Origin of the sequence: Vibrio pelagius (assembly GCF_024347575.1) — a bacterium.
Lineage (GTDB): Bacteria > Pseudomonadota > Gammaproteobacteria > Enterobacterales > Vibrionaceae > Vibrio > Vibrio pelagius.
The window spans coordinates 230,687-346,029 of record NZ_AP025504.1; the positions used below are offsets into that span (position 1 = coordinate 230,687).

At 44.3% G+C, this 115,343-nt stretch carries 98 protein-coding genes (2 of these 98 running past the window's edge); 30 read left to right on the forward strand and 68 right to left on the reverse strand.

All coding sequences use genetic code 11. The features are described from left to right. On the reverse strand, nt 1-768 hold the 5' portion of the coding sequence (locus vsple_RS15265; RefSeq protein ID WP_261883724.1) for a cobyric acid synthase. The gene continues 708 nt to the left of window position 1, outside the view; the window shows 768 of its 1,476 coding nt (coding positions 1-768); the start codon lies at nt 766-768; the stop codon falls past the left edge of the window. 195 nt (nt 769-963) lie between these two features. On the opposite strand from vsple_RS15265, the gene vsple_RS15270 reads away from it, so the two are divergent. Both vsple_RS15270 and vsple_RS15275 read left to right on the forward strand, forming a co-directional pair. Continuing rightward, a complete protein-coding gene (locus tag vsple_RS15270) occupies nt 964-1,335 on the forward strand; it encodes a YgiW/YdeI family stress tolerance OB fold protein (RefSeq protein WP_261883725.1) in 372 nt (123 codons plus the stop codon). Nucleotides 1,336-1,419: 84 nt separating this feature from the next. Beyond that, nucleotides 1,420-1,944 carry a hypothetical protein gene (locus vsple_RS15275; RefSeq protein ID WP_261883726.1) on the forward strand — a complete coding sequence of 175 codons (525 nt, stop codon included), beginning with the start codon at nt 1,420-1,422 and terminating at the stop codon, nt 1,942-1,944. A 119-nt stretch (nt 1,945-2,063) separates the two neighbouring features. On the opposite strand, the gene vsple_RS15280 is transcribed toward vsple_RS15275, so the two are convergent. The 4 genes from vsple_RS15280 to nrdD form a co-directional block, all read right to left on the reverse strand. Continuing rightward, the gene (locus vsple_RS15280) at nt 2,064-2,762 is read right to left on the reverse strand and encodes an ATP-dependent zinc protease family protein (RefSeq protein WP_261883727.1); all 699 of its coding nucleotides are present in this window, start codon (nt 2,760-2,762) and stop codon (nt 2,064-2,066) included. Between the two features lie 11 nt (nt 2,763-2,773). Further along, nucleotides 2,774-3,958 (reverse strand): amino acid aminotransferase, encoded by a 1,185-nt coding sequence (locus vsple_RS15285; RefSeq protein ID WP_261883728.1) that lies wholly within the window; start codon nt 3,956-3,958, stop codon nt 2,774-2,776. A 237-nt stretch (nt 3,959-4,195) separates the two neighbouring features. Further along, nucleotides 4,196-4,666: an anaerobic ribonucleoside-triphosphate reductase-activating protein gene (gene nrdG / locus vsple_RS15290; RefSeq protein ID WP_261883729.1), complete on the reverse strand. Its 471-nt coding sequence runs from the start codon at nt 4,664-4,666 to the stop codon at nt 4,196-4,198. Nucleotides 4,667-4,767: 101 nt separating this feature from the next. Then, a complete protein-coding gene (gene nrdD / locus vsple_RS15295) occupies nt 4,768-6,888 on the reverse strand; it encodes an anaerobic ribonucleoside-triphosphate reductase (RefSeq protein ID WP_261883730.1) in 2,121 nt (706 codons plus the stop codon). A gap of 303 nt (nt 6,889-7,191) precedes the next feature. On the opposite strand from nrdD, the gene vsple_RS15300 reads away from it, so the two are divergent. Continuing rightward, nucleotides 7,192-8,070, forward strand: coding sequence for an endonuclease/exonuclease/phosphatase family protein (locus vsple_RS15300; protein WP_261883731.1), 879 nt, complete (start codon nt 7,192-7,194; stop codon nt 8,068-8,070). 399 nt (nt 8,071-8,469) lie between these two features. Here the strand turns inward: vsple_RS15300 and vsple_RS15305 are convergent, their stop codons facing one another. Next, nucleotides 8,470-8,934: a GNAT family N-acetyltransferase gene (locus vsple_RS15305; RefSeq protein ID WP_261884038.1), complete on the reverse strand. Its 465-nt coding sequence runs from the start codon at nt 8,932-8,934 to the stop codon at nt 8,470-8,472. A gap of 19 nt (nt 8,935-8,953) precedes the next feature. After that, complete coding sequence (locus tag vsple_RS15310; protein ID WP_255232787.1) at nt 8,954-10,048, reverse strand: ketoacyl-ACP synthase III; 1,095 nt, start codon at nt 10,046-10,048, stop codon at nt 8,954-8,956. Between the two features lie 122 nt (nt 10,049-10,170). Here vsple_RS15310 and trxC point away from each other — a divergent pair, with 122 nt between their 5' ends. After that, nucleotides 10,171-10,605 (forward strand): thioredoxin TrxC, encoded by a 435-nt coding sequence (trxC, locus tag vsple_RS15315; protein ID WP_150869549.1) that lies wholly within the window; start codon nt 10,171-10,173, stop codon nt 10,603-10,605. 102 nt (nt 10,606-10,707) lie between these two features. Here the strand turns inward: trxC and vsple_RS15320 are convergent, their stop codons facing one another. Next, nucleotides 10,708-12,366 carry a GMC family oxidoreductase gene (locus vsple_RS15320; protein WP_420833812.1) on the reverse strand — a complete coding sequence of 553 codons (1,659 nt, stop codon included), beginning with the start codon at nt 12,364-12,366 and terminating at the stop codon, nt 10,708-10,710. A gap of 273 nt (nt 12,367-12,639) precedes the next feature. Between vsple_RS15320 and vsple_RS15325 the strand changes: the two genes are divergently transcribed. Further along, nucleotides 12,640-13,791: an MFS transporter gene (locus vsple_RS15325; RefSeq protein WP_261883733.1), complete on the forward strand. Its 1,152-nt coding sequence runs from the start codon at nt 12,640-12,642 to the stop codon at nt 13,789-13,791. Nucleotides 13,792-13,991: 200 nt separating this feature from the next. Here vsple_RS15325 and vsple_RS15330 read toward each other — a convergent pair whose 3' ends face one another. Further along, the gene (locus vsple_RS15330; RefSeq protein WP_261883734.1) at nt 13,992-14,888 is read right to left on the reverse strand and encodes a helix-turn-helix transcriptional regulator; all 897 of its coding nucleotides are present in this window, start codon (nt 14,886-14,888) and stop codon (nt 13,992-13,994) included. Nucleotides 14,889-14,938: 50 nt separating this feature from the next. Between vsple_RS15330 and vsple_RS15335 the strand changes: the two genes are divergently transcribed. Continuing rightward, nucleotides 14,939-16,336 carry an MATE family efflux transporter gene (locus vsple_RS15335; RefSeq protein WP_255232738.1) on the forward strand — a complete coding sequence of 466 codons (1,398 nt, stop codon included), beginning with the start codon at nt 14,939-14,941 and terminating at the stop codon, nt 16,334-16,336. 71 nt (nt 16,337-16,407) lie between these two features. On the opposite strand, the gene vsple_RS15340 is transcribed toward vsple_RS15335, so the two are convergent. After that, entirely contained in the window at nt 16,408-16,794 is a 387-nt protein-coding gene (locus vsple_RS15340) for a nitrous oxide-stimulated promoter family protein (RefSeq protein ID WP_261883735.1), read from the reverse strand. A 180-nt stretch (nt 16,795-16,974) separates the two neighbouring features. On the opposite strand from vsple_RS15340, the gene vsple_RS15345 reads away from it, so the two are divergent. Next, nucleotides 16,975-17,172 carry a DUF2986 domain-containing protein gene (locus vsple_RS15345; RefSeq protein WP_255232736.1) on the forward strand — a complete coding sequence of 66 codons (198 nt, stop codon included), beginning with the start codon at nt 16,975-16,977 and terminating at the stop codon, nt 17,170-17,172. Nucleotides 17,173-17,250: 78 nt separating this feature from the next. On the opposite strand, the gene vsple_RS15350 is transcribed toward vsple_RS15345, so the two are convergent. The 16 genes from vsple_RS15350 to vsple_RS15425 form a co-directional block, all read right to left on the reverse strand. Then, nucleotides 17,251-18,144: a metal ABC transporter substrate-binding protein gene (locus vsple_RS15350; protein WP_261883736.1), complete on the reverse strand. Its 894-nt coding sequence runs from the start codon at nt 18,142-18,144 to the stop codon at nt 17,251-17,253. Next, a complete protein-coding gene (locus vsple_RS15355; protein ID WP_261883737.1) occupies nt 18,144-19,019 on the reverse strand; it encodes a metal ABC transporter permease in 876 nt (291 codons plus the stop codon). Before vsple_RS15355 ends, vsple_RS15350 begins: the two co-directional genes overlap by 1 nt. Next, nucleotides 19,019-19,753: a metal ABC transporter ATP-binding protein gene (locus vsple_RS15360; RefSeq protein WP_255232733.1), complete on the reverse strand. Its 735-nt coding sequence runs from the start codon at nt 19,751-19,753 to the stop codon at nt 19,019-19,021. The genes vsple_RS15355 and vsple_RS15360 overlap by 1 nt, the downstream gene beginning before the upstream one ends. Next, nucleotides 19,753-20,688 (reverse strand): metal ABC transporter solute-binding protein, Zn/Mn family, encoded by a 936-nt coding sequence (locus vsple_RS15365; protein ID WP_261883738.1) that lies wholly within the window; start codon nt 20,686-20,688, stop codon nt 19,753-19,755. Before vsple_RS15365 ends, vsple_RS15360 begins: the two co-directional genes overlap by 1 nt. A gap of 16 nt (nt 20,689-20,704) precedes the next feature. Next, nucleotides 20,705-21,271, reverse strand: a complete 567-nt coding sequence (locus vsple_RS15370) for a DUF6162 family protein (RefSeq protein ID WP_261883739.1) — start codon at nt 21,269-21,271, stop codon at nt 20,705-20,707. Beyond that, nucleotides 21,268-21,603: a hypothetical protein gene (locus tag vsple_RS15375; protein ID WP_261883740.1), complete on the reverse strand. Its 336-nt coding sequence runs from the start codon at nt 21,601-21,603 to the stop codon at nt 21,268-21,270. The genes vsple_RS15370 and vsple_RS15375 overlap by 4 nt, the downstream gene beginning before the upstream one ends. Before the next feature lie 95 nt (nt 21,604-21,698). Then, nucleotides 21,699-22,535: a DUF4198 domain-containing protein gene (locus tag vsple_RS15380; RefSeq protein WP_255232729.1), complete on the reverse strand. Its 837-nt coding sequence runs from the start codon at nt 22,533-22,535 to the stop codon at nt 21,699-21,701. Between the two features lie 78 nt (nt 22,536-22,613). Further along, nucleotides 22,614-23,132 carry a DUF2271 domain-containing protein gene (locus vsple_RS15385; RefSeq protein WP_261883741.1) on the reverse strand — a complete coding sequence of 173 codons (519 nt, stop codon included), beginning with the start codon at nt 23,130-23,132 and terminating at the stop codon, nt 22,614-22,616. Nucleotides 23,133-23,184: 52 nt separating this feature from the next. Further along, entirely contained in the window at nt 23,185-23,814 is a 630-nt protein-coding gene (locus tag vsple_RS15390) for a PepSY-associated TM helix domain-containing protein (protein WP_261883742.1), read from the reverse strand. A 264-nt stretch (nt 23,815-24,078) separates the two neighbouring features. Then, the gene (locus vsple_RS15395) at nt 24,079-25,257 is read right to left on the reverse strand and encodes a tetratricopeptide repeat protein (RefSeq protein ID WP_261883743.1); all 1,179 of its coding nucleotides are present in this window, start codon (nt 25,255-25,257) and stop codon (nt 24,079-24,081) included. Beyond that, nucleotides 25,254-25,874 carry an energy transducer TonB gene (locus vsple_RS15400; protein WP_255232725.1) on the reverse strand — a complete coding sequence of 207 codons (621 nt, stop codon included), beginning with the start codon at nt 25,872-25,874 and terminating at the stop codon, nt 25,254-25,256. Before vsple_RS15400 ends, vsple_RS15395 begins: the two co-directional genes overlap by 4 nt. A 17-nt stretch (nt 25,875-25,891) precedes the next feature. Beyond that, entirely contained in the window at nt 25,892-26,296 is a 405-nt protein-coding gene (locus tag vsple_RS15405; RefSeq protein ID WP_032552484.1) for an ExbD/TolR family protein, read from the reverse strand. Next, a complete protein-coding gene (locus tag vsple_RS15410; protein WP_255232724.1) occupies nt 26,293-26,841 on the reverse strand; it encodes a MotA/TolQ/ExbB proton channel family protein in 549 nt (182 codons plus the stop codon). Before vsple_RS15410 ends, vsple_RS15405 begins: the two co-directional genes overlap by 4 nt. After that, on the reverse strand, nt 26,841-28,214 hold the full coding sequence (locus vsple_RS15415) for a MotA/TolQ/ExbB proton channel family protein (protein WP_261883744.1): 1,374 nt from the start codon (nt 28,212-28,214) through the stop codon (nt 26,841-26,843). The genes vsple_RS15410 and vsple_RS15415 overlap by 1 nt, the downstream gene beginning before the upstream one ends. Continuing rightward, the gene (locus tag vsple_RS15420; RefSeq protein WP_261883745.1) at nt 28,214-28,981 is read right to left on the reverse strand and encodes a DUF3450 domain-containing protein; all 768 of its coding nucleotides are present in this window, start codon (nt 28,979-28,981) and stop codon (nt 28,214-28,216) included. Before vsple_RS15420 ends, vsple_RS15415 begins: the two co-directional genes overlap by 1 nt. Before the next feature lie 173 nt (nt 28,982-29,154). Beyond that, complete coding sequence (locus tag vsple_RS15425; protein ID WP_261883746.1) at nt 29,155-31,242, reverse strand: TonB-dependent siderophore receptor; 2,088 nt, start codon at nt 31,240-31,242, stop codon at nt 29,155-29,157. Between the two features lie 548 nt (nt 31,243-31,790). Between vsple_RS15425 and vsple_RS15430 the strand changes: the two genes are divergently transcribed. Then, nucleotides 31,791-33,092: a dicarboxylate/amino acid:cation symporter gene (locus vsple_RS15430; RefSeq protein ID WP_261883747.1), complete on the forward strand. Its 1,302-nt coding sequence runs from the start codon at nt 31,791-31,793 to the stop codon at nt 33,090-33,092. Between the two features lie 54 nt (nt 33,093-33,146). Here vsple_RS15430 and vsple_RS15435 read toward each other — a convergent pair whose 3' ends face one another. The 3 genes from vsple_RS15435 to vsple_RS15445 form a co-directional block, all read right to left on the reverse strand. Next, nucleotides 33,147-34,550: a histidine kinase sensor domain-containing protein gene (locus vsple_RS15435; RefSeq protein WP_261883748.1), complete on the reverse strand. Its 1,404-nt coding sequence runs from the start codon at nt 34,548-34,550 to the stop codon at nt 33,147-33,149. Further along, nucleotides 34,547-35,212 (reverse strand): response regulator transcription factor, encoded by a 666-nt coding sequence (locus vsple_RS15440; protein WP_255232718.1) that lies wholly within the window; start codon nt 35,210-35,212, stop codon nt 34,547-34,549. Before vsple_RS15440 ends, vsple_RS15435 begins: the two co-directional genes overlap by 4 nt. A gap of 80 nt (nt 35,213-35,292) precedes the next feature. After that, nucleotides 35,293-35,766 (reverse strand): LabA-like NYN domain-containing protein, encoded by a 474-nt coding sequence (locus vsple_RS15445; RefSeq protein ID WP_255232717.1) that lies wholly within the window; start codon nt 35,764-35,766, stop codon nt 35,293-35,295. A 240-nt stretch (nt 35,767-36,006) separates the two neighbouring features. On the opposite strand from vsple_RS15445, the gene vsple_RS15450 reads away from it, so the two are divergent. Further along, entirely contained in the window at nt 36,007-36,453 is a 447-nt protein-coding gene (locus vsple_RS15450; RefSeq protein ID WP_261883749.1) for a DUF4174 domain-containing protein, read from the forward strand. Nucleotides 36,454-36,474: 21 nt separating this feature from the next. Here vsple_RS15450 and cobA read toward each other — a convergent pair whose 3' ends face one another. The 8 genes from cobA to yfcC form a co-directional block, all read right to left on the reverse strand. After that, complete coding sequence (cobA, locus tag vsple_RS15455; protein WP_261883750.1) at nt 36,475-37,230, reverse strand: uroporphyrinogen-III C-methyltransferase; 756 nt, start codon at nt 37,228-37,230, stop codon at nt 36,475-36,477. A gap of 259 nt (nt 37,231-37,489) precedes the next feature. Continuing rightward, entirely contained in the window at nt 37,490-38,299 is an 810-nt protein-coding gene (locus vsple_RS15460) for a formate/nitrite transporter family protein (RefSeq protein ID WP_261883751.1), read from the reverse strand. Between the two features lie 114 nt (nt 38,300-38,413). Beyond that, nucleotides 38,414-38,737: a nitrite reductase small subunit NirD gene (gene nirD / locus vsple_RS15465; protein WP_255232713.1), complete on the reverse strand. Its 324-nt coding sequence runs from the start codon at nt 38,735-38,737 to the stop codon at nt 38,414-38,416. A 15-nt stretch (nt 38,738-38,752) separates the two neighbouring features. Beyond that, on the reverse strand, nt 38,753-41,311 hold the full coding sequence (gene nirB / locus vsple_RS15470) for a nitrite reductase large subunit NirB (protein ID WP_261883752.1): 2,559 nt from the start codon (nt 41,309-41,311) through the stop codon (nt 38,753-38,755). 363 nt (nt 41,312-41,674) lie between these two features. Continuing rightward, entirely contained in the window at nt 41,675-42,505 is an 831-nt protein-coding gene (locus vsple_RS15475) for an NAD-dependent epimerase/dehydratase family protein (RefSeq protein ID WP_261883753.1), read from the reverse strand. A 100-nt stretch (nt 42,506-42,605) separates the two neighbouring features. Continuing rightward, nucleotides 42,606-43,232 (reverse strand): LysE family translocator, encoded by a 627-nt coding sequence (locus vsple_RS15480; RefSeq protein ID WP_150869521.1) that lies wholly within the window; start codon nt 43,230-43,232, stop codon nt 42,606-42,608. A gap of 369 nt (nt 43,233-43,601) precedes the next feature. Beyond that, nucleotides 43,602-44,588 (reverse strand): succinylglutamate desuccinylase/aspartoacylase family protein, encoded by a 987-nt coding sequence (locus vsple_RS15485; protein WP_261884039.1) that lies wholly within the window; start codon nt 44,586-44,588, stop codon nt 43,602-43,604. A gap of 121 nt (nt 44,589-44,709) precedes the next feature. Continuing rightward, nucleotides 44,710-46,239 carry a putative basic amino acid antiporter YfcC gene (gene yfcC / locus vsple_RS15490; protein WP_261883754.1) on the reverse strand — a complete coding sequence of 510 codons (1,530 nt, stop codon included), beginning with the start codon at nt 46,237-46,239 and terminating at the stop codon, nt 44,710-44,712. Nucleotides 46,240-46,512: 273 nt separating this feature from the next. On the opposite strand from yfcC, the gene vsple_RS15495 reads away from it, so the two are divergent. Next, complete coding sequence (locus tag vsple_RS15495; RefSeq protein ID WP_261883755.1) at nt 46,513-47,085, forward strand: YceI family protein; 573 nt, start codon at nt 46,513-46,515, stop codon at nt 47,083-47,085. A gap of 159 nt (nt 47,086-47,244) precedes the next feature. On the opposite strand, the gene vsple_RS15500 is transcribed toward vsple_RS15495, so the two are convergent. From vsple_RS15500 to vsple_RS15510, 3 genes are all read right to left on the reverse strand, one after another. After that, nucleotides 47,245-47,976 carry an SDR family oxidoreductase gene (locus vsple_RS15500; RefSeq protein ID WP_261883756.1) on the reverse strand — a complete coding sequence of 244 codons (732 nt, stop codon included), beginning with the start codon at nt 47,974-47,976 and terminating at the stop codon, nt 47,245-47,247. A 330-nt stretch (nt 47,977-48,306) separates the two neighbouring features. Next, the gene (locus vsple_RS15505; protein WP_476723331.1) at nt 48,307-49,773 is read right to left on the reverse strand and encodes a lytic polysaccharide monooxygenase; all 1,467 of its coding nucleotides are present in this window, start codon (nt 49,771-49,773) and stop codon (nt 48,307-48,309) included. 477 nt (nt 49,774-50,250) lie between these two features. Next, entirely contained in the window at nt 50,251-51,159 is a 909-nt protein-coding gene (locus tag vsple_RS15510) for a LysR family transcriptional regulator (protein WP_261883757.1), read from the reverse strand. A 122-nt stretch (nt 51,160-51,281) separates the two neighbouring features. Here vsple_RS15510 and vsple_RS15515 point away from each other — a divergent pair, with 122 nt between their 5' ends. The 4 genes from vsple_RS15515 (at nt 51,282) to vsple_RS15530 (ending at nt 55,992) form a co-directional block, all read left to right on the forward strand. Further along, complete coding sequence (locus tag vsple_RS15515; RefSeq protein ID WP_255232705.1) at nt 51,282-52,343, forward strand: HlyD family secretion protein; 1,062 nt, start codon at nt 51,282-51,284, stop codon at nt 52,341-52,343. Between the two features lie 4 nt (nt 52,344-52,347). Then, nucleotides 52,348-53,904 carry a DHA2 family efflux MFS transporter permease subunit gene (locus tag vsple_RS15520; protein ID WP_420833813.1) on the forward strand — a complete coding sequence of 519 codons (1,557 nt, stop codon included), beginning with the start codon at nt 52,348-52,350 and terminating at the stop codon, nt 53,902-53,904. 172 nt (nt 53,905-54,076) lie between these two features. Beyond that, a complete protein-coding gene (locus vsple_RS15525) occupies nt 54,077-55,648 on the forward strand; it encodes a response regulator (RefSeq protein WP_261883758.1) in 1,572 nt (523 codons plus the stop codon). A gap of 11 nt (nt 55,649-55,659) precedes the next feature. Continuing rightward, a complete protein-coding gene (locus tag vsple_RS15530) occupies nt 55,660-55,992 on the forward strand; it encodes an Hpt domain-containing protein (RefSeq protein ID WP_255232703.1) in 333 nt (110 codons plus the stop codon). Between the two features lie 1,115 nt (nt 55,993-57,107). Here the strand turns inward: vsple_RS15530 and vsple_RS15535 are convergent. The 14 genes from vsple_RS15535 to vsple_RS15600 all read right to left on the reverse strand — a co-directional run bounded on the left by vsple_RS15535 (nt 57,108) and on the right by vsple_RS15600 (nt 71,427). Beyond that, the gene (locus vsple_RS15535) at nt 57,108-57,482 is read right to left on the reverse strand and encodes a hypothetical protein (protein WP_261883759.1); all 375 of its coding nucleotides are present in this window, start codon (nt 57,480-57,482) and stop codon (nt 57,108-57,110) included. 38 nt (nt 57,483-57,520) lie between these two features. Next, complete coding sequence (locus tag vsple_RS15540; RefSeq protein ID WP_261883760.1) at nt 57,521-57,760, reverse strand: hypothetical protein; 240 nt, start codon at nt 57,758-57,760, stop codon at nt 57,521-57,523. 172 nt (nt 57,761-57,932) lie between these two features. Next, nucleotides 57,933-58,436, reverse strand: coding sequence for a hypothetical protein (locus vsple_RS15545; protein ID WP_261883761.1), 504 nt, complete (start codon nt 58,434-58,436; stop codon nt 57,933-57,935). 360 nt (nt 58,437-58,796) lie between these two features. Further along, nucleotides 58,797-60,086, reverse strand: coding sequence for a glycosyltransferase family protein (locus vsple_RS15550; RefSeq protein WP_261883762.1), 1,290 nt, complete (start codon nt 60,084-60,086; stop codon nt 58,797-58,799). 79 nt (nt 60,087-60,165) lie between these two features. After that, entirely contained in the window at nt 60,166-60,957 is a 792-nt protein-coding gene (locus tag vsple_RS15555; protein WP_255232699.1) for a family 16 glycosylhydrolase, read from the reverse strand. Between the two features lie 69 nt (nt 60,958-61,026). Beyond that, complete coding sequence (locus vsple_RS15560) at nt 61,027-62,214, reverse strand: hypothetical protein (protein ID WP_261883763.1); 1,188 nt, start codon at nt 62,212-62,214, stop codon at nt 61,027-61,029. Then, nucleotides 62,211-63,593: a DUF3131 domain-containing protein gene (locus vsple_RS15565; protein WP_255232697.1), complete on the reverse strand. Its 1,383-nt coding sequence runs from the start codon at nt 63,591-63,593 to the stop codon at nt 62,211-62,213. Before vsple_RS15565 ends, vsple_RS15560 begins: the two co-directional genes overlap by 4 nt. Nucleotides 63,594-63,602: 9 nt before the next feature. Next, on the reverse strand, nt 63,603-65,003 hold the full coding sequence (locus tag vsple_RS15570; RefSeq protein ID WP_261883764.1) for a DUF3131 domain-containing protein: 1,401 nt from the start codon (nt 65,001-65,003) through the stop codon (nt 63,603-63,605). A 33-nt stretch (nt 65,004-65,036) separates the two neighbouring features. Continuing rightward, a complete protein-coding gene (locus vsple_RS15575; protein ID WP_255232695.1) occupies nt 65,037-66,359 on the reverse strand; it encodes a DUF3131 domain-containing protein in 1,323 nt (440 codons plus the stop codon). Beyond that, on the reverse strand, nt 66,349-68,205 hold the full coding sequence (locus vsple_RS15580; RefSeq protein WP_261883765.1) for a glycosyltransferase family 2 protein: 1,857 nt from the start codon (nt 68,203-68,205) through the stop codon (nt 66,349-66,351). The genes vsple_RS15575 and vsple_RS15580 overlap by 11 nt, the downstream gene beginning before the upstream one ends. 50 nt (nt 68,206-68,255) lie before the next feature. Then, nucleotides 68,256-68,738 (reverse strand): ATP-binding protein, encoded by a 483-nt coding sequence (locus tag vsple_RS15585; RefSeq protein ID WP_255232693.1) that lies wholly within the window; start codon nt 68,736-68,738, stop codon nt 68,256-68,258. A 15-nt stretch (nt 68,739-68,753) separates the two neighbouring features. Then, nucleotides 68,754-69,878: a nucleotidyltransferase family protein gene (locus vsple_RS15590; protein WP_255232692.1), complete on the reverse strand. Its 1,125-nt coding sequence runs from the start codon at nt 69,876-69,878 to the stop codon at nt 68,754-68,756. An 11-nt stretch (nt 69,879-69,889) separates the two neighbouring features. Continuing rightward, a complete protein-coding gene (locus tag vsple_RS15595) occupies nt 69,890-70,222 on the reverse strand; it encodes an STAS domain-containing protein (protein ID WP_032552446.1) in 333 nt (110 codons plus the stop codon). Next, the gene (locus vsple_RS15600; RefSeq protein ID WP_261883766.1) at nt 70,174-71,427 is read right to left on the reverse strand and encodes a PP2C family protein-serine/threonine phosphatase; all 1,254 of its coding nucleotides are present in this window, start codon (nt 71,425-71,427) and stop codon (nt 70,174-70,176) included. Before vsple_RS15600 ends, vsple_RS15595 begins: the two co-directional genes overlap by 49 nt. 190 nt (nt 71,428-71,617) lie before the next feature. Here vsple_RS15600 and vsple_RS15605 point away from each other — a divergent pair, with 190 nt between their 5' ends. Together vsple_RS15605 and vsple_RS15610 are read left to right on the forward strand one after the other, a co-directional pair. Next, entirely contained in the window at nt 71,618-72,616 is a 999-nt protein-coding gene (locus vsple_RS15605; protein WP_261883767.1) for a hypothetical protein, read from the forward strand. A gap of 217 nt (nt 72,617-72,833) precedes the next feature. Next, nucleotides 72,834-77,696, forward strand: a complete 4,863-nt coding sequence (locus tag vsple_RS15610; protein ID WP_261883768.1) for a beta strand repeat-containing protein — start codon at nt 72,834-72,836, stop codon at nt 77,694-77,696. 319 nt (nt 77,697-78,015) lie between these two features. Here the strand turns inward: vsple_RS15610 and vsple_RS15615 are convergent, their stop codons facing one another. The 4 genes from vsple_RS15615 to vsple_RS15630 form a co-directional block, all read right to left on the reverse strand. Next, complete coding sequence (locus vsple_RS15615) at nt 78,016-78,777, reverse strand: hypothetical protein (protein WP_261883769.1); 762 nt, start codon at nt 78,775-78,777, stop codon at nt 78,016-78,018. Nucleotides 78,778-79,041: 264 nt separating this feature from the next. Further along, nucleotides 79,042-80,355 carry an HlyD family type I secretion periplasmic adaptor subunit gene (locus vsple_RS15620; protein ID WP_261883770.1) on the reverse strand — a complete coding sequence of 438 codons (1,314 nt, stop codon included), beginning with the start codon at nt 80,353-80,355 and terminating at the stop codon, nt 79,042-79,044. Nucleotides 80,356-80,363: 8 nt separating this feature from the next. Further along, nucleotides 80,364-82,070 carry a type I secretion system permease/ATPase gene (locus vsple_RS15625; RefSeq protein ID WP_255232686.1) on the reverse strand — a complete coding sequence of 569 codons (1,707 nt, stop codon included), beginning with the start codon at nt 82,068-82,070 and terminating at the stop codon, nt 80,364-80,366. A 190-nt stretch (nt 82,071-82,260) separates the two neighbouring features. Further along, entirely contained in the window at nt 82,261-82,896 is a 636-nt protein-coding gene (locus tag vsple_RS15630) for a hypothetical protein (RefSeq protein WP_255232685.1), read from the reverse strand. A 328-nt stretch (nt 82,897-83,224) separates the two neighbouring features. Here vsple_RS15630 and vsple_RS15635 point away from each other — a divergent pair, with 328 nt between their 5' ends. The 5 genes from vsple_RS15635 to vsple_RS15655 all read left to right on the forward strand — a co-directional run bounded on the left by vsple_RS15635 (nt 83,225) and on the right by vsple_RS15655 (nt 91,318). Next, entirely contained in the window at nt 83,225-84,523 is a 1,299-nt protein-coding gene (locus tag vsple_RS15635) for a DUF3131 domain-containing protein (protein ID WP_261883771.1), read from the forward strand. A gap of 116 nt (nt 84,524-84,639) precedes the next feature. After that, entirely contained in the window at nt 84,640-87,987 is a 3,348-nt protein-coding gene (locus tag vsple_RS15640) for a response regulator (protein ID WP_261883772.1), read from the forward strand. A 9-nt stretch (nt 87,988-87,996) separates the two neighbouring features. Beyond that, nucleotides 87,997-88,473, forward strand: a complete 477-nt coding sequence (locus vsple_RS15645; protein WP_261883773.1) for a hypothetical protein — start codon at nt 87,997-87,999, stop codon at nt 88,471-88,473. 2 nt (nt 88,474-88,475) lie between these two features. Then, nucleotides 88,476-89,525 (forward strand): porin, encoded by a 1,050-nt coding sequence (locus vsple_RS15650; protein ID WP_261883774.1) that lies wholly within the window; start codon nt 88,476-88,478, stop codon nt 89,523-89,525. Nucleotides 89,526-89,632: 107 nt separating this feature from the next. After that, nucleotides 89,633-91,318 (forward strand): alkaline phosphatase family protein, encoded by a 1,686-nt coding sequence (locus vsple_RS15655; protein ID WP_261883775.1) that lies wholly within the window; start codon nt 89,633-89,635, stop codon nt 91,316-91,318. A 43-nt stretch (nt 91,319-91,361) separates the two neighbouring features. Here the strand turns inward: vsple_RS15655 and vsple_RS15660 are convergent, their stop codons facing one another. The 8 genes from vsple_RS15660 to vsple_RS15695 all read right to left on the reverse strand — a co-directional run bounded on the left by vsple_RS15660 (nt 91,362) and on the right by vsple_RS15695 (nt 102,222). Then, nucleotides 91,362-92,612, reverse strand: coding sequence for a BatD family protein (locus vsple_RS15660; RefSeq protein ID WP_261884042.1), 1,251 nt, complete (start codon nt 92,610-92,612; stop codon nt 91,362-91,364). 97 nt (nt 92,613-92,709) lie between these two features. Further along, complete coding sequence (locus tag vsple_RS15665; RefSeq protein WP_261883776.1) at nt 92,710-94,407, reverse strand: vWA domain-containing protein; 1,698 nt, start codon at nt 94,405-94,407, stop codon at nt 92,710-92,712. Next, nucleotides 94,400-95,491: a vWA domain-containing protein gene (locus vsple_RS15670; protein WP_261883777.1), complete on the reverse strand. Its 1,092-nt coding sequence runs from the start codon at nt 95,489-95,491 to the stop codon at nt 94,400-94,402. Before vsple_RS15670 ends, vsple_RS15665 begins: the two co-directional genes overlap by 8 nt. Beyond that, a complete protein-coding gene (locus vsple_RS15675; RefSeq protein WP_261883778.1) occupies nt 95,484-96,008 on the reverse strand; it encodes a DUF4381 domain-containing protein in 525 nt (174 codons plus the stop codon). The genes vsple_RS15670 and vsple_RS15675 overlap by 8 nt, the downstream gene beginning before the upstream one ends. Beyond that, the gene (locus vsple_RS15680) at nt 96,008-96,970 is read right to left on the reverse strand and encodes a DUF58 domain-containing protein (RefSeq protein ID WP_261883779.1); all 963 of its coding nucleotides are present in this window, start codon (nt 96,968-96,970) and stop codon (nt 96,008-96,010) included. The genes vsple_RS15675 and vsple_RS15680 overlap by 1 nt, the downstream gene beginning before the upstream one ends. 12 nt (nt 96,971-96,982) lie before the next feature. After that, entirely contained in the window at nt 96,983-97,966 is a 984-nt protein-coding gene (locus tag vsple_RS15685; protein ID WP_261883780.1) for an AAA family ATPase, read from the reverse strand. A 141-nt stretch (nt 97,967-98,107) separates the two neighbouring features. After that, nucleotides 98,108-100,495, reverse strand: a complete 2,388-nt coding sequence (locus tag vsple_RS15690) for a multiheme c-type cytochrome (protein ID WP_261883781.1) — start codon at nt 100,493-100,495, stop codon at nt 98,108-98,110. A 182-nt stretch (nt 100,496-100,677) separates the two neighbouring features. Further along, on the reverse strand, nt 100,678-102,222 hold the full coding sequence (locus vsple_RS15695) for an arylsulfatase (RefSeq protein ID WP_261883782.1): 1,545 nt from the start codon (nt 102,220-102,222) through the stop codon (nt 100,678-100,680). A gap of 440 nt (nt 102,223-102,662) precedes the next feature. On the opposite strand from vsple_RS15695, the gene vsple_RS15700 reads away from it, so the two are divergent. The 4 genes from vsple_RS15700 (at nt 102,663) to vsple_RS15715 (ending at nt 108,868) form a co-directional block, all read left to right on the forward strand. Beyond that, nucleotides 102,663-103,742, forward strand: coding sequence for a cytochrome-c peroxidase (locus tag vsple_RS15700; protein ID WP_261883783.1), 1,080 nt, complete (start codon nt 102,663-102,665; stop codon nt 103,740-103,742). Then, nucleotides 103,735-106,146 (forward strand): hybrid sensor histidine kinase/response regulator, encoded by a 2,412-nt coding sequence (locus tag vsple_RS15705; RefSeq protein WP_261883784.1) that lies wholly within the window; start codon nt 103,735-103,737, stop codon nt 106,144-106,146. Before vsple_RS15700 ends, vsple_RS15705 begins: the two co-directional genes overlap by 8 nt. A 10-nt stretch (nt 106,147-106,156) precedes the next feature. Beyond that, nucleotides 106,157-108,052 carry a response regulator gene (locus vsple_RS15710; protein WP_261883785.1) on the forward strand — a complete coding sequence of 632 codons (1,896 nt, stop codon included), beginning with the start codon at nt 106,157-106,159 and terminating at the stop codon, nt 108,050-108,052. A gap of 147 nt (nt 108,053-108,199) precedes the next feature. Next, entirely contained in the window at nt 108,200-108,868 is a 669-nt protein-coding gene (locus vsple_RS15715) for a DUF2057 family protein (RefSeq protein WP_255232669.1), read from the forward strand. A 208-nt stretch (nt 108,869-109,076) separates the two neighbouring features. Here vsple_RS15715 and vsple_RS15720 read toward each other — a convergent pair whose 3' ends face one another. After that, nucleotides 109,077-109,541 carry a GNAT family N-acetyltransferase gene (locus tag vsple_RS15720; RefSeq protein WP_420833814.1) on the reverse strand — a complete coding sequence of 155 codons (465 nt, stop codon included), beginning with the start codon at nt 109,539-109,541 and terminating at the stop codon, nt 109,077-109,079. A 436-nt stretch (nt 109,542-109,977) separates the two neighbouring features. Between vsple_RS15720 and vsple_RS15725 the strand changes: the two genes are divergently transcribed. The 5 genes from vsple_RS15725 (at nt 109,978) to vsple_RS15745 (ending at nt 114,953) form a co-directional block, all read left to right on the forward strand. Continuing rightward, entirely contained in the window at nt 109,978-110,334 is a 357-nt protein-coding gene (locus vsple_RS15725; RefSeq protein WP_261883787.1) for a c-type cytochrome, read from the forward strand. An 18-nt stretch (nt 110,335-110,352) separates the two neighbouring features. Next, complete coding sequence (gene ccoN / locus vsple_RS15730) at nt 110,353-111,762, forward strand: cytochrome-c oxidase, cbb3-type subunit I (protein WP_261883788.1); 1,410 nt, start codon at nt 110,353-110,355, stop codon at nt 111,760-111,762. A 3-nt stretch (nt 111,763-111,765) separates the two neighbouring features. Beyond that, entirely contained in the window at nt 111,766-112,377 is a 612-nt protein-coding gene (locus vsple_RS15735; protein WP_261883789.1) for a cbb3-type cytochrome c oxidase subunit II, read from the forward strand. After that, the gene (locus tag vsple_RS15740) at nt 112,374-114,530 is read left to right on the forward strand and encodes a c-type cytochrome (protein WP_261883790.1); all 2,157 of its coding nucleotides are present in this window, start codon (nt 112,374-112,376) and stop codon (nt 114,528-114,530) included. The genes vsple_RS15735 and vsple_RS15740 overlap by 4 nt, the downstream gene beginning before the upstream one ends. A gap of 204 nt (nt 114,531-114,734) precedes the next feature. Beyond that, nucleotides 114,735-114,953, forward strand: a complete 219-nt coding sequence (locus tag vsple_RS15745) for a PAS factor family protein (RefSeq protein ID WP_032552405.1) — start codon at nt 114,735-114,737, stop codon at nt 114,951-114,953. Between the two features lie 151 nt (nt 114,954-115,104). Here the strand turns inward: vsple_RS15745 and vsple_RS15750 are convergent, their stop codons facing one another. After that, nucleotides 115,105-115,343: the final stretch of an alpha/beta hydrolase gene (locus vsple_RS15750; protein ID WP_261883791.1), read on the reverse strand. Its footprint extends 1,054 nt past the window's final position; only the last 239 of its 1,293 coding nucleotides appear in the window; its start codon lies beyond the right edge, outside the window; the stop codon is at nt 115,105-115,107.

Genomic DNA, 115,343 nt, shown 5'->3' on the forward strand with positions numbered 1-115,343 from the left:
TACAACCTTTAGTTTAGCGTTGCCGTTGGACTCTTGCGCTGTAGTGATCGCATCTTCTGCTTCTAGATTGAATCCATGCAAATAGGGTAAAACACCAAGCACAGGCTTGCCCGTTTTCTCTTCTAACCAATCTAAGCCTGACTCAAGCAACTTAATGTCACCACGGAAGCGGTTGATCACAAAGCCAACAACCCGCGCCTGTTCTGATTCTGACAACAATGCCAAAGTACCGTATAAATGGGCAAAAACCCCACCCCTATCGATGTCTGCAATAATGATAACCGGCACGTCTGCTTCTTCGGCAAACCCCATATTGGCGATATCATTTTCACGAAGGTTGATCTCAGCTGGGCTGCCCGCCCCCTCAATCATCACGCTCTCATAGTCAGACTGAAGACGATCGAATGAGTCTATCACGGTATTCATAGCGACTTTCTTGTAGTCATGATAGCCAGTAGCTTCCATGTTGGTTAGCGCACGTCCTTGTAGAATAACTTGTGCACCTGTATCTGAATTAGGTTTGAGGAGTACTGGATTCATGTGAACTGTCGGCTTAATATTACAAGCTTGAGCCTGAACAGCTTGCGCTCTGCCAATTTCACCACCGTCTTCAGTCACAGCACTATTCAGTGCCATATTTTGTGGTTTGAAGGGGGCGACCTTAACGCCACGTCGAGCCAATACGCGGCATAAACCTGCCACCAATACACTTTTCCCGGCATCCGATGTCGTGCCCTGAACCATAAGAGCTTTAAGTGGTGTTAACATGAAAACTGATTTCCTTCATTTTTAGACGCATACAAGCGCGCTTTTGTCTCTATAGTAGCGCTATTGATAATAAGATGCTCAAGAAAATGAATGGAAAATGAATACCTTACTCACGCTGAATTCAAACCTTGTGTTGTTTAATAGCCTCATCGAAACAAAGCGTTTCAACTAAACATAACCAATGAGGTCGTTATTATGAAAAAAGCAATCCTGGCAATCGCAGCATCCGTTATCCTAACTCCAGCTATCGCGCTAGCCGGTGGTCATCAAAACAACAACAGCGGTATCTCTTACACAGGCCCTGTAGAATCAACAACGATTGCGACACTGTTTGAAAACACAAGTATGTTTTCTGAACAAGAAGCAATAGTAGACGGTAAAATTGTGCGACAAGTACGTCATGACAAGTTCATCTTCTCTGATGGTCAAAGCGAAATCCAAATCGAGTTAGACGATGATATCAAGCTAAGTCAGCCACTGACGGCGGAAACACAAGTACGTATTTTTGGCGAGTATGAAGGTGGTAAAACCCCAGAGATCGAAGTTGACCATATCCAAATTCTATAATCTCGATTGACTCTAATTAAAATGGCCTGCATATTGCAGGCTTTTTTGTATATACTGCCCTAAATACAAAAAATTGGAGTCACCATGCAGGGTTACGCAAAAAAAACGCTACTGATCGGATTAAGCACGCTGTGTTCATTTGCCGCGTCGGCGAACAATTTCAACTACAACACTTTTGAAATCCGAATGGGTGCTAGCCCAAGTACATTTGGTGGTGAGTTCACGACACTATTTACCCAAAACGCACACTTTATTGGCCGTATAGATTCTGGTTTTGAACAAGACTGGGATGCGGCAGCGGGCATTGGATTCAACGGCCCAATTGGTCAATTTGCTGATATCTATGGTCAAATGTTGTTACACAATATTGAACGCAATGACGACAACAACTTTAAAACTGAAGTCAACGTCGGTGTCAAAGCATGGTTGATGGCCAACATCGAAGTTAATGCACGCTTGGGTCAGCTTATTGATAATGATGGTACTAACTCTATCGTTGGCTTCGGTGCCCGTTTCCATTCAACAGAACAACTGTCTGTCGGTGTTGATATGCGTAACAACGGTACTTATGGTCACCAAGTACTGATGTCAGCGCGTTTTGGCTTCTAAACCCTCTTTTGTCGCCATATCATCGTTCATTAATTTATTTAAAAATTTTTAGAATTAAAAAATCCCCATAGGTTTGCGCCTGTCGGGATTTTTGTCTGTATCAGTATTAATACTACTGATTATTTTTTGATTTTGTCTTGAACGTATTTCTTACTCACGTCTACGACTGCTACGTCTCTAAAGAAGCTACGACCCAAGAGCAGTGGATATTTCAAGTGAGTACGATCAGCCAATGTAAATTCAGTTTTGTCTTTAAGATCACCGATCTGGATACTAGCAACGATCACGGCTCGGCGCTGTGTACCTTCGGCACTAGATTGCTTGATCTTAACCCAACGCTCAACCGGTAAACTCACTTCCTGGCTCTTAATGCCATCGTGTTCAATTTTGAACTTAACCCAATCTTTGCCATCTCTCTCGAACGGAACGACATCAATGGCGCTGATTGAAGATGTCGTTGCACCTGTATCAACGCGTGCTTTAAACGACTCCTCTAGACCGGGAACATAAACCCACTCTTCTTCACCAAGAATTAACTTACCATCAGGAGTTTTTGTTACTTTCTCTGGCTTTTTAGGTGGCTCGGGTTTCTTTTCTGGGTCAGCGGGTTTCTCAACTTTTTCTGGCTCTTTTTCAGTTTCAGTTACGGGCTCTTTAGAAGACTCCCCGTCTTTTTGTTCCGCTTGACTTGAATCGTCAACAACAGGTTGTTCGATTTGTGGTTTCTGTTCGGGTTCGACAGGAACTTGACTCGTCGTAGAACAAGCAACAAGACCACCACTCAACATCAGGGTTATAATTGCTTTCCAATTGTACATTCAGTCACCATTTATTTTGATACATTAGCGATTGCGTTGGCTACGTAAGGAATATGAGATTCTGAGAGACCTGCGATATTGATGCGACCATCACCAACACCGTAAATACCATACTCTTCACGTAATTGATTCATTTGAGCTTCTTTAAAGCCTAGTACAGTAAACATACCTTTATGGCTCTCAATGAAGTCAAAGTGTGACGTGTTATGGGTATTTCGCAATTCATTACATAATGTTTGGCGAAGATTTAACAAACGCCCCTGCATCTCACTCAATTCTTGCTTCCAAATTCGCGTTAGCTCTTGATTTTGAAGAATTGTTTTCACTAGCGCCGCACCGTGATCTGGCGGCATAGTGTAAGTAGAACGAGCAAGGGTAAGAAGCTTACCTTTCGCATTACCCACTTCTTGGCTATTTTTACCAACCACAATTGCCGCGCCTGTTCTCTCACGGTACAAACCGAAGTTTTTCGAGCAAGAAGTTGTAATTAGCATCTCTTCGACATTATCAGCCATGAACTGAAGACCTTTCGCATCTTCTTCAAGACCATCACCAAAACCTTGGTAAGCAATATCAACAAACGGAAGGAAGCCATTCTTCTGTGAGAGCGCAGTGATTTCCTGCCATGCAGCAAAGTCGATGTCCGCACCCGTTGGGTTATGACAACATCCATGCAGAAGAACAACATCATTAGGACCTGCTTGTGATAGCTCTTCAAGCATTCTTGCTGTATCAACCTGTTTTGTTTCAGGGCTAAAGTAAGAGTAGTGCTTAACTTTTAGTCCTGCCGCTTCCATCACTGGTCGGTGATTGACGTAGCTCGGATTAGAGATCCAAACCGTTGTATCTGGCTGTGCCACTTTCATCAGGTCGCCCAGCATACGCAGAGCACCACTCGCCCCTGGCGTTTGAATAGCGGCAACACGATCCATTGCAGAAGTTCCTTTCAACAACAGGTCGATCATACTTTGGTTAAACTCTTCGCAACCCGCTAGGCCAACGTAAGCTTTGGTTTTCTGGTTTTCAACGACAATATCTTGTGCCATTGAAACGGCCTTCATGATTGGCGTTTCACCTTGGTTGTTGCGGTAAACCCCAATGCCTAGGTCGACTTTGTTTGGACGTTCATCGCCACGGTAAGCCACAGACAGAGAGAGAATTGGATCTAAAGTTGGTTTTGGTAGATGTGAAAACATGAAAGTCACAACCCTTTGAAATTCAAGTAATGAGTTTTACGTTAACATTATCATAGTCAAATCAGAAACATTTTTTATTAGAAGCGCTTAGTAAGCATGAGTAATCTGATAACCGTCGATTTATTGAGCAAAGCACAACCACATTGTTGGGAATAACTAAAGAACTCACACCTAAGGGCTTCATTTGCAGTTTAAGCTGCGGATAAGCCCTTATTTCTTCGATTAAGCCAGAAAAGATTAAATGTCAGTGAAACGATGAATGATTTGGTTAGAACTACCACGCCAATCCAACATCGGATCGGCTTTATCTTGCTCAAAACGGCCATCAATCAAGGTATCAATATAACTCAATACCTCTTTCTGCTTGTCGTCGAGTTCATCTAACTCATACCCTGTCCACATCCATATATCTTTATTTTGGCATTCACTCTTAACGCGTTTAACCAGTTTCAAGACATCAGCCACGTTCGCTGGATGCAAGGGATCCCCTCCAGACAAAGAAAGCCCACGACGTTTGATTCGGTCATCATTAAGATCGGCAATAATGTGATCCTCAAGCTCCTGAGTGAACAGATGCCCAGAGTCTAAGCGTTGTGTCGATTGATTGTAACAGCCGCGACACTGATGAACGCAACCAGATACAAACAGTGTACAGCGTGTACCGGGACCATTTACGACGTCGATTGGATGATATTGATGATAATTCATAGAGTTGCCGATATTTAGGATTAGAGCGCTTGATTCAAACGACCAAACTCCCTCTAACATCAGAGGGAGTCTTCGCTTAACAGGTGAGAAGTTCTAGTGAGTTACAGGTGCTTAACGCGACGCTTAACTTCTTCCTGCTTACCAAAGTTGAATGGTCGAGCATCTGGACTGCCTAGGTAACCACAAACACGGCGTGTTACTGACACTTTGGTTGAGTCATGGTTACCACATTTAGGACAGGTAAAACCTTTACTCGTACAGTCGAACTCACCGTTATAACCACACTCGTAACACTCATCAATCGGTGTATTTGTACCGTAGTAAGGCACACGCGTGTAGCTATAATCCCAAACGTTTTCAAGCGCTTCGATGTTCTTCTGCATGTTAGGGAATTCGCCGTAACAGATAAAACCACCACTTGAGATTTCTGGATAAGGCATCTCAAAATCGATCTTATCGTAAGGGTTTACCTTCTTCTGAACATCTAGGTGGAAGCTGTTGGTGTAGTAACCACGATCCGTTACACCTTCAATCACACCAAACTCTTTAGTATCGATGCTGCAGAAGCGACTACATAGGTTTTCACTTGGCGTGCCGTATAGGCTAAACGCATACCCTGTCTCTTTGGTCCAAGTTTCTACTTCGCGTTTCATGTATTGAACAAGCTCAAGTGCCTTGTTACGCATCTCAGTGTCATCATAAAGGTGCGTTTCTGTACCAAACAACGCAGTCATCGCTTCATGAATACCGATATAGCCAAGAGACACCGAAGCACGGCCGTTCTTAAAGATATCTGCAATCGAATCGTCAGCTTTCAGACGAACGCCACACGCACCTTCCATATAAAGAATCGGCGCAACACGTGCTTTCACGTTTTCAAGACGGCTGATACGTGTCTCTAGTGCACGACGAGCCAGTTTTAACTTTTCGTCTAGCAATGCGTAGAACTTAGTCATGTCGCCTTTCGCATTGATAGCAATACGTGGCAGGTTAAGGCTCACAACACCTAAGTTGTTACGACCTTCATGGATAAGCTCACCGTTCTCTTCGTAAGTATTTAAGAAGCTGCGACAACCCATCGGTGTTTTGAATGAACCTGTCACTTCTACAACTTTGTCGTAGTTAAGGATATCTGGGTACATGCGCTTAGAAGCACACTCAAGCGCTAGCTGTTTGATATCGTAATTCGGATCATCTGACTTGTGGTTTAGGCCATCTTTGATTGCAAAAACCAGTTTTGGGAATACCGCTGTTTTACGGTTCTTACCAAGGCCAGCGATGCGGTTTTTCAAGATCGATTGCTGGATCAATTTCGATCCCCAGCTTTCGCCCAAACCAAAACCAAACGTCACAAATGGTGTTTGTCCATTCGCCGTATGTAACGTGTTTACTTCGTACTCTAGCGATTGGAATGCGTCATAACACTCTTTCTCTGTGCGTGCGATAGCAAAGGCTTCAGGGTTATGGATATCCCACTCTTTCGCAAGTTGAAGGTGCTTCTCGTAGCTCGCCATCACATAAGGTTCTAGTACTTCGTCAATACGGTTGATCGTCGTACCGCCGTAAATGTGGCTCGCCACTTGTGCAATAATCTGGGCTGTTACAGCTGTGGCAGTTGAGATTGATTTTGGTGTATCAATCTCGGCGTTACCCATCTTAAAACCATGAGTTAACATGCCTTTTAAGTCGATCAGCATGCAGTTAAACATCGGGAAGAATGGTGCGTAATCTAGATCGTGATAGTGAATGTCGCCGCTTTCGTGCGCTTGAACGATATCACGTGGCAAAATGTGTGTTTTCGCATAGTGTTTAGCCACGATACCAGCAAGAAGATCACGCTGTGTTGGAATCACTTTACCGTCTTTGTTGGCATTTTCGTTGATTAGGTCAACGTTGCTCTCTTCAATCAGGCCTTCGATTTCGCGTGTCAAAGCACTTTGCTTTTCACGCGCAATATCGCGGTCGTGGCGGTATTCAATGTACGCGCGAGCAAGAGATTTATAAGGCCCCTGCATAAGCTCATTCTCAACCATGGTTTGAATTTCAGAGATATGAACTTCATCGTACTCATCGAGCTTTAATTCTACAGCCAATGCCACATTCAAAGCATAAATGGCGATTTCCTTATCTGACTTTTCTGATGCTGCTTCCACTGCAGCTTGAATGCGATCTCTGCTGAATGGAGCTCTTGAGCCATCACGCTTGATTACGATTGATTTCACCACTTCTCCTTACTCTCTAGGTATTCACAGACTTATCCACAAACACACTATATAGAGCGATTTATCGTTTAACTAACACTAGATATTGTGGCGTATTTAACGAGAACCACCAAACGCGAGTATTGATTTGGATCAATAAAAGAGGAGTGCTGACTAAGATCAATTCAATCTTATGACGTTGTCTCTCAAGTCGAAAAGAAACAATGTAACAATAAAAAATTGGCTAAAAAGCCTTGAATTTTTGCCAAGTGTTGTAGGATAACGGCTCAGGGAAAATCAACACAAAATTCAGAGAAAAACGCCGTGAATAGACTTCAAAAGTGGGTTATCACCACCTGCCTATTTAGTAGTACCGTTTTAAGTGCACCTTTAAGCATATCCAGTTGGAATATTGAATGGTTATCAACCAATGAGGCTGTGAATAAAATGAGTGAGCTTCGTACGCAGGATGATTTTAACCAACTCAATTATCACTTTAAGCAACTCAATAGCGATGTGTTGGCATTTCAAGAGGTCGATAATATTGAAGCGATAAAGCGTGTCGTTGGTTCTGATTATCGTATCGTGATGTCTGACCGAGCATCTAACCGCTACAAAGCGAACCAGTTCTCAGATGTAAACCAATACACAGGCTTCGCTGTTAGACAGAATATTGATGTCGTTAACAAGCCCGACTTAAAGCTTGAAACACGATCTGGCAGTAAGCTTAGGTTTGCAAGCTACATTGTAGCGGAGCTTCATGATAAACCGGTACATTTGCTCTCTGTACACTTAAAAGCGGGTTGTAGCGGCGCTTACAAACGCAATAACAACTGTGAGCGACTCAAGCAGCAAGCGAAGGTGTTAAATGATTGGATAGTGGAACGGGAAAAGAAACAACAGAGTTATGCGGTACTGGGTGATTTCAATCATAACCTATCCTATCGTGGTGACTGGCTTTGGTCTGCACTGAGTGAAAACAACCGAGCGCAATTGGCAACCCGTTCGACGGCGGCGGACTGTAAAGTACGCTCCAATAGCAACAAAAACCGAACTCATCAATTCCGCTCTCTGATCGACCACATTATAGTCAGTAACGATTTGAGTACATCATGGACAAAACAGTACGTGTTCCCTTCTCAAGATGTCCTTGATTACTTTCTTAGTGATCACTGCCCTGTATCAACGCAGTTAGGGCGTTAGGCCACTATTATAATTAAGATATATTAAGGCGTGTTGACCTTTCGTGGTTAAATTTTGTTCGGATAGGGACGCCTAGTCAAAAGCGTTTTAATCGCGGCGAGGGAGAAGTAGCCTAGTTATTCTAAGCAAATCTCCCTCAACAAAGAGTAAAACGCTTTTTGCGGGGGCGCCCAGCTCGAACCCTTCGGGCAGCGTTTGCTGGTCATTTCTACTGCGTTATCGGCTTCTCATGTAGGCTAGCTACACATCAAAGCCTCTGCCTTGTATAAATACCCAGCAACTCGCTGCAAAAAACAGCTCGAAAGATCAACGCGCCCTAGTGAAATGACCGCTAAAGAGATAAACAAAAACGCCCGCAGAGAGACAAATCACTGCGGGCGTTTTAAGAAACACGGCAAACTAAATTCGTTGACCTACGTTTCTTGCGATCATGAGTACTTCATCAGCCGAGTATAGGTTTGAAATCGTGGATTCAACCTCAGCACCCAGTGTTGATTTATACAGCTGCTGTGCAAAGTTATCTGCCCTAGTCGTCACCAAAACATGTTTGAGCGTTGAGCCTTGTTCCGCTAGCACTTCTTTAACTACTTTTAACGAATCAAGTATCAGTTTACGGCCTAAGCCTTTACCTTGTTGTTCGGTAGAAACCGCCAATTGTTCTAGCTCTAAAACAGCTTCTGGACGAAAACCGCTTTTTTGAACCCAAATGATATAACCATGAATCTCGCCATCAAGCTCTAACACAAAATTAATGAAGCGTGGCGACGCGTTTAAGTTACACTGTAACCACTCTTTGGATTTGGTTTGGCGTAGAAACGCTTGTTGATGCACTCTCGCTGCACCATCAAGGTCTTCAGCTTGCATTAACCTTACGCTCATCGGATTACATCTCTGAATTAGGGCGCGTTTTACAGTGTAAAATGGCTTTTTCTAACAGCTCCAACGCTGATTTATCACTATCAGGAAGTGTTGCATTTGAAGTACCCAGCGGCTCAACACGTTCACCCCACGTAATGTGGCCAGCACCCCATGTAAGACCTGCACCAAACGCAGCTACAAGAATATTCGCACCTGGCTTAACAGCACCCTGTTCAAGCGCTTCACACATAGCAATAGGCACAGTTGCGGCAGAGGTGTTACCGTAGTTTTGAATGTTAACGAAGGCTTTCTCTTTCTCAATACCCGCCATGTCACACAAGGTATGAATAATACGAATGTTCGCTTGGTGTGGAATAACCACATCAATGTTGTCTGTTGAAATACCAGTTCGACTCAGTACGGTATGAGCGGCTGCGCCCATCCCTTTCACTGCACGCTTGAAGATCTCTTTACCAACAAAGTCAAAATCCCAGTAACCATTATCCGCTGCAAAGCGATCCATTGAAGTACCGAACTTAGGCACCGCTAGAATATCGCGACCTTCCGCATCACAACCAATTTGAGCTTGTTGTAGGCCAACTTGCTTTTCAGTACGAGACAGCACAGCAGCACCGGCTCCATCACCAAATAGAACTGCAGTATCACGCTTGGTCCAGTCAATGAAGAATGACAGTCTTTCAGCACCAATTACGATAGCGTTGCGGTAGTTACCCGCTTGAATTAAGCGCGTCGCCGTTTCGAGACCATAAAGGAAGCCAGTACACGCTGCATTCAAATCAAATGCTGCTGCACCTTTAATACCAAGGTTTTGCTGTACTTTTGAAGCGGTGTTTGGAATGAGAGAGTCAGGAGAGCAAGTCGCAACAATGACAATATCAATATCATCAGCAGTTAAACCAGCACAAGCCATCGCATGCTGAGCTGCAACTGTCGCTAAATCGGATGTATTAACGTGGCTAATTCTTCTATTTTCAATCCCTGTTCTTGTACGAATCCACTCGTCAGACGTATCGATAAAAGTACTTAGGTCGTCATTGGAGAGCGTCGCTGGCGGTAGACACTTTCCCCACCCGGTAATTTCAGCGTAAAACTTTGTCATCATTTACCTATTTATTGTTTGTTTTTATTTGAGTATCGTAGTGTTGTTTCAAACAGTATAAGCACACAGGGGCTAATTCGTAAATCGCGTTAACCAATGTGAAGCAATAAAAAGAGAAAGTTATGTCTACATTCAATACTCGTTGCCCTGCTTGTCAGGGTGTTAACCGTGTTCCCTCTGAGCGTGTTTCAGAGAGCCCGACATGTGGTAAATGTAAAGCGCCACTTTTAGACGGCGCGCCAGTGGAAGGAACCAGTGTTAACTTTTCAACGTTGCTTAACAGCGACCAGCCAGTTGTGGTCGACTTCTGGGCAACATGGTGTAACCCATGTGTCGGCTTTGCACCGGTATTTAGTGATGTTGCCGCTGAACGAAACGGCAATGTGCGTTTTGTGAAGATCAATACCGAAGAGCAACAACAGCTCGCCGCTCAGTTTGCGATTCGTAGTATTCCAACCGTTATGGTGTTTAAACAAGGTAAAGTGGTAGACACCATTAATGGCGCTTTACCAAAAGGCCAATTTGATCAGTGGCTTAATCAAGCTCTAACCAAATAAATACATTAAGTCAGAACAGCCTACACTGTTCTGACTTTTCTCGCGTATTTACTTAAACCGCAACACTTTTAGATATGGCGATAAAAAGCCTTAAAATCGCATTTAAATCGCTAGCTCACGCTCTTTTGTCATCTCACCTTCTTCTGACTCTCGGAATTCACACAAGCCGTGCTCCTTTTTGATCTGATCAGAAATCTTCTCAGCAATCATGATCGTCGGTGCATTGGTATTCGCCCCAACTAAGGTTGGCATAATTGACGCATCAACCACTCGGATTCCTTGTAATCCATAAACCTTAAGGTTTTCATCTACCACTGCAGAGTTGTCTGACACTGTACCCATTTTACAAGTACCTACCGGGTGATACTGAGTATCTGCACGATTTCGAATATCTTGTTCAATGGCTTGGTCATCTGAAGCGTCAACTGGATAAAAATTAGCTCCGCGTACATCATCAAACGGCGCACTTTCCATCATTTGATATTGTTTCTTCCAACCTTTTATCATCACCTCCATATCGTCAGGATCACTGAAGAAGGCCGGATCGATCTTTGGAGGATCGTATGGGTTACTGCTTTGAAGTGTGACCGTTCCACGGCTTTTTGGTCTCAATAGAGTGACGTGAGAACTGAATCCATGACTCATATGAATTTTCCGTGCATGGTCATCGACAACGGCAACAACAAATACAAACTCTAGATCTGGTATCGTCAAACCCTGTTCGGAATACAAAAAGCCAATACCTTCCGCAAAGTTACTGGTCATTCTGCCGGTTCGTTCTTTAAGCCATAAAGGTAACGCTTTGGTCATATCAGCGCTCATTTGTAGCGATATACCAAACGTCTCATGTTTATCGCTGCACTTGTAGCTGTGAATCAGGTCGATGTGATCTTGAAGATTTTGCCCGACGCCTTCTAAAGAGTGGACGATTGGCAATCCGTGCTGTTCAAGCTCATTCGTTGGCCCGACGCCGGACAACATCAGTATTTGCGGTGAACCAAAAGCTCCTGCAGATAAGATGACTTCTTTGCGCGCACCGATCTGAAATAATTGCTCTTTTGTGCCGTACTCAATGCCGACTGCCGTTTTGCCCTCAAAAAGTACCTTATGCACGGTTGCATTGGTGACAACCGTTAGATTTTTCCTATCTAAGTTTGGGGTTAGGTATGCTTTGGCGGCACTGCACCGCTCACCATTTAACTGAGTCACTTGAGTTGCCATCGCGCCGAATTGCTCTGCACCATTCACATCGGGATTTCGTGGCACCCCGATCGATTCACATGCATCCAAATAACGTTCAATCATTTGACTCGGACTACGGAGGTTAGCCACGTTCAACGGACCACCTTGTCCATGATAGTCATCGCAGTGTTGTTCGTTATTTTCAGCTTTCTTAAAATAAGGCAAACACTCTTGGTAGCTCCATCCTGCGTTGCCTAGCTGTTGCCACAAATCGTAGTCATACTTGTGGCCGCGGGCGTACATCATGGCATTGATAGAACTCGACCCACCTAAGGTCTTACCGCGTGGTTGGTAACCTTTGCGTCCGTTCAACCCCGATTGGGGGACAGTCTCAAATCCCCAGTTGTGAATTTTCGTCGGCATAATGGCAGCAACACCGACAGGCGTATGAATCAAAGGACTATTGTCTTTACCACCCGCCTCTAATAAGCACACTTCGATACTAGGGTCTTCTGAGAGCCGTGACGCCAACACACATCCTGCAGAACCGCCTCCGACAATAATGAAATCATACTGCATCAATTGTGAACTCCTTCCTTTGAGTTGGACCTAATTCTCATTGTAGAACCTTACCTGTCACTGTTATTGGCAGAACTGTGCGCATACACACATATCGAAAATCTTTATCGTCAATTTTATGGGGCTATTTTGTCGGTTTTTCTCGATAAAAATTATTTATCTTAACGGTCATTTTTATTCGTTTTACCTAATGCTCTTTGTGCTCCATAGTCGCGGAAAATTCACTGTTCTACAAATATTTCACTGTTCTACAACGATATAGAGGCTCCCGCATTGGACAACATCCAAACCAACACGCGCATAACGGTTCCAGTTATTGCGCTGTCTTTCTACGCTATTGCATCCGGTTACATGATGAGCTCTTTGCCATTAATGTTATCTGAATACGGTTTAGAGAGCTCATTATCAAGTTGGTTAGCGAGCGCCTTCTACGCAGGTCTACTCGTAGGCACATTGATGATTGAGCGTGCGATTGCAAAAGTCGGTCACCAACGTGCATTTGTACTGTGCCTAAGTGTGTTCATTGCGACGATCTTAGCATTGCCACTACTACCAGATGCCGCTGTCTGGTTGGCGGCCCGCTTCATCGCTGGTATTTCGGTCGCTGGCATTTTTGTTGTCGTAGAGTCTTGGTTGATGAGCGGCGAAGAGTCTCAGCGTGCAAAACGTTTAGCCATTTACATGTGCTCACTGTACGGTGGTACCGCCATTGGTCAACTTGGTATCGGATACCTAGGGATTACTGGTGGCGTGCCGTTCATTGCAATGTTCACACTATTGTTTGGTGCGATCATTGTATTGCTTTATGGTCAAGCAACCGCGCCACAGATGCACGACGCACAAACATTGTCACTTAAGCAGATCAGTAAGCTAAGTCACAGCGCACTGATTGGTTGCATTGTGTCTGGTCTGACACTTGGTGCAATTTATGGACTAATGCCAGTTGAACTTGAGCAACGTAACATTGCTCATGAAGACATCGGTGGCCTAATGGCACTGGTGATCATTGGGGGCATGGCGATCCAACCAGTTGTGACTTGGCTGTCTAAATATGTTGGTCTAGTTCTGCTAATGGCGCTATTTAGCTTGATGGGTGTTGCGAGCATCGCGGTACTATCGCTTGACTCTGGCCTTTACGTACTAGGTATGAGCCTCCTTGTTTTGGGAATGGCGACATTTGCACTTTACCCAATTGCGATTAACCTTGGTTGCCGCAACTTAGACCCAAGCTACTTAGTATCCGTGACGCAAGTGATGCTACTTTGCTACAGCATCGGCTCTGTTGCTGGACCTGTCGTCGCAGACAGCTTTATGAACTCTCAAGCAGGCTTGTTTACCTACTTGTTTGCGTCTTTGCTTGCTACCACCATCTACATGTTGATTGCGAGTCTAAAACGCTCTCAGCTACAAATTGCAGGCGAGTAACATAGACATATAGGAACACCAAATAAATCAAACCTTTGACGCTGAAGCTTTAGTACACTCCACACACTAACTTCAGCGTCAAATTTCTTGGGTAAAGCCATCACAAACACTACTCACACCACACTCTCTCATCCAATAACACACTTCTACTTTAACCTTAATCCTTACTGTGCTTTCAAAGCTACTGAGATCAAAAATGATCATTTAATACGATCAATCAAGCGTTTGCGATATTGACTTGGAGACAGTCCAAAGTGTTTTTTAAATCGGTGTGAGAAGTTGTATGGGTCCTTGTAGCCCAAGCGATGTGAGATCATCGAGATCGACCATTCTCGATACTTGAGTAAGCTCGCGGCTTTTTCCATTCTTAACTGAATCAGCTTACTCCTTGGTGACATTTGGAACAGAGACTTAGTGACTCTGTTGAGCTGTTCTTCACTTACAAACACCTGTTCCGCCATACCCACAACCGTCCACGGTAAGTGTAAACTGCTTTCGATTTCATTGTAGAGCGCTTGAATTCGTGCTGTTGTGCTAGTGGATTTAGGTTCGAATCCGGTGAGCATTCTTACGATTTCACTGACCAATAGTTTACGGTAGCTCGCCCTACCTCCAATCTCAAAGTAGATCAGGTTCATTAGTGACCAAACCTGCTCACACTCACTAAACGGAACGATCGATTGACCTAAGTCAGCAATATGCTTCCACTGATCAGTATCAGGCAATAACATCCATGCCATCTTCCAAAAGTTGTGTTGTGGGTCTAATTCAAAGCGAAATGCGCTGCCCGCTGGAAGGACAACCAAAGTGTAGGGAGAGATCTCTTGAACATAATCTGGCGTGGTTAAGATTCCTCCTCCTTCTTGAGTGAAGATCAAAGTATGGACATTCACACGCTCTCGCTCGACCCAATACTGATCATACAGCTTCGCCATTCCTCCCATGAATACGCCACTACGTTTCATTTCTGGAATATCTTCAACGGTTAAAAATCGTTCTTTACACGTTTCAGCAAGAAACACCTCATCTTGCCACACGTTTTTTGGCTTCATTTGATCAATGACGGATTTGCACAGGTTTTGTTGTTTTTTGAACATGTTTTTATCTCTTCCAAATCACTATAGTTCTGCCATCAATTGGAGAGCTTATGACCACGAACATTAACCCTAACTCAAATGCCAACCACAAGCCAGAGCACCTTTTATCTCGCATTGTAAAGCTTGGTTTGCCTGTCGCTTTACAGAGCGCCTTGGTTGCGATACTTGCCTTAGCCGATGTGCTTATGGTGAGTGATTTTGGAATGGAAGCTGCTGCCGCTGTGGGAATTGCATCAAAATGGCATTTCGTTGCCATTATGATTATGGCAGGACTAGCATCAGCAAACGGTACTCTGGTTGCCCAATATTGGGGAAAAAACGACCGAAAGAGCGCGCGTACAGTAACGTCCATTGCAATGACGTTTGGTCTGAAAGTACTCGTGCCTGTTACCCTGGTGATAACCTTGGGTGCAAAACTGTTAATGATGCTACAAACCAGCGATCAGTCTGTTATTGATCTGGGTGCCGCTTATCTTTGGTACGGCTTCCCAGTACTGTTGTTAACACACATTGTGATCGTAACCGAAGCAAGTATGCGCTCTTCGGGTGATACAGTGACACCTTTGATCCTTGGTGCCATAACCATCGCTCTGAACATTGCATTGAACTTTGTGCTGATTCAAGGTGCATTTGGTTTACCAGCGATGGGCGTAGCGGGTGCCGCTTTAGCGACAACATTAGCGCGCTTAATTCAAGTGGGCATGATGTACGCGTACATGAGAGTGAAAAAGCACTGGTTGCTAACAACGGAGAGCTCTATGCATCGCCCTTCGTTATGGCTGTCTTACCGTCGCTTAGCATTGCCATTGACGCTTAACGCTGTTCTTTGGGCTGTCGGAACTATGGCTTATCAAATGATCTTTGGTCACATGGGAACCACTGAGCTTGCTGTGTTCTCTATGTTGGCGCCTTTTGAGTCGCTTTGTTATTCCGTGTTCTTCGGTATATCCGTCGCGTGCTCAGTGTTGCTTGGTCATTCACTTGGTCGTGACGAGTTTGACCAAGCGATGCGTATGGGGCTGACGTTTATTAAAGCGGTAGTAGGTTTCGGCGTACTAGTGGGAGCTGCGCTATTTATAGGTAAAGAACATGTTCTTACGTGGCTAAACCTCAATGAGGCTGCGCTCTACCCTCTTGCATCCCCAGCAATCACCATCATGTGCTTTGCGGTAGTGATTCGTATGCTAAACATGGTGATCATCAACGGCATTATTCGCGCGGGTGGCGACAACCCTTTCTGTCTAAGAATGGACTTTATCGCGATGTGGATGGTGGGTATTCCTGTCTGTTTCTACGGCGCTTTCATCGCAGGATGGGATTTCAAATACATCTACGGTTTGATGCTAGTAGAAGAAGTGGTGAAGTTAGCAATTTGTTCACATCGCTATATGAGCCGTCGCTGGATTAATAACCTGACGATCAGTACCGAAGAGCCGCAAGCTGCTTAACGCTTTTCTAAACACCTCCGCTGAAAACAAAGACAACACCAAAGATAAGGGCCTGACTAACAGGCCCTCATTCATTTGTTCTTACTCATTCTTACATGACGATTTGAAGCGTTCGCTTCAGGCTTAATTGGAACAACACGCCTTTCGTGTAACAGGTGACGAATCGCCAATATTGGATGTTTAAGTAGCATCCTCGGCCCTGAGTAGCGCATGACCAAGCGCATCTGTTCTTTAGGATCAGGTTTATAACAGTGTATTGGACACTTATTACAAGTTGGTTTTGCCTCACCATATGGACATCGGTCCAAACGCGTCTCTGCATACTCAAGCAGAGCGGTGCACTCCTGACACAGGCCGTTGGTCTTATGATGGTCTTTACAATAGATCTCAACCATAGCAACAACCGTTTTAAACTCGGTTGCTAACCCACCCATTAATATATCTTTGCTTTGGTACATGAACTCTCACTTGCCAACCATTGAGCGACAAATCCACACTCCTTTGTGTATACAGACGAATCGTATTCGCCTACCTACCATGTCCCTACCTCATTGCGTTAAATCGCCACTCAAGCATTGAGTTATTTATCTAAAATGATTATCCTCCAACGCCTTAATAAATTACAAGGTTATGCAGCCATGAATCGCAAGAAAAAGATCAACGATATTTTAAAAAAGAAACAGAAAAAGGCGAACGCCAAGCTGCATAAGAGCAACAAACCTCGCTACATCTCAAAAGCAGAGCGCGCAAAAATGGAAGAAGAAGAGAAAGCACAACAAGCCGCTGCCGAGCAAAGTGACCTTTCTTCTGAATCGAGCAGCGATAGCGCTGAATAAAATAGATTCACTGTATCGAATTACAAATACAAAAAAGCAGCCTTCGTAGCTGCTTTTTGGTTATGGATATTGTCAAAGTTAGCTCTTAAGTGTTTTTAGCTCCCAGCGCTTTAACGGTGCCTGAGAATCAATTCCCGCACGCCCCCAACGATCTAATGAGTCGACCACCAAAATACGACTTTCAGGCACTAGAGAGGTAAGTAGCTTAGTTGGCTTTCGTGACGTGACTAGCCACAACGAATCATCATCTTCAAACAACGCTTTAAGGTTTGCTTTGTCTTGTTCTGACCACTCTAATTCCGCCGTGAACAATCTCTCTTCAACAAACAACTGACTGCCTGACGCAAAATCTTCAAGGTTTTCATTAAGCAGCACCACTGAATCGACTTCATTATCGAAAAGCATAGCTTGTTGTTGATTAATCAACTCGCGCACGTCCAGCATGATACGTTGTAGGTTACCATCAATCTGCTCAGCTTTCGTAGGCCAAAGCTTTTTAAAATCGTCTGCAACAATTGCTGCCATGCGAGTTAAATTCGTCGGATTCAACCACGCATATTTTGATACTTGACCATTCGACAACGTCAACACTGCCACACCCTGTGCTCTCGGTGTGATAGCTTGCGCGGCATCTACCTCGACCAAACGAATATTGGCTTGTCTCGCATGTACAAACGTTAGATCTTCAGGCCATACTGAACCCAGAGTCAACGCAACCGTTGCTTCCGCACCCGACGCCATGACTTTCGATTGTCCTTTCGTTGAAAACCAATTCGGTAAACGTTCAATACCGTATCGCTTCGGGGGTAGATATTCCGTTGTTAGCTCTGTGCCTTTTGTTAGTTCAGTCGCCAATGCATAAGTCACAGGCGTGCTGACCAAAATATCTTCAGCATGACTTGATGCAGAGAAGATACTCAAAGCGGCTAAACTGGACGCTAACCCTACTTTCTTTAACTTTCGATTAATCATTACGCTTTTCTCACGATTCGGTATAGTGTCGCCAGAAGGAAAAAGCTTGCAGACACAATAATGATAGAGGCTCCTGAAGGGACAGGAAGTTTCAGCTCCATCGGCAATATGGTTCCAACTAGACATGCAATGGTTGCCAGCCATGCAGATAACAGCACAAAACTGCCCATGCGCTTTGTTAACAAACGAGCTGTAGCGCCTGGAATGAGCAACAATGCACCCACCAACACGGCTCCAACAATCTTAACTGCAGCGATGGTGACCAAGGTGATCATCATTACGAACAGATAGTCGTAGAAACTGGTGTTGTAACCACGCACTTTCGCAATATCGGGGCTAATACAGGTCAATAGAATACGGTTAAACGTTGGAATCAGCAGCAAGATAATCAAGGCGCAGCTTCCTGCTAAAATCGCTAAGTCGCGGTCCGTCACTGTTAATATCGAACCAAACAACACGTTCTCTAGCATGTGGATATTGATCTTACGCGCAACGTACATAAGGAGCGCCGCGCCCACCGCTAATGCCAATGCTAGAAATACACCCACCAAAGTGTCGTAAGGAACGTTGGTTCTGTTTCTGACAAAATGCAGTAACAATGCGAAGATCATGCAGAAGCTAAAAAGTCCAATAAACGGGTTCTCTGGTGGTTCGCCAAGTAACACTCCGATAGCAATCCCCGTCAATGCGGCGTGACCAACCGCCTCAGAAAAGAATGCCAAGCGTTTAGCAATAACCAAAGTACCTAAGCCACCAAGTAACGGGCCTAACAGTAGCGCTGCCACCAGTGCGTTTACCATAAAGGCGTACATAAAACTTTCAGACAGTATTCCAGCCTCAACACCAGAAACCGCCAATTCGCGCAACCAATCCATTACGCAACCTCCGACTGTTTGGTGTAATTGGCGCCACTGCTATAGTGTTGGAATAAGCTTTCAATCTTGCTTGGGTGCAACACTTCTTGATGCGCGCCACTGTCAACCAAGCCGCGATTGACAACATGAACATTCGCTTCAAGTCGTCTTACGGCTGTAACGTCGTGATGTACAGCTAGGATTGTTCTACCCTCATCCACACACTCACGAATGAGCGACTCTAGGTATCTAACACCTTGTTCATCCATGCCTGTGGTTGGCTCATCGAGCACCAAAAGGCTTGGGTTATCCAGTAGTGCTTGAGCAAACAAAACACGTTGCTGTTCACCCCCCGATAGCTGTCCCATACGGCGGTCGCTACGTGTGGCCATGCCGACGCGATCTAGTTGGGCTAAAGCCATTTGTAATTGTTTAGACTTACGACGCCAAAACAAGGGTGTACGGCTCTGATTGAGCAGTACGAAATCCATGACGGTTAACGGTAAACTCGCCTCAAAAGTTGCTTTCTGTGGTACGTAACCAATACTTTGTTTCTCTGGCCAATGGATGTCGATATCACCACTAAAAGGCGTCAAACCAAGAACAGAGCGAAGCAGAGATGTTTTACCGCCACCGTTTGGTCCCATGATCACATGGCACTCGCCAGAGCCTAGTTCAAGTGAAATGTCCTCAAGAATGACATTATTGTCGTATTGGAGACCAAGGCGATGAATAGAAATTGAAGGGCCTTGCATTACGCCTTCCCTTTTTCTGATTGATTCTTAGCCGCAAACTTCATTGCTTCAATCAAAGTCTCTAAATTCTGTTTCATTTCCACTTCAACTTTGTCGTCTTCATATTCACCATGCGTCATGTGTGAGAAGCGATATAGCTGAACGCCGGTTTCAGCTTCAATGGTGTCAACAAAACGGTTGGGCATATTCAGTTCGTAAAAGAGCACATCAATACCCGATTGGCGGATCTTCTCGATGGTTTCTTGAAGTTGGCTTGCGCTTGGCTCTACACCGTGTGCTGGTTCAATCACTGCCACAACATCAACACCAAAATCTTGTAGGATGTAACCATACGCATTATGAGTTGTCGCTACTTTCATCCCAGATGTGTCTAACTCACCTAAGGAAAGCATCGCGTCACGCTTCATGTAGCGGAACTTTTTCGCATACTTGCGAGCATTCTTGCGGTAAAACTTGGCATTTTCAGGGTCAAGCTTAGATAGTTCGCTAGCGATGGTGTAAACCTTTTGGATAGTCGTAGAAAGCCCAACGAAAGTATGAGGATTCACCGCACCTTGGCCTACGGATTGCCCCAGTGCGGGTAGTAGTGGCACTTCTTTATTCGCTTCAATCACCACTAAGTCGTTACGTTGTGACGCTGCAATGACTTTAAGTGCGAAATCATCGTGACCAATACCATTCACAACAATCGCATCCATCTGGCTGAGGCGTTTTAAGTCGTTTGTTTGTGGCAAGTAGTTATGTGGGTTAAAGCCTGCATCAACCAAAGGAAGGATATTAACTTTGTCACCGACTACCGCTTTAACGTAGCTATAGTAAGGCTGAAGTGTGATGCCGACAGTGAGTTTGTTTTCATCAATTTTGTAGTCTGCAGCGTGAGCAAACATAGAGCTTAAAGACGCCCAAAATAGGAAAAATAGTGTAATAATTCGCATACGCTCTCTCATTTTTTTAATGTTCATCATCTTCGTGATGTTGGTTTTCTATCGCTTCTGATTCTGTCACCACCTGCTTCCAACCAGCATTTGATAACGTTTCAATATCGAATTTCATCGGTGCTTTGACCTGACCTTGGAGGTTAATCCATATTTCAGGAGCGATAGAGTTCGCGTTCATCAGAAAAGAGTCGGCGAAACCTGTTAGCTGCGGTGAAGCAAAGTAATAGCCTGAACCAAGCCGTATCCAGTTGTGTTCACCTTTTCTTTTCCAACTCTGATCATGAATAAATGGAGCGACCCACTCTTCCTGTAGGAACTCTATATTTGGCCATTGCTCGTCATTGTCGAAATAAAGATCTCTGATCTCTTCGTGAGCCAATCGTAAATCTGCAAGCATTGCGAGATTTTCTTGTTCAACGTCGGTAACAAGAATTTGATGCTCAAATGCTGTTGTGACGTGAATTTCTGCTTGGTGGTATGGAATCAAGAGCGTTGCAAAGCCTAAGATAGAAGCGATGATCAGCGCTACCCATTTGCCCTCTCTGCCGCCAGTATCGGCTCTAACAGACTGAATGATCATTTCTCACTGATCTCAACGACATCGACTTCAACAGGAAACTCATGTCCAGAATCAAACACAATGTAAAAATCTGCGTCTGGTCTTTTAAATTCGGCTATCGAGCGTTTATCCGTCATCACTTTGGCAATTAAATTGTCTTCGTAATCAAACATTTCAACTGAGTAGTCAATTGCCTTACTGCCATCAGAGTAACCCGCTTCACAAGCAACAATTTCGCTCTCAAACCAGCAGTTCATTAATGGGAAGTGTGCTTGTGCTGGTAATGCGATCGCTCCAAGACCCAAAGCCAAACATGGTTTAACTAAACCGATTAATTTTGTTTTTATTTTCATAATTCTTTACCTAGCAAAGGGGAAACTCAGTGTCTTGACTGAGCAACAAAGGGCTCAAATGAGCCCCAGATATAAAGCCGTCTCTTTAGACGCGATTATTGAAGAAGTGCTTCAAATGTTAGGTGAACATTTGAACTTGCTTTGTCCGCTAGTGGGTTGTCCTTCAATTCACCTTTGTAGTTCGCCTTCATTACGTAACGACCCGCGACATCTGGAGTGAATGTGATTTGGCCATTTTCGTCACTCACCACATCGATTTGCTCTTGGTGGTTGCGATAAAGCGTACCTTCACGAGTAATTTCAGCAGTTACCCCTTTCTGAACCTCACCGTTGTAGAAGAATTGGAAAGTAACCGGTTCACCTTCAATGATATCTGCAGGGTGAGTAATAGGTTTCATCTCCAGCAACTTGCCTTCAATCTCAAACGCTTTCTCAGTCGGCTTACCCACAGTGATGTAGCTTTCCGCTCGGGTGTAACTGATTTGAGTTACAACATCACGTGCCTTTTCAGGAAGTAACGCATCACGCTCAGCTTTATTCGCTCGCATCCATTTTACGGTGTCACGACGGCCCGCTTTATACTGCGTGTAGTATGACGGAACGTTATTTACCGCTACCTTGTGCGTGCCTTCTTCTTCAAAATAGAAGTCAAAGCTTGAACGGCGTTTACCACGAATAACAAAATTAGGGCGCTCTTTGCGGCCATCTGGCATGATGATTTGTGCGCTCTCGCTACCAGCAGGTTTATCAAAAACAAATGTTCCGTGAGATGCAGTCACATCAAAAGTCAGCCAATCGCCACCTTCTTTAGAAACTGTAAAATGAGAAGGAAGAATCCAGCGTGGGTGTGCTTGAGCCGTTGTGGTCGCTGCAAGACCGAATGCCATAACGCCAGCTAGAGCTAACGCTTTCATCTTTGTTTGTTTCATCATGAATAAGTCCATTCTTTCTGTATAAATCGATTATTAGAGTTTTAAAGCTGCTTATGTGCTTTGCATTTAGTTGGGCGATTAATTAACTAGGTAATCTAGAGTAATTTCACCGGTCTCTTCGGTAGGCTTTAATTGATAGCTGACGTTTTCGCTACCCAGTGTCACTTTTTGGCGCAAGTAGTTACGACCACCGTGCTCGCGAACCACTTCTATATGAATCGTGTATTCCCCTTGTTCTAACTTTTCACCGCTATCATTTTTGCCATCCCATACGAAACGGTATTGGCCTGCAGGACGCGTTGCAGACGTTACCGCATCAACCAATTCGCGATCGTAACGGCCTACTTTTCGCCACCAACTGCGCAAATCTTTCAGCCATTCATCTTTGCCCACCCACAGTTCGATGGTTTTAACCGATTTACGTGAACTATCTTCCACCCATACCGCAACATAAGGTCTTGCGTACATCGTGGTATCAATTTTTGGTAACTCGAACTGAACGTCTAACTTTGCCGATTCAGGTAGCGATTGAGCCATACTGAACGTCGGAAGAAGGGAAAGCGCAATCAGAGCTTTACTCCAGGTGATTTTTTTCATTATTTAACCTTAAAAAATCCGTTTCACTTGTTTGTGCAACTACTCATTAGTACTAAGGAACAGCGACAAAATAGATAAACCAAGACAGGGCAGATCCAAACAGCGTCCACTTAATCGATGTATTAAGCGTTTTCTTTTTGGGAAGTAATAAACACACACCAGTGATCACAAAGAAGATCATCAGAAGCGCCGTGATGTCGATGAACCACTTCCAGACTTCACCGCTGTTTCGCCCCTTATGTAAGTCATTAAGTAAGGCAATGACGCCGTAATCTGTCGTCTCAACTTCAACAGTCTGCATCACCACATCTGCAAATACTGACGCGTTGTAACCTGGGCCTTTAAAGTCCATAGATATTTCGCCAATCAATAACTCGCCATTTTCGATTTCTGCGTAAATATCCAGTCCTGAAGGCGTACCCGATACGTTCGCTTGTTCAACTAAAAAGCGCTGAAAAGCATTCGCATCAGGTTTTAAACGTTCATTTTGAACAACGAATAGATCGCTAGGTAAGGCCAATGTTTGACTTTGAATGGTTGGCTTTGAAGCCTCGAACAGCTCTGGCCTATTTAGAGTGACACCCGTCACTGAAAAGAACAGCACCACGAACAGAAGTGCCATTGAGATATACACATGAAGGCGGCGAGCCCACATTTGAACCGCCCTACTTTTTAACCACATACCAAACGTACCTATAATATTTATGGGCGACAATTTAGTTGATAATCATTCTTATTGGCATTCAATTTACATTGTTTACGTTTGTAATACCAATCACAGTAAGTAAGTGATCAAAAATAGCGCAGGAAAAAGGCTTGAGAACAAGGCAGAATTTTTGAGAGGTAATTGATTGAATTTTGGGGTGAGATTTACAAAAAAACGCCATCGACTGAGTCAATGGCGCTTTTCTATAGACATTAGGATCAGCTCCTGTAACTTTAGCCGCTAGGCAGCATCGTTACTGCTCACTCTTCTGAGTTGAGATAGGTACTTGATCCAACCCTGAGCTGTTTTAGAGGACTCTAAGTTCTCTGCTTTCTTTGCGTGAATCAGAGCTTTGTCGAGGTCTTTTAGTTTATACCAAGAGCGAACTTTCGCCAGCGCCACATCCGCTTGCTTATCCTTCTCTTTAACCTTATCCAGTTCAACCAGTGCTTTGCTGTAGTAACCCTGCTGGACCATCAGTTGAGCAACGTTCCAGTGATATTTGGGTTTCTGCTTCGCTGCAAGAGTCCAGATTTCAATAGCTTGATCCCATTCACGCGCCAATTGCCAGTACGTTGCTTGCTCTGCCAGTAGCTGAGCGTCGCTTGATGCATTACTCAGCTTACTGATCTCTTTTGCGGCGCGTTCTGGAATACCACGTTTAGCATACAGTTGTGCCATTAAACGACGATCAGAGTCGCTGATCTCGACACCTTGTAATTCAGCCAATGCGAGTGTATTCAATGCTGCACGGTTACGATCTAGCCTCATTTGAATACCAACCAATTGACGCCACCAGTTGGTTTTATCAGGTTGCAATTCAATTAAGCTTTCAAGCGTTGGAATAGACTGCTTCCACTGTTTGAGCTGCAATTGTGCACCAAGCTTCAGTGACAAAGGGGCTAAGTCTGGTGTTTTGTTAAACTTGTCGTACTGAGCAATTGCTGGTAAGACTTTTTTCCAGTTCTGTAGTTGATACTCGGCTTGAGCTATACGCAACCAAAGCTGATCTTTCTTTTCTGCTTCTGGGGCTGTTTTAACCAACTCGTAGTAATGAGGTAAAGCTTTTTTAAACTCTTGTTCGTTCAACAGCAGATCGGCCAACATTCGCTGCGTGATCCAAGCTTGTTCATCCAACAGAAGGCCAGTATCCACAGCATAAGCTAACTGTTTTATTGCTGCTGAAGGCTTACCATCTTGCCAGTAAAACACACCGAGCATACGTGCAACATAGGCTTTGTCGTAAGCTCGCGAAGACTCTATCGATGCCAGTGTTTCAATCGCCTCTTTTACCTTCTCTTCTTGTGAGAGTTGGTGTGCTTTCTGTACACGTATAGCGGTGTACTGACTAAGCTCTTTCGCTTGCAACATGAAGGGCATTAATATTAGCCCAACTAATATCCATACTTTTTTCATCATTTAGCCAATTTGAATTCAAGCCTCACGGTTTGCCCTATTTGGGCTATCGCTTTGCCATCAATCACCTTAGGTTGATACTTCCACTTTTTAAGAGCGCGCATCGCTTCACGCTCAAACATGCGGCGAGGGTTAGCTTCGGTCACTTGGATATCGATCGGTCGCCCTGTTTCATCAATAGTGAAACTCATTACAACATAACCTTCAGCACCACGTTTCAGAGCCTTTGCAGGGTAGCGAGGCTCAACACGATACAGAGGCATAGCTTGTTGATTAGTGCCAAAATCCGAAAATGTCGGAGCGTTAATTGCAAGACCATCAATCGATGTATTTAAGTCCAAGGCTGGTAGCGAAGACATAGTATTTAAAGGCGTCACGCTGGCCTGAGAGGTTGACGCCTGAGCTTCTGGTGGTGGCTCTGGCATCTCCGGCTGCTCTGGGACAGCACGTTGCCTTCTCTGAACTTCTTGCTCCTGCTCCATCATTACCATGTTGAAGGTTAAGCTCTCACTCTTCTCTGGTGCTCGTTGGTGACCATTGTCCACCATCCAAGCCATAAAAGAGAATAGAACCAAGCCCAAAGCACCGGCAATAGGGAGAGCGAGAAATAAGCGAATCATCGGCAAACTCCCTTACACTATCGCTGTTCAGCGGCAAGCGCTATGTTTTTAACGCCGGCACCTTTCGCAGCATCCATCACCTTAACAACGGTGCCGTTGTAAGCATGTTCATCAGCTTGAATTACAAGTGATGCTTCGGGTTGCTCAAGCAATAGATGTTCGAGTGTCGCTTGTACACGCTCGACATCAATCAAACGTTTATCGATGTATATGTCGTTCGCAGATGTAATCGCCACAAAAATGCCTGCATCTTTTTGGCTGACGACGTTAGATGCTTGAGGGCGATTCACTTCCACACCTGATTCGCGTACAAACGAGCTCGTCACGATAAAGAAAATAAGCATGATAAATACAATATCAAGCATCGAAGTCAGGTCGATTTGAGCCTCTTCGTTTTTGGAATGACGTCTTCCGAGTCTCATCGTTGACTCCTTAATGATTTTTCTAATTTTATTTCTAAACGACTGCACACCTTCGCCAAACGTGCATGAACAAACATGCCCGCCAACGCAGCGACCATACCCGCCATTGTTGGTAACGTGGCAAGAGAAATCCCCGAAGCCATTAACTTAGGATCACTACTGCCTTGTGTCGCCATTACATCAAACACCGAGATCATACCCGTTACTGTGCCAAGCAGACCCAGCATAGGACAAATCGCAACTAAGAGTTTGATGAAGTTTAGGTTCTGATTTAGTAATAGGCTTGCTTGACCCAACCAACCTTCTCGGATCGCTTTCGCGTGCCAAGAAGACTGATCATGTCTCTCATTCCATTGTTCAACCCAGGCTTTACGCTGTTTTGGAAAATAAAACGCCAAGTATAGAACGCGCTCGACCACCAGTACCCAATAGACGAGTACAACAGCAGCCAACCACCACAGAACGAAACCGCCCTGATCCATGAAATCAGACAAGGATAGCAGCCAGTCACTGGAAAATAGTGAACTAGACAACAAGATATCCATTATGCCGCTGTCCCCATTGGCTCAACATCCGCTTCTGGTTGCGTCGCTTTTTCGGCTTGCTCCGCTACCAAACCAATGCCTTGCTTCTCAAGGATGTTACGAATGTTCTCTGCTTGAGTGCTCAATAGGTTATGAGCCAGTAGCAACGGCATTGCAGCAACAAGACCAAGTACTGTCGTTACTAGTGCCATTGAGATACCACCAGCCATTACTTTAGGATCGCCGTTACCAAATTGAGTAATCACTTGGAAGGTCTCGATCATACCTGTCACAGTACCCAATAGACCAAGCATTGGAGCCAGTGCTGCAAGCAGCTTAAGCATCGACAAGCCTTTCTCTAAATGCGTTTGCTCATCGACTACCGCTTCAAGCAGACGCAGTTCTAACGCTTCTACAGTTTGCTTTTGCTCTTTATTGTATACTGATAAAATACGACCTAGAGGGTTGTTACCTGGTTGTTCTGGCTTCTTAAGCTGAGAACGGATTTTCTGGCGAGCAACCGCGAGTGCGATACCGCGAACCAGAGCAATCACTAAACCGATTGCAAGTAGGCCGAGGATCACTTTGCCCACAACACCACCCGCTTCTAAACGATCTTGTAGTGTTGGTGTCAGAGCTAGCTGCTCTAGCATGAAACCGCGAGAAGGGTCGACAATGATGTTCGACGGAGTACCCGATGCAAGCGTGCTCAGTGAAGTCAACGTTGGGCCGTTATCCGGTTGCTTAAAGTAAGCGATAGCGTCGTTACGCTGTGTGTTCCAGTTAACGTAGCCTTGTTCTGTTACTAAACCTAATGAACCAATACGGTAAGCATCAACTTGACTCGTTGTACCTTCACCATCGATGAATGAAATCTTGTTCTTCGTTAGTTCGCTACTCGCTTGAATCTGCTCAGACATGCTTAGCCAAAGTGCAGTAAGTTGAGGCATAGAAGGAAGAGATTTCGCGTCGATGATTTCGTCAACGGTAGACGTGTATTCCGCTCGGTCAACACTGTTAACCGTATTGTGAAGCTCGACTTCAAGCTCTTTTGCATTCTGACGAACGACACCAAACAGTTCCCCAAGGCTGCCCGTCTCTAGACGTAGTTTCTCTTCTAGGCGCGCCAGAGTATCTTCATTGTCGCTAAACGTTTTGGTAAGAATATCTGTCTGTTCTTGAATTTGTTTGCGTTTCGCTTCGAGCTGCGCACGCAACGCTTTCAGCTCTTTTTCTGTCTGTTTGAAACCAGATTCACGGGCAACGTTATGTGCTGCTTGCGCTTTGTTTTCCATCGCTGCTTTACCAACAAGTTCATTGGTATTTGCATTTGAGAAACCAGAAAAAGTGAGCGTAGAAAGACAAAGTAAGGTTGCTAAAGGTTTAAGTTTCATTATTTAGCCTCCGCAACATTAAGAGATACTGGAAGAGTGATCAGGCTCGGTGCCGCCTGCTGGCTTGCGATATCAAACGCCTTATCTAGCTCAGACTTCATCGAAGTATCTTGAGCTTGCCATTGATTCGTTACTTGGTTCCAAGACCAGTACTGAGTGCCATTGAGGTTACGAGCCACTAGAGAAGCGCGACCTAAATGAAGTACGTCTGCTTCAATCACTTTATTTTCACTCAACGCGATTCGGCCTTGGTAAACACCTAACTTAATGCCGTAATCCATTTCAATTTGGTACGCTTCAAGAATACGGCGGTACTTTTCAGCATCGCTGACGTCTGCACGTGTCATCATTGCTTTTAGTTTTTCAACTCGTTCAAGGCGCTGTTCTTTCTTGATTGGAACATCTTTTTCCACCAAGGCTTGTAGACCATCAATCATTTGATACATCAGCGGTACAACCCCCTGACGCGTATATTTGATTTCATCAATTTGGGCATTAATGCTGTCAGCTTCTTTATTTTGGCTTTCAACTAAGGCTGCTAGGTGATCGTGATAAATTTCTAAATTTTTCACTTCTTCCTGTAAGCGCTCAATTTCCGCTTTGAGGGCTAAACTTGTTTCAGAGCTTTTATCAATAACTTTTTGGCTTGCAGCCGAAGCGTTATTGGTCTTATTTTGGATAGCTTGAGCTTGATCTAAGCTACTTGCTATTGAAGACGTTGCCATCATGCAGATTGCTAGGGCAAGACTGGTTTTTAGAAGATTCATAGTTGCCGTCAATTATTTTAGAAGAAATTCAAATGAACTTTATTGATAAACACTCTCATTATCATTAAAAGTCACTCGCTTGGCTAGGGATATTTGAAAAAAACAACGAACTAAGGGGAAAGCCGAAGCCTCCCCCCTATTCATTAACTCAACACTTACTGTTTAGTAACAAATTAGTACTTAACTTGTAGTGTTGCCATGTAGTTACGGCCTTCGCCAACCACTACACCTCGCGTGCTACCACCCTCTAGGTAGTCTGTATCAAATAGGTTTTCTACGTTGATACGAGCGACAAAATCTAGATTCTCGTCATACTTGAACGTGTGTGCAACACCCATGTCTACGCGAGTATAAGCATCTTTCTTAAAGGTATTAGCACTTTCAGTGTAACGGTCACCTACGTGGTAAACACCCAGATTTACGTCTGTACCGTTCTTGAATGCATATGTAGACCAAATACTTGCCGTGAACTCAGGCACGTCCGCTGGTGTTTTGCCCTCTAGTTTAGGATCATTCTTATATTCCGCATCTAGGAACATTGTAGAAGCGCTTAGAGAGAATGCTTCTGTTAGATAACCTGTTGCTGCAAGCTCTGCACCGGTGTGAACCTGTTCACCAACTTGAGTGGTAATCTGGTCAACCGTGCCGATTGGTGTAGCCAGATCTTCTGTCACTTGCATGTTTGACTGAGTGATCTGGAACAGTGCACCAGAAACAAACAAGCGTTCATCAAACAGTTCCCACTTCGTACCTACTTCGTAAAGCGTACCTTTCTTCGCGTCTTGCTCTTTTCCAAAGTTAACATCTTTTTCGTTAGAAATGTCTGCTACGGGTTCAAAGCTCTCAGAGTAAACAGCGTAAATAGAGCCGTTCTCTGCAGGCGAATAGATCAGGCCAGCTTTAGGAAGGATATTGTTGTAACTTTTCTCGACCCCTTTGCTGCTCTTAGTTTTATCATATGCAAGGCGAGCACCTGCAAGTACTTGCCACTGTTCATTAAGTGTCACTAAATCTTGAACGTAGACGCCATAATGCTGACTTTCTGAATGCGATAAGCCCGATGTATCCATGTTGTAATGAATGTCAGCAGGCATATCAAAGCCATTCTCACATGCCGTTGGATTGGATTGACAAGCTAGTCCTGCGTAGTACAGCTGTTTGTAATCATAGTGCAACCCATTCGCACCAATTAGCAGACGATGGTTTACGCCAAGCGCATCAAAGTCACCGGTAAAATCAACATACGCAGTGTCAAACGTCCATTCATCGTGACGATCAGAAACTTTGTAACCCGTGCCATCTAACACGTTATCAGATTCTGTACGACGACGTTCATAAAACTGACGAGAGATACCTGTCTTTACAGACCAAGTTTCATTGATATTCGCAGCAACAGTCACGCCGTAGTTTGCTACGTCGTTGTCTGTCTGAGCAAAGCGTTGGTCGTTTACGATATCAGGGTTAATGACTTTGCCTGTAGTTGTGTCGATCTTAGAACCATTGTCTAAATCACCTAGCTCTTGAGTACGGTCGTAGTGTAGAGACAACATCACATCTTCGTTAATGTCGTAATCAACGAACAGGCCACCAACAAAACGTTCTGTTTCTACGTCAGTGCCATCAAAGCGAGTGCGGTATGAGTCTTGGTTTTCTTGAGAAACGATAACGCGAGCACGAAGTGTTTGCTCATCGTTAAGAGAACCACTCACGTCAGCAACAGTGCGAGTGTAATTGTCAGAGCCGATATCTTGGCTTACGTTCACTTGAGTCTCGTAAGTAGGCTTTTTAGCAACCATATTGACAAGACCGCCCGGAGCAGACTCACCATAAAGAAGACCAGCAGGACCTTTTAATACCTCTACACGCTCCAATAGTTCAACAGGTTGGCGGTAGTGAGACCAGTGCTGTACCCCATCACGCAAATAACCATTGCCACTGTCTAGCGCGAAACCACGTAGATTAAAACGTTCACGGTTAGTCGATTTTGAACCAGCAGAAATAGAAGCGTCGTTTTTCAGTACTTCACCTAAAGTACTTGCACGTTGCTCATCGATGATTTGCTCATCAATGATTGAAACTTGTCCTGGAGTCTCTAGTTGAGTTGCCTCCATGCGCATTGCTGTTGTGTTGGTGTCTGCCTTGTAACCGTAGTCACGACCTTCAACAACCATATGCTCATCTGTTTTTGCTGTTTCTGCTAATACAGCTGGTGACGCCAATACTGCGCCAATCACCAAAGCCAATGGGCTTTTTGAAAACATGTCCTTTTCTCCGAATTTTTTATTATTCAAACAACTGCCCTTTCGGTGCTTTGTTTGATCTACCGTTTCCGGTACCACTGAATATTTCGGAGAGGAATATAAGTGATAACCATTACCATTTGCATTAAATTTACATTCTTTGCATTTGTAAAGTTATGTAAAGGTGTTACGGAAGATACCCACTTTATAATTTTATCGGTTCAATTACCGATTCTGGCTTCTTGTGATGTTTGATTAGTTGCCCGGTCAGCGTGATTTGTGTCTCTATCATTCGTTGAACACCCCGTTATTTAGAAATGAAATCATCCTTTCATATGTAACTCGATCCGCTTCACTGATTAAAGAGGAAGTCATTAAAAATCAGTAACAAATGTTAACTTAAATGATCTAACTTTGTTTTTATTTTGTATTTCTCGACAATAATCAGGTGACTTTGATCACATCTATAATTTTGCCCAACATTTTTATTTTTTTATTTATTCTCGCGACTGCTAATCTGCCGCTCACTTTGAAAGGTCTCAAAGTTATAATTAAAAGGAGTGTTCTAAATGAATACCAAGAAACCTATGTCTCTGACTGGCCGCGTTATTCTCGGTATGGTCGCAGGTATCTTAGTGGGATTTGCCATTCAATCCCTGTTTGCAGAAAGTGGCTTTGTTAATACATACATTGTTAACGGACTATTTGAAGTTGGCGGTAAAATCTTTGTCGCTAGCTTAAAAATGCTTGTTGTTCCTTTGGTCTTTGTCTCTCTAGTATGCGGTACTAGTTCATTGAAAGACCTATCCACGTTGGGTCGTATGGGCGGTAAAACACTGGCTCTTTACATTGGTACCACAGCGGTTGCAATTACTCTTGCTCTAACCATCGGTAATTTCTTCCAACCTGGTGCGGGTGCTGACCTAACCGCAGCGAGCTCATTCAAATCGGCTGATGCGCCTTCTCTAGGCCAAGTCATCATCGACATGTTCCCAACCAACCCTATCCATGCGATGGCTGAAGGTAAAACACTTCAAGTGATCGTATTTGCAGTATTATTCGGCATTGCAATCAGTGCTGCGGGTAAACCGGGTGAGCGTATTGCGGCAGTATTCCAAGATCTGAACGAAGTGATCATGAAGCTTGTTGCCCTACTCATGAACCTAGCACCTTATGGTGTGTTCTTCTTGATGGCGAAACTGTTCTCAGGTCTCGGCTTGGGTGCGATTTGGAATCTTGCTGAATACTTCCTAGTTCTTGCGGGTACTCTGATACTTCACGGTCTAGTGACATACAGCTTGATGTTAAAAGGCTTTACTGGCCTAAATCCAATTACGTTCCTACGTAAGATGGAGGACGCTATCATGTTCGCATTCTCTACGGCTTCTTCAAACGCGACAATTCCAGTAACTATGGAAACAGCGAAGAACCGAATGGGCGTGGATAATAAAGTTGCTTCATTTACTGTTCCTTTGGGTGCGACAGTAAACATGGACGGTACTGCGATCATGCAAGGTGTGGCAACGGCGTTCATCGCGCAAGCGTACAACATCGACCTGTCTATGACCGACTACCTAATGGTGATCATGACGGCGACATTGGCTTCCGTGGGCACGGCAGGTGTCCCTGGTGTGGGCCTAGTTATGCTAGCAATGGTTCTTAACCAAGTTGGTCTACCGCTAGAAGGTATTGCACTTATCATGGGTGTTGACCGTCTGCTGGATATGATCCGTACCGCGGTTAACATTACAGGTGATAGCGCAGTCTCGATTATTGTTGCTAAGTCTGAAGGTGCGTTCGATGAAACACGCTTCAACGACCCAGCAGCGGGTGAAAAAGAAGAGCAAGTAAGCTTAGCTCGCCAAGCATAGTCTCTTTTTCACAACATCACTCAACGCCGCTTTTTATAAAGCGGCGTTTTTGTTTTACAACTGAGTTTCAGGTTGAATTGGGAACATAAGGCTTATCCTCAATCCGCCTTCTAATTTGTTCTCGGCTTTTACATGGCCATTCATCACCGCCATCGACTCTTTAACGATAGCTAGCCCCAAACCATACCCGCCGGACTTTTTATCACGCGCTGTTTCTAGGCGTGTAAACGGGCTAAACACACTCGAAAGTTGTTCATCAGGAATTCCAGGTCCATTGTCTTCTATAGAAATGACAGTGTAACGCTTATCTGAAGTCTCTTCGCAGTAATATGTGGTCAATACAATGTGTGCTTTTGAGCCCGTGTATTTTATGGCATTCCCCACAATATTTCTCACCACACGAAGAATAAGCCTTTCATCAAGAGCGACACTTGGTGTCTGGTTCGACAAGTGAGCCACCAACGTTTGCTCGCCTCTAAGGTCGTGTTGCATTTCAGAAACAAGCATAGAGCAGTAATGTTCGACATTCATCAATGTCACGTTAGCATCATAGCGTGCATTCTCTACACGGCTGTATTCGAGTATTTCACCAACGAGGTCATTCATCTCCTTGGTTTCATTCTCAAGTCTATCAATCAGGCGCGCCGATTTATCTTCAACACTATTGCGCAGCAGATGCAGCACTAGATTCTGTCTCGCTAGTGGCGTTCTTAGCTCATGAGAAACATCGCGAATTAGACGGCGCTGCTTCTCGCCCAATGACTTAATCTCTTGCGTCATATGGTCAAAGTCGTTCGCCAATTCATTGAACTCTCTAGTGTTCGATTTCAGCTCTGAGACAACCTCGACCGAGAAATCACCTTGCGCCAATCGACGACTCGCCTCTCGTAACCGGTCTAACGGCTGCTGGAGACGCCTTGAAAGGATCTGAGAGAACAAAAGCAAGATGACAAAAGCAATAAACACCTTCATTAATGAAGAGTACGTCGAAAAGGTATGAGCTGGATGAAAGTATCTTGGAAACTGAACCACTAATAGGTTGCCGTGTTTTAAAGGAATACCAAGAATGGGTTGATTCACTTGCGCATCAAGCTGATGATCTAAATCTCTTAAAAACCTCAGCTTAAACTCAAAGTGCGGGTGCATATGGCGATGGGTGATTGGATGTTTATCTTTATCGAGTACAAACAGATAATAATCTTGTGCATTCGCCCAATCTGCCAATTCATCCATATCCCCCTCTTCAATTAAGATATCGGCTTGATAAGCCAGATCTAACATATCTGACTTCACAGACTCCGGAACCTTGAGCAAAGCTCTCATCAATGCCTTTTCCGCAATACCCTGAAAGATGAAAATGCTGACAATAATGATCGTTAGGTAGGCAAACAGCTGAAACGTCAAACCGTCCTTACGTTTCTCGATGAAAGAAGGACAGCGAAAATATTTTAGACTCATGCACTTACGGACTCTAAGTAGCTGTAACCTTTGCCGCGAACCGTTTTAATGTGTTGTTTAGAAATACCCGCTTGTACTAACTTGCGACGAATATTGCTGATATGCATATCCAGATTACGATCAAACGGACACAGCTCCCTCTTGAGCACATGGACTTGAAGGTCAGATTTCGAAACAACAATGCCGTTATGCTTAATCAAATAATCAAGCAGGTCTTTTTCTGTCCCAGTCAGAGGAATACGAGCCAACTGTTCACACAAGCCCTCGTTCGTGCTCGCAACAGACTGGCGCTGACGCTCAAATCCGACACGACGGAGAATCACTTTAATGCGAGTCAAAAGCTCAGGCACATTAAATGGCTTAGCAATATACTGGTCAGCACCCGCTTGATAGCCATCTAACATGGATGCGTCATCATTGAGCGCTGTTAACATAAGAATCGGAGTGGCAAAGCGCTGACAAATGCGTCTTGCGACCTGCAACCCGTTGAGGTTTGGCAGCATCACATCCAGTAGAACCAAATCTACCGGATTCTGCTGAATAAATTCCAAAGCGCTCTCACCACAATGGACCTTATCAACATGATAACCCTCTGTTTCTAACACTTCACAGAGCAATTCACATAACTGAATATCATCGTCAACAACTAGAATGCGAGACATCACCACCACCAATTAAATAATAATGGTTTGCATTTTAATTATCATAAAATTGATTTCAATTATAAAATTGCACTATTTGGCTACATTAAGAGATCTTTCTCGATTGGAACAAATTTTGTTGCGGAGTCGATGAGGTTTTGAGCGGTTAGTCCCGGCACGCCGTAAACTTCCACTTTGGTATTGAAGCGCGATTTTATACGTTCAACTAAGATCTCGAAGTCACCATCACCAGAAACAAGAATAATGGTATCGACAGCCTCCGCCAACTCGATTGCATCTAACGCGATACCGACATCCCAATCACCTTTAGCACTACCATCTCGCCGTTGAATAAAAGGTTTTAGCTTTACGTCAAAGCCCACTCCACGGAGGATGTGATGGAATTGACGCTGTTTGGGATCTTGACTAGAAATAGCGTAAGCATGAGCTGATACAACATTTCTACCGGTGGTTGCCACATACCAAAATTGGTTGTAGTCAAAATTACTTCGATATTTATCTCTGGTTGTGTAATACACGTTTTGAACATCAACCAGAATTGCAATATTTTCCATCTATGGTGCCTGCGGCTCTATGCCGTTATTTGTAGCTAAAAAATGAGCCTTTACCCTATTCGATCTGCTAGGTAAATGCGAGCCGCTTATCGTTGATTTGAACCTATCTACTATGCTTTACGTATCAGCATTTATTCATCGCTTGATTATTGTGCAGAGTTTGCTGCTCACGCTTTCAAAAATAGTCATTAAAGCGGTTTACTGATAGAAACACACGCATTGGTTGAAAGGAGTCATAGGATGCTAGGAAGAATACTCGCTATTGCAGGCATCATTGCTTGCTCTCACACCGCTCTCGCTTATCCGGCCTATGAACAATCACACAGCTTGCCTCATCGCAGTGTCATCTTGTTCGCACCTGACCAAGACACCAAGGTGGAAGAGTTTATGAACAGTGTTTTGATCAATAACTGTCAGATTGACGAACGCGACATTGTGGTCATGGTAATCGCCGAGAACGGTTACACTATGCCCAGCTGGTTAAAAGAAGAGTTCAATTTAGAAGCAGTTAAGAAGATCTATGAGATCCCCAAAGGTGAACACACAGGGATTTTGATTGGCAAGGATGGTAAAGAGAAACATCGATGGAGTGGCACAACAGATTGGGCGTTCTTGGCTAACTTCATCGACCAAATGCCGATGCGCCAACAAGAGATGCAGCGACAATCGAGCCGCTGCAGCATCTAAGGGCGCAAATGGAGCGGTATACTACTGATTAAACCAAGCTAACTTTTCATGAAGTTGAGCGACGCTACCAACAACAATCAGAGCTGGGCTTTTAGCTTGCCCGGCGAGCTCAGCCAAATCGCTTAAACCACCTCTGAAGACTTTCTGTTCCTGACGCGTGCCATTTTCGATGATAGCCACAGGCATATCTTGACGCATACCGTTATCAGTCAGGTTCTTCTGGATGTTTGGACTCTCTTTCAATCCCATGTAGAAAACAATGGTGTGGTTATGTTGAGCGAGTGATTTCCAGTCAATGTCTTCACCGTCTTTCTTGAGGTGACCGGTGATGAACTGTACGCTTTGAGCGTGATCGCGATGCGTCAGAGGGATGCCTGCATAAGCTGTCGCGCCAGCTGCGGCGGTAATCCCTGGAACCACCTCAAAAGCGACACTATTCTCAGCAAGGGTTTCACACTCTTCCCCACCGCGCCCGAAAATGAACGAATCACCACCTTTTAAACGTACAACGCGTTTATTTTCTTGAGCTTTAGTCACAAGTAGTTGATTGATTTGATCTTGTGGTACGCAGTGATGATCAAGCTTTTTACCGACATAAAGCATCTCTGCATCTGGATTAGCCATCGCTAAGATTGCCTTAGATACAAGACGGTCATAAACCACAACGTCAGCCTGGTGAATCACTCGTGCGGCTTTAACGGTTAATAAATCAGGATCACCCGGACCGGCACCCACCAAAGAAACGAAACCTTGTTTTACTGATTGCTGCTCACTCATTGCTTACGCCTATTTTAATTATTTTGCTGTAATTCACTGTATCAACAAGAAAACAACTCGTCGATCACAGTTTTTGCATATTTCATAACTAATTGAATTAACGTTTGGGGTTATTCTCGTTGCAATTCTGTATCACTGTTTATCATTCTATTAAAAGCATAGTGAATATTGATGTTCACACCAAAGAAGCCAAAAAAGGCCCCACAGTACACTGCAGGGCCTTTCCGTTAACTCATCCGTTTAATCGCTCAGGTCAGGATTATTTAATCGCTGGCGCTGTTTTAGCGTGAGTCAGGTAAAGTGGGATACATGTCATTACTAGACCACCAACGATGTTACCTAGGATTGTTGGGATAAGGTTGAAGTTCAACCAAGTCGCGATACCGAAGTCAGCACCAAGAATCATACCTAGTGGGAATAGGAACATGTTTACTACTGTGTGCTCAAACACAAGTGCGAAGAAGATGAAGATTGGGAACCACATCATCGCTACACGGCCAGACACTGAACGAGCTGTCATGTTACCAATAACACCGAGACATACCATAAGGTTACAGAAGATACCGCGAACGAAACATGTGATCCATCCGTCCATACCCATGTTTTCAAAACCTAAGCTACGCGCAGTTGATACCGCAATAAATTTTTGAGCAACTGCGTTTGGATCGAGAGAGAAGTTACCAGTTAGAGACACTGCAACTAAGAATGCGACAAGCAGAGAACCAATAAGGTTACCTAGGCCAACAAGCCCCCAACAACGCAGGATACGACCCCATGTCACACCCGGGCGGTTGTCAAACTTTGCCAATGGAGCTAGACCGAATACACCTGTCACTAGGTCATAACCCATCACACTTAAGATGACAAAACCCACTGGGAAAACAAGTGCGCCAACAAGCCCGATGCCCGTTTGAACCATTGCTGTAATCGCTACAACAACCGCAAGAGAAAGAATCACCCCTGCCATAGTGCTGCGGATTAGGAGATCGCGAGTACTTGTTTTCGTTTTCGCCTCGCCCACATCGATCATAGTTTGAACAAATTCTACAGGTTTAAAATCAGAAGACATAAATTGTCCTTAAAAAGTTAAATTTAAAAAATAAAAATTGGATAGGAAAAGGCTCTAGTTGTCATCATGACAATCATCACTCACTAGAGCCCTTGAACTATCAAATCTTGACGATTACGCCGCGACTTCTACCGCACCTTTCACAACACGCGCTTTGTAGGATTTCACGCTCATACGCTCATCTTCCATACATAGGCCAGTCGCTAGATTGAAGCGCTGCTTCTTAAGTGGGCTTGCTACCCATAATTCGTCTTTGTGCTCACAGATAAGGCCGCGAGAAAGCACGTTTGATTGGAAAAATGGGTCCATATTATTGATTGCGAACACTTCTTCCGTTGCACGTGGGCGGAAGATTGCTACCTGCTCGCCGTTCAATAGTGCAACAACACCAGTACCTGGGATGATGTCTTCAATTTTACAAACTTTTGTAAATGCCATGATGTCGTTCCCCTATTACTCTGCCGCTACGTGAAGGATGTCGCCCTTCGCTTCTGGGTGTTTTTCAGTAAATGTCGCTGGACGGTGTTGCTCACGACCATCAGTGACAAACACTACGTTGTCATCTCGCTCATCAGAGTTGATGAAATGAGAGAAACGCTTCAATTGTGTCTCGTCGTTGATTGTGTCAGTCCACTCACAGCTGAAGTTCTCTACTAGGCTAGCGATGTCAGCTTCTAATTGATCATTGATGCCTAGTTTGTCTTCTATGATGACTTCACGTAGGTAGTCGATGCCACCCTCTAGGTTCTCAAACCATACTGAAGTGCGTTGTAGTGGCGCAGCAGTACGGATGTAGAACATCATGAAACGGTCGATGTACTTGATCAGTGTCTCTTGGTCTAGGTCGCCTGCTAGTAATGTTGCGTGGCGAGGTTTCATACCGCCGTTACCACACACGTACATGTTCCAACCTGCATCTGTCGCGATAATACCAAGGTCTTTACCTTGCGCTTCCGCACACTCACGAGTACAGCCAGACACACCGAACTTCATCTTATGAGGAGTACGGATGCCTTTGTAACGGTTCTCAATCATTACGCCAAGACCAACAGAGTCTTGAACACCGTAACGACACCAAGTAGAACCGACACATGTCTTAGCCATACGTAGAGACTTACCGTAAGCTTGACCAGTCTCGTAACCCGCTTCGATTAGTTTCTTCCAGATTGTTGGAAGATCATCTTTTTGAGCGCCGAACAGACCGATACGTTGAGCACCTGTCACTTTCGTGTATAGGTTGTACTCTGCTGCTACATTAGCCAATGCTGCTAGAGCTGCTGGCGTTACTTCACCACCCGCCATACGTGGGATAACAGAGTAAGTACCATCTTTTTGGATGTTACCTAGGAAGTTATCGTTGGTATCGTGCAGCTTAACTAGAGACGGCTTAAGGATGTGGTCACCCCAGTTTGAAGCAAGGATCGAACCAGCAAGTGGCTTACATACTTCACAACCGTAACCCGTACCGTGCTTCTCAAGTAGCTCTTCAAACGACTTGATTTCACCGATGCGTACTAAGTGGAATAGCTCCTGACGAGAGTAAGCGAAGTGCTCACATACGTCGTCTTTCACTTCAACACCTGCTTTTTCAAGCTCAGCATTTAGAACTGAAGTCACTAGAGGGATACAACCACCACAACCCGTACCTGCACCCGTTACAGCTTTGATATCACCAATAGTGTGGTGCCCTTGAGCAACCGCTTCTGCAATCTTGCCTTTTGTAACATCAAAACAAGAACAGATAACGGCAGACTCTGGCAGTGCGTCAGCGCCTAATGTTGGCTTCTCTGCACCAGCGTGAGCAGGCAGGATTAGCGCATCTGGGTGCTCTGGTAGGTCGATTTCGTTCAACATAAGTTGTAGAAGATCGCCGTAGTCAGACGTATCACCCACCATTACTGCACCAAGCAGTTTCTTGTTGTCTTCAGAAACGATTAGACGTTTGTAAACTTCTTGATCTTCGTTTTGGTAGACGTAGCTCTTACAGCCAGGAGTACGGCCGTTAGCGTCACCAATTGAACCTACTTTCACGCCCAGAAGCTTAAGCTTCGCAGACATGTCAGCACCTTCAAACTTGCTTTCGTTACCAACGATATGGTCAACCGCTACCGTCGCCATCTTGTAACCTGGCGCAACTAGACCGTAGAAAGTTTCGTTCCAAGACGCACATTCACCAATAGCGTAGATGCTGTCATCAGAAGTCTGACAGAAATCATTGATAGCGATACCGCCGCGTGGAGCAACGTCTAGCTTCATGTCACGAGCAAGTTTATCTTGAGGGCGAATACCCGCAGAGAATACGATGAAGTCAGTTTCGAGCTCTGTACCGTCTGCAAAGCGCATAACGTTACGTGCTTCTTTACCTTCAGGAGCAATTTCAAGCGTGTTTTTGCTAGTGTGAACTTTCACACCCATGCTTTCGATTTTTTGACGAAGTTGGTTACCACCCGCTTGGTCCAGTTGCTCAGCCATTAGCTTAGGCGCAAACTCAACCACATGAGTCTCTACACCCAGTGCTTTTAGAGCACCAGCTGCTTCAAGTCCTAAAAGACCACCACCGATGACAACACCGACTTTGCTCTTTTTCGCACACGCTTCGATCGCTTTAAGATCTTCGATAGTACGGTACACAAAACAGTCTTTGCTCTCGCGGCCTTTAATAGGTGGAACGAATGGGAAAGAGCCTGTCGCCATGATCAGCTTGTCGTATTGGATTTCACGACCAGAGCTTGAGTAAACAATCTTCTTCTCACGGTTTACTGTGATAGCGCGTTCGCCGATCAACATGTTGATACCATGTTTCTCGTAGAAGCCCTCTTTAACTAAAGAAAGTTCGTCTGCTGTGTGGTGTGAAAAGTAAGAAGAAAGGTGTACGCGGTCATACGCAACACGTGGCTCTTCACAGAACACCGTAATGTCCATGTTGGCTACGTCTGTCTTCTCGACTAAATCTTCGATATAGCGATGGCCTACCATCCCGTTACCGATTACGACTAGCTTCATCTTGCTCATAAGAATTCCTGAAAGGTTATAATTTTCTTAACTGAGCGAATAATGAATTATGAAAGAAAATGAAAATATGATGTAAATCAATTACGAAAATGAACTACCCGAAAGGGGTAGAACAAAAGAGGTATAATCGATTGCGAATGGACCAAAGCAAACGTATAACCTGACTTTATCTATGGTTAAATGCAACCTATAGGTGCAACCAAACACATATCAATATGTAGTAAAATTTCACACAGAGTAACTTAAAAGTAAATTAGATGACAATAATTTTCATTTAGTCACTAGATGATGGCGCATTTTTAAAATTCATCCGCTCAAATGACAAAGTGTTTGCCAATGTGAAAAGTTCTATCGTAATGCTCGCTACGGCTGATTAGAAAGGGAGGGTTGAATGTAGTGGCGTAGAGTTGAGGTTGGTTTAAACAATGAGCTCACGGGTAGATCGAGGTTTAATCTCTCAATCTCTGTCGCAGACGAACCAAACTGGGCTTCAAATTCCTCCCAATTCATATTTTTGATCTTTTTAATCCATCCAACTTTCAAAAGTAAACGGGCAAAATTTTCAGGGGTGAAGCCTTCTTTCTCTGCAATAAAGTGTTGTTTGGTATCCGTTTGGTTTTGTACTAAACATAGATAAAAGCGAGCGATATCTTCAACATGGATATATTGATTATGCCCTTGTGTTGGCGTCGCCACTGATAGAGACCCATTTAACGTTTCAACAATCCTCCTCAACTGACAATTATCACCACCATAAACCAAACTCGGACAATAAACGACATGCCATTTACGCCTTAGCGCTCGCTCAATCGTTGTTACATCCGGCTCAACAACAGAAAGTGGTTTGAGTTTAAACCCTCTCAACTCATCGTAGTTTGCTTTCCCAAAGAGCCAAACACCTGATGTGTGGATTTTTGTCGCCCCTGCTTTTGCCAAGCCATCTAACTTTAATAGTAATTTGGACTCAATATTGGCAATTTCAGATGGCGAATATTCTGACCAATGAGGTCTCGCGCAATTGATTACTACATCAAAGTCACCTTCGAATTTCGAACATTCCTCATATATGCCTTCAGGACAGAGTATTGCGCTTCGCTCTCTACCATAGAGATACACCTCAGCTCCACTTTCCTTGAACAAATTCGTCACATGTCGACCGACATAACCATTAGAACCTGATATCAGTACTTTCATTAATGCTTTCCCTTAGCCAAATCGACAAGAACATCAGATCATAAAAAACAGATAGCAAAATAGGCGAGCCAAGGACCGCCTATTCTATGAGTGAAGTTAATTAACGGTTGATCGCTAAGTAAGAACCTGCGGCAATCATAATGCCACCCGCGCTCTGGTTTAACCTTTTGTGCGCACGAGGTGTTTTCAACAAAGTCACCATTCGACCCGCCCCCATCGCAATCAGCAACAAGCCAGTCATTAAAGCGACAAACGCTAACACCGCAACGAGTACGATATCTTGTGAACGAAGCACAGTGAGATCGATGAACGTTGGCAAGAACGAAATGTAAAACAGAATCACTTTCGGGTTTGACGCAGAAATTAAAAAGCCTTGCGCAAAACTTGCCAGTGCTGACTTTTGGCTTTGCTTGGCAACTTGCTCTGCCGATCCCTGCACTTCGGGTAGGCTTCTGAACATCTTGTACCCAAGGTAAATCAAGTAAGCAGCACCAACGTAACGAATCACTTCGAAGGCGAATGACCAATTTTCTGCAACCGTAGCTAAACCAAAACAAGCAAGTACGAGATAAATCATGTCACTGCATGTCATTCCTAACGAAAGTGTGATGCATTTTTTCCAACCGTGAACCATACCGCGCGCCAATATTGCAAACACGCCCGGCCCTGGGGTAATACCGAACACAAACATGGCTATAAAAAATGTAACTGCGCTTTCAAATGACATCCTCTACTCCTTCCTTAGATATACGCTAGAAGAGCTTTGAAGCTAACACGGAGTTTACTATTGAGTAAAGATTAAACATTGCTCTATTCATTGACTCAGACAATCAATCACCTAAAACACAGCTATAAGGTTCTAACGCTAGTCACTTGTACATAAAGATAGTGATGGATTCCATTAACAGCAGAGTACCTAATTGAGACTAATACGAAGCTGATTGAATGATTCATCTTGGGAGAAATCTAACCTGGAAAGCTGGGGAATTTTCGACGTTTTCAACAATAAAATTATGTCGGTGAGATTGATAGTCGATGAGACGCCTAGTAGTAATAATGGGCAAAGATCCTCTTTGCCCATATGATTCACTTTGCTTTATTTGATTAGACGAACTATCAATGAGCCTGGAGCGCGAAGTGTTTCAAGGTTATAGCTGATAACTGTTCCAGATTCAGGCGCAGTATATCTCAGCAACTCATTGCCAAGTGAATCGAACTGGATTGCCAGTAGATCGCCCTGCTCGACTTTCTGCATCAATGAAACCTGTGGTTCTACAAAACCGCCCTGTTTTGCTTTGATACTGATGATCTTGTCACCTTCTAGTGGGGAGTTCAGTTTAGAAACTTCACCCTCAATGACGCCTTCCGCTGTGAGGATGTTGATAACCCCTTGAGTCGCGCGTTCAACCAGTTCACGTTCAAAGTAACGACCTGCTCCCACTTCCACTGTAATACTCGGCACACCGTGGGTATTCCACGCCGTTTCCAACACTCCTTTCTCACCCGGATCGTTCAATACCACATCCGCGTTCATCAGAGCTGCCATCTGTTTTGCTTTTTCGACTCTATAGTCTGCGAAAACATACAGCGGATAGCATGTGCCCGAAGTTTGCGTGTGCAGGTCAATCGCGATATCGGCATTTGGCAACAATAGATTGTTCCATAGCGTTCCTAGATAGCGCTCAACTTCATTCCCTTCAACATTACCAGGGAAGAAACGGTTGAGGTTTGACGGCGATGTATCAGGATCGACCGGGAAGAAATTGCGACTGTGATTTAATATACCGCTCAAGTTAATCGTTGGGACAATAGTGACGCAACCCGCGATATTTTGATCAACAAGACGTTGTGCAACTTTCATTGCTGTCATGATACCGTTCTGTTCATCACCATGAACACCAGCAGTAATCACAACTTTCTTGCCCTGATCACGGCCTTTAAAAACTCGAACAGGTAACTGCTGCCATTGCCCGATAGCATTGGTTGCGACAGCAAAGCTCAAGGTATGATCACCCGGCGAGAGATCATCCACATTTAACGAGTGAAGGTATTCAAGAACTTGTGTTTGACTATGTGTCGTCATTTCTGACATATCGATTTCCAATAGATTTAATAAACAACAAAGGCGAGTCTCAGCTCGCCTTTGGTCGTAGTGTAATATAAGCCCGTCAATGAATTCGGGATCGTGAGTTAGTTTTCAACGATTAAGCAAAACCCATAAGGTGTGCTGCAATAACGACCACACTCGCTAGTACAAACAGCAGACCGATAAAGCGACCACAGAATTTAACCCATACTCCCCAATCGATACGACACACGCCCAGAGTCGCCATTAGAGAAGCAGACGTCGGTACGATGATGTTCGTAAAGCCATCACCCAGTTGGAACGCCAGTACTGCAACTTGACGTGTTACGCCCGCGATATCTGCCAACGGAGAAAGAAGAGGCATGGTTAGTGCTGCTTGACCAGAACCTGACGTCACGAAGAAGTTAAATACAGATTGGAAGACAAACATCAGCCAAGCTGCCATCACGTCTGGAAGACCACTAATGAAAGCGCCTGCGCTGTTTAGAATCGAGTTTAGTACGCTTGCTTCGCTACCAGAACCACCGCCTAAAATTAGAAGGACACCTTTCGCACAACCGACCAGAAGCGCGGGCGCTAACATCATTCCCGCCCCCTCTTTAAACGCATTTGCTGCATCATTAAGAGACATGCCGTTCAAACGGAAAATAGCGCCGATGATTGCCACAATAAAGCCCATAGTGAAGAACTGAGAAGCAATTTCTGGGATGTACCAAGCATGGACGACTACGCCATAAATTACCCAACCAGTAGTACCCACAACAGTTAGCATGACGAGTGTATCTGCGAAAGACCATCTCGCTACAGGTTGGTCATCTTGTTCTTGCTTACGGAAATGTTTGTCAGTTGCAAAGGTAAATGACGATTCTGGGTTCGCTTTAATGCGTGATGCATACAACATGGTGAAACCAATACCCACAACGGTAAAGCACGCCCACATCACCATACGGAAAGTCATGCCAGACAGCACAGGAATACCAGCGATACCTTGCGCGATTGCTACTGAGAATGGGTTCATCCAAGACGTTGCAAATCCAATTTGAGTCGCAACGTAAGTGACCATCACGGTAGTAATACTGTCGTAGCCAAGTCGAACCATCAGTGGAGCAATGATAATCGCAAATGCGACCGCTTCTTCCCCCATACCGAAGACTGCACCACCCAAAGAAAACAGTAGAAACAGCACTGGGATAAACAGCGCTTCGCTGCCTTTGGTTTTATTGATCAGGTGAAGAATACCGTTATCAATAGTACCGGTGCGAATAACCACACCAAATGAACCACCAATGATCAACATGAACATGATTACGCCAATTGCGCTGCCCCACTTCGAGCCTGATACCAGACCTTCGAATGGGAAGTTCATTAGGCCAATACCGCCACCAGACGCAAAGAAGCCAACCGTGTTGTAGACAAGCTCACCGTTTTCATCGGTTGCGTAACTAAAAGAAGCAGGGTCGATCACAGTGCGCGTTTTTTCTGCACCATCAACAATGAAAGAGACGTCTTGGCTTTCAAAAGTACCAGCAGGAATGAAATAAGTCGCTGCTGCAGCGAAAATACCGATTATGAAAATCAGGATCAAAGTATCTGGCAATTGCCATGATTTAGATTTCTCTAGAGAAGAGATAGAAGATGCTTGAGACATAGAAAATTATTATTCAAAAAAGATGCATGAATTATCAATAAAAGCACCAGTAACTTCAACCTAATTTTTCACCCTTAGTGAATTAATAACCTGTAATTAAAACAAAAATAAACAACAACTACTGAAACTGAGCATTTATTAAGCATTAAATATCAACCAAACATTCTGGATATAAATTAAATCTACAACTTTGATTTACTTATGGAATGCAAAGATTGTTTTTTGAACAATACTATTTAGATACATGCATAATCTCACTCATAGGAAACAAACATGAATAGATTGCTCACACTAGGATTAATGGCTTGCAGTTTTCCATTACTGGCATCGGGACATTTTCAAGTAAACGAACATCTATCAACGGTCAACTTCGCTTCGATCAAAAAGCAATATATCGTTGAACCTGCGGTCATATCAGGCGTAAGTGGTAAAATCGACGAGAAAGGACGCCTAGAGATCACTGTCCCACTCAATACGCTAGACACGGGCGTATCTATACGTAACGAAAGATTGAGAGCGATGTTCTTTGATGAGAAGAGATTTCCATCGGTTAACGTTACGGCAACCGTGCCTGAGCAATTAATGGGTGATGAAGACCTCGCCATTCAGAAGATGCTCCCGGCCACTGTTGAGCTCTATGGTCAGTCAAAAGAGCTAATCTTTACAGTAAACATCGTCAAATCGGGAGGTCATTTGATGGTATCTACTGCTAAGCCAACGGTTATTTCAGGCTTTGACTTTGGTATACCAAAAGAGAGCCTAGACAGTGTGTCAAATACCGTCGGTGATATTGCACTTTCACCCAATGTACCAGTGAACTTTTCATTGGTGTTAGAGAAACGCTAACTCTAAACTTCAAGGCTTGGGTAATCACATACTCCAAGCCGTTCTTAGAGGCTCGCTATAACGGTCACTGTTTTTTGGAGCTAAACGCACCGAGATTTCAGTCTAAATGTTAAATGAGCCTTTCAACTTCAACTCATCCTTTCCAATTTAGCGGAGTCATCAACGTCCGCCAGCAATATCAATAAAAGTACCCGTCACATAAGAAGCTTCGTCAGATAGCAACCATACTATGGATTCAGCGACCTCTAACGGTGTCCCTCCTCGCTTAAGTGGGATGTTAGGCGCTAAGCGTTCAACGCGATTAGGCTCTCCCCCGTCAGCATGCATTTCTGTGTGAATAAAGCCCGGTCTAACCCCATTAACTCGAATACCTTGCTCCGCTAGTTCTAATGAAAGACCTTTGGTTAATGAGTCCATTGCCCCTTTGGAAGCAGCGTAATCTATATATTCAAATGGTGCACCGATTCGAGAGGCAGACGACGAGACATTGACGATAGAACCGGGCCCATCGATTTGATTGATGAATGCCTTACAACACAGAAAACAACTTCCGATGTTCGCTGCCATTACCTTGTTAAAACGTGCATAGTCAATGTCCGCCAAACGAGATTGAGTAAAAAGCACACCAGCATTGTTCACCAGATGCGTTACCTGTCCAAACTCTTGGTTTACGGCAGAAAACAGTGCCTCCACTTCGGATTCGATAGACACATCCGCTTGAAAAGCCATCGCGTTGCCACCCTTTGCAACAATCTCAGCAACCACCAATTCGGCTGCTCTGTGATCTTTGCGGTAGTTAACACAAACACGGTAGCCTTTACTTGCTAGCAAAATGGCCGTTGATGCACCAATACCGCGCCCTCCGCCAGTGACAATTACTACTTTCTGCATCGTTTTTCCTTATCTTTATGACGCATATATCATTCACGTGAGTTGAGTGCGTCTTGAACGTTATGAAATTCCACTCATTACCTTGTAATACACCAAACCAAACAAGCCCGCGAACACCAAAACTGTAGTCAAGATTTTTAACCATAGAAACTTCATATTCGCATCTACCTTTATATTGTTTTTATGGAAGTTGATGATATGCAAAAGAAATGTGGTGAACAAGGCGTGCTACACAAAGCTACTGGTTAGATCAAAAAAAGCAGAGCCATTATTAAGGGCTCTGCTTCGGTTATTGGTTAAAAACCACTTGTTGGTCAATCGTCAATGCGATTAATTAGCTGGACGCCATACACCCCATTGATCTTTTTCGTACGTTACTTGTGGGTTATCACCACCTTGAATCCACCATTGTGCTTTCCACTTTTGATCAGCGTAGCTCACAATCTCACCGCCAAGGTAAGTTTTAGTTGCGCTCCAAGCATCAGGCTCTGGCGTCGGTGGTGGTGTGACTTCATCATCAGCAATCACTTCAAAACTAAAGGTCTGTTCACGCTCACTGTTGATCGCATTCGCAGAGAATGTCAGTGTTTCATTTTGCGTAACAGGCGTCGTATCAATCAGCACCGAAGCCGTACCATTGTTCTCAATCGTTACAGATGTGCCAGTGGTTTGAGTGAAGTTCGCTGGTTCTTCCGTCGCAATTACAACTTTATCACCCGCGTTAACCACTTTATCACTCTTCACAAGTTCATAGATGTCTCCCAGTAGCGGCTCTACGTTTCCATCGTCATCTTTAATCAGCTTTAGTTCACCTGAAGCACGACTATCTCGAGAATTAAAGAAATTGCGTGAAGGATCGTTTTGGAAATACATGTAATGTTCCATTTCCGCGTGCCAATCACCAATGAAAATAGCGCCATCTTTGAACTCTTCATGCCAACCATTAATTTCTGATGCAAGCAGTCGTTCCCAGTCATTAATGTTTGATAAATCGATCTTAATGTCGAAACTACGCGCTACGTCACCATACTTATTGATAATGTCGTACTGAACAGTATCGCCTGTTTCAGGTGCCTCGAAATCGGTTGGAATGTAAAGATCGCCGCGAATAAGATCAGGTTCTGGTCCTGGCTCTGGTGGAGGCGTTTCGCCATTAACAATTGTGATATCAGAACAGTTGTAGAAACCCTCTCCTGCTGCATCATTACGTTGCCATCGTACGAATAAGATAGCGTCACCAGAGCGATCAGACGGAATAGTGACATCCATGCGGTACTTACCGCCATTAACTGGCACATTACCTTCAGTCTGAATGAGGTCTAAATCCCCCCAAGCCAGTGCTTTACTTAAATCAGCGTTGGGCTTGGTTAGGTAAAACTCCCAGAATGATGGATTGTGTGGTGCCGTCGCGTTAAATACAAACTCAAATGTGCCTGCTTTCACTTCAGTACGAGTCCAACCTGTATGAGGTGCGCCCATACCTTGTTTCTGCGGGTCATTTGCATAACAAAGTGTGCCATCAGGGATAGCAGTTCGGACAGCATTGATGTTGTTGAAGTCAGTAATGTTTTTTGCGTATTCGTTGCGTTGAACAAAAGGGTAAGTACCAGAGATATCTTTAGCGTTCGCACAAGCTGCATTAGGCGGATTACCTGACCAAATTCCACCTTGTTCATAACAGATGTTTTGACGAGCACTTGGAAACTCAGACCAACCGTGAGCGTGAGCAGTGGTAGACATGCCTGATAACAAGGCCATACTTACCGCTAGCTTTAACATACTTTTATTTGCAGTCACTTTTAACTCTCTACATTTATTATTTTACATTTCAATTACGTGATAATTTAAAAAGCACCACTGCTTTAATCACGTTGAACTATTTTCACTACGAAAACCAAGAAAATAATAGTTATTAAAAACAACAATTAAAGACAAATTTGTTTTGAAAGGAATTAAAGTCACAAATTTACATATGAAACAAATTTTAACTCAACAAGAACGGACAATAACAAAATTAAATCAATAACTTAAACACAAATCAACATTGTATACCTTTGTATCAAAAGATAACAAAAGTTATGAAGATCAACCATATACGCTCAAACAAAAAAATAGAGGAGATGTGATATTGAATCCATTTACCCATTGAGGAAGTGTATTTTCAAACATAGCATATTACTTACTTATAAAAGAAGGCCAATAAATAAGTAGTAATTATCTTAAGTGCTCTTTTTTAAAATAACACGCAGTTAAATCGGAATTAAAAATAGAAAATCATTTCGTACGACTTTCTCCCTTATTCACGGAATTTAAAAGATAGTCGATAAACGCTTTCTTTCGTTTAGGCATCAATTGCCTCTCGGCATACACTAAACTCACTGTGACATCAGGCATCTTATAGTCAGGCAGTAATTGAACCAATTTACCCGGCTCAAAGTGCTCACGACAGATGAACTCTGGTAAGACCGCGATACCTAGCCCGTCAATGCATGCACTCAGACATGCAGTCACTGTATTGACTCTTAGTTGAGAAGGCAGTTCAATTGGAATCGGCTCACCATCAGTTGGAGTTATGGTCAGTTTTGGTACCCTCACGGCTTTGTTCGATACTTGAATCATCTTGTGTGGGGAAACGAGATCTTTATGTGAATCAATGCTCCCAAAGTTCTTTAAATACTGCGGGCTGGCGACAATAACTCTGGCCGAAGTTGCCAAATATCGCGATATCAAACTCGAATCAACAAGATCCCCGATCTGCGCGTACACATCGATCCCCTCACCTACAATGTCAACCTCACGGTTAGTTAACTCCAAATTCATCGTCACACTTGGGTGCTCATGTAGGAATTGATGAATGTAAGGGGCCAATACTTGTTGGCCTAGCTCAACAGGAAACACAACACGCAGTGGTCCACGTATCAAATCTTGATTAGCTGTCACTTCCAACTCTGCTTGGCTCATGATTTCAAGCATTTGCAGACTCGATGTATAAAACCGCTCACCTTCTGGAGTTAATACCAAACTTCGCGTAGAGCGCGTGACCAGTCTCACGCCTAAATGCAGCTCTAACTCGGCCAACTTACGACTGACCGTGGATTTTGTCATATCCAGAACTTCGGCTGCATGAGTGAAACTTCCACACTCCACCACTTGTACGAAAACGGACACAGCATTGAGATCCATAGTTACCCTCTGTGCTTTGATTAGTAATATTTGTGCAACAGTGCTTCTTATTTTTCCTATATTATCAACCAATCGATTTCATTTACAATTCGTTACATCTATAAGAACGAGATCAAACAAAAATGACCGATTCAAAGCCAACAGCTCAAACTAAAAACAAGAAACGCAACAAGGCACCACTGATTGCAACTGCAATTATGTTAGCGCTCGGCCTCAGTGGAGGTGGTTACTGGTACGGCTATGGCCAATATTTTGAATCAACAGATAATGCCTATTTGCAGGGTGACATCACTAACATTAGTCCAAAAGTATCGGGCTACATTACCACCTCATATGTGCATGATAACCAAGTCGTCAATAAGGGTGACCTATTGGTTGAAATTGACGATCGAGACTATCAAACCGCGCTATCTCAAGCCAATGCTCACTTAGCGGTTGTTGAAACAAGTGTATCCAACCTATTGGCTCAAAAAGAACTGCAAAACAGTCAAATTCTACAGGCCGCAAGTCGCGTTGACTCGGCCAAAGCAGAATATGAGCGTTCACTGCAACAGACGCAACGCTCACGCAGCTTACTTACTCGCAACTATGCCTCTCAAGATGAAGTCGACAGTATGTTGGCTCAACAAAAAGTGGCTCTAGCTGCGCTTGAAGAAGCGAAGGCGAACCTTGTAGCAAGCCATGACCAGTTGACTGTTATAGACAGTGAGATTGAACAAGCAAAAGCTTCGGTGACAGAAGCGATCGCTCAACGTGATCAAGCGCAGCTCAACCTCGATTACACCAAAGTATACGCACCTACTTCAGGTGTGATTGGTAAACGAAGCGTTCGTGAAGGTCTATTAGTGCAAGCTGGGACTCCGTTGATGAGCTTAGTACCAAACGGAGACATCTGGATTGAAGCGAACTTCAAAGAGACTCAACTCAATGGCATTCACCAAGGACAGAGCGTTGAAATTGAACTCGATGCGTTCCCCGGCCACCCATTGGAAGGCACAGTGGATAGTTTTTCACCGGCGACCGGGGCGAAATTTGCGCTACTCCCACCTGAAAATGCGACTGGTAACTTCACAAAGATTGTTCAACGCGTTCCTGTGAAGATCACCATACCCGATCAGAAAGAACTCAAAGGTCGCCTGCTACCTGGATTGTCTGTTGTCGCGACAATCGATACTCGAGGCTAAATCGATGAGTGAAGTTATTAATAACTCGGCACTCTCTGAACAAACGAATAGTGAGGTACCAACTCGTCACTGGATCGCACTCTTTGGAGGGCTAATCGGTGCGTTTATGGCGATCTTAGATATCCAGATCACCAACTCTTCACTCAAAGACATTCAAGGTGCACTCTCAGCCACACTCGATGAGAGTTCATGGATCTCTACCTCATATTTAGTTGCAGAGATGATTGCGATACCACTAAGTGGTTGGTTATCTAAAGCGCTCGGTAAACGCCGTTACCTCACTTGGACAACCGCTATTTTTACCCTTTCATCGTTGCTCTGCTCTTTCTCATGGAATATGACCTCAATGATCGTGTTCCGCGCGATGCAAGGCTTCAGTGGAGGCGCGTTAATCCCACTCGCATTTTCATTGGTTATCCAGCTACTACCTCTCAACAAACGAGCAGTTGGTATGGCGCTGTTTGGGGTGACCGCAACATTCGCACCGTCGATTGGCCCTACATTTGGTGGCTGGTTAACTGAGAACCTGTCTTGGCACTACATTTTCTACATCAACATCCCACCAGCACTGTTGGTGATCACCATGATTCGTTATGGACTTGATGATGAAAAGCTTGATTTAGCCTCGCTGAAAAAAGCAGACTGGTTTGGTATCGCGACCATGGCTCTGGGACTTGGCTGCTTAGAAGTCGTGCTAGAGGAAGGCAATCGCGAAGAGTGGTTCAGCTCAAGCTTTATCGTCACGCTCGCCATTATATCTGCAGTCAGTTTGGTCTATTTCATCATCAACGAATTGCAACATAAGAAGCCATTAGTCAACTTACGCTTGCTCAAGGATAGTCAATTCGCGCTATCTTGTATCGCCTATCTAATTTTAGGTATGGCGCTCTTAGGATCCATCTACGTACTGCCTTTGTATCTCACCCAGATACAACAATACAACGCGATGGAAATTGGTGAAGTACTTATGTGGATGGGTTTTCCACAACTGCTAATTTTTCCACTGGTGCCAAAACTTACACAAGTCATCAAACCCAAATACCTCGTCACATTTGGTTTCGCGATGTTTGGTTTAAGTTGCTTTGTAAACACCCATATGACAGTTGATTTTGGTGGGCAACAGTTGATTCTATCAATGATTCTGCGTGCAATTGGCAGCCCGTTTATTATGGTACCTCTATCCTTAGTGGCGATGAAAAACATCAATAGAATGGACACACCAGACGCATCGACACTCACAAATGTCATGAGAAACTTAGGCGGTGCGTTTAGTATCGCGGTCATTGCGACATTACTGGACAATAAAACTCGCGAGCATTTAGCGCATATAAAAGAGTCTTTACCCTCAGTGAGCCAACTTGGTTGGCAAACATTGCAACAGCAGCAAGCGTTTTTCATTCAATCAGGTAGTGATGCAGCGACGGCCATGCAGCAAGCACAAGCTAGCCTACTCGCCACAATGCAACGCGACGCCGCTATCATGGCTTACAATGACGTGTTTTTAATGATGACTGCGTTTCTCGCCTTTGCGTCCTTTCTCATATTCAATATGAAGGACTAATGATTTGAACTCGTTCATGGATGAACGGGTGCCGATAAAATGTGAAGCATTTCGCATAATATTGATGATTACCAATATCTTAAAACCACAAAACAGCTTCTACCTCACTTGACATTATGCACCTTGACACCTAGATTCTAAATTAGGATAAAACGCTAGGATAGCTACAAAAATGACAATGAAGTTGCCACCTGACCTGAGCATTTTGATTGTCGATGATTCGAAAAGCGCCACCATACTTATAAAACAACAATTAGTGAGCCTTGGAATCTCGCACGACAAAATCTACATCGCTACGGACTACCGCCAAGCAATAAGAACTGTCGAAAGACACACCTTAGATGTACTTTTAATTGATTATCATCTTGAGCAAACATTCACGGGGTTCGAGTTACTCGGTATTCTTTATCGTAAACGTTTGATAGATCATACAGTAGCAACCATTTTATTGTCAGGTGACATGCGCCAAGAAACCGTGTTAACGGCCTTATCTGGCGAGGCTCATCACTTTATATCGAAACCAATTAAGACCCCAATCCTTGGAAATAAAATTGCTCTTGCGGTTGAAGAATCCCATCAAATAACGCAGCAGAAGCAGTACTATCCAATCGATACTCCCGCAGCATTACAGCAAGCATTGTCTGTGCCCAATACACAAAAAAGCGTGCAGTATGAGGCGAGCCTAATCGAACACTTAATCGGTGCTGAACAGTGGGAACTGTTAGCGTATGTTCTTCGAGAATCAGCGACCAACATGCACCCAACCAAATTGGTTGCTGAAGCATTAGTGCTCGATAGTCTAGGTAAAGCTCAGCAAGCCATCGACAAACTTCATAACTACCTGATCGCTCGCCCTTTATCTCTGAACGTGATCGACTGTTTGAGCTGCATTTACGAAAAACACAACATGCTGCTTCCTGCACTGAAATTGGCTATTCGCGCGTTTGAACTCACGCCAAGCATCAGTCACCGAGCGATTAGAGCCATAGACCTTGCAGAAAGTGCCGATAACATACAAATCTTGATTACGTTGGGGCAGATGTATGCAACCAACATTTCGCCAGCAGATATCGATGTTATAAATTCAATTTCTAACTATTTCCACTCACTTCAAGTGGCCTATGAGAAGGAGACCAGTGTTGCCAACAAACGCTCACTTCTTGAGCAAGCGAACCAATTTACGAATCAAGTTAATTTGAAACTAACGCAACATCAACAGCAACAAGTGTTAGCCGCTTTGTCTGTATTCCAGTGTCAGGTTTTGCATCTAGAAGGTAATCATCAGTTAGCCCATCAAAAACTCATCCGGGCAGCGGCACTGCTCTGTCATGTATTAAATGAAACTCCCACTGTACTGCTAAACCAGCTGCTTCCTCTCCTTAATATCTACGGAGAGTATTCTTTATACCGAGACTTAGGGGATTTCCTTAAAGCGCGAGGAGAATCAAACAATCAATTTACGCTAGGGCATGATACCAACCCAATCAATTGCCTCAATATGGATAGTCTGGGATCTATACAACAACTGAAAGACTACATTAACACTTATCCCTATTCCGTTGCTGCAAAACTTGACTATCTATTTGCCGTCAACAAAACTCAAACAGAAGAAAAACTTACGAATGAATTCATTGCGCAATTACAACAGTTAGAGTTGCCTTATAAATGGAATCGATGGATTAGTGAATCTGCCAGGTCCGGTTTTTCTACCAAGCCACCGAGCCCACTTTCACTATGTAACTGACAGGAGTCTCTATGCTAGATTTTGACGCTTTAAACGCCTATTTAGATAATGATCAAGACGTAATTTTCGCCGTTCTATCGACTTATCAAGAAGACCATGCAAATTCTCTCGAGGAAATTAAAGACCTTGTCGCACAACAAGATTGGGGCAAATTACACTTTACTGTTCATACTTTGAAAGGGATATTGGTGAGCTTTGGCGAAGAGACTGCAACCTCCGCTTTAGAAAACGTAGAACAAAATGCGCTCAAAGACTTAGCACCATCCGATGAGGATCTAGCGGTTATTTACAGTGAAGTGAAAGTCATTAACCAACAGATCGAAGAAGTTCTCGCTAGTTATTGACCAAATATTGTCTAAAGCTTTGTTCGTTATAAAACCCATTCGGCTCACGATGTAATCGAGAGCCGAATTACTTTGCTCTAAGCGTTAAATAACACCCTCACCCTGTCCTTATCAGCAGGAGAGAAATGAAATTCCATACTTATTGCTACTACCAAGTCCGAACCAAGCTACAACTGAGTATGAAAATATCAGACCCTGTGTGACAACAAAAAGCGCTCACCTATTCCTGAGAAGGTTTTGGACAGGACTGAGTTGCTATCATAAGAACACTCTAGTTTTTATCATAACTTTTTATAACATAATGATACAGTTAAGAAATATAGTGAGCCGACTATACTCATCTAATAAAAGCGACCTATTTCAAAACAGTTCTGGTAATACGCTTGATGCTTACCAGTTTCTGCCGTAACTGAAAGAGTGCTGTCAAATAAGTAAAAGCTATCCTCTTTCTATATGATTCTTCGCTTTAGTATCTATATCTATTAGTCACAATTTTTATTAAGTATTAATAACATTTTTTCCAGACCAATAAATTAATGTCTCCATTGAGCATATTGTTGACACTAAATATGTACTCATTATTTTTGTTATCATGTGAGGTATAATTAAATGCTTCAGGTAAGACTTCTACCTCTGTCATTGCCTGTATGTGATTGTTTCTTGAGTTACTGTATAGAACCACATGATTGAAAAGCTCCCATTTCTCAGTACCAATTACGCATTTATATGGATCAGAGTTTATTGAAGCGCTTACAAACACTAATAATAAAGTTTGCACAATTATTTCATTATTATTAATAATTCGCAGTGCATTCTAATATAGCAAAAACTATACTTACCTGCGCACGTATGTAAACCAGACAATGGTCAAAACACTCGTTAAAACTAATGATTTCATATTGATAATTTAGAACTGTCAATAATCTAAGCGTTGTATCTACGGAGGCTGCCTCACAGTTTTTTGAGCAAGATTTCAAATCAGAATAAAAGAAAGCAAGTAGAAATGTATCTACTCCATAAAGGAAAAAGTGACCTCGCTAACCACAACAGTTTGCTCAAGATGGATGCAACTAGTTTTGTAATATTTAACTTTGGCAATTAATAAATGAATCTATTTAGTCCATTTCCTGAAGTACATCATAATAGTGAACTCCGTATTTAGTTGCTATAGCGCTTATTTCATCTATATGTAACTCTTCTCCTTTATCTAATTCAAGCTTCTTAATTTCGATAGCAGCTCTTTTCGCTCTGTCCTCGAGAGCACTATGACTCGCCTCATTATGTTTACTACCTTGTCGAGCAATATCTGGTTTAGATTGCAAATCATTTTTAGGATAAGAAGTAGTCTTCTTTATACCAGCAGGACTGTTTCTATCTTTTGTGAACACCTTTAATAAAAAGACAACTGGCAAGTATACAAAGACAACGAAGGCGAAAGTGTATGGTAGAAGCTTGAACGCAAAAATAATGGGCAGTAACAATATATCCATTCTAACGTAATTCTTTTAAATCAATGAAAATGGGTGAATTAATCTAATAGTTTTAACATCTGAAAGTAGTTACTTGGCTTTTCTTGCTTTTCCCATTCTTTATATTCTTCTATAACTGTATTTTTTCTTTCAGGTGATTTAGATGAAGCAAGTAATTCACAGAAAAATTCGGCGTCTTCAACACACATGCCTTCTTTTATCAATAACTCTTCTAACTTACACCAAGCTCCATCTTTAATCACACAAAGCTCTATAAGCTTTGTCACTTTTTCATTCATACTATTCAATCCAAAGGTAACCGCCTCGTTAATAAAATCGGAACCGAGTTAGTCGCCAATCAGTTATCCTTTATTTTTTCAAACACTTAGTTTAAAGTGTTCTTCTTTCATACAGTAGATATTATTTGCAATATGTTTTGAACGGTCTTGAATCAAATCTAGTGGCCTAGTATCACATCTTCGGCAGTGGAACATTAGGTAAGGCTATGCGTCCTGTACGCTGATAGTATGCAGCTCTCTTAGCTCCATACATAGACAATTGAGATTCATAATTACCTACCGAGTCAGTTGTTAACGAGTTAATATTATTAAATAACTCGTTAGTTTTAAGTAGTTGCGTAAAAGACTGATTTATTTTAGCAGTATTTCTATCCCACTCTTCTTGGCTAAGCCTTCCATCTTCACCAACCATGTCTTTTACTGATTTTAAAGCGAAGCCTGTTATCTCTTCTTGAGTAATGTTTGGTTCTTGATCTTTATAACACTTAATCGTGTTAGCATCTATCAACTGAACATTATTACAAGTGTCAGCATTAACAAAAAAGTAATGCCCATCAATGGCAAATAAAGTGTCATTAGGGTGTTTTGAGTACCATACTTGATTTTCCCATGTCATATTTGCACAAGCAGTCGTTAATAAAGAAATCATTATTGCGCCAACTCGAATGCTATTCATATTTCCTCCTAGCTTAGTAGGTGAGCTAGGCATCTAGCTGCACAGGTTAGTATAATAGGAGTAACGACAATTAGTGAGAAATGCCCTAACTTTTGTAAACGAGATCACATTTGGTAAGATAGGTAACTAATCCAGTGGCTAACTTTACATATTAGGAGATAAGCTCTAAAACAGTTTGGGGCAAAGACGAGTTACAACAGTCACTGAAACGGGAAACGTCTTTGGACATTTCCGTTTTAGCGAACAGGCTCATTATTATGCCATACAGTCAGAGTGGTGGTGATAATATTCTTTCGCACCATGAAAAGGAGCAAGCTAAAGCTCACTCCTGGATAATACTATTGTTATCACGGCCTAGATTTATGCTGGTGCACTTGCTCTGGCATTCAAGGATTTAGCACTAGAAATCCAATGTTGTACCGACTGAGGAGACATTATTTTCGGGTTGCCTAAATCGCTATCTCTTGCTGAAGCGAGCTCGGGAGGAAGCACATCAATGAGCAGTTCGAGATCTTTATGTGAATTGATTTCTCGCGTGAACACATCCGCCATCTCTTCACTGTAAGAGCCCCCTCTTGCTTTCGCGGCCTTTACTAATCCATCCAGCAATACATACCACGTGGTCATCGGCCCTTGAACCACTGACGCCGACTCTGCAGCTGAATCAATGAATGCAAATGGCACAGTTACAATCGGTTGGTTGAACTCCATTGCAGCGAAGATCCAATCCGTATCAAATGAGAAGTCAAACACTGTCGGGTTTTCAAGAATTTTCTGTAAGATATCTCTACCATATAATTTGAATGCCGCTTGCGTATCCTTAATACCACTATCAAAAATCTGCGCACCTATCATACGCTGCATATGACGTAACGTCTTAATACCAACACCCCATCGCTCTTCTTGTTTCACTAAAATGGAGTCAGGATGTTTGCGGTTACCCAATACGACTTGCTTTCCATCACGGCTATATGGAGCGAGAGCTAAACCTATTTGCCCCAAATGGACAGAGTTATCGGCATCGGTATAAAGAACAGCATCAACACCATCTTCCAAGGACTGCTCACAGCCAAGAATAATCGCTCCACCCTTTCTAGAGTCGTCTGCACTCGCTAAATTGCGAAGAGCACCAGATGCCACAGGTAGTGCATCCTCCAGTTTAAGTACTTTGATCTTAGCTCGAATACCTGCGTCGTAGGTTTGTTTAATAGAACGAGCAATTTCCGCACTTCCATGTGGACACCCGTCGTCAACCGCATACAGTGTCCAATCAACATTAGTGCCGTTCGTTACCCATTGAAGTTGCTCCACTTTCGTTCTGAGTGAATCTTCGCCGTGCAGATTATCTGCCGACTTGGGATTCAAGCGATTGTGCTCTCCCCACATCGCGAATACCACGCCAATTTTAATCGGCTGACAAATTGACTGTGTTTCTCTGCGTGATTCGACAAGCTTCACCGCCAACTTGAATTCGAGTGGCGCATTAAACTGAATTGAAAGGTCTTTGAGGTCTTGGTTTGAGAGTTTATCTAGCTGTAGTAAACGGTCTGCTAGCCTGAGTAAGCTTTGTTGATGTTGTGGCTCAGTCAAATCAAACTTTTCATTCGATTTATTTAAGAGCTCAATAGCGGTAGACAAAGAAGTATCCATACATATTCCCTAGCGTGACGTTATTGTGATCACTTAAAGCTTAGTATGCTAATCTTTTCATATCAAAGTGATGGTAGCTTTATTTTGTTTTGCACCTCTCATTTTCCTTGAAACTAAAATTCCGGTATTTTGCACGATACTGTCTGACTTTATTTTCACGGAATTTACCCGCCCAGTTACTAATCTCCGGATCTGTTGCCCAGATATTAGCCATCACTCTAAGATAGGAACTTTCTATGCTTGGGGTTGGGTCGTAGGGATTGTTATTAACACGAAGTACTAACTGCCCGTCTACAAACCACTCAATCCGATCTTCTCCCCAGTAAATGCCATAACGATGAAAAGCCTTAGAAGCGTCAAAACCAAGGAAAATCAGGGTTTCGTGTGAGTTGGTATAATCATCGTCGTCTGTCCAAAAGTTCAACTGAACCATGTTGGTATTAGACCCTAAAAACTCAATATCGATCTCGTTATGTCGGCCACTACCACCTTCCGGTTTATCATAAGGCCCCGAGAACAAGAAAAATGAGCTGACCACACCGGGAGCTCGAGCAGGCTTCATATCGATCTCAAAGCATCCGTAAGGAAAAAATTCATGGCTGCGAAACTCCCCACCGTAGAAGCGCAACTCACCCTCTTCGTCTTGCTTCCCATCTGGAGCTAGATCCAAGGTTAAACCCTTTTTATTGAACGTAGCCGACTTAGCTTCCCAACGACTTAAGAACGGGAAACCGTTCTCCCAACCATCCGATAACCACCAACGGCTTTCATCAAAGGTTCGCAAGGGATCATCGAAGCTTTCCGCACTGACAAACGAGCTTGTCAAAGCCAGTGATACAGCTAAAGCACAATAGGTTTTGGGTGGCACCATGACTCGCTCACTTATTCATTTGTATTCATAATGTAAGCCTAATACATACGATGGATTTTTCACCTCTAATTACTGATTATCTTCTACTGGAGCGAAACTGCGCCTTTGAATAGCTTGAACCGCCGGGACTGGTGCCGCCTGCCCTATATTCCCCTTTGGGATCGCATTCACAGACGGTGTAGTGAGCTCAAGGTTTTGTTGCGTAGTCGTGTCTGCGTTTGTTGTTGCTTGCTGTTCTGAAGTAGAAGGCAACCCTGATGTATGAGATATACTTGTCTCAATAATCGGTTCTGCTGTACCAAGAGGTGTAAAAACTGCGACGCCTTCTTCACTTGAAGTTGTACCATCTTTATTCTCGGCAGCTGGTATCGTAGCTTCATGAGGTGTTTTTGATAACCTAGATACGCCTTGTTGAACTTGTTGCTGCGCAGGCGGTTGAGACGAAACAGGCGTAATTGGTGAATGGAAACTGCCTTTGGTCGAGCTTACCTTTCCCCCACTGAATTGTTGCTGTGTCGTTCCTGCTGTGCCTTGCACCGATCCTTTTGGCGTCACCATTTGGCCAGTTAAGTCTTGTTGTTGAGTAACATTTTGGCTGGAAGTAGAGGTTTCTGTAGGTTCGACAATAAATGTCTGTTTGCTTGCGAAATCCTTATCGAGCATTAGTTTACTGTTAGGTGTGTATTGTTTGAGTTGTTCACCAGACGGTTTCAACGCGCTTTCCGTCGGTATTGGGTTGGCTGGTTGCTTACGAATCAGACCAGCTGAAGGGGATTCGTATCTAAAAAAGTCGAGTTTTTGATCCCAAATATCAATCAACGAAGAGAATTGAATCCATGCATCATCCGCGTAAGCAGAGGGGCCACCGGAGTTTGTTGCGATAGAAAAGCGAGCGTCAAACGCTTTATAATCGACCTGTAACTGCTGACGATATACACCCCACTTACTTCCTCCCATCAAAAAATATCTAACACTATTGGACCAATACTCATAAGCGACAGGATCTTCTACTTTTTCAGCCGCCATTGCCGCAAGTGCATCCGCTAGACCTGCAGTTTGCCACATCTCTTGTGTTCCGATCTTATGTTCGAGACTGAGAGCCCGATTCGCTTGTTGATGCATTAGACTAGCGGCTTGCGTATATCGGCCTTGGGATAGAAGAAGCGTTGGAGTGCTCAATAAGTCTATGGATGTTTGACTCAGCGCCCAAACAGGAAAGGAAGCAGCAAACAAGATAAGTACAATTAAGCTTCTCATCGGAATGTCTCCACCATACATTTTCCGGGATGATCAAAACGGGAGTTAAACTTAACGTCGCGGTACTCTTTTGACTTATTGGCTTTGTAAAGCTTACCACTCTGCTTGTACAACAGAGCCTCAAGCACGCCTGCATTGGTCTTCAAACTGATGCTTTTTTCATAAGCACTGGTAAGTTCATAACGACCTTCATACCACCCTCTCTGCGGATCATACAGCTCTTTTACTAGCGTCATTAGTCGGTCGGTATAATCGGTCTTCCATAGAGCCCACATTTGAAAAGCAACACGCGTTGACACTAGCGCTTTCTCATCATGTGAAGAACCATCTTCGGCCAGTGTTATCCAAGGCGTACCCAAGCCATATATCGCATCGTAAACGAAATAAGGTTCACCAGTAACAACATGCTCTCCACGCGCAGTGTAAATTCGCTCGTTATCCCAACGTGCCTCTTGCACTTGATAGATGGCGTCTGCCATTGCTGCTAGCGTGTTATTGGTATGTTTTGAGTCACTTGACGTCGTGTCCCCGACTTTATCCCAGTTGAACTCAAGCCCCATCCACAAATAGGGTGTTGAGTAAATTGGACGTAAAACATTAAATACCCGCGGATCACGACCGTCAAAAATAAGATCGATATCGTAAATCGTCGCTACATCGTAGGGCTCTATGTTCATCGCTTTTTCAGGCACGATCTGCCAGTCCAAATAACCGTAAGATGTGTACTCTTCTAGCCCCAAGCGCCCCTCTTTATATCGAATCAATTGGCCGTCCTGAATCATGCTCCCATAAAGCTCTCCATCAAGGCTAATCAACTCACAAAAGTTCCAACGCAATACTGCCTTATCGACGTATTCGGAGAATTCAGGAGAGTGTCTCTTTACAATGGCGAGTGCGATTAGAAGACGGCCAACATCGAGTGATGACCAACCAATATCTTGTGGCTGGTTGCCATAGTTAACCATGCCACCACTTTGCGTGCTGTACACCTTATTAGGTGCGAGGCCGTAGCTAAGCTCCATCTTGTTAAGAAAACTCAGAACCAAAGTTAGACGCTCGTCATACTCTTTGTTTGAGATGAATTCAAACTCTCTCGCAGCAATCAACGAGATAAGATAATCCGCCAAACCTGCCATATTCGTGGTAGGAAAGTTATCAATACTATTCACTAAACCCGTCGTAACTTGGGTATTGTTATCGATATACTTCCACGCCGTTTGCGCCCACATCAGTTCTTCTTCAGTCAACGACGCATGACGACCTTGTCGAAATACCTGTGATTGGCTAAACGAATCAACACCGTTGGTCACACCTTGGTAAACCACACCGCAGCCAGATACAGACACCGATAACAGAAGTAAACTCCACTTCTTCAGCATTCAATAACCTTATTCTACGGGTTTGATTTTTTTACGAGGCAAACACTGCCCTTCATAACCGAATGGTGACTCCAATGCTTTCTCCCATAAGCTCGGTGCTAACTGGTCTTTGTATTGAAGTAATTTTCCCTGTTTTTTATACAACAAGATCTCTAGTGTGATGCCGTTATTATTGGAGGTGAAAGTGTTAATCAGACCAGTCCCATTCTCGAAGATACCTTCATAGAAACCTTTCTCTCGATCGTAAGCGGTAGAAACATGATCAAACAACAGGTCGGTGTATTCGGTATCCCAGAGAACCCACATCCCCATCGCGCCTTTAATGGCGACCGCTGCGTACTGAGGCAGATACTCACCCACTTCAGAGATGGTGTTCCATGCAAAACCATCGGTATAAATAGTGTCGTAGACGAAGTAAGGCGCACCGGCTAATTGGTGCTCCGTCCGCGCGGTAATAATACCGGTTTGCTTGTAACGTTCTTCCTGTACACGATAGATTTGTAGAGCAAACTCAGCCATCCATTCATGTGAATATCTGGAATCGTGTGGACTTCGGTCTTCCACCAAGTCCCAGCCCAATTCAATACCATCCAACACATAACTTTCAGTTACAACGTAACTATGTGCTTTTAGTTTACGCGGATCACGCGTATCGTAAGGAATGTCATAACCGAAAAGGTTAATCGTGGCGTAAGGTTCGGCCATGGCCGCTTGAGTCGTATCAAACCCCCACAATTCAAAGCCTTTGGCTGCATACTCTTCATAACCAAGTCGCCCTTCTTGGAGGTACTGTACCTCTTTTCCAGGTTCAAGTAGCGCGCCAAACATGGTGCCGTTTTCATCCACCACGTTACAGTAGTTCCACCTTAACATCACCGAGTCGATACTCGTGGCGAATTCAGGGTAACGGTTCTTAAGGATATAAAGCCAAATCATCAAACGACCTAAGTCGAGAGCTGAATACCCAATTTCACCCGGTTGGTTACCGTAGTCCACTTTTGCCGCGGTTTGGGTGTTATACGCCTTGTTTGGTAACTCCCCCATGAATAGGTCGAGCGTATTTAAAGTTGTTAGGAAACGAACAAGTCGTCTATCAAACTCTTCTTTTTCAATAATCCCTAACTCATACGCACTGGTCATGCCCGCGAGATAGGATGCCGCATCCCACCATGTCACAGATGGATAGTTATTTACCGCATTTACCAAGCCCGTCGACTCTTGGTAGTTATTTTCAAAATACTTCCAAGCGATACGAGCCATATCCATCTCTTTCTCCGTCAGCTCGCCTTGACGAGGTTTAGGGACAGTCCAGTGTGTATTTCGGTCAACAATATCATCAGAGAATTGATTGTATTTACTACCGCAACCAACGATTGCAAGAGTGATCAAGCCAAGACTAATCGTTCGCATATAAATTCCTTCTTATTATTTTAATTCGCTGATTTACTTCAACTCACCAATCGTCAATAGCGGCCCATTCTCAATGTATGCCAATGACTCAAGGACGATTCCGTTGGTGTTTGCTGTCACTGCTTTGTTAGTGCGCCCATCAATTTCATAACGACCTGAGTACCAACCTTTCTCATCCGAATAAAGGTCAGAAGCTTCGTTGATCAGAACATCGGTGTAATCTGAATCATAAAGCGCGTACCAACCGAATGCGGCTTTAGTTGAAAGAGTTTTTAGGTGTGATTGGTCTTTACCGTCATCAGAGATGGCATTCCATTTTTCACCATCCGAGAATACCGTGTTGTAGACAAAGTATGGCGCCTCATCAACGTTATCCTCACTCACAGCGGTAACAATACCTGTGTCTTCGTAACGACGCTCTTGAGCTTGGAAAATACGGTGTGCAAATACCTTTGAAACACTGTCCGCACCAAACTCAATACCATCAAGAATGTAAGATTCACTCACTACATAGTTATGGGCGTGGAATTTTGAAGGGTCACGTTTATCTGTCGGAATTTCGATACCATAGATATCAACCATCTCTAGGTAATCGATATATTTCATAGAGTTAAATACATCACGCCCCATCAAAGCTAATGACTTGGACGCATACTCTTCGTAACCAATACGACCCTCTTGCACTAACTCCATAACGCTTGCATCGGATGTTGGACGAGCACCGTACATATAACCGTCCACCAGCATTGCACTCACTTTCCAGTGGTTGAGTACGTCATTTACCTGCTTATTAAACTGCGGGTATTGCCAAATCATAATGTTCATAGGAACAAGGATTCGACCGATATCGATCGCCGACCAGCCAATGCCGTTTTCAATAGGATTGTTGGCGTAGTCCACCATCTCTAGAGTTTGCGTGTTGTAAGCCTTATTGGGTAATAGGCCATCAACGAGCGGCAAGCGCGCCAAAGTCGCGAGTGCTTTTTCCATACGCAGCTCAAACTCTTCTGTTGAAATGATATTGATCTTCTCTGCTGAAATGAGTCCCATTAAATAAGAAGCGGTATCCCACATAGTGGTCGATGGATAACCATCCACTGAATTCACTAAGCCTGTATTTTCTTGATAGTTGTTCTCAAAATATTGCCAAGCCACACTTGCCCACTCGTACTCCTGCTCGGAGAGTACGCGTGAAGACTTAAATGGAATATCTTCTGGAATTTCGAAGGTAATATTTCCGAGTACTCTTCCCGATTCGCGAGTTTCGATGCTGAAAGCAATAATAAGCGCTGTCGCTAAGCCCAAGATGAACACAATATGATGGCGAGCGTTAACCATCGATTTTTTAAACCCCATACTTCAACTCCTCTGAATTGGCAGTTTCTTCACCTTCGCTTTCAGCTGGTGGTGTCCAGAATGCTGCTGCGATCATTCCCCACATCGCCAACATGTTATTTAGTATCCAAAATGTATTTAGAACAAGACCGCCCACAGAGTAATCGCCCCATGAACCGGTTGAGTGACCAAACCATGCAAACAGCAAGCTAAACAGACTTAATCCGAATACCGCCGCTTGCGGAATGACTAGCTTGAAAAAGTTACCTGTTTGTCGTTCTTTCGGTGTTGTCGGGAAGCTGATTTTCCGCCCGCGTAGCACTGTCCATAACGCCCGCAAGTTAACCGGGAAGAATGAAAGGAAGTTCGTTTTGCCTTTATAGCCCGCGACGCCCCAAGTCCCTATCATCATCGCCAACTCAGCAGTGATAACATAAGGTAAGAAGTGCAAATAGAACGTCACGTCATAGGCACTTACTGGTGCAATTGAAGTGAGGAAGTAGATAATTGGACACGCTAGGAAAATAATGTTCCAGATAGCCGACAAATTGGACCAAAAACTCGCGCCATACATCAGCTTCTGTTTGAAGTTGAGCCCTTTGCGGAAAATCGGGTTGTCATTCATAAAGATGTCAATCGACCCACCAGAGTACTTAAATCGTTGTACTGTCCACGTTTGTAGATCTTGTGGAGAGAGCATTTTACTCTCTACATTAGGGTGCATAACGGAACGCCAGTTACGCTCGCGATCAGAGTGGAGCACGATCGACGTGTAAAGATCTTCAGATACGTGAAATTTGTAAGGCGTGAATTCCGTATCAAACAAGATTTCATCGCGCAAATTATCCGACACCGACTGGTCGACCTTTTTCTCTTTGGTTAGACGACGGATCTGCGCCTCGATTTCATCTTGTTCTTTAGTAATCTGTTCTGCATAAGCTCTTAACGCCGCTTCCATGACTGCTTCACGGCGGTGAATCGACCCTGCGCCACAGCAGAATGATGCGTTTACCCAGTTACGACGGCGTTGAATGACGTCGTAAAACATCTGTGGATCATTTACAAATGGGTCTTCACCAAGTGTGACTGGACCATAGAACCTTTCGATACCTGAACCGATAGATTTTGCCCATTTACCCAACTTTCTTTCAAGGAACTTAGGTAAACGCTCGCCTTCTGGTAGGTCGAAGAACCATTGAGGTGTTTGAACCCAAGCCACTGTTGGATCTCTGAAGTAACCAAGCGTGTTTTCAAGAATGGTTGAGAAAGGACGCGTATCAGCATCACAGATGACAACGAAGTCTCCGCTAGTGCGTTCCATCGCGTTTCTTAAATTACCTGCCTTAAAGCCGACATTACCGTCGCGAGTAATGTAGCCAATGCCCATTTCTTTGGCCATCGCTTCCATTTCAGGTCGTTTACCATCATCAAGAATGAAGATTTTGATGGTGATATCGTGCGGGTAAGTGATTTTCTGCGCGTCTAATATACTCAGCTTAACCAGTTCGGGCTCTTCATCGTAGCTTGGAAAGAACACGTCAACACTGATAGGTCTGTCTTCTTGAGTGTCTAAGCTACACTCTGAAATCTTGTATGGTGGCGCTTTCTTTGGTTCATCCTCGACTTTCCACAAGTTATAAGTGAACAGCATCGAACCAATAAAGGCACAAGATTCTGCAAATGCCAAAGGCAACGAAAACCACAAAGCGTCGTAGTTAAGGGCATACATCCAGCGCCAACCTAAATACCAAATGCCAAGTGTTAAGTTACATGTTGCCAAATACTGATATAGAAGTTCTCTGGGAATACTATGTGGCACAGGCTCTGGTGGTACTCTGTGCTCAAACTTCTCAAAATAATTATCCATTTATTCCTTTCCCTATTTTATTGACCTAGCCAGCTCTTATTTGACTTTTATTAGGGGGGAGACACATTCTCTATGAGGTCACTTTCCTCTAGCTCTTTGGTCATCATGAAGCAGTTTTCTCCATCTTCTACGCGTAGCTTGACGTCATCCATCAAAGCAGAAACGATCATGAATCCTCTTCCGGATGTTGTCCAAGTCGTGTCGTCATCCGGGTCCATATCAACAAACTCATTGGACAGTGCCTTTTCCAGTTGCGTTTGTGTCATAGACTCACCTCTATCGATGATGTCGATACAGATGGTCTTTGTTTCTGAGTCTTCATTGAGATTGCACTTTACTTTGACAGGCTTGCCTTCTTGTTCGCTATACGCATGTATGTAAGTGTTGTTCACCATCTCAACCACACACAACTCCAGTTGAGTGGCCAACACGGGAGAAATGCCTATACCAGACCAATAATCGTTGAGTTCTATTGCGACTTGACGTGAAGTCTCTAAAGAGCTTTTGTACGCTTGTTCGAATACGTCTAACATCGGCACACTCCTCTGCTACATACCATTCAACATGTCTGATACACGATTGTGCGCAGCATGAGAACGAAGATTGCACCAGTCCAAGTCATGATTCTGCACACCATCATGACCAATGCAGTACTGACCAAAAATGGTTTGATGCTTTATATGACAATTTTCCTTGATATGGATGTTGTCGAAGATAAGTGACTCTTCGACCACTGCTTTTTCATCCAACTGACAATTAGCCCCAATAAGCGCAGGACCGATCACTTTGGCATTCGGATCGACTTTGCATCCGCTACCTATTACAACGGGAGGCTGAAGATTACAGTTATTCAGGTCAACAACCGTATTGATCCCGACCCACACCCCAGCTTTAACTTGAGTTCCTGGAATGCGGTAGCCCGGTACTTTGCCTTCTAATATATCTTTGGTCACACTCCAGATATCGGTGATATTACCTACGTCAAGCCACTGGAAGTTCATTTCAACCGCGTAAAACGGGACGTGCTTCTCCACCAACATTGGGAACAACTCACTACCAATGTCGTATTCGCCCTCTTTCGGAATGTAGTCAAAGATCGCAGGCTCAAAGATGTAGATACCTGTGTTGATTTGCGTAGAGAGTGCTTCTTCTTTTGATGGTTTTTCTTGGAAACTAGTGACCAGCCCTTTTTCGTCCGCAACGACAACGCCGTATTTTTCAACGTCATCTAGAATGACACTTTTGGTAATAATAGTAGCGATGCCGCCATTCTTTTTATGCTTACGTACGGCTTCTGTCAGATCCAAATCAATCCAAGCATCACCACAAACCACCACAAAAGTTTCATCAAAGAAGCCTGAAAACTGTTGAATTTTCTGCATCCCACCAGCAGAACCGAGCGCTTTGCTTTGATACTTACCATCAACGCATTCGCCCTCATAAGAGTAAGAGAGCTGAACGTCGAAATGATGCCCATCGCCGAAATACCCTTCGATCACTTCAGCTAAGTGACTAGTGTTAATCACAATCTTATTGATATTGTGTTGCGAAAAGAGCTCAATCATCGATTCCATTACCGGCTTACCCAGAATTGGGATCATTGGCTTAGGCAGCGATTGAGTGATTGGCTTCACTCGTGTACCTTTCCCTGCCGCTAAGATCATTCCCTTCATATCGATCCCCTTTACACAGCGGTTGCGAGTGCTTCATCGACACTGGTATAAGTCTTGATCAACCTATCCATACGCGTAAGTTTAAACAGGTCTTGAACTGGCTTTTGAGCGTTAGCAACGGCAATTTTCTTATCGCGAAGCATCTTGTACACACCCATTACTGCACCCAAGCCACTGCTATCCATAAACTTAACGTTGCTAATATCTAGCACAACGTTTGGTAATAGCTCAGGCGTAAGTGTCTCCAAAACTTCTCTAAACTGGGGTGCTAATTTGGCGTCAAATCGCTCTTCGTTTACTTGAAGAACTGTGCTGTTGCCTTGTTGACTAATTTCATATCGCATTGAGCTTCTCCTTCCTGAGGACCTTTCCATTCCGCAACTAGAACACTGACGTCGTCATCAAAACAATCTGACTTCGTCCAGTCTCTAACACTGTTTACTAGTAATTCGGTTTGCTGTTGAATCGGGTATTGATTCAGTTGTTCGATCGCATTACGCAAGCCTTCTTCGGAGTATTGCTCGTCTCCGTTATCCGCTTCTGTAATACCATCCGAGTAAAACCAGATTTTATCGCCTGGTTCGAGTTGAATTTGCGCAGCTTGATATTCGACATCGTCAAAGGCGCCAACAACGAAGTTATCGTGACCAATCAGTTCTGCATTTCCTTGATTGCCGTGACACCATACCAAAGGTGGATGACCTGCACAGCAGTACGACATTAGACCTGTCTTAACATTGAGCACGGCATAAATCATTGTGAAATAAAGGATATTGGCATCACTACTCATGTACATTTCATTGAGTTTAGAAACCACATCTGCAGGCGCACACACGGTTGATGTATCGCCATCGTTTTTCAGAACCACAGAAGAGCTACCATTCTGAACGGATAAGCTGGTTTGCACCGAGAAAGACATTAGTGCCGAAGAGACGCCATGACCGGCAACGTCAAACAGGTAGAAAGCAACGTGATCGGTGTCTAGCTGCATGTAGCCCAACATATCACCACCCACTTGAGCACTTGGGAGCGAGATGTAGCTCAACTCTACACAGCTAAAATGTTTTGTTTTGGGTAAGATTTGACGAATGAGTTCACTTGCGGAGTCAAGGTCTCGCTTAATCGTTTCGTACGCTTGATCCAATTTAGTGTTTTTATCAACGACCTCGTTATGAAGTGCTAGAGTGCGAAACCCAGCGCGAATACGCGCGTCAAGTTCGTCGATTGAAGTTTTCTTATCAATGAAACCATCGGCACCTGCGTCAATGCCACTGATAATGGACGCTTCATCACCTTTAGAAGAGAGAAGAACAAAGAAGATGTAGCGATGGTAGTTTTTGGATTTAAGCTCGTTGCAAAGATCTACCCCGCTCATTCCTGGCATCATCCAGTCGCTAAGTACAAATTGAATGTCGGCGTTATCTGCTAACATCTGCAACGCTATCTCACCGCTAGTTGCAGTATGTATCTGATAACCGCGCTTTTTTAAAACCGAACTCATATAAACCAGGATGGTTCGGTTATCATCAACAAGCAGAATATCCTTCATTCTTTTCCCTAAGTCTTTCTGACGTTTCAATCACACTTCTGCCAATTTTATCTTTGGCTTTTGTTAACGTGCTTTATTACTTTAGGTTAGACTCAACTCATTGCTTTGCAAATTGTTTCTTATATTTTTGTTGTACTTAAGTTAACGTTGTGCGGTATGTAACACAATTACACGGAGTGAATTGTTAATAATGACAGTAATTATTCAGCGCAGAATACTTATCGCTATCGCTCTATTGCCAAATAGCACATGGGCAGACAGCTTTCTGGCAAATACCGCTCCCCATGCGCCTCCCCCACAAGAGCGTGCGACGCTTTCAAGTAGCAGCAATAACCTCTCTGCATCTAAAGGACCAACCGATGATGAGATAGACGAGATTTGGAAAGGCGTATCCAGTTCATTCACCTTCCCTTTTCAAGAGTGGGAAGACAGAGAACTGTTTGATGGGTTAAGTGGCAATGTGGGTTATCACCAACCATTGGCTGAAACCGAATCAGCGAACATTCCAGCGGGCAGTACTCAAGGACCTACCAATCTCAATCAGACGTTAACTCTCTCCTTAAAATACGCGATTGCCGGCGCTTGGTTTGTCTCTGGTACGGTTTATCACTACTTAGATAGTGACCAACAGCAGGCATGGAACCCAGATTTTACCTACGTATTCGGATACAGCGATTGGCGACCTTATACTCTGAGCTTGGTCTATTCGAACTACGGCGGGAACCGATTTAATCCCGACCCTGGGCAGAATCGGACGGAATTCAAACAGGGCACTTGGTCGCTTGGTTGGAAATTCCCTATCAAGTCACCTTTCGTCGATCTGTTCAGGTTTACTGACGATGGAGCCATAGGCTGTCAAATTGACTATAACTTTACGCCTGAGTATTTCAATCTTGCGACAACCGAATACAAAAACAACCATCAAACCTTGAGCCTAGGTTGTAAATATTCGATTTGGGGGAACTGGTATGTCAATGGTACGGCGTTTTACTATTTTGACAAACAGCAACAACAGCCTTGGAACCCAGACTACACCTACGGTTTTGGTTACTTTGACTGGCGACCGGGCACCTTCACTTTGCAATATAACAATTATTCTGGGAATCGATGGAACTCTTCTGACAGAGGTGAAGGGACAGGACGCTTCAAAGATGGCTCAATCACCCTAGCATACAGTTTCGCTTTCTAAATTATTCTACCTATTAGTTGTTGATTTCATTCATTTTGAGAATCTTTGTGGCAAAGATCTTCAAGCCGTCTAATCTTAAGTTACAACTTGAATTATGCAACTGGCACCATAAATGCAATTAGCAATATGAGATTCAAATAAACGCGCTAAATGCAAGACCAGATTATTTGAACCGTAACGTCCAAACACATCATCTTATACGGCTAGGAGAAGGCTCATGGAAGGAACAAAACACGACGATCTTATTGTTGGTACAGAGCAAGATGACGCGGTAAACAGCCGCTCTGGTAATGATGAGATAAGCACGCTTGCAGGTGATGATTTTGTCACTGCAGGAGAAGGTAGCGACAAAATCTCAACAGGCAGCGGTAATGACACTGTTTTAGGCGATGTTGAATATGCCCTCGAAGAGAACGATGACACGCCGGCGAGTGGCGATGACTCGTGGGGTGAATCGTATACCGCTTATGAGTTTGTAGCTGAAACCAACGAGCAACAAGCTTCTCACACCGTAAGATTAGATAACTTTGCAGTTAACCAGGCGGTAAACACCTCTACCACAGTTGGCGGTCTCGCCGCTAACAGCACTGTGACGGTTCAACTCACCGATGAAAATGGCGCCATTATCGCTTCTCAAATTGCGACGGTAGACGCTAGCGGGAATATTACTGTCGATATTGATATCCCTGAGTCATCTATTGGTGACAATGGCGAAGTCACCTTTAGCTTCTTGAACGAAAGTGGCGAGCCTATCTCTACCATAAGCGACATGAACGTGGCCGTTCGCAACATCTACGACGATACTATTGACGGCGGCAGTGGCGATGACATTTTGAAAGGCCAACAAGGTAATGACACCATCTATGGTGGCGAAGGGAATGACTTCCTCGATGGTGACATCAATGATGATACTTTATACGGCGAAGAAGGTGACGACGTTTTAGTTGGCGGTAATGGAGATGACTACCTAGATGGTGGGACGGGTAACGATACCCTACTCGGCTCTGACGGTGACGACACTATTCACGGTGGTGACGGTGACGACCTGCTGATGGGTGAGTTAGGTGACGATACGATCCATGGCGGTGAAGGGCACGATACTCTGATCGGTAATGACGGGCAAGATGCGCTTTATGGTGGCGAAGGTAACGACAAGCTCTTCGGTGGTAAAGGCGACGATGTTCTTGAAGGAAACCAAGGCAACGATGAAATTCATGGTGAAGAAGGAGACGACATCATCGCTGGCGGCGAAGGTGACGACTTCGTACTTGGTGGTGCAGGTGCTGACCAAATTTCGGGCGACGCAGGTAACGACCTTCTACTGGGTGGCGATGGCGACGACACCATTACAGGCGGTGAGGGTCACGATACCTTAGTGGGTGAATACGGTGATGACACCATGAGTGGTGGAGCTGGACACGACACGCTCTATGGTGACATCGGTGATGACACATTAACGGGTGGCGCTGGTAACGACCAACTCTTCGGTGGCGAAGGCGATGACGTGATTGATGGCGGCGAAGGTGACGACATTATTCATGGTAACGAAGGTGTTGATACCATCACAACCGGTCTTGGTGACGACCAAGTTTATGCCGGCTCTGGGGATGACATCATTGATACCGGGGAAGGCGCTGACACGGTATTTGGTGAAACGGGGCACAACCAAATTACGTCTGGTGCTGGCGACGATACTGTCTACACAGATTTCGGTGACGATACCATTGATACTGGTGAAGGTCATGACACCATATTCGCGGGCGACGGTGACAACACGTTGAACACTGGTTCTGGTGACGACTTGATGTATACCGGTGCTGGGAAAGATTCGATTCAAACAGGCGCTGGCCACGACACTGTTTATGCAGGCGACGGAGACAATACGGTCGATTCAGGCGCTGATCACGACGCCGTATACTCAGGCAGTGGCGCCGATAATATCAATCTTGGCGAAGGCCACGACAAAGCGTTCACTGGTGCAGGACAAGATACCATCGTCGCAGGCGCGGGTAACGACCAAGTCTATGCAGGTGGAGACGACGATGTTATCCAAGGTGTATCAGGCAACAACCAACTCTTTGGTGAAGAAGGCAATGACACCATTACTGCCGGCTTGAATGCCAGTGAACTCTATGGTGGTAGCGGTGAAGATACACTGACTGGCTCTACTGAGAGCGACCGCCTTTACGGTGGTAGCGGTGATGACTCAATTCAAGCTGGTGAAGGTGACGATTTCATTGAAGGTAACCAAGGTAGCGATGAAATCTACGCAGGCGTCGGTAATGACACTGTACTAGGTGGCGCTAACGATGATGTGATTCACGGTGGTACAGGTAGCGATACCCTAATTGGTGATGACGGCGACGATATCATCAAAGGTGAAGAAGGCGACGACATTCTAGTTGGTGGTACGGGTAACGACCAGCTCGACGGTGGTACTGGTCGTAGTGAAATCTACGGTGAAAGCGGTGATGACGTGCTAGTCAGTGCAGACCAAGATGACCTGCTCTCTGGTGGTTCAGGTAACGATACCATCTCGTCTGGCGCTGGTCATGACACCGTTTATGCTGGTTCAGGTACCGATAACATTACAACTGGAGAAGGTAATGACACCGTATATGGTGAGTCTGGGTCAAATACCATTGCAACAGGCTTAGGTGACGATACTGTCTACGGTGGTATCAACTCAGACAACATCGATACTGGCGAAGGTGCTGACCAAATCTACGCAGGTGACGGTTCGGATACTATCGACGCTGGCGCAGGGAACGACCACATTGACGCAGGCAGTGGTGACGACCTACTTAAAGGTGGAGACGGTGACGACGCACTATTTGGTGGTGCAGGTAACGATGAACTTATTGGTGGAGACGGTTATGACCTTCTTGCCGGCGGCGAAGGTGACGACATTATTCGCGATGACGGCCAAGACACGCTACTCGGTGAACAAGGTAACGACACACTCATTGCGGCAGCGACAGGTAGCCACAACATTTTCGGTGGCGAAGGTGATGATACGCTTATCGGTAGTGAACAAGCGGACACCCTATACGGTGGCGCCGATAGCGATACGATTACAGGCGCTGGCGGAGACGATATTCTTTATGCCGGTAGCGGTAACGACTCCATTGATGCAGGAACTGGTGATGACACCGTGTACGGCGAAGATGGCGCAAACAAAATCACACTCGGTGAGGGTGACGACACACTTTATGGTGGTGCAGGAGCTGACACAGCAACCGGTGGTTTGGGCGATGACACTCTTTCTGGTGCAGCGGGCAATGACAACCTGTCCGGCAATGAAGGTGAAGACTTAATTGATGCAGGCGAAGGTCACGATACCGTATCTGGTGGCGATGACAACGACCTTATTTTCGGTGGCGCTGGCAATGATAACTTGTCAGGTGATGCTGGAGATGACCAAATCTACTCAGGTGCAGGCGACGATACCCTATCTGGTGGTTTAGGCGATGATAAACTCATTGCAGAAGGCGGTAGCAATACCCTATCAGGCGACGAAGGCGACGATACCTTACTCGGTGGTTCGGGTGCCGATACCCTGTTAGGTGGTGACGGTAACGACTATATTGAAGATACTTCAGACAACAACATCGTCGATGGTGGTGATGGTGATGACAATATCCAACTGACTGGTGCTAGTAACACGGTCACTGGTGGTGCAGGTGCTGATGTTATCAGCTCTACCGGCGGTGGAGTAAATGACATTTCCGGTGACGATGGTAACGACACAATCACAGTGGCTGGCAGCGCCAACACAATTGCTGGTGGCGAAGGCAACGACACGATTACCGCCAGTGGCGGCACTAACAATATCAGCGGCGGTGAAGGTAATGACAATATCACCGCAAGCGGCGAAACCAATACCATCACAGGTGGTGAAGGTAACGATACCATCAGAGTAAACTCAGGTAACAGTACTGTTTCTGGTGATGAAGGTAACGATTCAATCACCACTGGTAGCGGTTCAGACAGCCTTTACGGTGGTATCGGTGCAGACACCCTATCCTCTGGCGCGGGCAACGATCGTCTATTTGGTGGTGCCGATGACGACAAACTTTACGCAGGCGATGGAGACGATACCCTCGAAGGTGGCGACGGCAATGACATCATATACGGTCAAAATGACCAAGATACTTTAGATGGCGGCGCAGGTAACGATTACCTATCTGGCGGTTCTGGCGATGATACTCTCGTAGGTGGTACAGGCAACGATACCCTAAGAGGTGATTCAGGCGAAGACACGCTGTGGGGCGGTTCTGGAGACGATAACCTAGGTGGTGGTGGCTCCGCCGATACACTATTTGGTGAGGACGGCGACGACACATTATCAGGTAATGGAGGCAACGATATGTTATATGGTGCAAGCGGTGACGACAAACTGTCTGGCGGCTCTGGTGACGACTATGTGTCGGGCGGCGAAGGCAACGATACCCTAAGCGGCAATAATGACTCAGATACCCTAGATGGCGGCGAAGGCGACGATAAACTGTCTGGTGACTCTGGTAATGACACTCTATTCGGACAAGTCGGAAACGACATTCTAGATGGTGGTGAAGGTATCGACCAACTCTATGGTGGTGCGGGTAACGACCAACTTATCTTTGACTCAAGTGAACTTGAGTCTGGTCAAGCGGGAGTCGTTCACTTTAGCGGTGGTTCAGACTTCGATGTACTGGTTGTAGGCGGCGACAATCAAAGTCAAATGATCGATATGACGCACAATACTTTCCAAGAGATTGAAGGTGTGAAGATCAGCTCAAGTGACACAGAACTTGCCTTGGCTCTGGATAAGATTGCAGCCAATAACACTGCTGGTGAAACTGCGGGTCAATTTGTATGTACTGGTGCAAGCAGTATCGATGTTTCCGGTTGGGGTTGGCAACTTACTGAGAGCCACCTAGAGATGAGTGATACTCTTCAAGACATCTATCGTGAAAGTAACATCGACACAGGCTCGCTATACGGCTATCGCTTTGAGAGTGAAGCAGGACAAGAGGTGGTTATCTGGAGTGACTTGAATAGCGGAGACATCCACTTCCCAGATTCAGAAGACGTATAGCACTCTTCATTAAGCTAACTCACCAACAAGCGGCTCATTATGAGCCGCTTTCTATTCTAAGATTACTAAGCCAAAACCATTAATTTACTTCCCTAGCCCATTGGCTCCCGATCCGTTACTTAACCAATCCCCTGTCAAAAAACTGATTACATTAAATAGCTAACCCACATAGTTAGACCTAGCTATTAAGTCACCTCAGTCGCTAGCTTGGTGTTTGAATCCACCGTCAATCCTTTTCGACTCCCACGAAAAAATGGACTCATGCGAGTCCATTTCAAAAGCTATATTGTTCCCAGATATCTATCGGAACTGATTTCGACTACCCCTCGATACACAATTCTCGGGTTTTGCGGGTTATCTGTGCATCATTTGAAATCACAAAAAAGTAATAATCTGAGTTAAGTTCATTTTGTTGAATGTAAGTACGCATATGGTTGAGCATACTTTTCGCTTCTCCATAACGCTCTAAATACTCAGGATCACACTTATTAACTAGGTCTAAGTCCACACGCAAGTTTGAGAATTTAGTCATGATTTCATCGACACGCTTCTCTGTCTCTGCCCGTTGAGCCTGCGTTGAATACTCACCCTCTAACTCTGTTCGTTGAGCCTCTAGCGCTTTTTGACTCTGTTGCTCAAGTGCGACCTTCTCTTTGGCTAATTGCTCATTCATTGCAAGTTTGGCCCTTTTGACTGAATCTTTCTCTGAGAGGTATCGAGAACGGTAAGTACGAGCTGTTTTATTGGCCTTAGCTAATGCGATATTGGAAGCTGCTAGCTTCTCGGTGAGTTCATCTATTTCGTGCGACATTTCCACCAATTTTAAATCTGCTGCTGCCACTTGTTTTTCATGCGTATCATCATCCATCTGTTTAAGGTAGGTCATTGAAGCTATTTGATCCGTGAGCTCCGCTATCACCTCATTCAGAGCCTCAATATCCGCCTCTTTTTCCGAGACTTTTTCTGCTATCAAAGTATCAATTCGCGATTCAATATTGGCATTTTTATAGCCAAAGTAGCCTGCTGCAGCGGTCGACGTTATGGCTACGGCAGTCATCAACGCAATAGTTCCTTTACTCACAGTAGCCTCCTCAAATCACCTGTTTGTAACACTTTTGCTCACACTTAGGACAGATATAGGATTGACGATCAATCCGCTGAGAACAGTGCGGACATATTCCCTGCTTTCGATCACTGCTCATCAATAACAGAATCAAACCAATTGGGCCTAATACATAGCCTAAAAGCACACCAGCTACTAAGTTGTTCTTTTTGAATCCAACGTACGTGCTCAATATAAAAAAGCATAAATAGAAGCCCAGCCAAAACACCATTGATTCGTGCATTACGCCTCCCTCATCGCTTTTGCCATACCACTAGTGAGTGGGCCTATTAGGTAATCCCAAAGCGTGCGCTCTTCAACCAAGATCAAGACTTCGGTGAGCATTCCAGGATAGAGTTCAATTCGGTTTTCAGCTTGCAATGATTGAAGATCTTCCCGATCAAACCGGATTTTAACCAGATAACCTTGGTCTTTTTCATCCGCATCACCACCTTTGACCACTCGGTCTGCAGACACATGAATCACCTCGCCCAATACTGGCGGTACTTGCCTTGCACTGTATGCGGTAAGGCGTATTCTTGCATCTTGGCCCGAGCGGACAATATCTATATCTCTAGGCGGTACAATAGCTTCAACAATCAACTCATCGCTGTCTGGCACGATCTCCATTAGCACTTGTCCCGGGCGCACCACGCCACCAACACTTGAGATGTTCAAACCAACAACACGTCCTTTAAATTCACTGCGAATCTGGATACGTGAACGCACATCTTCCAAGGTATTCATTACCTGTTTGACGTCTCGTACCTCGTCATTAACCGATTTAAGTTGTTGGGCATAATCGCGTTTTAAATCTAACAGCTGACTTTTGTAACTTTGTTCTAGTGTTTCGAGTTCTCGCTTTGTGACATCGATAGTGACATTAATCTCAGCTAACTCCCCTTCAATTCGTGCGAGATGACGACGAAGCTCTAACATACGAGTTTTAGATACGTAACCTTTAGCAACTAAGCCCTTGGTCATATCGATCTCTTGTTTAATCAAATCACGCTGTGAAGCCACGGCTTTTTTCTGAAATTGATTACCCTGAATCTTTTCCTTATAAAGAGTCGATTTTTGGTTGTACAAAGAGTCAATCAACTGCTTTCTCAACAACCCTTGTTCGAACTGCACTCGCTCACTGTTCACAATAGGCATAATAATCAACGAATCTTGCCCTTCATTAATTAAACCATCAGGCCATTTCAGCTCTTCCGACTCATTGAGAAGTGCCTCAAGGCGTGCCTTTTGCGCCACCAGCGAGAAATTGCGGTAAAGGTAACGTTTATAATCGGATTCGGACTTGGCATCAGAGAGTTCTAGCAGCACTTGACCAACCTCCACCTGCTGACCATCTTGCACTAGCACCTCTTTCACCCAGCCACCTTGTAAATGCTGGATCTGCTTTCGCTTACTTTCAACAACCAAGTTTCCGTGCGCGACTGAAGCGGAGCTCAAAGGCATGGTCATAGACCAAAACAGAAAGCCTCCGACCGTCACCAATAAAATCGCAGAGCCAAGAGTGATCAATTTGCGTGTACTAAATTCACGTTCCATAACTGCCCCTACCCTCTACGTTGCTCTTTAACTTGGTCGATATTGTTGGTGTTGATGGTGTCACCATCTCTCAGCCCCAAGAACTGTTCACACGTTCCTGCTTTCTCAACGCGTCCCTCTTTGAGGCTGATTACCCAATCCATTTGACGTAAAAAGCCAGGGCGATGGGAGATCATGACTACCGTTATGCGGTTCTCTTTGCAGTGTTGAAGAACAATGGCGAGCGCCGTTTCACCTTCAGGATCGAGATTGGAATTAGGTTCATCAAGAACCAGCACTTTAGGATTCGAATAGATCGCACGCGCGAGGCCGATACGTTGCTTCTGACCGCCAGAAAGCAGAATCCCACCCTCACCGATATAGGTGTCATACCCATCAGGCAACGCCATGATCAACTCATGTATACAAGCGAGCTTCGCTGCAGAGACCACCTCTGCATCATTGCAGTCAGAGAATCGAGAGATATTCTGCTTCACTGTTCCGGCAAGCAACCCGACATGCTGAGGAAGATAACCAATATATTGACCAAATTGGTTTTGGTCCCACTTTTCAACGGTTGCACCATCAATCTTGATCTCACCAACGCTTGGTTTATGTATGCCCATCAACAGGCTGGCCAACGATGATTTACCAGAGCCAGAATTACCCATAACCGCGAGAGCATGCCCCGCCCCCAACTTAAAGTTGATACCCTGTAACGTTGGTGATTTTGCACCCGGAAACTTTAGCGAGACATTATTAAATTGAATCTCTCCTCGTGGTTGAGGAAGCAGAGTTTTAACCGATGGATTGGTTAATGAAGCGCATTTTTTGAGACGGCTCCATGATTGATATGCGCTGTACCAAGATTTCCACCCACTGACGGCACTTTCAAATGGACTCAGTACACGACCAATTAGTATGGAACTAGCGATAACAGCGCCTAGCCCTATTTGCTGTTGCAACGCCAAATAAACACCGAGTGTTAACACCACAACTTGTAGCAATGTTCTGAAATAACGACTTACAGCCAGCAGTAAGCCAACTCGTGCGTTAACCAACCACTGTAGACTGAGAACTTTGTGATTCTTCTCTTCCCAAACTTTACCAATGTTCTGACTCATACCCATCGCCTTAAGAGTTGGCGCGTTACGTAAAAAGTCATTGAGTTCCATTGCAACTTTACCCGTCTCTTCTTGAGCGACCCCACTCACCTTGCGCCCACCTAACATCATCACCACAGTGAGCAGAGAAAAAACCACCGCCCCAGTCACAGCAACTATGCCAATATACGGATGAAGGAAAAACAGCAATAACAAAAACAGTGGAGTAAAAGGGAGATCAAGAATTGAAGACGTGGATGGCGATGCTAAAAAATTACGCAACGTACTCAAATCATGAAGCGGTTGCTTATCAATACTGTTGGTTTGAGAAGAAGTAGAGATACTTAGATCCAACAACTGTCCACTGAGCTGCGTGTCTAGCTTGAGCGCAGACCGTTGCATTAGCAAAGTTCGGATATATTCAAGTGCAGATTGGGAAGTGACCAAAAACAGCGTTATGCCGAGCAGAGCAAACAAGGTTTCGATACTTGCACTGCTCATTACTCTATCGAACAGCTGTAAACTGTAGACTGGTACTGCCAACACCAGAAGATTTATGCCCATACTAAAGCCAACGGCAGCCCAAGCCTCTCTTTTCACACTATGAAAAGGGCTCAGTTTTAAATCATCCATATCAAGCCAACTCACTCGGTTGCATATTGTTATAAAGTGAGTATAGACAACAATTGACTTGTTTCAGAAGATGGATGAATTAATTTTTGATTATCTCTTTGTAATTACTCGATAACTTGCACTAGCGCACAACTTTCACAATTTCATGAGGTTAGAGATAACCTAAGATTTAGAACTCAATATCGCGTTTTTATACCAGATTAAATTGCTCACTGATTTCATAACCAGTCGCGACTTCTCGATGGCTCTCTTTGATGATCCAGTTGATCGGATTCCTCACCCAAGGCTGTGGGTCTTGAGCCGGAAAACCATCGTTCACCCTTAGCGCGACCACCTCAAAACCCAGTGACTCACAGGTTTCGACACAACGTTGGGCATGCCAAGACTGCGCTATCACCGTGATCTTCGCAAGACCAATATCATTCAAGGCTGCTTTAGCAACATCCGTTGTAGTTTGGTAAGCGCTGTTTTGAATACTCACATGAGGCGTAGCCTTCAAATGAACTGCCACCTCTTGTTGTACATAACAAACAGCTAGAGGATTTTCTTGATGGAATCGCTCTACCTCTTGTGCAAGAAGTTGGTTAACGTCGTCGCTATCACCAAATGAAAAAGCAATGACACCGTTTGAGTTTGATACATCCCCACAATTCAATCGCTTAAGTACATTTGAAGATAGGTAATTCGCAATTCTCTTTTTTGCTGACTCTTCTATTTTATAAGGAGAACTAGAGTAATGATAATCGGCTGAAAGGTTACTGTGAGAAGCTTGCTGCTCTGGGACAACAATGCCTATTTCGCGAAGGAAATCGTAAAATTTGAACATAACAATCTTTTTCCTAACTAAATCAAAATCCATCTAGCCAGTTCTGTCCGTTGTTATAACTCAAGTTTAACAGTTAATCCCCTTCTACAACAAGATAATTGTGTAAATTATCACCAACTTCTATTCTCACATTTTTGAGAATTTACACCCAGATAAACAATAAGTTGTATTATCATTATGTTAGACAAACATTATGAGTCAGATTGCATTGGCACAATTTTCCAAGCTACATACCCAATTTAAGACGCTTTTTTTGTGTCTCGTGGCCCTTTTTACCTCTTTCGCTAGCTATGGCGATGAAGAGGTTAGCTTTTATGGGCAACGGGGAGTGAGCACTGTTGAGGCGGGACAAAGTGTTGAATCCGGATCTGCGCCCAAAACTCAGTACTATCGCAGAGTGATTGCTCCGCCGATCATGACAGAACCAGAAGAAAACCATTCGACGGACTCCTACGAAGAAGAAGTGAATAGCAGTAGTGCTCAATTGAGCATTGTCGAAGAAGCAGCTCTAATACCTCTAACCCGTAATGAGCTGTTACTAGCAAAAAAAGCCGAATATTATATTCAACGTAACTTCCATAAAGAGACCGGGCTATGGAATTCCGTTCAGGGGTATAATCATACAACAATGTGGGACATAGCGAGTGGTATTGCCGCGACGCTCGCACTAGAGGCCTTGGGCATGAAGGAGACAGAGCAAGTGCGTTACGAACTTGAGAAAACATTGTCGACCCTAAGCGCTTTTCCACTCTACAAGGACACTTTACCAAACCGAGAATACAGCACCAAGACAGGGCTCCCCTCGGGCCGATTAAGTGATACCGAGAGCAACGGCAATGGTTGGTCGGCGTTAGACATAGGTAGACTTCTCATTTGGTTCAAAGTTTTAGAGCAGCGACACCCAGAACTCTCGCCAAGCGTAGAGAAAGTCGTCACCCGTTGGGATCTTAGCAAAGCAGTGCACAACGGCACTCTATTTGGCACTAAACTCCATCAGAACCGAGAGTATTACCGTCAAGAAGGAAGAAATGGCTATCTCCAATATGCTGCAGAAGGTTTCAAAATGTATGGCTATGACTTGCCCTTCCCCGATCTAGATGGCTATTTGGAAACTATCGAGATTCAAGGTATCAATATTCAGATTGACTCCCGCAACGTCCCTTTCTTAACGAGTGACCCCTATGTTCTCGCAAGTATTGAGTATCAACGCGACCCAAGTTGGAGTCAGTTAGTCCCCTTCTATGAGCTACATAAGAAAAAATGGAAAGAGACTGGAGTCATCACTGCGTACGCAGAAGACGCAATGAACAAAAACCCCTGGTTTGCCTACAACAATATCTACTATTACGGAAAGGCGTGGACAAGCGTCAGTCCATCAGGAAAAGTCATTGAAAACCCACAAGTTCTTAGTAATAAAGTAGGTTTTGGTTTCAGCGTCTTGTTTGATGACGAGTTTAGTGATTTGCTTTACCAAGAAGTGCTAGATAGCAGCCTAAAGTTTCGTAGTGTTCCGGCGGGCAAGTACACGAATGGCGGCATAAATTCCTCTTTAAACATCAACACTAACTCTCTTATTTTAGTCGCGCTCTGGTACAAGTCCAAAGGCCGCAATCCAATCCTAAATTAATACCTCCTTCAAATAGTTACCTGTTCCACACTTCATTCAAAATTCGTCAAATAAAGTTTCCAATTTGGTCAGTTTAACCTACTGTTTGTATATGCGTGTAGTTGGATGGAACCTATATGTCTACAAAAACAATATGGAATAATTTGTCAGTTAAACATAAACTCTTCGGCTTAGTACTACTTCCTATCTCCCTGCTGTTGTTCCTCGCAGGTAGACAAGCACTATTCTTAACCGAACAATTACATGACTTTGAGCGAGCTAACAAACTCGCTGTCTATTTACAAGACATATCAATACTTTATAGGAGCACACTTGCCCCGGATCCAACCAGTTTTGTTGCTCAAAGTGCTCAAGTAAAAGAGGAGCTTAAAGCCCTCTCTCCGGTCATATTTCGCGAGCAATCAAATGACGTCAACCAGCTGCTTTCTGACTTCAGCGAAGCAACACTATTGACGATGGAGTCCACCGATAGTTTCGATAAGCTCGATGCGATCGAGTGGCAAAGTGACCTCTATAAGCAACTTTTGTTATCCATCGAACGCGTACCTTTTGCGGTCACTAAACGCGAAATTCAACAACACTTAGCCGCACTCCAACAACTGGAGTGGCTCTCTTTTTGGTCTAACGAAGAGTTTAAGTTAAGCACGTCACTGCTCGACATTTTCCAAAACCAACAAGAGTACGATCCAGAATTAGCAGAGCAGATAAAAACTCTAGGCGAAAGACAGCTACTCTTCTTGGAGCGTTTTATTACCCTCAACGCAAATGAAAACCAAGTGGCGCAGATGGTCGACGTGTTTCGCAATGAAGTGTTCATACAGAGCCAAGAAATAAGAAGCGCCCTATTCAACGTGCAATCCATTAATCAGTTGTCCTCTGAAGAGATCAATACCGGTTTAATAGCGATGAGTGCGAGGTTGAACCTTCTTCAAGACCTATCAAACATCATCAAACAAGAGTTTCAGAACGAAGTAGAACTGGCAATCAGTAATGCAGAGATGCAAAGAACCTTGTTTATTGGACTGGTTACTCTGCTCGCAGCAATAGTGATCGGACTCACCATCAGCCTAGCACGCCAAGTCACGAATAACCTGAGATTGATCTTAAAATTCTTGAAAAGTGAAGATGGGCATCAGCGTCCGTCTTTATCTGATTTAGTTAAGGGGAAAGATGAGTTGAGCCTTTTCGCACAGCAAGTCGAACGGTTAACCATTGAGCGAGAGCAAGCCAAAGAACGCCTAACATTAGCAAAAGAAGATGCTGAGAAAGCAAAAGACGATGCCATTCAAGCGAGCAAAGCAAAAAGCAGCTTCTTGGCCAACATGTCTCATGAAATCCGAACGCCACTTAATGGCGTTATTGGAATTTCGGAGATCTTATCCGATACCGAACTCACACCCACACAGCGAGACTATGTCGATACTATTGATACCTCGTCTCACCTACTGTTAAGTCTTATCAATGACATTCTAGATTTCTCGAAGATTGAATCGGGTATGCTGCTTATAAGTCCTCATTCAGCCTCTATCCGCGAGTCAATATATGATATTGCCTCAATTGTTGCGCCAAAAGCCAAAGCAAAAAAAATAGATCTCAACGTTAGCATCAGTCCAAATACACCAAGTCGCGTTATGATCGACGACCACCGCTTAAGACAAGTGCTAATGAACTTTATGTCCAACGCAGTGAAATTTACCACTGAAGGGGCTGTAACCCTCTCCATTGACACCTTAGACGACAATAACTCTGGTAACAAAAATAATAGCTCTGCTGATCAAAACACGATCCCAGTCAACCCAAACACTGCCGCACCTGAACAGAGTCACACGATTAAAGTACGATTCTCTGTAAGCGATACCGGTATCGGAATCGATGAGAAACAGCAAAAGCAGATATTTGAACCGTTTGCACAAGAAGATGACTCAACCACTCGTCAGTTTGGTGGCACAGGGCTTGGCTTGGCAATCAGCACTCAGCTCGTTGAGTTGATGGGGGGGAAAATCCAGCTCAGCTCTATAAAGGGAGAAGGAAGCTGCTTCTACTTTGACCTTGTTCTCCCAGTCGATGTGGAAGAATCTAAAGCAAGCACAGCTACTTCGAACATCGTTCTAGTCAGTAGCAACCCATGTCTAACACAGCGTATCAAGCAAGATTTAGAATTCTATTCACTCACCCTATCTAAATCATCTAGCGAAGCTCGCGAGATCCCTGACCTATTAGAGTCTGTGGATAAAACCAAACCAACAACCCTCATCTTCGCTGAAGGTGAGCAGCTTCAAGCCAGTGAACATAAATCGACCTTAGACGCCGCCAGCGCACAAGGTGTGAAGATCTGTCTTGTCCGTTCATTTCTAAGTGACCCCGTCGACTTAGGTTCTAGTATCACAGCTCAAGTATCACAACCTCTACTTGGTTTAAGGTTAATCAAAGCACTGGAGCATTGCGACAACCAAGGGCAAGCCGAACGCTCCGAGAGTCAAACTTTGAAACAGTGTGCCTCTCAAGTGATATTGATCGTTGAAGACAACAAAATAAACCAAAAAATTGCTGGCTTACACGTTGGCAAAAGCGGTTATACCTTCGAGTTTGCCAACAATGGTCAAGAAGCCGTTGACATGTACACAGCGAATCCCAACTACGCCGCTATTTTGATGGACTGTATGATGCCGGTTATGGATGGATTTGAGGCGACCACCAATATACGCAGGATTGAACAAGAGATTAAGTCTCCACGTCATATACCGATCATCGCACTGACAGCCAGTGTTATAGATGATGATATTCAACGATGTTTCGACGTCGGTATGGACGATTACATTCCAAAGCCATTTAAATTTGAAATGTTAAAAGAGAAAGTCATCTCTGCAATTGAAGAGAGTGCCCCTGTCACACTTACTCAGCAATCGAAACCTGAGACAACCAATAGCGCGACGGTGACCCCAATCATGAGCGCCAAAGATCCCCGTATACAAGAGTCAAAACAAACTGAAACTCAGCAGCCAGCGGCTCCAAAATCAACGTTGACATCAAAATCAACATCAACTGAGCAAACAGAACAAACAGAACAAACAGAAAACATTGTCGCCAAGTCAGAGAAAATCCTTTTAGTGGAAGATAATCGCGTTAACCAGAAGGTAGCGTCGGTGATGCTTAAAAAAGGAGGGTACACTTTTGATATCGCAGACAATGGTCAGATTGCAGTCGACATGTATCGCGAGGACAACAATTACGACGTTATTTTGATGGATTGCATGATGCCAGTGAAAGATGGTTTCACCGCAACTCGAGAGATCCGAGAACATGAGCAAAATTTCGGTCTTAATAAAACGCCAATCATTGCTCTAACGGCAAGCGTCATCGACGACGATATCCAAAAGTGTTACGACTCAGGTATGGATGGTTATATAGCCAAACCCGTTCGAAAAGATAAATTGTTCCATCAAATTGAACGTGCGACGAGCTAGGAGAACCCTATGAACTGGAGAAATACACTGTTTCAATTGCACCTCCGAGCAGTTAAACCTGTGATTCTAGGGTTGTTTGCTTGCTTATTATTGATAAGCCCAGCTCATGCCGTCGGTGAGTACGCTATCTTTTCTCTCGACTCCGAGTTTCAAGAGATAACGATTAACAAAGCAAGAAAGCTCTATAGAGGAAAAACTAAACGCTTAAACGGTAAACGAGTCGAGCTTTCTGATTGGCCGGCTAACACCAATGAAAGGCAAGATTTCTATCAACTACTGTTAGGTAAAAATACCGCACAGATGAATGCACATTGGGCAAGTCTTTCGTTCTCTGGTAAAGCCAGACATCCCAAAGAAATCAATGCTCCAAACCCAGAGAATCTAATCAGCTGGCTGAACGAAAAGCCCAACCGTATCGGTTATGCACCATTAGATTCCATTCCTCAAGATGCCAATGTGCTCTATGTAATTCGCGCGGAGAAATAACGATGAAAAAAATAGTAACGTCAGTATTAGGTTGCGCTCTCGCTTCTCCTGCTTTTGCGGTTATCGAACTCACAGACAGTCTTACTTTAAGTGGCTTTGGCTCTACATCATGGGCAAAGTCGGACAATGACACGCTTTTAATGATCAATCGTGGCTTTGAAGATCAAAACTGCTACGACTGTGATACTACATTCGGCCTTCAACTTGATTACTATCTCAGTGCATTGAGAGCGTCGGTTCAAGTCGTGAAACGACCGCAGGACGATTGGAGTGAGCCTGCATTGGAGTGGGCTTACATCGGTTATGAATACAATAATCTTGAATTCAGTGTTGGTCGACTTCGTCTTCCGCTATTCCTTGCTTCTGAATACTACTACGTCGGTCAGGCCTATATGACAGCGAGACCACCTACAGAAGTGTACAACAGCATACTTGGAATAACGGCGTTTAACGGTGCCAAGGTCTCTTGGAACTACGATCTAAGCGATGAAGCTACCCTTCAGTTAACCCCATTTTTTGGAATCAACGATGAAAACGATGTTGAGTTTGACAGCACAACCGATATTAAATTTACGACCAATAGAATGCTTGGTATCAACATGGTCATTAGTGGGGATAACTACCGCTGGAACGCCGCATATTTAGATTCTAACTACGACCAACAGTTAACAATTGCAGGTATTGGCACCCAACCTACTGATGACAATCAACACATCCAATTGTTTTCGTTGGGCGCTGAATACGAGGTGGGAAGCGCGGTCGTCGCCGCAGAAGCCCAAACCAATGACTTTTCATCATCTTTCTATACCAGCTTTGGTTACCATTTAGGTTTGTTCACCCCTTACGCGGTTTACGGTGTGCAATTTGATGACCACGAACACCTATCGGGAAATAGCTATACCTTAGGTGTCGATTACGATGTGCTACCTAACGTGTCACTCAATGGTGAAGTACAGTACTTTGAAGTGCGCAGAGGTTCGGGATCCTTTATTGATGCCCCCACTGACAAGGATGCATTGCTTTACACCATCATGCTTAACTTTGTTTTCTAAGATGGTGATGAGAAGTAAAGAGCCAGTGAATTTTCACAACTTGCAGCTATATTTAATTTGCAACTACCTTTAAAAGGTCGGTCAAAATAACCATCCAAGGGGATGCCATGCAATATACGAAACTGTCTGGGCTCGCTCTCGCGCTTGTCTGCTCTTCACCTACGTTTGCTTTAGAAAATAGACCTAACCTGGTGCTCCAAATAACCGTCGACGGGCTTCGTGCAGATCTTCTAGAAAGATATCAGCACAACTTTGGTGACGGTGGCTTTCTCTACTTAATGGAAGAGGGTATCTACTTCACTAATGCCCACTATCAACATGGTAATACCGAGACCATTGTGGGTCACGTCTCGTTGGCAACAGGTGCTCCGCCCAGTGTGCATGGCATGGTCGGTAACGTTTGGTACGATCGAAGCCAAGAACGATTGGTCTACAACGTTGAAGACGCAAATTACAACATGTTGACTTCTGGTGCTGGTGTAGACAAAGAGACTGAAATCGACCCAACGCAAAAAGCCGCAGGTGGTGACGGACGCTCACCAGAGCCGATCCTTTCCACGACCTTTAGTGACGAACTCACTGTCTCAAATAGTGGTAAATCTAAGATATTTGCCGTGTCCGTTAAAGACCGCGGTGCCATTTCTCTTGCAGGCCATAGCGGTAAAGCATTTTGGTTTTCCAAAGCACAATCTGAGTTTGTTACCAGTAACTATTATTATGATGAGTATCCAGCTTGGGTTGAGCGTTGGAATGAAAAGGCAATCCCTAGTCAATACTCAAAGCAAAAATGGGAATTGTCGCTCCCAAGAGATGCCTACACTTTAGAAGAGCATAACCCAGATCATAAGGTTGAATTGGCTGGCTTCCAACGTACTTTCCCTCACCCTTATGGACCTGCTAATTACAAGTATTACAGCACGATGCTTACCGTCAGCCCCGCCGGTGATGAGATCACCGAAGACTTTGCCAGCACCCTTCTTATGCAAGAGAAACTTGGGCAAGGGAGTGTGACAGATTATCTGTCAGTGAGCTTTTCTTCGAACGATTATGTTATCCACCTTTACGGTCCAGAAAGCCTAGAAGCTGAAGACAACCTGATTCGTTTAGACAAGACACTCGCAAAATTCCTTAAGAACATCGATAACTTTGTGGGGTTAGAGAACACCCTTATCGTACTCTCGGCAGATCATGGCGTACCGGAATCTTCACCAGCTGTGAATGCTCTCGGTTTTACCCAAGCACAGTACTTCAATAAAGACACGCTGCTATCTGCAGGGGTAGAAAAACGGCTGAAAGACGAGTTTGGGTTAGGTAAAGATGCAATTCGTCTCTATGCTCAGCCATACGTGTATCTCAATCACGATCTAATAAAACAGAAAAAAGTGGATTTATCCGCTGTGCAAGCAGTGATCGCTGATGAGGTATCGAAAATTGAAGGGGTGGCTTATGCCGTCTCGAGCACGGATATCGCGGAGAACCGCGTACCTAATACCCACGTCATGAATCTGATTAAAAACAACTACCACCCCGCACGCTCTGGAGATGTTTATATTGTATTTGCGCCCCGAAGCTATATTAACGATATGGAGGGGTTACAAATCGCGTCTACACACGGCTCACCTTGGCGTTACGATACTCATGTACCCGTAATCTTTGCCGGTTACGATGTGGAAGGTAAAAAAGTCTCGCGTAGTATTACTCCATATGACATTGCCCCGACATTATCAAACAAACTTGGTATTACTCAACCAAGTGGGTCTGTGGGGAACGTTCTGCCTGAAGTCACAGAGTAGACGCGGTTGCGTCTACTTATTTGGCGTAATACCTTAAAAGACGCTATCGTGATTTTCGGTCCAGATCTGGTAGCGCTTTAGGGAAATGTTTTCTCCACCAAGGCTGCGGATTATGGCTAGCGTTAGGGCCGTTGTGGTTGTTGGTTTCAATCACCACCTTCCAAACTCGCTGCAAAATGTGAGTCTCTTGGCTGCCTTTTTGAAATGCAGAATTTACGTCTGACCAATCTTCAGTATCCGCACACTTATTAAGCTCCAGCAGTGACGAGTTATCTCTGAGCTCTCGATAAACAAACCCGCGAATCTTCGGCCAGTTGCCCGCTTTAACAACCCGACGGAATGCTAACCATCTTGGTGTTGGATGTGTTTGATAGTAACGTTTTACCGTTAGCACAATCATAACTAGAATCGCGAGCAACAAAGCAGCGACGATCATGACTGTTGAGTACGCTTTAACAAATGACTTCAGGGTGTGCTTAGCGCTAAATGAAGCGGATTCCAGCACAACCGTTTCTAACTGTTTGTCTTTGGTATTCCACCACTGAAAGGTCAACTCAGGTAACGTGAAGTCACCACCTTGTTGGATAACATATACTGACTCTTCAATTCGCTCTGAACGGTAATCCCCACGCTCTTGCGTATCGTCTAATTTATGCGGTTGAGGGTACGCCTGGTATTGAGCTGTAGATTCGTTTTCTAACAAGTTAGGCAGTAGTACCGATAGGCTGTCTTTTGCCTTGATAGTAACGGTTCTCGTGATCGCATCACCAACCTTTAAATTCTCATTAGACTGTTGCCACTGCTGTTCAACATCAACACTGGTCGCACTAAACCAAGGAGTGTCATCGGTGAGTAAACCCGAAGGCAACTGTGTTTTGAATTTGATCGGTTGGGTATATAGCGTTCCACTCACTTTCTCGCCATCGTCACCGGACACTTGTACACGAACCGATAGACGCGGTATCACATAATCTCCGCTCTTTTGCGGGTACAAAGTGATTTCCCAACGCTGCCTTGACCACGTTTCACCATTTTTACGTGCCGTATAGTTAGTGGCGAGTGTGTTCCTTTGCTTTGCAATAACATCCGCTACCTCTACGTTACCGATACGAGTACCACCTGTGAACCAACGCGGCGTCGCTACTTCAATCGTCAATACAACCTGTTCATTGACACTGAAGACTGGTAAGTCCTTCTTTGGTTCACTTTTCGGTGATGTAGATGGTTGTTCTCCTACCCATGCAATGAGTTCAACTTTTCCTTCCTTGTACAGGTCATTGAGATCATCAGCCATAACTGAATGAGATAGTGTGCTAACGATAAAAACAGCAGTAACAGCCAACAAGTTGCGACAACAGCACAAGACATGGTTCATTCTTTGAAGTAGAGGTTTACTCATTGTCACTCTCCTGCTCTACATCGGTTTGTGGTTGTTTTAACTGGAGTTGAAACTTAGCTTTTAGGAAAAACTTCGGATCCGCTTCGACTCTTTTCAACCATTTGTCGGCCAGTTCTGGACTACCAAGTATCTCATTGGCGTTCAGTGTCTCTTTGAGCATCAGTTCTGCAACCGTTTCTTCTTCTGCACCATCACCGGTTCTTGGTTTATCTTCATCAAGTTCAAATGACTCTTCAGGACCATCGGTCGTACCAGCTTGGCTTTCACTCATGCGATTCACCTCTTCAACTATTCTGTTGAATACCGCAAGGTTGTGTTCAACCTTTACTGCTAGTTCACTATCTAGGTCTGGCTTCTCCAACAGATCCTTCAATAAATCACGAGCAGCCAAATATTCTCTTTGACGTGCCAGCGCTGTCGCTGAGTAATAAAGACCTAAATCTGTCTTGGTTTGTAAGAATGCACTATGGGCAAGCTTGAATTCACTGGCGTAGTAGTATGCGACACCTTTGTGTAACGGGTCTTGGAAGTGCTTCGCCGCCTCAAGGTACTCTTGCTGGTTAAGTAGACGTTGCCCTTGCTGGTCGGGCGTCAACCATAAATCCCACCACCACTGAGAGGCTTTATCCCACGTTGTGATTTTTTCAATTTGGACTGGCTTTTCCGCCGTTAACTTGACAGGTTCTGCCACCGTAGGGTTGGAGTACAAAGATCCTGTAACCAACACAACGGCTACACACCATTGCACTAGCCAACCCTTGCGGAACCATAACAACATGATGAGTGCGATTGGAAACAGTAACCCATACCCCATGTCTTTCCACGGCATTGCTGATTCACCATTGAGCTGCATGTTGCGTTCAACCGCACGATTGAGTGCTTGAATATCAGCATCGTCGACAGTGATTTCGATAACTCGCCCGCCCGTCGCACTTGCAAGATCATTCAACACGCTAAAGTCCACTGGGTTATCACTCACAATGTCGCGACTTCCTGCCGCCAAAATCAACAGTTGATAAGGCGTATCGTTAAAAAACGTTTCGTAGGCTTTAATCGTTGCTGGATTAACACCATCGGTCACCAACAGAACAGTCGAGCCCGGTTCTCGGTTCAGTTGTTGGTCAATGAGCGGCAAAGCTGTTTCAGCAATTTTTCCCGCTGCTGGCATAATCTCAGGCGTAATCGCGGCTAAGAAGGGCTCGAATACTTTGCTGTCTTGCGTCACTGGCATCGCAACATGTGCACTGCCTGAGTAAACAACTAACCCTGTGTTACCGCCATTACGTGCAGCTAATAAATCGCGAATCTTCTGCTTTGAGCGCTCCAAACGACTAGGAGGCAGATCTTTGAGAAGCATAGTTTCGCTGTTATCAAGCACAACCAACATAGAGGCTTTGTCTTCACCAAAAGGTGAAGCTTCTCTTTGCCACGTTGGGCCTGCACAAATCAATATCGCGATGGTGACGATCACCACTAGTAGCTTCAAAGGCAACTGTTTGCGCCAACCTCGCTCTCCGATGGTGAGAGCGTTGCGTAGATGCTCAGGCAATACATCTTTCCAGCTAGGTTTTGTCTCTTCACGCCAACGTAACCAAAGTAAGAAGAACATTGGAATGAAAGCGAGTAGCCACAATGGGCGAATAAAATGAAATTGAGTAAACACTTGTTGCAAAACGAGAGAATCAAACATTCTGTTCTCCTTGCTTTTGCTCTGAGGCCAAAGGTGTTTTGGTACTTCTCAAGAGTTTTCGGCGACGTATTGTCGCAGAGCTGAAAGCAACCAAATACATGACAACAACGATTGCCATTAGGTGATGATGAATGGTCTTTTTGGGACGATAGCTGGTGCTCTCATAGATCTGAGGTTCTAGCTCACCTATTTTCGCATAAGCTCCTTGAAGTTCATCTCGATTCAACGCTTCAAACGCACTTCCTCCTGACTCTTCGGCGATACGACGAATAGTCTCCATATCCAGTGCTACTTCGCCGACGGTTTGCGGATCGCCCATTGCGATAACATAGATACGTACGCCTTTAGCTTTAGCCACCTTAGCGGCATCAATTGGCTCTACGAAGCTGCCCGTGTCATTGCCATCTGTCAGCACTATCGCTACTTTTTCTCGCTCTTTATCAGGCTCTTGGGCATTCAGAGCATTGCGTTGATCATGGCTCTGCTCGAAAACTTTAATCGCAAGACCGATCGCATCGCCCAAATGGGTACTCTGCCCCGCCATAGCAACATCCGTCTGGTTCAGCAGTTCTAGCCACACACCTTGGTCTGCAGTAAAGGGCGTTTGAACGAACGCGGCATCACCAAATAAGATCAACCCCAAACGATCGCCCTCACGCGTTTTCGCAAAGTCAGCTAGCACTTCTTTGGTTGCATCAAGACGCGAGATTGTCTCCCCTGCTTTCGAGGTGAAATCGGCTTCAGCCATAGAGCCAGACAAATCGACAACTACCATCACATCACGGCCAAACTGTTCGCGAGTTTGCGGTTCTCCGAGAATAGTTGGTTTTGCCAAAGCGCAAACGACCAACATCCAGCTAACAACTAGTGTAGTTCGCTGCCACCAGCTCGCTGTTAATTGACTCGCTCCTTCAGACGGAGTCTCACCAATGGCTTCAATCAAGTCTCGAAAGAAAGGAACTTTAATCGCCACCTGCTTTGTTCGATAGGCGGGAACAGCAAAGTAGATAAGAAACGGTAGCGGAAGTATCACTAACCAAAGTGGATGCTCAAATTCAAAGCTAGGTGAAATTAGATCAAGCACGTGGCGCCTCCTGAGGTTTTTCTGAACCTTGGTATTGATGCGCTGTCACCCAGGTCATCGCTTTCTCAATGACCTCAACACGTTGTTCAAATGTCAGATTGACGCTTGGGTTAACTAAGCTATCTATCCAGATTTTAGACGCGTTGTCTTGGAAAATAGTCGATGAATTATGAGGGAGATAGTCGTCAAGCATGACTAATACACTTTCACCATGAATACTCGCACTGCGGGCATTCAGATAACGAAGGACTGATTTCAGGACTTCAAAAACACGCTTAGCCGAGCCTTTATCTGAAGGATCTAACTGGCCAAGCACGTCTAACGCTTCTTGACGATAGCGGTTGTGCCAACGATAACAAGCGTAGCGATAAGTAGCGTATGCAAGCGCCATGATTAGTGCGACACCTAAAACCTTCCAACCTATCGTTTGAGGCAGCCAACTGACGCTGTCAGGTACCGCGACATCTTGAATATCACGCAGTATATAAGTACTAGGTGGGGTATGTTCGACTGACATTAGCGACCTCCCACTAGCTTTTGGAATTGCGACACGTGTTGTCCCGAGGTATCTACTTCGATATACGGTAGATGCTTAATCGCCATTAACTTAGCTAATGACTGTTTCTGAAGCGCTGCTTTTTGTGCCAAGCTTTCACTGGCCGCTGAAACTTTGCTTTGGCTGTCGAGGTTAAGCTGGTATCGACCATCACCCACCACCCATTTTGCGTCTGCAAGTGTATGGGGAAGAGCTTGTTCTAGAGGATCACTGATCATTATTGCCAGAACGTCATTATGCTGTTGCAGCTGTTTCAAACGGTCGAGATGATGCTCTTCACAATCCCGCCAATCACTAATGAAAACAAGAGTAGATTGCTTAAGCCCCATACGTTTAATACGCTCAATCCAACGACTGAACGTCACATCGTTACTATCTTGAGAAGCCACATCTAAACGCTGGTTAGCCTTAGCCAGAAGTTTTAATTGGGAAAGTAAGTCATTTTGAGACCTTTGCGCCTTACTGTGAAATAGAGCTTGATGTGATGCGATAAGATAACCAACGCGGTCGCCATCTTTGAGCACTCGCCAACCACAGATTGCTGCAAGTTCCGCGGCAACCACTGACTTCATCACGGATTGAGAAGCAAAAAACATAGAACTGCGTTGATCGACACAGATCATCACATTACGGTCTTTCTCTTCGGTATAACTACGAACATGTGGCTTACCGGTACGCATTGTCACTTTCCAATCCAGATTTCGAATATCGTCGCCTAATTGGTAGTGCCTGAGCTCTTCAAAGTTAAGACCGCGCCCACGAAACAAGGAGTTATGACGACCAGACAGCACACTGCCGGCCTTCAAGTGTGGCAATAAGGTAAACGACTCGGCTTGAGCCTGTAACCGAACGAGCTTTGAATAATCGCAGTACAGCCGAGGATCTAACCCTTGTGACTGTGGCGCTTGAGTTGGCTTAGCCATAACGCCTCCCGCTTAACCAATCTCTACTGCGTCAAGCAACTCTTCGATTACTCTTTGGTGGTCGACACCATCTGCCAACGCATCGTAAGAGAGAGAGAAACGATGCCCCAATACGGTTGGAACCATCGCGCGCACATCATCAATTGTGACGTGGTCACGCCCTTGAAGCCATGCATAGGCTCTTGCGCATTTATCAAGAGCAATTGAAGCGCGCGGACTTGCTCCAATCTCTAACCATTTTGGTAGATTCGACTCGCTGTAACGTTCAGGCTTTCGCGTCGCCATAACGAGAGCAACAATATAATCTTCGACGAATTCGGAGACAGCGATATCAGGTAATTGACGGCGCGCTTCTATGACAAGTTCAGGTTCAATATGTTGGGGCGTAATCAATTGAGAACTGGTTTCACTCCCTAGCTCTTCACTTCTCACCAATCGAATGATGTCACGCTCAGCGGCATCTTCAGGGTAATCAACCGTGACTTTCATAATGAAACGGTCCATTTGCGCTTCGGGTAACGGGTATGTGCCTTCTTGCTCTACTGGGTTTTGGGTTGCTAACACCATGAACAATTCAGGCAATACATGAGTTTGACCACCAACAGTAATCGTACCTTCTGCCATCGCTTCAAGTAACGCCGCCTGTACTTTGGCGGGCGCACGGTTTACTTCGTCTGCCAAAACAATGCTGTTAAAGATAGGGCCAGCTTGAAAATGTAATTGAGGTTTACCTTCCACCTCTTGGTAGACCTCTGTACCAGTCACATCAGAAGGCAGGAGGTCGGGAGTGAATTGGATACGACCAAAGCTCGCGTTCAGCAAATTCGAGAGAGACTTCACTGAACGTGTTTTTGCGGTTCCTGGTAAACCTTCCAACAGAACATGCCCATTGGTGAGTAAGCCAATCACCAAAGCTCTAACTACGTGGCTCTGGCCAATAACACTTTTTTCAGTTTGTTCTATGAGTTGATTTATCGCTTGCTGTGCGTGGTTCATAGGTCGTCCTTATCATTTCGATATGCTGTGTACATCCTACTCACAAGCGCCATAGCTATTTCTGGTAGAGGTAAAAGTTTCTGGCAGAAGCAATAGTTACTTTTTTATTTTGGTCAATGCGTATTATACGTTTGTGGGCTTTCATTTGATCACTCTTTTCAGCTGATTGACAGCTTCAGGCGGTGCGATTTTCTCTAGCTGCTGAACACAACGATTGAACGCTGGTTTCACTCCCGATTTCGCCGAGTTACGTGCCAAAATTTCGCATTGTGCATAGAGGTGTTGTGGGTTACGACTCGCTGTATAAGCACGCTGTAACGCTCTGGCACTCGCGAGCACATCAACCTGCTCTAATGATAGACCATAGACATACCAATACTGCGGATTGGTGTCGGCCATTTCAGCCGCTTGCTTAAGGTATAGTCTCGCCTGAACATAATCCTTAGCTCTGAGTGAAGCTAAGCCTGCACTGTATGGCAGTACACTTGATTTAGATTGCGCTTCAATCCCTTGTTTCAGCGTCGCCAACACCTTAGGCTCATCACCAAGGGCGCGGTATAAGTCTGCTAAGTTGGCGTAACTGTTCTCAAAATAAGGCTCTATTTTTATTGCTCCTTGGTAGTATTCAATCGCTCTATCGTACTGACCAAGATCTCGATACACATTACCTAAATTAGTACGCCCAAAACCTCTGTCGGCATTAAACTTTTGTATCTCTATGTACTCAGACAATGCCGGCTTAATCACATCTTTCTGTAACGGGTTCATTTCTCTCCAATAACGAACTAGAGCCCCTGCAGCTTCACTTCGTACCGAGAGTACAGAATCATTTAATAGAGGCTCGAGTATCTGCCAGCGATCACTGAACTCATAACCTGAAGAGCCCGCAACTGCCCCCAAACGAATCATCTCGTTGTCATGCTTCACTGCTCTAGCTAATGAAATCAGCGTGTTTTGACCCGTGTTACCAGCCATACGCTCGAGACTTGAAGCACGAATAATGTCGCTCAGGCTTGAGTCTTGCGCGGAATAAGCCAGAGCATCCACTGCGCCTCGATGTCCTATCGCATCGGCATAAAATGCCACCGCAAAGTGTTGTTGGTTGCGATACTTGGAATCTGGGAACCACTGACCTATTTGAGCATCAGCCCATTGGTCTGTTTTATCCTCATGACAGCTAGTACATACATTTGGCGTATCAATGTGTTGGCTGATATCAGGGCGCGGTACATGCCAACTATGGTCGCGTCGTGGGTCAACCTGCATGTAGGTTGTTTCTGGCATATGACAGGTTGTACATTGCGACGCCTCAGTACCCGCTTGATGGAAGGTATGTTTTTCTGGGGTGTACTCGGAGGCGATATGGCATTGACTACATACCGCTTCTTCGGCGATCTTTAATTGAGCCGTATGAGGATCATGACAGTTGGTACAAGTCACGCCTTTCTCAGCCATCGCCGACTGTAAAAACGAGCCATAAACATAGTCTTCATCGTAGATCTGACCATCATGGTAATAGAGTTCGGGCGAGATCAAACTTAATCGATACTTATCAAAGAAAGAGCCCTTAACGTGGTCGCCCGTTTCATTGAGTTGTGTGCGGCGGCTGTGGCACTGAGCACAAGTCTGCACTTGATTGGTATGGAGAATATCTTTAGGCTGAAGTGTCGTGTTCCCTTCTTGATACACCCACTCTTTGACGGCTTTAGATAAATCACGCTCAAAACCGTAATGAGTTGCCGCATCAAAAATAGTCCCAGTCAATTGCACATCACCACTTTCTGATTGCTTTGCCATTTCGATGTGTTCGCTGGCGGGTCCATGGCACGCTTCACATCCGACATTAATTTCTGACCAAGTGGTTTGGTAACGATTCAGCTCTGCGTCGTAATTTTTTTGCAAATTGGTTGAGTGGCAATCGGCGCACATGAAATTCCAGTTCTGGCCGCTGTTGGTCCAGTAAAATTCATCGGTGTTGGTAGTGTCTGGGTAAAGATGAAACCAGCGTTGGCCGCCCTCTTGACTAGATCGGGAATCCCATGCGAAAGGAATCAGCTGCACTCGACCATCATCAAACTCCACCATATATTGCTGAAGTGGCTCGAAAGCGAAGGTATAGCTGATTTTATAATCGTGAAACTGACCATCAGGCCCTTCTATATTGACCCAGTATTCCTTCCCCTTTTGAAAAAACCGATTCTCTTTTCCCTCATGTATGACACGAGCACCATCAAAGTCGCCTAAAACAGACGTTTTATCTGCATGTTTCATTGCCATGTCGTGATGAGAGCCTTGCCATGCCTCCACTTGATCTGCATGGCAATCAATACAAGTTTCAGAACCCACATAACTGGCCTTTGAGCTGACGTTTGTCATTTTATGCTCGACGCTAGCAGCCTCATCGCTCATAGGAAGCAACACTTGTTCATTCGCGTAAACACTGAAACTGAATATGATGAAAATTGCGGACAATACTATAGCGTGCGGCGGCTTCAATCCGTTCGACAGTGAGCACAACAATGTAGGCATAACATTCCTTGTTTTAACCATCCTCATACTCAATAAGATTAGACCTAAAAACAACGAATTTACAATTATTTAGTGATTAGAATCTCGAAAACAACTCATGTAGAGGACACGCACTTACTCACAAATACGCACATAAAAAAGAGCTCCTGAGAGCTCTTTTCATGCGTTAGGTTAAAGACAGATTACTTGTTATGAGGCTGCTGAAGCTTCTCCATAACCTGATCTAAGCTAAAACTCGCCGCTTTTTGACGTGGTGGGTATTCTGCGAAGGTTTCTAAGAATTTACCCACGTACGCTTGTGCTGGAACAAACATATACGCGTGGTCAAGCAACCAGTCATAGTAAGTGTTAGAAGTGATATCAGCGTTTTCGTACGGATCCATTCGTAGGTTAAATAATTTAGGCACACGTAACGTTACAAATGGTTCAGACCAAATTTGCATGGTACCCGTCGCACGCTGCTCCATGAACACCGCTTTCCATTGGTTATAGCGAAGTGCAGCTAAATCACCGTCATCAGTAAAGTAGAATATTTCACTGCGAGGACTTTTTTCTTCTTTACCTGTTAGGTAAGGCAGGAAATTATAGCCATCTAGATGAAGCTTAAACGTTTTATCACCGGCGGTATGACCTTTCAGCAGTTTCTCTTTAATTTGGTCGTCTCCCGCTGCTGCAAGGAAGGTTGGCATCCAATCCATATGGTGCATGATGTCATTAGAAACGGTTCCCGGCTCGATCTTACCCGGCCAACGAACCATAGCTGGAACACGGTATGCACCTTCCCAGTTGGTGTTTTTCTCACCACGGAATGGCGTTGTGCCGGCATCGGGCCACGAGTTCATGTGAGGACCATTATCTGTAGAATAGAACACAATGGTATTGTCTTTGATACCTAGATCATCCACTTGTTTCAACAGTTGACCAACGTGTCTGTCGTGCTCAACCATACCGTCAGCGTAATTACTAATGCCAGTCACGCCTTTGCTGTCTGGCTGTACATGCGTTCTAAAGTGCATGCGTGTTGCATTCCACCAAACGAAGAAAGGTTTGTCCGCTTTAACCGCTCGGTCCATAAAATCGAGTGCCGCGTCTAACGTCTCTTCATCAACCGTTTCCATACGCTTGCGTGTCAGAGGACCAGTATCTTCAATTTTGCCATCAGCGAACGATTTAATCACACCACGTGGTCCAAATTTCTTACGAAACTCTGGGTCTTTAGGGTAATCCTCATTTTCCGGTTCTTCTTCAGCATTCAGGTGATAAAGGTTACCAAAAAATTCGTCAAAACCGTGTGCTGTTGGAAGAAATTCGTCTTTATCACCAAGGTGGTTTTTACCGAATTGACCGGTCATGTAACCCATTGGTTTAAGCAACTCGGCTATGGTCGCATCTTCTGCCTGAAGGCCTATATCGGCACCTGGCAAGCCTACTTTACTTAGACCTGTCCGTAAGACACTCTGTCCAGTGATAAAGGTTGAACGCCCAGCCGTACAGGACTGCTCTGCGTAATAATCGGTAAACATCATACCCTCTTTGGCGATGCTATCGATGTTTGGAGTCTGGTATCCCATTAGCCCAAAAGTGTATGCACTAACATTGGATTGACCAATATCATCCCCCCAGATGACTAATATATTAGGCTTTTCAGCCGCCATAGTAGATGTCGCAGCTAACAATGCAGAACTCAATACCGCTAGCCCGCGTTTCACACCATATTTTGTTGTCATAGAAACCTCTTTATCAGTTTTTGCTTCCTGCCCTCAAACGTATAGTTTAAAAATTAACCAATAGCGAGGTTATTTAAACTATTAATTAATTTATTATTTCGACAGAAGTTGCAGCCCAATAAAGCGCGCCGTTTTACGTAAGTGTTCAGTAAAAAGATCACACCACACACTCATTCCGTCGCTATTGAAGCGTAAACCGCTAAAACCCGAGCACACAAAGTTGATGCAGTTTTCCAATCAAAAGGTGCTGCACTCCTAACAGACCACTTAACACACCTTGCAAGCATATGCATATGAAGCTAAATTTGTATTTAGACAACCTGATTTGTACGTCGATATATACCAACAGGATCATCTCAGTTCGACTAAATGTAATCGAAAAATCAGTTTCTCTAACATGATTATTGTATGTTCGACCTTTATTAGATGGAACTAATATTATGAAGAACCCTTATCTCGTTGGACTAAGCGCTTGTGTCGCCACTATTTCTGTCACAGTATTAGTTTACGACGCTGTTTTTCGAACAGAGCATACACATCACTCTTCTCACAGCGATAGTGAAAGTCACAATCAACACCACCACATAACTAACCATGCTGCCGCTTATCCCGAAACCAATAAGCTCTTTTCTCAACAAAAGGTAACTCCCATACCAAATGATATAGAAATCGATAGAGCGCTTGCTAAGGTGGGATGGTTGCTGTTTAGAGACCCTAACCTATCGTCAAACAAGAATATCAGTTGTGAAAGCTGCCATGATTTACAATCCAATGGTGCAGAGACCAACGCTGTTTCTATCGGGGTGAACGGGGTCGGTACACGTAATTCGCTGACCGTTTTTAATGCCGCCTACAACTATCGATTTTTTTGGGATGGTCGTGCCAATACCCTTGAATCGCAAATTGATGGTCCAATTCACGACACAGCAGAAATGGACTCAAACTGGCCTTCGGTTATCGAATATGTCTCTCAAACACCACAGTATCAGCCACTGTTTAGTCAGTTAGGCTTAGAGATTAACGAACAATCTATCAAAGCCAGTCTGGTCGAGTTCATGAGAGCCCTCACCACCCCAAACTCTCCATTTGATAGCTATATAAAAGGTAATGAAGAAGCTATCGGAGAAAGTGCCAAGAAAGGGTGGTATGCATTTCAAGAAGAGGGCTGTATACGCTGCCACCAAGGCACCAATATTGGTGAAGGGATGATAATGCGGTTCGGCTATTTTGGATTGACAAAGACAGGGCAAGAGCGCAGTGAAGATCAGGGGCGTTTTATGTCTACCGGAAAAGAAATAGATAAACACTTATTTAGAGTCGCTAGCTTACGCAATGTCGCAATCACAGCCCCCTACTTTCATGACGGACAAACACACTCTTTAGAAGAAGCGATCAAAATCATGGGTGAGAGCCAACTTGGTAAAACATTTGAAGATGATACGGTTAAGCATTTGAAAGCTTTTCTGGAAACCCTCACCGGACAACGCCCATCCATTTTAGAGGCATTCGAGAATGAATAAATTCAAACTCCTATCACTTTTTTTTGCTTCAATGTTCGTTGGGCTCGTCAGTTATATCGTTTTGGCATATACGGAATATAACAAGGTCACTCATTATGGAGAAGTGACGCGCGAGATCGGGCACAAAGTACTAGAAAAAAGAGACATCATAGCCAGCAGCACAATAAATGGGGTTTCCAATCCCTATGAGATTTCCGCCAGTTTAGTGCGAGTTGAAAGAGAGCTGCAGCAGTTCTATCAGACCTCTACCAACGCTAAGATTCATTCGATATTGTTTGAAGGATTAGAGACAAAGGCATTGTTGGACAGCTTCTACTTCCGAACAATGGATACCATTGATCAACTGGATCATATTGTTGGGCATACTGTAGCTCGTCAATTCATTCTTACATCCCTCAGCAATATATTGATTAATTCATCGGCGCGAGATACGAAAAGTCATCTGTTGGAGGCCATGCTCTCGAACATCTCTTCGCTAGAGAAAAACCTTGGTATTAATGAAACATCAAGTGATTCACAAACGACAGGAGCACCGTCGGATGTCTCGTCCTCTAATGACCAATTGATACTCGCGCAAACCTTCAATGAGATAAATCAGCAACATCAGCAGCTCATCTCCAAAACGTTGTCTCCAGAACACATTGCTTACCTTGATGATATCGAGCATCGCTTCATCAATTTACAAGATCACCTCAATGAGGTGATTGCAAACCTTACGATTGCTCTTGTCGCGCTGCTATTTGCACTGTTCATCAGCATCGTGGTTTGGCGATACTACGAACTAAAAGCAAATACACAAGCTTACCAACTCGCCGCTGATAAGGCAGAAAAAGCCAACAATGCTAAATCTTTATTCCTAGCGACGATGAGTCATGAGCTGCGAACACCAATGAACGGTGTGTTGGGCATCGCACAAATCATTAAGGACGACTCTCACGAGATTGAGACAAGAAAACAAGCTCAGTTGATCATGGATTCAGGTCAGCACCTTGTCACTATATTAAACGACATTCTCGACTTCTCAAAAGTTGAACAAGGTAAGATGGAGCTTGAAAGTAGTCCATTTACTATTCCCGACCTCATTGTTCACCTTGATAAAACGCTCACTTCCCTTGCTGAAAGTAAGGGCATTCAACTGTGCATCACAAATCGTGTACCGACAAACATTCAGCTTATTGGTGATCAAGCTAGAACTCGCCAAATACTCTTTAACCTTGCTGGGAATGCGATCAAATTTACTGAATCGGGTAAAGTCGAACTCGAGTTCGATATTCAAGATACCTCCCCTCGCGCTATTCAAATGCTTGTGACAGATACAGGGATAGGGATTGCAGAAGACAAAATCGACAGTATCTTTTCTGCCTTTGAGCAAGCCGAGCTCTCTACAACACGTAAATTTGGTGGCACAGGGTTAGGTCTATCTATTGTAAAGCAACTGGTTGAGTTAATGGGAGGAAGCATCTCCGTATTTAGTCAGCCGAATGTCGGCACACAATTTGCTGTTACCATACCATTTGAACTAGAGGAAAAAGCGCATCAAGAGGATGCCACAATCACAGAAGCTCACGGACTAGCACTTAAGGATTTTTCAGTGCTACTTGTAGAAGATAACAAAATTAACGCTATGGTTATCAAAAAGTTTTGCGAGTCGCTAAACCTTCGTGTGGAGAACGCATATGACGGGCTTCAAGCGTTAGATAAACTCAAAAGTCAATCCTATGATTTGATAATCATGGATAATCACATGCCCAAAATGAACGGTATCGAAGCGATCCAAAACATCCGAAACAAGCTGAAACTTAAAACGGTTATCTTCGCTTGTACCGCCGATGTGTTTAAAGAAGCACACGACGAGTTTATCGAATGTGGTGCAAACTTTGTATTAACCAAGCCCTTACAAAAAAACAGCTTACAAAATGCGATTTATCAGTTTGAAGCACAATTTCAAGCGAATCGAGATGATAGCGGGCACGATAGTACCTCGTCCCTTCCAGCTAATGTCACACGTCTGGTGCGATATTCTAAAGATAAACTTCCAATGACAGAAGAAGAGCTTTCTCGAAGCCAGCTTTTAACTGACCTCAACCTTTCATACCAAGACAAAATTGATTGTTTGCAGTCACTTGAACATGATCTAGAGATTAAAATCGATGCACTGATAGAGGTATTCACTCACTCAAAGCCAGAAGAACTCGGCCCCATTATTCAAGCCATCAAAGGCATTTCGCTTCAATTTGGAATGTCTGAGATATCGAAACTGATTGAGCAAGTAGAACAAGATCTTGACGCAGAGCAAATGCCTGCAGCAGAAATCCTACAGCAAGTGATAAATCGACTCATGGTCAATAGCCATCAAGCTAAGCGTTTGATTGATAAATACCAGCATCAATTAAAGGCAGGTTAAGGAGAGTGCAATGAAATGGAGTGTTAATTTGACTAGCTCAAACTTGGGCCTATACCTAACCCTGATCGCCGCAACCCTATTTGTCTTTGATCTTCATTTACCACTTGGTATCGCCATGGCTGTTCCTTATGTCATTGTGATTGTCCTCTCACTCATTCGTAACAACCCAAACTTCACTTTAATTTGGGCAATCGTTTGTACTCTGTTGACCGTCATTGGTTATTACCTATCTCCACACGGCAATGACGCCTGGTTCGCAGTGTTCAACCGACTTATTACTTTGTGCGCGATCTGGGTAATAGCCCTCATATCTATCCGCATCAGTTCTGCCAAAGAGTCTAACCAGAGGCAAGAGGCCACATCAGATTGCGATAAGTTCGATAATACCGCTAATCAATTTACGACCGATGCGATTATGATCGTCACAAAAGATGGTTCGATATCCTCCATCAATCGTAGATTCAGCGAGCTATTTGGCTATCAAACATCAGAGGTGAAAGGGAGATTGTTTACGCAGCTTCTTCAAGGTCCCAAGACGGATATAAAAGAGGTGAGGCGGATAACCGATGCGATTGATAAACACAAAACAATCGAAGTCCAAGTTCTGCAGTATCATAAAAATGGCTCCTCTTGCTGGGTGGATATTTCGATAATCCCACGCTCTACCAAAGGCGAAACCAGTCATTTCATCTGCTCGTTAAGAGACGTTAGCAAACAAAAACAACTTGAAAGAGCACTAGAGACCAAAATAGAGCAATCTCATCAAGCTACACAAGCCAAAACGCAGCTCATGCATTTAATATCGAATGAGTTAACTAAACCAGCACAAGATTTGGACAAACTAGCGCAAAAAGTTATGTTGAGTGAGCAGCTCAGTGATGCTCAACGCCTAGGAGAACAAATCACACACTCAAGTAGACTTTTACAGGCTTCATTAAACTATGTCATCAAGCTTGCTCACTTAGACAATGACCACATTACTCCTCGCCCCCAACAACTTAATCTCACCTCTTATATGTCTCATAAGAGAGAGTCCATCCAAGCATTAGCGCGCGGCAATGGGTTGCTACTGGAACCTACTCTATCTATTCCAAATCAATGTGATGTACTCGTCGATGAGAATTTACTCGATACCATCATCGATTTTTTTGTACTCAGCGCAGTTTCTCAATTACGAGGTGGCACATTATGGTTTGAAAGTGGTTTAGCCATTGACGCCGATGAGCAACAATTATTGGTATGTTTTACATTTGAAGATAATGGACTTATCAGTAAACAGCTGACGTTAAATAAACATCAGACATCGCCACAGGGAACGTTCGACCAAGGCATTAACGCTGGATTCAGGGTGATAGAAAAAGCGTTAATCGCATTATTAGGCCATATGGAACACAGATTATCTAAGAATGGCCATACCCAAATTGACCTACAAATCCCCGTTACACTGCTAGACACCAGACCTAAAGCAAATGATGAGCTCACACCCATATCTAGCTCAGACATTTCGATACTCATTGCTGAAGACAACAAGGTCAACTACATCGTACTGGCGAAACTACTCAATAAACTGGGATATGAGAGAATCGATCACGCCACCGATGGTGCTATCGCGGTAACTATGGCCACAGATAAGCAGTATGATTTGATCTTGATGGATCATCACATGCCAAACATGACCGGACTAGAAGCGACAACCACCTTACTCAATCACTACAAAGTAACAGCCAAGGTTATTGCTTGTACTGCCGACTTATCCCCACAAGTCCGGACTCAGTTCTTCGAAGCAGGAGCGACTAACGTTATCTATAAACCGGTTAAAAAGGATGTTCTTTTAGACGCTTTATCATCGTTGGGTAACCCCATAAAGATCTTTGAAAAGGAAATAGATAACAAAGGCGTCGCTTAAAATGAGTGACTAGGTTCGGTCACTCATCACTGATTGTTTCAGTTACGTTAAGATTTCGCAAAATATCCTTAATTTCACAGACATTGCTTGAACTCAACACGAGTGCGTGACATTGTAAATTCTTCTTTTCAAACAACTTGCCCGATTATGAAAACGACACAAAAGATTGCCTTAATCACTGCTTTGGTAGTGGCTCCATTCGCTTCAGCAGACATTGAAATCAAAGTCCCTTCAAGTGTGGATATCTTAGCAGTGAACGAAAATAAACCCGATTTAGACGGCGGACTTTTCTCCTCTCATAAAACCATGACACTGCCAGACGGTCAGAACCAAATTGTATTCCAATATCAGGTAGCTTTTGACCAAGGTAACGATCGTGAGTTCATTGACAGCGATACCATCATCGCAACCTTTGATGCGAGTAATACGACACTGACCTTCAATATGCCTAAGTACCGAAATATCAGTGCCGCAAAAGAAGGCATGAAGGATCTTCAATGGAGCCTTGTCGATTCGGACCAGCAAACGGTTAAGGTCAAAGAAGACACATTAGTGAAAAAAGGTATGCAGATTGGGCGAAACTACCCAACAGAGGCAGCCAACTACAATAAAAAAGGCGGTGTCGCAGCACTGGCGAGCACAACTGCTTCAGCTGCAACGATCAGTGCAACTGCGGCAAATACAGCTGTTCAACCTGTAACACTACCAGCGAAAGTAACAGCGTCGGACAATACTGCAGAAGAGATGTTGTATTTCTGGTATGAAAAAGCAGACGATGCAACCAAACAACGCTTCAAAGATTTTGTAAATAAGTAATATTTTGTAAATAAGTAATATTTTGTAGACAAATAACATCTTGTAGACAAGTAGCAGTGAGTGCTCGATATGTAAAAGAGCACCGAGAAAGGCTAAATTTAAATCAATAGTTGTGCTAACTGGAAAGTGGTTAACCGCCAGATCAAGCTGACCTGTCAGCAACAACCATTGATTTAATGAAACAATCACCTGAGTTGTACTAATTCAGCTAGGCTAACTGTTTTTCCATCACAAAATTATTCATGATTTGCCCGCGGACTTCGATAGTCTGTTCATTCACGACAGAGAATCCAAAGTGCTCGTAAAAAGGACGCGCCGTGATGCTTACTTCAGAAAAGACCCTTTTCAATCCCTGTTGTTTAGCCAAGTTCAATACGTGTGACATGAGTTGACTGCCGATACCCCGTCCTTGATATTCATGGTGACAAAAGAAATGGTCTATCAATCCGCTCTCTTGTAAGTCTGTATACCCAACAATGGTTCCTTCCAGTTCAACAACAAAGGGACGGATCTTATCCATCTTGTTTTGCCAAACGTCTATTGAAAACTCAGAAGGTGCCCACGCTTCAACCTGAGACTGGCTATAGTGTTGGATATTGACGTTTCTTATCGTGTTAAAAAACAGAGCCCAAAGCTCTGGTGCATCTGTATTTCGATATTCTCTTATCTTCATCAAGTGATTCCTTTTCAGATACGAAACTCACAATCATTACGGTTTGAGCACTGTCATGCAAGCCGAGCAGCGCTTTTCTCTTTTAGAATTGAAGCGTTCTGTTGAAGATGTGTTGTGCCTTCTAGCCCTGTGAGCATTCTTTCTCTCAAAGCGCGTAGTTCAAATCATACTTGATACGAACCCAGCCGCAACTCAATACCAACTTCCCTGTCTGTTGTTTTTCTTTCAGGTGAACTAATCCGAAACCGACACCCTTTACGTACTACTGAGACAACTAAAAGAACAACCTTTCCAATTAGCACTTCTACACAACTGTGCTTAACCTTTATAGATTGCATTTATCAGACCTAAATGCACATAACAACGCGATTGTGCTGCTTGGCAGCTGAGAATTGGCCACTTAGCGATGTATATTCACACTTCGAAGGAAACAGTGATGAGCTTAATTCAAGATCGATGGAACCCGAAGACACTATTCAACTCTCTGATTGTCGCAACTACTCTTTTTTCCTCGGCGCACGCTGTCAGCAATGATGAGCAATTCGAGATAGGTAAACAGAAAGCCAAAGTGTGTATGACCTGCCATGGTGAGGATGGCATCTCAACGCAAGAGCCCTATCCAAATCTACGTGGCCAAAAAATGGGGTATCTGATTTCATCGCTCAAAGATTATCAAACTCGCGAGCGTACCAGTGGACTGGCCGTTTTAATGCAGCAACAAGCTGATGCTCTTTCCGACCAAGACATTGAGGATATCTCCTACTTCTACTCACAACTCGGCAACGAAAAGTAACCTTTACAGGAGCTTGTTATGGATAACGTGACAACGCAATACAGTGTGAAGGTGGTTAAGTACTTCATTCTGGCATCTTTCGTCTGGGCCATTTTAGGCATGTTAATCGGGGTAATTCTCGCTGCGCAACTCTACTGGCCTATTCTCAATTTCGACTCTCAGTACTTCCAATTCGGTCGTCTGCGCCCGCTTCATACCTCCGGCGTCATCTACGGATTCGTCGTTAATATCCTGATGGGAACGTCGCTTTACATTGCGCAGCGGACCGGACATTGCCAACTCTTCAACAAAAGCTTGGCATGGATGGTGTTCTGGGGATGGCAGCTCGTTCTCTTACTTGCGTTGATTTCACTCCCTGCGGGTTACACCACTTCTAAAGAGTACGCAGAACTAGAGTGGCCAATCGACTTGTTAATTGTCTTTGTTTGGGTTCTTTACGCTGTTCTCTTCTTCGGTACGATAGCCAAACGTAAGGTGGGACATATTTTTGTTGCTAACTGGTTTTTCGCGGCATTCATTATCGTTATCGCGATGATCTTTATCATCAACAATCTCGCCATGCCTGTTTCAGCCATGAAGTCCTACTCGGTATTTGCCGGCGCTCAAGACGCCATCGTCCAGTGGTGGTGGGGCCATAATGCAGTTGGCTTCCTTCTTACAGCTGGGATCATCGGCATAAACTACTACTTCATACCCAAAGCCGCTGACCGTCCGATTTACTCGTACCGTCTATCCGTAATCCACTTTTGGGGCTTAGTCGGTTTCTATACTTGGGCAGGAACCCACCATTTAATTTACTCCTCTGTTCCTGTTTGGGTGCAAAACATCGGCATTGTGATGTCATTAATTCTTTGGCTTCCTTCGTGGGCGGGTGCGTTCAACAGCGCCATGACGCTGCTTCAAAACAAAGAGAAGCTCAAAAACGACTATATCTTGTTGTTCTTCTTCTCGGCGATTCTCTATTACTGCTTAGCCACATTCGAAGGCCCACTACTCGCGATTCGCTGGTTTAACATGCTCGCGCACAACACCGAATGGGTTATCGGGCACGTTCACTCAGGTGCACTGGGTTGGGTCGGAATGTCAGGCATTGCGGTCTTCTACTACTTCATTCCTCGACTGTGGAACAAAACTGAACTGTGGTCACCAAAACTACTTAAATGGCACTTTTGGCTCGCACATGCTGGGGTTGCTCTTTATGCCATTGCGTTGTGGGTTGCAGGTATCGGTGAAGGCTACATGTGGCTAACACAAAACGACAACGGCGAATTAGTGTATAGCTTTGTACAAGCTATGGACTTCAAGGCCCCGTGGTTGTTCTTGCGTTTCTTTGGCGGGGCTCTGTTTGTGTTAGGTCTTCTGTTGATGGCAGTCAATCTCTACAAAACCGTTCGCATGTCGAACGAGTTAGTGGCAAAGGAGGCTTAGCTTATGAATAAAGACTTCACTCAATCGGTTTGGATTCTGATTATCACAACGGTCGTCGTCGCCTCCTTCTCACTATTGGTGTGGGTTGTCCCTAATATTGTGCGCACCGCAGATATAGCCGAAGGAAGCTTGGCTAAGCCCCTTACTGCACTGGAGTTAGCTGGCCGTGATATTTACATCAGCGAAGGGTGCCATGTATGTCATACACAGATGGTTCGACCGCTCGACCCCGAGGTAAAGCGCAACGGTCGCGCGAATCAAGAAGCTGACGACATCTATGAATTCCCGAATCTTTGGGGCTCAAAACGTACTGGGCCAGATCTTACTAACCTAGGTCGAAAATATTCAGACCAGTGGCACATTATCCATCTCATCAACCCCAGACAAGTCGTACCGACTTCAATCATGCCCGCATACCCTTGGTTGTTCGAACAAACGCTTTCAGGTGATGACATTGGAGACAAGATGAAAACGCTGCGAACTCTCGGTGTGCCATACACAGATAGTGAGATCAGCGAAGCGAGGCTGCAAGTGCGTGGCAAAACCAAAGCCGAAGCACTGATTCGTTACTTGCAGAGCCTGGGGCAAGATACAGCACAGGAGGTGTCACCATGAGTACATTCTGGAACTGGTGGGCGATCATTTGCACTCTAATCTTCTTTGTTTTAATGGTTTCTGTGGTTGTTAAATATTGGCGCAGCAACCATAAAGCCGACCACGATCATACTGTCGGTAGTTTTGATAACATTGAAGAGAAAGACGCGCCTCCGCCTAAGTTGTTGTTTGTTGGCTACGCTATCGCTTTTGTTATTTCTGCTGGTTACCTCGTGCTATACCCCGGTATGGGAGAATGGCGAGGTTTGGTTGATTGGCAACAGAGCGATGACCGATTAAGTTCCCCGTCCACCTCGCTGGACGAACAAATGGCCATGCAGACTCAAACCGATCTCAACACCTTAGCTTTGGTACCTGAGATTGTCGCAAGTGGCCAAATTCTGTTTCAAACCCATTGCGCAGCGTGTCACAGAGACAATGCTCAAGGTCAGAAACATTTCCCTAATCTCATTGATCAAGAGTGGTTATATGGTGGTGACGACAACGCCATTATCCACTCTATCGCTAAAGGCAGAAACGGTGCGATGCCGGGTTGGAATGAGATACTCAGACCCGATGAGATATCCAAAATGTCCTATTATCTGGCCTCTCTCAATCAGCGCCACACTGATGTGCCAGAGGTCAAAGTCGAACTTGGCAAGAACCTCTTCATACAAAACTGCGCTTCCTGTCATGCTGATGGCACTGTTGCTAACCCTGATCTTGGTGTACCTGATCTCTCAGACAGTATTTGGCTACACGGCGGCAGTATCGAGGAGATACAACACACAATCAACTTCGGCCTAAACAACTTGATGCCAGCCTTTGAAGAGCAACTTACCGCAAATGAGATTCTTGCCCTAGGCGCTTACATTCGTCATTCAGAACAGACAGAAATAGAAAGACTTGCAGCCTTAAAAGCGGACTCGGTTGAACGCGGTGAGTATCTTGCTCATGCCGGAGATTGTGTTGCGTGTCATAGTGCTGAAGGTGGGGAACCTTTCGCTGGCGGCCTACCATTCGTGACTCCGTTTGGTACAGTTTACTCGACCAATATCACTCCTCACGCCAGTGAAGGGATCGGTCGATATGACTTTGATGATTTTAGGGATGCATTGGTCAAAGGTAAAGGCAAAGAGGGCTACCTCTATCCAGCAATGCCCTACACTTCCTATCAATACCTCACTGACCAAGACATGCTTGACCTTTGGGAATATATGCAGTCAATTCCTGCGGTTTCTCGTCGAAATGATGATAACAGCATGATATTTCCATCCAACATCAGACTTGGACTGTTAGGCTGGAACATTGTCTTTATGGACACCGATCCAATCGACTATCAAGTACCACAAGAGCTTAAAGAGAGTGTTGACGATGTCGAGAAGTGGCAACGGGGCAAATACTGGGTTGCAGGGCTCGGACACTGCTCGGAGTGTCACACTCCAAGAAATATTGCTCAAGCCTTGATACCTGAACGTATATTTCAAGGCAACTTAATTGATGGTTGGAACGCGCCAGACATTACTGCTAACGAGCTCTATATCGATGGATGGGATGAAAAGACGTTAACGGACTTCTTGCACACTGGTCACTCAGATAAAGGCACTGCATTTGCTGGAATGGCTGACGTAGTAAAAAATAGCTTGAGCTTGATGACGCGGGAAGATGTCGAATCAATGTCATATTACCTGTTACAAGGCGATACCAATAATATGATTTCACCCGACGCGGTTCCTTTGCAGCCGAAAGGTTTCGATGATGCAGCGTATCAGTCTGATATCTATGCAACCTACCGTCAAACATGTGGGGCTTGCCACGGTGACGATGGTAAAGGCCGAGATCCAATTGCTCCGACTCTGCTTAACAACGGGATTATTATGCACAGTGACCCGTTTAACACCGTTGCAGTAACAGTTCGAGGCCTACAACCAACCTATCTCGACAAGGATAGAAACTTTATGCCAATGGCGAGTTTTGAAGAGGTACTCTCTGACCAGAAGTTGGCTGAACTCATCACTTTTGTACGTAAAAACCTTGGTGATAGGCACGACCCTGTCACACCCGAATACGTTCGAGAAGTGAGAGAGACCTTGGAAGCGGCGGGATACGCTGGCGGGTTGCACACAACCCCTGAAATGTATGACCGTAGAGACAACAATATCCACATCAAATAACGATATCTGTTGGCTTAAAAGAACGTTATCTAACAAAAGAGACCTGTTCAAGGTCTCGTTTTTACATTGTTGAGTCATTATTCATTAGAGATCAATCACTAAAGATAACGATTAATTAACACATATTGCGATCGGAATCCCAGAAACAATACTAGACAGAGTGCATAATGCTTTCATTTTTAACAGATGTACAAAGGACAGTTTATGGATAAATCCACTCTCATTTACAACACCCTTGAAGGGCTATCGAATGCAGAGCCGCAAGAATTCGCTCAAATTCGTCAAGATCTTTACAACCAATTAGGTCTGACGTTCGAACAACAAACTGCACTTTATACTCGTGTTTTAGGCCCTGCTGGTGCTGGGAAATTAACTGACATCGACAATGCTGTTCAGTCGGCTTGTCAGTTACTTGGCGAATAATTAATTAAAATTAAGAACAACAAACGCCGACTTTTCCCCACAACGCTTTCCCCCTAACGGAATGAAAAAAACGCTGCTAAATTTAGCAGCGTTTTTTCGTTGTCTGATAAGAAACCTTTAAGCAACTGACAATTAATTAAATAGTGACAAGTTACTTCGGTAGGTTCTCAATTGACTCAACCATTGTCATTAACTTATCTAGAATGCGTTCACCGTCTGCTCTGATCCCATTGTGCTCGTATTCATTGGTGATCCACGCTTTCGAGTTTGGAATCTTAGCCAGAGTTTCACGGCTGTAATCAAGCTCAACGTACATGTCATCTGCATACACTGCACACGCCATCGGTACTCTGTTTTCGCTAAGCTGTTTCGGTTCATATAAGCGGACCC

Excerpts from the sequence above, each read along its gene's own strand:
- vsple_RS15270 (WP_261883725.1), top strand. The coding sequence starts at position 964 with ATGAAAAAAGCAATCCTGGCAATCGCAGCATCCGTTATCCTAACTCCA.
- vsple_RS15275 (WP_261883726.1), top strand. The coding sequence starts at position 1,420 with ATGCAGGGTTACGCAAAAAAAACGCTACTGATCGGATTAAGCACGCTG.
- vsple_RS15280 (WP_261883727.1), bottom strand. The coding sequence starts at position 2,762 with ATGTACAATTGGAAAGCAATTATAACCCTGATGTTGAGTGGTGGTCTT.
- vsple_RS15285 (WP_261883728.1), bottom strand. The coding sequence starts at position 3,958 with ATGTTTTCACATCTACCAAAACCAACTTTAGATCCAATTCTCTCTCTG.
- nrdG (WP_261883729.1), bottom strand. The coding sequence starts at position 4,666 with ATGAATTATCATCAATATCATCCAATCGACGTCGTAAATGGTCCCGGT.
- vsple_RS15305 (WP_261884038.1), bottom strand. The coding sequence starts at position 8,934 with ATGCAAGCTGAAGACCTTGATGGTGCAGCGAGAGTGCATCAACAAGCG.
- vsple_RS15310 (WP_255232787.1), bottom strand. The coding sequence starts at position 10,048 with ATGACAAAGTTTTACGCTGAAATTACCGGGTGGGGAAAGTGTCTACCG.
- trxC (WP_150869549.1), top strand. The coding sequence starts at position 10,171 with ATGTCTACATTCAATACTCGTTGCCCTGCTTGTCAGGGTGTTAACCGT.
- vsple_RS15320 (WP_420833812.1), bottom strand. The coding sequence starts at position 12,366 with ATGCAGTATGATTTCATTATTGTCGGAGGCGGTTCTGCAGGATGTGTG.
- vsple_RS15330 (WP_261883734.1), bottom strand. The coding sequence starts at position 14,888 with ATGTTCAAAAAACAACAAAACCTGTGCAAATCCGTCATTGATCAAATG.
- vsple_RS15335 (WP_255232738.1), top strand. The coding sequence starts at position 14,939 with ATGACCACGAACATTAACCCTAACTCAAATGCCAACCACAAGCCAGAG.
- vsple_RS15340 (WP_261883735.1), bottom strand. The coding sequence starts at position 16,794 with ATGTACCAAAGCAAAGATATATTAATGGGTGGGTTAGCAACCGAGTTT.
- vsple_RS15345 (WP_255232736.1), top strand. The coding sequence starts at position 16,975 with ATGAATCGCAAGAAAAAGATCAACGATATTTTAAAAAAGAAACAGAAA.
- vsple_RS15350 (WP_261883736.1), bottom strand. The coding sequence starts at position 18,144 with ATGATTAATCGAAAGTTAAAGAAAGTAGGGTTAGCGTCCAGTTTAGCC.
- vsple_RS15355 (WP_261883737.1), bottom strand. The coding sequence starts at position 19,019 with ATGGATTGGTTGCGCGAATTGGCGGTTTCTGGTGTTGAGGCTGGAATA.
- vsple_RS15360 (WP_255232733.1), bottom strand. The coding sequence starts at position 19,753 with ATGCAAGGCCCTTCAATTTCTATTCATCGCCTTGGTCTCCAATACGAC.
- vsple_RS15365 (WP_261883738.1), bottom strand. The coding sequence starts at position 20,688 with ATGCGAATTATTACACTATTTTTCCTATTTTGGGCGTCTTTAAGCTCT.
- vsple_RS15370 (WP_261883739.1), bottom strand. The coding sequence starts at position 21,271 with ATGATCATTCAGTCTGTTAGAGCCGATACTGGCGGCAGAGAGGGCAAA.
- vsple_RS15375 (WP_261883740.1), bottom strand. The coding sequence starts at position 21,603 with ATGAAAATAAAAACAAAATTAATCGGTTTAGTTAAACCATGTTTGGCT.
- vsple_RS15380 (WP_255232729.1), bottom strand. The coding sequence starts at position 22,535 with ATGATGAAACAAACAAAGATGAAAGCGTTAGCTCTAGCTGGCGTTATG.
- vsple_RS15385 (WP_261883741.1), bottom strand. The coding sequence starts at position 23,132 with ATGAAAAAAATCACCTGGAGTAAAGCTCTGATTGCGCTTTCCCTTCTT.
- vsple_RS15390 (WP_261883742.1), bottom strand. The coding sequence starts at position 23,814 with ATGTGGTTAAAAAGTAGGGCGGTTCAAATGTGGGCTCGCCGCCTTCAT.
- vsple_RS15395 (WP_261883743.1), bottom strand. The coding sequence starts at position 25,257 with ATGATGAAAAAAGTATGGATATTAGTTGGGCTAATATTAATGCCCTTC.
- vsple_RS15400 (WP_255232725.1), bottom strand. The coding sequence starts at position 25,874 with ATGATTCGCTTATTTCTCGCTCTCCCTATTGCCGGTGCTTTGGGCTTG.
- vsple_RS15405 (WP_032552484.1), bottom strand. The coding sequence starts at position 26,296 with ATGAGACTCGGAAGACGTCATTCCAAAAACGAAGAGGCTCAAATCGAC.
- vsple_RS15410 (WP_255232724.1), bottom strand. The coding sequence starts at position 26,841 with ATGGATATCTTGTTGTCTAGTTCACTATTTTCCAGTGACTGGCTGCTA.
- vsple_RS15415 (WP_261883744.1), bottom strand. The coding sequence starts at position 28,214 with ATGAAACTTAAACCTTTAGCAACCTTACTTTGTCTTTCTACGCTCACT.
- vsple_RS15420 (WP_261883745.1), bottom strand. The coding sequence starts at position 28,981 with ATGAATCTTCTAAAAACCAGTCTTGCCCTAGCAATCTGCATGATGGCA.
- vsple_RS15425 (WP_261883746.1), bottom strand. The coding sequence starts at position 31,242 with ATGTTTTCAAAAAGCCCATTGGCTTTGGTGATTGGCGCAGTATTGGCG.
- vsple_RS15430 (WP_261883747.1), top strand. The coding sequence starts at position 31,791 with ATGAATACCAAGAAACCTATGTCTCTGACTGGCCGCGTTATTCTCGGT.
- vsple_RS15435 (WP_261883748.1), bottom strand. The coding sequence starts at position 34,550 with ATGAGTCTAAAATATTTTCGCTGTCCTTCTTTCATCGAGAAACGTAAG.
- vsple_RS15440 (WP_255232718.1), bottom strand. The coding sequence starts at position 35,212 with ATGTCTCGCATTCTAGTTGTTGACGATGATATTCAGTTATGTGAATTG.
- vsple_RS15445 (WP_255232717.1), bottom strand. The coding sequence starts at position 35,766 with ATGGAAAATATTGCAATTCTGGTTGATGTTCAAAACGTGTATTACACA.
- vsple_RS15450 (WP_261883749.1), top strand. The coding sequence starts at position 36,007 with ATGCTAGGAAGAATACTCGCTATTGCAGGCATCATTGCTTGCTCTCAC.
- cobA (WP_261883750.1), bottom strand. The coding sequence starts at position 37,230 with ATGAGTGAGCAGCAATCAGTAAAACAAGGTTTCGTTTCTTTGGTGGGT.
- vsple_RS15460 (WP_261883751.1), bottom strand. The coding sequence starts at position 38,299 with ATGTCTTCTGATTTTAAACCTGTAGAATTTGTTCAAACTATGATCGAT.
- nirD (WP_255232713.1), bottom strand. The coding sequence starts at position 38,737 with ATGGCATTTACAAAAGTTTGTAAAATTGAAGACATCATCCCAGGTACT.
- nirB (WP_261883752.1), bottom strand. The coding sequence starts at position 41,311 with ATGAGCAAGATGAAGCTAGTCGTAATCGGTAACGGGATGGTAGGCCAT.
- vsple_RS15475 (WP_261883753.1), bottom strand. The coding sequence starts at position 42,505 with ATGAAAGTACTGATATCAGGTTCTAATGGTTATGTCGGTCGACATGTG.
- vsple_RS15480 (WP_150869521.1), bottom strand. The coding sequence starts at position 43,232 with ATGTCATTTGAAAGCGCAGTTACATTTTTTATAGCCATGTTTGTGTTC.
- vsple_RS15485 (WP_261884039.1), bottom strand. The coding sequence starts at position 44,588 with ATGACGACACATAGTCAAACACAAGTTCTTGAATACCTTCACTCGTTA.
- yfcC (WP_261883754.1), bottom strand. The coding sequence starts at position 46,239 with ATGTCTCAAGCATCTTCTATCTCTTCTCTAGAGAAATCTAAATCATGG.
- vsple_RS15495 (WP_261883755.1), top strand. The coding sequence starts at position 46,513 with ATGAATAGATTGCTCACACTAGGATTAATGGCTTGCAGTTTTCCATTA.
- vsple_RS15500 (WP_261883756.1), bottom strand. The coding sequence starts at position 47,976 with ATGCAGAAAGTAGTAATTGTCACTGGCGGAGGGCGCGGTATTGGTGCA.
- vsple_RS15510 (WP_261883757.1), bottom strand. The coding sequence starts at position 51,159 with ATGGATCTCAATGCTGTGTCCGTTTTCGTACAAGTGGTGGAGTGTGGA.
- vsple_RS15515 (WP_255232705.1), top strand. The coding sequence starts at position 51,282 with ATGACCGATTCAAAGCCAACAGCTCAAACTAAAAACAAGAAACGCAAC.
- vsple_RS15520 (WP_420833813.1), top strand. The coding sequence starts at position 52,348 with ATGAGTGAAGTTATTAATAACTCGGCACTCTCTGAACAAACGAATAGT.
- vsple_RS15525 (WP_261883758.1), top strand. The coding sequence starts at position 54,077 with ATGACAATGAAGTTGCCACCTGACCTGAGCATTTTGATTGTCGATGAT.
- vsple_RS15530 (WP_255232703.1), top strand. The coding sequence starts at position 55,660 with ATGCTAGATTTTGACGCTTTAAACGCCTATTTAGATAATGATCAAGAC.
- vsple_RS15535 (WP_261883759.1), bottom strand. The coding sequence starts at position 57,482 with ATGGATATATTGTTACTGCCCATTATTTTTGCGTTCAAGCTTCTACCA.
- vsple_RS15540 (WP_261883760.1), bottom strand. The coding sequence starts at position 57,760 with ATGAATGAAAAAGTGACAAAGCTTATAGAGCTTTGTGTGATTAAAGAT.
- vsple_RS15545 (WP_261883761.1), bottom strand. The coding sequence starts at position 58,436 with ATGAATAGCATTCGAGTTGGCGCAATAATGATTTCTTTATTAACGACT.
- vsple_RS15550 (WP_261883762.1), bottom strand. The coding sequence starts at position 60,086 with ATGGATACTTCTTTGTCTACCGCTATTGAGCTCTTAAATAAATCGAAT.
- vsple_RS15555 (WP_255232699.1), bottom strand. The coding sequence starts at position 60,957 with ATGGTGCCACCCAAAACCTATTGTGCTTTAGCTGTATCACTGGCTTTG.
- vsple_RS15560 (WP_261883763.1), bottom strand. The coding sequence starts at position 62,214 with ATGAGAAGCTTAATTGTACTTATCTTGTTTGCTGCTTCCTTTCCTGTT.
- vsple_RS15565 (WP_255232697.1), bottom strand. The coding sequence starts at position 63,593 with ATGCTGAAGAAGTGGAGTTTACTTCTGTTATCGGTGTCTGTATCTGGC.
- vsple_RS15570 (WP_261883764.1), bottom strand. The coding sequence starts at position 65,003 with ATGCGAACGATTAGTCTTGGCTTGATCACTCTTGCAATCGTTGGTTGC.
- vsple_RS15575 (WP_255232695.1), bottom strand. The coding sequence starts at position 66,359 with ATGGGGTTTAAAAAATCGATGGTTAACGCTCGCCATCATATTGTGTTC.
- vsple_RS15580 (WP_261883765.1), bottom strand. The coding sequence starts at position 68,205 with ATGGATAATTATTTTGAGAAGTTTGAGCACAGAGTACCACCAGAGCCT.
- vsple_RS15585 (WP_255232693.1), bottom strand. The coding sequence starts at position 68,738 with ATGTTAGACGTATTCGAACAAGCGTACAAAAGCTCTTTAGAGACTTCA.
- vsple_RS15590 (WP_255232692.1), bottom strand. The coding sequence starts at position 69,878 with ATGAAGGGAATGATCTTAGCGGCAGGGAAAGGTACACGAGTGAAGCCA.
- vsple_RS15595 (WP_032552446.1), bottom strand. The coding sequence starts at position 70,222 with ATGCGATATGAAATTAGTCAACAAGGCAACAGCACAGTTCTTCAAGTA.
- vsple_RS15600 (WP_261883766.1), bottom strand. The coding sequence starts at position 71,427 with ATGAAGGATATTCTGCTTGTTGATGATAACCGAACCATCCTGGTTTAT.
- vsple_RS15605 (WP_261883767.1), top strand. The coding sequence starts at position 71,618 with ATGACAGTAATTATTCAGCGCAGAATACTTATCGCTATCGCTCTATTG.
- vsple_RS15610 (WP_261883768.1), top strand. The coding sequence starts at position 72,834 with ATGGAAGGAACAAAACACGACGATCTTATTGTTGGTACAGAGCAAGAT.
- vsple_RS15620 (WP_261883770.1), bottom strand. The coding sequence starts at position 80,355 with ATGGAACGTGAATTTAGTACACGCAAATTGATCACTCTTGGCTCTGCG.
- vsple_RS15625 (WP_255232686.1), bottom strand. The coding sequence starts at position 82,070 with ATGGATGATTTAAAACTGAGCCCTTTTCATAGTGTGAAAAGAGAGGCT.
- vsple_RS15630 (WP_255232685.1), bottom strand. The coding sequence starts at position 82,896 with ATGTTCAAATTTTACGATTTCCTTCGCGAAATAGGCATTGTTGTCCCA.
- vsple_RS15640 (WP_261883772.1), top strand. The coding sequence starts at position 84,640 with ATGTCTACAAAAACAATATGGAATAATTTGTCAGTTAAACATAAACTC.
- vsple_RS15645 (WP_261883773.1), top strand. The coding sequence starts at position 87,997 with ATGAACTGGAGAAATACACTGTTTCAATTGCACCTCCGAGCAGTTAAA.
- vsple_RS15650 (WP_261883774.1), top strand. The coding sequence starts at position 88,476 with ATGAAAAAAATAGTAACGTCAGTATTAGGTTGCGCTCTCGCTTCTCCT.
- vsple_RS15655 (WP_261883775.1), top strand. The coding sequence starts at position 89,633 with ATGCAATATACGAAACTGTCTGGGCTCGCTCTCGCGCTTGTCTGCTCT.
- vsple_RS15660 (WP_261884042.1), bottom strand. The coding sequence starts at position 92,612 with ATGGCTGATGATCTCAATGACCTGTACAAGGAAGGAAAAGTTGAACTC.
- vsple_RS15665 (WP_261883776.1), bottom strand. The coding sequence starts at position 94,407 with ATGTTTGATTCTCTCGTTTTGCAACAAGTGTTTACTCAATTTCATTTT.
- vsple_RS15675 (WP_261883778.1), bottom strand. The coding sequence starts at position 96,008 with ATGTCAGTCGAACATACCCCACCTAGTACTTATATACTGCGTGATATT.
- vsple_RS15680 (WP_261883779.1), bottom strand. The coding sequence starts at position 96,970 with ATGGCTAAGCCAACTCAAGCGCCACAGTCACAAGGGTTAGATCCTCGG.
- vsple_RS15685 (WP_261883780.1), bottom strand. The coding sequence starts at position 97,966 with ATGAACCACGCACAGCAAGCGATAAATCAACTCATAGAACAAACTGAA.
- vsple_RS15690 (WP_261883781.1), bottom strand. The coding sequence starts at position 100,495 with ATGCCTACATTGTTGTGCTCACTGTCGAACGGATTGAAGCCGCCGCAC.
- vsple_RS15695 (WP_261883782.1), bottom strand. The coding sequence starts at position 102,222 with ATGACAACAAAATATGGTGTGAAACGCGGGCTAGCGGTATTGAGTTCT.
- vsple_RS15700 (WP_261883783.1), top strand. The coding sequence starts at position 102,663 with ATGAAGAACCCTTATCTCGTTGGACTAAGCGCTTGTGTCGCCACTATT.
- vsple_RS15705 (WP_261883784.1), top strand. The coding sequence starts at position 103,735 with ATGAATAAATTCAAACTCCTATCACTTTTTTTTGCTTCAATGTTCGTT.
- vsple_RS15710 (WP_261883785.1), top strand. The coding sequence starts at position 106,157 with ATGAAATGGAGTGTTAATTTGACTAGCTCAAACTTGGGCCTATACCTA.
- vsple_RS15715 (WP_255232669.1), top strand. The coding sequence starts at position 108,200 with ATGAAAACGACACAAAAGATTGCCTTAATCACTGCTTTGGTAGTGGCT.
- vsple_RS15720 (WP_420833814.1), bottom strand. The coding sequence starts at position 109,541 with ATGAAGATAAGAGAATATCGAAATACAGATGCACCAGAGCTTTGGGCT.
- vsple_RS15725 (WP_261883787.1), top strand. The coding sequence starts at position 109,978 with ATGAGCTTAATTCAAGATCGATGGAACCCGAAGACACTATTCAACTCT.
- ccoN (WP_261883788.1), top strand. The coding sequence starts at position 110,353 with ATGGATAACGTGACAACGCAATACAGTGTGAAGGTGGTTAAGTACTTC.
- vsple_RS15735 (WP_261883789.1), top strand. The coding sequence starts at position 111,766 with ATGAATAAAGACTTCACTCAATCGGTTTGGATTCTGATTATCACAACG.
- vsple_RS15740 (WP_261883790.1), top strand. The coding sequence starts at position 112,374 with ATGAGTACATTCTGGAACTGGTGGGCGATCATTTGCACTCTAATCTTC.
- vsple_RS15745 (WP_032552405.1), top strand. The coding sequence starts at position 114,735 with ATGGATAAATCCACTCTCATTTACAACACCCTTGAAGGGCTATCGAAT.